88 protein-coding genes (2 of these 88 only partly in view) are annotated in these 115,343 nt (G+C 41.3%); 84 read left to right on the top strand and 4 right to left on the bottom strand.

The genetic code is table 11. The features are described from left to right. From BV60_RS0113360 to BV60_RS0113060, 60 genes are all read left to right on the top strand, one after another. A protein-coding gene (locus tag BV60_RS0113360) for a GGDEF domain-containing protein (protein WP_029322529.1) crosses the window boundary here: on the top strand, positions 1–15 show its final stretch. The gene continues 1,200 nt to the left of window position 1, outside the view; 15 of the gene's 1,215 nt are visible here — the last part of the coding sequence; the start codon falls outside the window, past its left edge; its stop codon occupies positions 13–15. A gap of 273 nt (positions 16–288) precedes the next feature. Further along, entirely contained in the window at positions 289–849 is a 561-nt protein-coding gene (locus tag BV60_RS0113355; protein WP_029322527.1) for a hypothetical protein, read from the top strand. Then, entirely contained in the window at positions 846–1,991 is a 1,146-nt protein-coding gene (locus BV60_RS0113350) for a hypothetical protein (RefSeq protein WP_029322526.1), read from the top strand. The genes BV60_RS0113355 and BV60_RS0113350 overlap by 4 nt, the downstream gene beginning before the upstream one ends. Positions 1,992–2,138: 147 nt before the next feature. After that, complete coding sequence (gene pyrE / locus BV60_RS0113345) at positions 2,139–2,831, top strand: orotate phosphoribosyltransferase (protein WP_029322525.1); 693 nt, start codon at positions 2,139–2,141, stop codon at positions 2,829–2,831. An 8-nt stretch (positions 2,832–2,839) separates the two neighbouring features. Further along, positions 2,840–3,202 (top strand): DUF6142 family protein, encoded by a 363-nt coding sequence (locus tag BV60_RS0113340; protein WP_029322524.1) that lies wholly within the window; start codon positions 2,840–2,842, stop codon positions 3,200–3,202. 9 nt (positions 3,203–3,211) lie between these two features. Continuing rightward, positions 3,212–5,686 carry a hybrid sensor histidine kinase/response regulator gene (locus BV60_RS0113335; protein WP_029322523.1) on the top strand — a complete coding sequence of 825 codons (2,475 nt, stop codon included), beginning with the start codon at positions 3,212–3,214 and terminating at the stop codon, positions 5,684–5,686. Continuing rightward, the gene (locus BV60_RS0113330; protein WP_081846689.1) at positions 5,683–8,367 is read left to right on the top strand and encodes a DegV family protein; all 2,685 of its coding nucleotides are present in this window, start codon (positions 5,683–5,685) and stop codon (positions 8,365–8,367) included. The genes BV60_RS0113335 and BV60_RS0113330 overlap by 4 nt, the downstream gene beginning before the upstream one ends. Beyond that, the gene (locus BV60_RS22095; protein ID WP_051656726.1) at positions 8,360–9,118 is read left to right on the top strand and encodes a response regulator; all 759 of its coding nucleotides are present in this window, start codon (positions 8,360–8,362) and stop codon (positions 9,116–9,118) included. Before BV60_RS0113330 ends, BV60_RS22095 begins: the two co-directional genes overlap by 8 nt. Before the next feature lie 88 nt (positions 9,119–9,206). Next, positions 9,207–9,707, top strand: a complete 501-nt coding sequence (gene purE, locus BV60_RS0113320; protein WP_029322518.1) for a 5-(carboxyamino)imidazole ribonucleotide mutase — start codon at positions 9,207–9,209, stop codon at positions 9,705–9,707. A gap of 49 nt (positions 9,708–9,756) precedes the next feature. Continuing rightward, positions 9,757–10,791, top strand: coding sequence for a phosphoribosylformylglycinamidine cyclo-ligase (purM, locus tag BV60_RS0113315; protein WP_029322516.1), 1,035 nt, complete (start codon positions 9,757–9,759; stop codon positions 10,789–10,791). Next, positions 10,785–11,429, top strand: coding sequence for a phosphoribosylglycinamide formyltransferase (gene purN / locus BV60_RS0113310; protein ID WP_029322515.1), 645 nt, complete (start codon positions 10,785–10,787; stop codon positions 11,427–11,429). Before purM ends, purN begins: the two co-directional genes overlap by 7 nt. Positions 11,430–11,446: 17 nt before the next feature. Further along, on the top strand, positions 11,447–11,599 hold the full coding sequence (locus BV60_RS23210; RefSeq protein WP_156036090.1) for a hypothetical protein: 153 nt from the start codon (positions 11,447–11,449) through the stop codon (positions 11,597–11,599). Between the two features lie 102 nt (positions 11,600–11,701). After that, the gene (gene purD / locus BV60_RS0113300; protein WP_029322513.1) at positions 11,702–12,976 is read left to right on the top strand and encodes a phosphoribosylamine--glycine ligase; all 1,275 of its coding nucleotides are present in this window, start codon (positions 11,702–11,704) and stop codon (positions 12,974–12,976) included. Positions 12,977–13,067: 91 nt separating this feature from the next. Then, positions 13,068–14,474, top strand: a complete 1,407-nt coding sequence (locus BV60_RS0113295; RefSeq protein WP_029322511.1) for an SH3 domain-containing protein — start codon at positions 13,068–13,070, stop codon at positions 14,472–14,474. A gap of 129 nt (positions 14,475–14,603) precedes the next feature. Beyond that, a complete protein-coding gene (locus tag BV60_RS0113285) occupies positions 14,604–14,975 on the top strand; it encodes a GntR family transcriptional regulator (RefSeq protein ID WP_029322510.1) in 372 nt (123 codons plus the stop codon). Positions 14,976–15,029: 54 nt separating this feature from the next. Beyond that, on the top strand, positions 15,030–17,588 hold the full coding sequence (locus BV60_RS0113280; RefSeq protein WP_029322508.1) for an ATP-dependent Clp protease ATP-binding subunit: 2,559 nt from the start codon (positions 15,030–15,032) through the stop codon (positions 17,586–17,588). Positions 17,589–17,673: 85 nt separating this feature from the next. After that, complete coding sequence (locus tag BV60_RS0113275; RefSeq protein WP_029322506.1) at positions 17,674–18,081, top strand: hypothetical protein; 408 nt, start codon at positions 17,674–17,676, stop codon at positions 18,079–18,081. A gap of 55 nt (positions 18,082–18,136) precedes the next feature. After that, positions 18,137–19,540, top strand: a complete 1,404-nt coding sequence (radA, locus tag BV60_RS0113270; RefSeq protein ID WP_029322504.1) for a DNA repair protein RadA — start codon at positions 18,137–18,139, stop codon at positions 19,538–19,540. A 130-nt stretch (positions 19,541–19,670) separates the two neighbouring features. Continuing rightward, a complete protein-coding gene (locus tag BV60_RS0113265; protein WP_051656725.1) occupies positions 19,671–20,882 on the top strand; it encodes an ABC transporter substrate-binding protein in 1,212 nt (403 codons plus the stop codon). A gap of 140 nt (positions 20,883–21,022) precedes the next feature. Then, a complete protein-coding gene (locus BV60_RS0113260; RefSeq protein ID WP_029322501.1) occupies positions 21,023–21,907 on the top strand; it encodes a branched-chain amino acid ABC transporter permease in 885 nt (294 codons plus the stop codon). Positions 21,908–21,909: 2 nt separating this feature from the next. Continuing rightward, on the top strand, positions 21,910–22,947 hold the full coding sequence (locus tag BV60_RS0113255) for a branched-chain amino acid ABC transporter permease (RefSeq protein WP_029322498.1): 1,038 nt from the start codon (positions 21,910–21,912) through the stop codon (positions 22,945–22,947). 3 nt (positions 22,948–22,950) lie between these two features. Further along, on the top strand, positions 22,951–23,709 hold the full coding sequence (locus tag BV60_RS0113250; protein WP_029322496.1) for an ABC transporter ATP-binding protein: 759 nt from the start codon (positions 22,951–22,953) through the stop codon (positions 23,707–23,709). 39 nt (positions 23,710–23,748) lie between these two features. Further along, positions 23,749–24,459, top strand: coding sequence for an ABC transporter ATP-binding protein (locus BV60_RS0113245; RefSeq protein ID WP_029322495.1), 711 nt, complete (start codon positions 23,749–23,751; stop codon positions 24,457–24,459). Positions 24,460–24,510: 51 nt separating this feature from the next. Next, entirely contained in the window at positions 24,511–25,146 is a 636-nt protein-coding gene (locus tag BV60_RS0113240; protein WP_029322494.1) for a cytidylate kinase-like family protein, read from the top strand. Positions 25,147–25,395: 249 nt separating this feature from the next. Then, the gene (locus BV60_RS0113235) at positions 25,396–27,114 is read left to right on the top strand and encodes a two-component system response regulator (RefSeq protein ID WP_051656724.1); all 1,719 of its coding nucleotides are present in this window, start codon (positions 25,396–25,398) and stop codon (positions 27,112–27,114) included. Between the two features lie 51 nt (positions 27,115–27,165). Then, positions 27,166–27,510 carry an Hpt domain-containing protein gene (locus BV60_RS21175; protein ID WP_051656723.1) on the top strand — a complete coding sequence of 115 codons (345 nt, stop codon included), beginning with the start codon at positions 27,166–27,168 and terminating at the stop codon, positions 27,508–27,510. A 189-nt stretch (positions 27,511–27,699) separates the two neighbouring features. Beyond that, complete coding sequence (locus tag BV60_RS0113225) at positions 27,700–28,461, top strand: response regulator (RefSeq protein ID WP_029322492.1); 762 nt, start codon at positions 27,700–27,702, stop codon at positions 28,459–28,461. A 15-nt stretch (positions 28,462–28,476) separates the two neighbouring features. Beyond that, positions 28,477–29,040: a TetR/AcrR family transcriptional regulator gene (locus BV60_RS0113220; RefSeq protein WP_029322491.1), complete on the top strand. Its 564-nt coding sequence runs from the start codon at positions 28,477–28,479 to the stop codon at positions 29,038–29,040. Next, the gene (locus tag BV60_RS0113215; RefSeq protein ID WP_029322489.1) at positions 29,037–31,484 is read left to right on the top strand and encodes an alpha-galactosidase; all 2,448 of its coding nucleotides are present in this window, start codon (positions 29,037–29,039) and stop codon (positions 31,482–31,484) included. The genes BV60_RS0113220 and BV60_RS0113215 overlap by 4 nt, the downstream gene beginning before the upstream one ends. A gap of 32 nt (positions 31,485–31,516) precedes the next feature. Beyond that, entirely contained in the window at positions 31,517–32,398 is an 882-nt protein-coding gene (locus BV60_RS0113210; protein ID WP_029322488.1) for a DegV family protein, read from the top strand. A 27-nt stretch (positions 32,399–32,425) separates the two neighbouring features. After that, positions 32,426–33,280 carry an ATP-dependent sacrificial sulfur transferase LarE gene (gene larE / locus BV60_RS0113205; protein WP_242840982.1) on the top strand — a complete coding sequence of 285 codons (855 nt, stop codon included), beginning with the start codon at positions 32,426–32,428 and terminating at the stop codon, positions 33,278–33,280. Between the two features lie 25 nt (positions 33,281–33,305). Next, positions 33,306–34,055 carry a nickel pincer cofactor biosynthesis protein LarB gene (larB, locus tag BV60_RS0113200; protein ID WP_029322486.1) on the top strand — a complete coding sequence of 250 codons (750 nt, stop codon included), beginning with the start codon at positions 33,306–33,308 and terminating at the stop codon, positions 34,053–34,055. A 156-nt stretch (positions 34,056–34,211) separates the two neighbouring features. Further along, positions 34,212–36,245, top strand: coding sequence for a hypothetical protein (locus tag BV60_RS0113195; RefSeq protein WP_029322484.1), 2,034 nt, complete (start codon positions 34,212–34,214; stop codon positions 36,243–36,245). A 163-nt stretch (positions 36,246–36,408) separates the two neighbouring features. Continuing rightward, entirely contained in the window at positions 36,409–37,497 is a 1,089-nt protein-coding gene (locus tag BV60_RS0113190) for a GTP pyrophosphokinase (protein WP_051656722.1), read from the top strand. After that, complete coding sequence (gene larC, locus BV60_RS0113185) at positions 37,478–38,812, top strand: nickel pincer cofactor biosynthesis protein LarC (RefSeq protein WP_029322481.1); 1,335 nt, start codon at positions 37,478–37,480, stop codon at positions 38,810–38,812. Before BV60_RS0113190 ends, larC begins: the two co-directional genes overlap by 20 nt. Positions 38,813–38,982: 170 nt before the next feature. After that, positions 38,983–39,966, top strand: a complete 984-nt coding sequence (locus BV60_RS0113180) for an Ltp family lipoprotein (protein WP_029322478.1) — start codon at positions 38,983–38,985, stop codon at positions 39,964–39,966. Between the two features lie 56 nt (positions 39,967–40,022). Further along, positions 40,023–41,060 (top strand): GTP-binding protein, encoded by a 1,038-nt coding sequence (locus tag BV60_RS0113175; protein WP_051656721.1) that lies wholly within the window; start codon positions 40,023–40,025, stop codon positions 41,058–41,060. 84 nt (positions 41,061–41,144) lie between these two features. After that, positions 41,145–42,575, top strand: a complete 1,431-nt coding sequence (locus BV60_RS0113170) for a TldD/PmbA family protein (RefSeq protein ID WP_029322473.1) — start codon at positions 41,145–41,147, stop codon at positions 42,573–42,575. 20 nt (positions 42,576–42,595) lie between these two features. After that, positions 42,596–43,876 (top strand): metallopeptidase TldD-related protein, encoded by a 1,281-nt coding sequence (locus BV60_RS0113165; protein ID WP_029322471.1) that lies wholly within the window; start codon positions 42,596–42,598, stop codon positions 43,874–43,876. A 149-nt stretch (positions 43,877–44,025) separates the two neighbouring features. Then, the gene (locus tag BV60_RS0113160) at positions 44,026–44,295 is read left to right on the top strand and encodes a hypothetical protein (protein ID WP_156036087.1); all 270 of its coding nucleotides are present in this window, start codon (positions 44,026–44,028) and stop codon (positions 44,293–44,295) included. Between the two features lie 44 nt (positions 44,296–44,339). Further along, complete coding sequence (gene hisS / locus BV60_RS0113155) at positions 44,340–45,608, top strand: histidine--tRNA ligase (protein ID WP_029322469.1); 1,269 nt, start codon at positions 44,340–44,342, stop codon at positions 45,606–45,608. Positions 45,609–45,752: 144 nt separating this feature from the next. Further along, entirely contained in the window at positions 45,753–47,147 is a 1,395-nt protein-coding gene (locus tag BV60_RS0113150) for an MATE family efflux transporter (RefSeq protein WP_029322468.1), read from the top strand. Then, positions 47,148–47,807, top strand: coding sequence for an HAD family hydrolase (locus BV60_RS0113145; RefSeq protein ID WP_029322466.1), 660 nt, complete (start codon positions 47,148–47,150; stop codon positions 47,805–47,807). A 63-nt stretch (positions 47,808–47,870) separates the two neighbouring features. Further along, positions 47,871–49,175 carry an HlyC/CorC family transporter gene (locus BV60_RS0113140; RefSeq protein ID WP_029322464.1) on the top strand — a complete coding sequence of 435 codons (1,305 nt, stop codon included), beginning with the start codon at positions 47,871–47,873 and terminating at the stop codon, positions 49,173–49,175. A gap of 100 nt (positions 49,176–49,275) precedes the next feature. Beyond that, positions 49,276–49,425: a six-cysteine ranthipeptide SCIFF gene (gene scfA / locus BV60_RS21170; protein ID WP_035777272.1), complete on the top strand. Its 150-nt coding sequence runs from the start codon at positions 49,276–49,278 to the stop codon at positions 49,423–49,425. A 119-nt stretch (positions 49,426–49,544) separates the two neighbouring features. Continuing rightward, entirely contained in the window at positions 49,545–50,972 is a 1,428-nt protein-coding gene (gene scfB, locus BV60_RS0113130; protein WP_029322462.1) for a thioether cross-link-forming SCIFF peptide maturase, read from the top strand. Between the two features lie 20 nt (positions 50,973–50,992). Continuing rightward, the gene (locus tag BV60_RS0113125; protein WP_029322460.1) at positions 50,993–53,272 is read left to right on the top strand and encodes a protein translocase subunit SecDF; all 2,280 of its coding nucleotides are present in this window, start codon (positions 50,993–50,995) and stop codon (positions 53,270–53,272) included. A gap of 120 nt (positions 53,273–53,392) precedes the next feature. Continuing rightward, positions 53,393–55,183: a single-stranded-DNA-specific exonuclease RecJ gene (recJ, locus tag BV60_RS0113120; RefSeq protein ID WP_029322458.1), complete on the top strand. Its 1,791-nt coding sequence runs from the start codon at positions 53,393–53,395 to the stop codon at positions 55,181–55,183. Positions 55,184–55,372: 189 nt separating this feature from the next. Further along, positions 55,373–56,869 (top strand): UDP-N-acetylmuramoyl-L-alanyl-D-glutamate--2,6-diaminopimelate ligase, encoded by a 1,497-nt coding sequence (locus BV60_RS0113115; RefSeq protein ID WP_029322456.1) that lies wholly within the window; start codon positions 55,373–55,375, stop codon positions 56,867–56,869. Beyond that, positions 56,869–59,133, top strand: coding sequence for a replication restart helicase PriA (gene priA / locus BV60_RS0113110; protein ID WP_029322454.1), 2,265 nt, complete (start codon positions 56,869–56,871; stop codon positions 59,131–59,133). Before BV60_RS0113115 ends, priA begins: the two co-directional genes overlap by 1 nt. A 110-nt stretch (positions 59,134–59,243) precedes the next feature. Next, positions 59,244–59,738 carry a peptide deformylase gene (gene def / locus BV60_RS0113105; protein WP_029322452.1) on the top strand — a complete coding sequence of 165 codons (495 nt, stop codon included), beginning with the start codon at positions 59,244–59,246 and terminating at the stop codon, positions 59,736–59,738. Positions 59,739–59,762: 24 nt separating this feature from the next. Beyond that, positions 59,763–61,547 carry a L,D-transpeptidase family protein gene (locus BV60_RS0113100; RefSeq protein ID WP_051656720.1) on the top strand — a complete coding sequence of 595 codons (1,785 nt, stop codon included), beginning with the start codon at positions 59,763–59,765 and terminating at the stop codon, positions 61,545–61,547. A gap of 264 nt (positions 61,548–61,811) precedes the next feature. Next, complete coding sequence (locus tag BV60_RS0113095; RefSeq protein WP_197029562.1) at positions 61,812–64,043, top strand: ATP-binding protein; 2,232 nt, start codon at positions 61,812–61,814, stop codon at positions 64,041–64,043. 116 nt (positions 64,044–64,159) lie between these two features. After that, positions 64,160–65,122: a methionyl-tRNA formyltransferase gene (gene fmt, locus BV60_RS0113090; RefSeq protein WP_029322447.1), complete on the top strand. Its 963-nt coding sequence runs from the start codon at positions 64,160–64,162 to the stop codon at positions 65,120–65,122. Positions 65,123–65,165: 43 nt separating this feature from the next. After that, positions 65,166–65,888 (top strand): zinc metallopeptidase, encoded by a 723-nt coding sequence (locus BV60_RS0113085; RefSeq protein WP_029322445.1) that lies wholly within the window; start codon positions 65,166–65,168, stop codon positions 65,886–65,888. A gap of 1 nt (position 65,889) precedes the next feature. After that, positions 65,890–67,278 carry a 16S rRNA (cytosine(967)-C(5))-methyltransferase RsmB gene (gene rsmB / locus BV60_RS0113080; RefSeq protein ID WP_029322443.1) on the top strand — a complete coding sequence of 463 codons (1,389 nt, stop codon included), beginning with the start codon at positions 65,890–65,892 and terminating at the stop codon, positions 67,276–67,278. Then, complete coding sequence (gene rlmN / locus BV60_RS0113075; RefSeq protein WP_029322441.1) at positions 67,275–68,318, top strand: 23S rRNA (adenine(2503)-C(2))-methyltransferase RlmN; 1,044 nt, start codon at positions 67,275–67,277, stop codon at positions 68,316–68,318. The genes rsmB and rlmN overlap by 4 nt, the downstream gene beginning before the upstream one ends. A 208-nt stretch (positions 68,319–68,526) precedes the next feature. After that, entirely contained in the window at positions 68,527–69,393 is an 867-nt protein-coding gene (locus BV60_RS0113070; protein WP_029322440.1) for a DegV family protein, read from the top strand. 63 nt (positions 69,394–69,456) lie between these two features. After that, a complete protein-coding gene (locus BV60_RS0113065; RefSeq protein ID WP_029322438.1) occupies positions 69,457–70,938 on the top strand; it encodes a DUF1846 domain-containing protein in 1,482 nt (493 codons plus the stop codon). Positions 70,939–71,095: 157 nt separating this feature from the next. Beyond that, positions 71,096–71,764 (top strand): hypothetical protein, encoded by a 669-nt coding sequence (locus tag BV60_RS0113060; RefSeq protein ID WP_029322437.1) that lies wholly within the window; start codon positions 71,096–71,098, stop codon positions 71,762–71,764. Between the two features lie 176 nt (positions 71,765–71,940). Here the strand turns inward: BV60_RS0113060 and BV60_RS0113055 are convergent, their stop codons facing one another. Beyond that, positions 71,941–72,396, bottom strand: a complete 456-nt coding sequence (locus BV60_RS0113055) for a hypothetical protein (protein WP_029322435.1) — start codon at positions 72,394–72,396, stop codon at positions 71,941–71,943. A gap of 371 nt (positions 72,397–72,767) precedes the next feature. Between BV60_RS0113055 and BV60_RS22090 the strand changes: the two genes are divergently transcribed. The 4 genes from BV60_RS22090 to BV60_RS0113035 all read left to right on the top strand — a co-directional run bounded on the left by BV60_RS22090 (position 72,768) and on the right by BV60_RS0113035 (position 83,259). Continuing rightward, complete coding sequence (locus BV60_RS22090; RefSeq protein WP_051656718.1) at positions 72,768–73,280, top strand: CarD family transcriptional regulator; 513 nt, start codon at positions 72,768–72,770, stop codon at positions 73,278–73,280. A 227-nt stretch (positions 73,281–73,507) separates the two neighbouring features. Next, entirely contained in the window at positions 73,508–74,767 is a 1,260-nt protein-coding gene (locus BV60_RS0113045; RefSeq protein ID WP_035777271.1) for an MATE family efflux transporter, read from the top strand. Positions 74,768–74,808: 41 nt separating this feature from the next. Continuing rightward, positions 74,809–80,991, top strand: a complete 6,183-nt coding sequence (locus BV60_RS21165; RefSeq protein ID WP_035777269.1) for a non-ribosomal peptide synthetase — start codon at positions 74,809–74,811, stop codon at positions 80,989–80,991. Between the two features lie 228 nt (positions 80,992–81,219). Beyond that, positions 81,220–83,259: a methyl-accepting chemotaxis protein gene (locus tag BV60_RS0113035; protein WP_029322430.1), complete on the top strand. Its 2,040-nt coding sequence runs from the start codon at positions 81,220–81,222 to the stop codon at positions 83,257–83,259. Between the two features lie 140 nt (positions 83,260–83,399). Here BV60_RS0113035 and BV60_RS0113030 read toward each other — a convergent pair whose 3' ends face one another. After that, positions 83,400–84,383: a fibronectin type III domain-containing protein gene (locus BV60_RS0113030; RefSeq protein WP_029322428.1), complete on the bottom strand. Its 984-nt coding sequence runs from the start codon at positions 84,381–84,383 to the stop codon at positions 83,400–83,402. Positions 84,384–84,626: 243 nt separating this feature from the next. Between BV60_RS0113030 and BV60_RS22085 the strand changes: the two genes are divergently transcribed. The 12 genes from BV60_RS22085 (at position 84,627) to BV60_RS0112970 (ending at position 103,857) form a co-directional block, all read left to right on the top strand. Continuing rightward, positions 84,627–85,475, top strand: a complete 849-nt coding sequence (locus tag BV60_RS22085; protein ID WP_051656717.1) for a response regulator — start codon at positions 84,627–84,629, stop codon at positions 85,473–85,475. Positions 85,476–85,636: 161 nt separating this feature from the next. Beyond that, positions 85,637–87,688 (top strand): hybrid sensor histidine kinase/response regulator, encoded by a 2,052-nt coding sequence (locus BV60_RS0113020; protein WP_029322424.1) that lies wholly within the window; start codon positions 85,637–85,639, stop codon positions 87,686–87,688. Then, positions 87,685–91,119 carry a DegV family protein gene (locus BV60_RS0113015; protein WP_051656716.1) on the top strand — a complete coding sequence of 1,145 codons (3,435 nt, stop codon included), beginning with the start codon at positions 87,685–87,687 and terminating at the stop codon, positions 91,117–91,119. Before BV60_RS0113020 ends, BV60_RS0113015 begins: the two co-directional genes overlap by 4 nt. Before the next feature lie 21 nt (positions 91,120–91,140). Continuing rightward, on the top strand, positions 91,141–92,664 hold the full coding sequence (locus BV60_RS0113010) for an alanine/glycine:cation symporter family protein (RefSeq protein ID WP_029322420.1): 1,524 nt from the start codon (positions 91,141–91,143) through the stop codon (positions 92,662–92,664). Positions 92,665–92,826: 162 nt separating this feature from the next. Next, positions 92,827–93,693 carry a transglutaminase domain-containing protein gene (locus BV60_RS21160; protein ID WP_035777268.1) on the top strand — a complete coding sequence of 289 codons (867 nt, stop codon included), beginning with the start codon at positions 92,827–92,829 and terminating at the stop codon, positions 93,691–93,693. Between the two features lie 192 nt (positions 93,694–93,885). Continuing rightward, positions 93,886–94,452 (top strand): hypothetical protein, encoded by a 567-nt coding sequence (locus tag BV60_RS0113000; RefSeq protein WP_029322418.1) that lies wholly within the window; start codon positions 93,886–93,888, stop codon positions 94,450–94,452. A 195-nt stretch (positions 94,453–94,647) separates the two neighbouring features. Then, complete coding sequence (gene nagE, locus BV60_RS0112995) at positions 94,648–96,087, top strand: N-acetylglucosamine-specific PTS transporter subunit IIBC (protein ID WP_029322416.1); 1,440 nt, start codon at positions 94,648–94,650, stop codon at positions 96,085–96,087. A 207-nt stretch (positions 96,088–96,294) separates the two neighbouring features. Continuing rightward, on the top strand, positions 96,295–98,010 hold the full coding sequence (locus tag BV60_RS0112990; protein WP_029322415.1) for a GGDEF domain-containing protein: 1,716 nt from the start codon (positions 96,295–96,297) through the stop codon (positions 98,008–98,010). Next, positions 98,003–99,676: a GGDEF domain-containing protein gene (locus BV60_RS0112985; protein WP_029322413.1), complete on the top strand. Its 1,674-nt coding sequence runs from the start codon at positions 98,003–98,005 to the stop codon at positions 99,674–99,676. The genes BV60_RS0112990 and BV60_RS0112985 overlap by 8 nt, the downstream gene beginning before the upstream one ends. 128 nt (positions 99,677–99,804) lie before the next feature. After that, on the top strand, positions 99,805–102,273 hold the full coding sequence (locus tag BV60_RS0112980) for a methyl-accepting chemotaxis protein (RefSeq protein WP_029322412.1): 2,469 nt from the start codon (positions 99,805–99,807) through the stop codon (positions 102,271–102,273). Positions 102,274–102,434: 161 nt separating this feature from the next. Further along, on the top strand, positions 102,435–102,932 hold the full coding sequence (locus BV60_RS0112975) for a hypothetical protein (protein WP_029322410.1): 498 nt from the start codon (positions 102,435–102,437) through the stop codon (positions 102,930–102,932). 121 nt (positions 102,933–103,053) lie between these two features. Further along, positions 103,054–103,857 carry a response regulator gene (locus BV60_RS0112970; RefSeq protein ID WP_029322409.1) on the top strand — a complete coding sequence of 268 codons (804 nt, stop codon included), beginning with the start codon at positions 103,054–103,056 and terminating at the stop codon, positions 103,855–103,857. 543 nt (positions 103,858–104,400) lie between these two features. On the opposite strand, the gene BV60_RS0112965 is transcribed toward BV60_RS0112970, so the two are convergent. Further along, the gene (locus tag BV60_RS0112965) at positions 104,401–105,753 is read right to left on the bottom strand and encodes an MATE family efflux transporter (RefSeq protein WP_029322407.1); all 1,353 of its coding nucleotides are present in this window, start codon (positions 105,751–105,753) and stop codon (positions 104,401–104,403) included. 734 nt (positions 105,754–106,487) lie between these two features. On the opposite strand from BV60_RS0112965, the gene BV60_RS0112960 reads away from it, so the two are divergent. From BV60_RS0112960 to BV60_RS24525, 3 genes are read left to right on the top strand one after another with little or no spacing between them, the layout of a single operon-like run. Further along, complete coding sequence (locus BV60_RS0112960) at positions 106,488–106,700, top strand: FeoA family protein (RefSeq protein ID WP_029322405.1); 213 nt, start codon at positions 106,488–106,490, stop codon at positions 106,698–106,700. 57 nt (positions 106,701–106,757) lie between these two features. After that, positions 106,758–108,749 carry a ferrous iron transporter B gene (gene feoB / locus BV60_RS0112955; protein WP_029322403.1) on the top strand — a complete coding sequence of 664 codons (1,992 nt, stop codon included), beginning with the start codon at positions 106,758–106,760 and terminating at the stop codon, positions 108,747–108,749. A gap of 20 nt (positions 108,750–108,769) precedes the next feature. Then, the gene (locus BV60_RS24525; RefSeq protein ID WP_081846682.1) at positions 108,770–108,916 is read left to right on the top strand and encodes a FeoB-associated Cys-rich membrane protein; all 147 of its coding nucleotides are present in this window, start codon (positions 108,770–108,772) and stop codon (positions 108,914–108,916) included. A 17-nt stretch (positions 108,917–108,933) separates the two neighbouring features. Here BV60_RS24525 and BV60_RS0112945 read toward each other — a convergent pair whose 3' ends face one another. Continuing rightward, entirely contained in the window at positions 108,934–109,905 is a 972-nt protein-coding gene (locus BV60_RS0112945) for an AraC family transcriptional regulator (RefSeq protein WP_029322401.1), read from the bottom strand. Positions 109,906–110,090: 185 nt separating this feature from the next. Here BV60_RS0112945 and rhaB point away from each other — a divergent pair, with 185 nt between their 5' ends. From rhaB to BV60_RS0112920, 5 genes are all read left to right on the top strand, one after another. Continuing rightward, positions 110,091–111,509 (top strand): rhamnulokinase, encoded by a 1,419-nt coding sequence (gene rhaB, locus BV60_RS0112940; RefSeq protein ID WP_029322400.1) that lies wholly within the window; start codon positions 110,091–110,093, stop codon positions 111,507–111,509. Then, a complete protein-coding gene (locus BV60_RS0112935) occupies positions 111,510–112,931 on the top strand; it encodes an arabinose isomerase (protein WP_029322398.1) in 1,422 nt (473 codons plus the stop codon). It begins immediately after the preceding gene. A 124-nt stretch (positions 112,932–113,055) separates the two neighbouring features. Beyond that, positions 113,056–113,883, top strand: coding sequence for a rhamnulose-1-phosphate aldolase (rhaD, locus tag BV60_RS0112930; RefSeq protein WP_029322396.1), 828 nt, complete (start codon positions 113,056–113,058; stop codon positions 113,881–113,883). A 312-nt stretch (positions 113,884–114,195) separates the two neighbouring features. Then, on the top strand, positions 114,196–115,032 hold the full coding sequence (locus BV60_RS0112925; RefSeq protein ID WP_029322394.1) for a sugar phosphate isomerase/epimerase family protein: 837 nt from the start codon (positions 114,196–114,198) through the stop codon (positions 115,030–115,032). 199 nt (positions 115,033–115,231) lie between these two features. Next, on the top strand, positions 115,232–115,343 hold the 5' portion of the coding sequence (locus tag BV60_RS0112920; RefSeq protein WP_029322392.1) for a Gfo/Idh/MocA family protein. Its footprint extends 1,178 nt past the window's final position; the window shows 112 of its 1,290 coding nt (coding positions 1–112); it begins with the start codon at positions 115,232–115,234; its stop codon lies off the right edge, out of view.

The following is a 115,343-nucleotide window of genomic DNA, read 5'->3' as shown; positions in this document are numbered from 1 at the left end:
AGGGCCGATATTTAATGATATCGCAAGGCTTCCACGATAGGAGATAATACTAAGAAAGGCGAGACCTGCGCTAAGTGGCAGGTCCCGCCTTCTTGACGTTATTGCTTGCAGCTAAAGCACATGTTGATGCATAAAAATATCAATATGAATATACCTTATAACATTGGTAAAAATATGCTATTATGATAATTTGTGTAGATTTTATGTAAAAAAACATAAATTGTTAAACATTCAAATATATAAATAGGTGCCGGCTTTGTTATTACAGGCCCGGCAGTAGGAGGGAGTATGAGAATAGAGGATATATATGATGATATGAGATCTGCTATTAACGCCTATATTAATCCGATTGATCTGGAGATAGCGCTAACGCAGCAAGAAAATTTTGGTTCCGCTATGTTGAAATTGGTGGTTATTGACAAGAAGCTGATTCCTGTTTTAAAGGAAATTGATTATACCGGATTTTTAAAAAACATTATTACTAATTTGGAGATTGAGGATAAAAATCTGCCGGTTTTCTCTTCAATTATCGATGAGAAGTTAATGATGAAAGTAGCAGATCTCTTGAAGACTGAAAGAAACAGGGTAGTAGTAAGGATAGATGATGCTGAGGGAGTGCTGTATATAGAATCCACAGTATTTATGTGCAATGTTTTATATGGACCAATTGCACAAATCCATAATCTTGCAATCGAGGCAATCGCAAACGATGTAAAGTATCGAAATGCACAGATTGAAACTTTTCCTAATTTCAAACGAGCATCTGCGCTTGAGAACTTCGTTGAAGAATGGTGTTATGAGAAAATTTTTGGAAAAAGTAAAATGAGGAAAGGAATGTTGGTTAAATGATAGAACTCAGTATTGATGACAAAAAGAATAATTATCCTTCGGTTTATAATATCTATCCGATAGTAGATGAAATTAGTTTCTTTAATAATATTCATTCCTGTAATCCGGATGAGGATGAGATGTGCCTGGATGAACAATATGGCAGACGTTTTTCCAAGTCACTTTATAATAGAGATGCTTTTGTTTATGGTGCTTCTGATAAATTGCCTTATTACTTCAGTATGAATGATGATAATTATAAAGTAGAATCTTATTTGCGAGTACCATACAGGAAAATTCCCATTTTTCAGGTAGACTCGAATAGCAGGGCAAAGGCACTGATAGAGGCATTAAAGACCGAATATCAAGATTATTATATTCTCTTTCGAGGGCAGGAAAAATTATATACGATAGAGCGAACCAAAGAAGAGAAATACAACCTGTTTGGTGATGAGAATGCTTTAGAGCCATCTTTTCTATCAAGTCACGCAAGAGAAAACCTGGATGAGAATTTTTTGAGATGTTTATGGAACTGGCAGGGACGAACTCTGTTCTCGCATCTGGAATCCTATTTAAAGACAAGACTTAAAAGCACGGAATATAGCAGGTTTCTTGCAGATAAACAGTCAATTGAGGGTTCAGAACGTCTGAGTTATTTTTCACTGGGGATGGCGCAGCATTACGGTCTGCCCAGTGTGGGACTTGATTTAACAGATAAATATGAGTCAGCACTTTGTTTTGCATCGACACATTATGAAGCGGATGACGAGAATAATCTTAATGTCACAAGGACAAAAAACTTTAATGACTCCATGATTTATGTTTTCAGATGTCCTAAAAATCTGGTATTTAACTATAAAGTAGTAAGGCCTGCTTTTATTCCCACAGGAAGACCTGATTGTCAAAACGCATGGTTTGGCCACGTTGGCTGGGGAGATGCCAAAAATCAGATGGCGATGTATTTAGTATGCTGTATTAAGGTTACTCCCGGGATGAGTGAAATCATTGATGCGGAATATGTTAAAGGCCTTTTTCCTTCTGCTAAATATGATGTGATATTACAGTTCTTTTTAGATATGAAGAAATCGGATTACAGTGAGGAGGTCAGGAAAATTCTTGGCAGAGTATATGAAGTGAATTTTAAAAATCTTAAATTACTTTGAAGAATATTAACAATATCGTTGTTTAATTGTAAAGCCAATATGCAGAGTGCTATAATTACTATACTTATGAGTTGCATTAATGGTGAAAACACCTTATAAATAGTTATTATACAAAAAACAGTCTCGGAAAGTGAGGAATTTACCAAGGTGGAAAGATACAAGGAAGAGTTTATAGAATTTATGGTGGACAGCAATGTCCTTAAGTTTGGAGAGTTTACTCTTAAGAGTGGTCGTAAATCACCCTTCTTTATGAATGCGGGAGCATATGTTACAGGTGCTCAGCTGAAGAAACTCGGTGAGTATTATGCCAGAGCGATTCATGATACCTTCGGACTTGAGTTTGATGTCCTTTTCGGACCTGCATATAAGGGAATACCGCTTACTGTAGCTACTACGATTGCTATAAGCGAGCTTTATGGCAGAGAGATACGCTATTGTTCCAACAGAAAAGAAATAAAGGATCACGGTGATAAGGGTATCCTTCTGGGAACAAAGCTCAGAGACGGTGACAGAGTCATGATCATCGAGGATGTAACAACCTCGGGTAAATCTATAGAAGAAACAGTTCCGATTATAAGAGAGCAGGCAGATGCTGATATCGTAGGCCTTATGGTTTCTCTTAACAGACAGGAGAAGGGCCTTGAGACAGATATGAGTGCACTCGATGAGATTCGTGAGAGATACGGCTTCGAGGCATCCGCTATCGTTACCATGCAGGAGGTTGTTGAGCATCTTTACGGTAAGGCTTTCGACGGTGAAGTAATAATCGATAAGAACATCAAGAAAGCTATCGATGAGTATTACAAGGAGTACGGCGCAGGCAGTATGTCTGCTAAATAAGCAGTTCTATGGAGGAGAGGAAAAAGAGACGTAAATTTAATATAAGGCTTCCGGGCAGAACACGCGGACGATATGTGTTTACTGACAAGAAGCATCCTGAAAAAGGCATCATGTCTACAGCCCTTGGAGTTATCTCCGTGGTCACCATTATCTGTGCAGTTGTCATGGCTTATAAAAATGGTGGTGAGGCTGAAGCAAGGTATGGTGTAGCGGTTATGTTCTGTTTGCTCTATTCTATTGGCGGTCTTGTCCTGGGCATACTGTCAAGGATGGAGAGGGATATTTTCAAACTTTTTCCTACAGTGGGGATAATACTCAATGCGCTTTCGCTCATATGGGTAGGATTGTTGTTGTATTTTTCTCTATTGTGAGGTGCAGTTATGGACAGAGGCAAACGGAATGAAGAAATACGCAAAAGTATCCAAATAGTAATACTTTTTTGCTATACAATATATTCTGTTGGCCTTGCGATTGTATCTGTAACAAGTTCATGGGAGTTATGGGCGATTCCGATAATATTTATCGGAGTTGTCATCTCATGGAGTGTTTATGTTTCCGGACAATTTGTTTTTAGATTCCGGGTTTTTGTCTATGCCGGGTTCATTGTTCTGGCAATTTTCTTTTACGGTTCCCATATTGAACAATTGTATAATGCGACGCTGATGATAGTGCTATCCATGATGCTTTTTTCTTTGACGGAGGAAAAGGCTTCTTTGCGTATCTTCTTTATGGGTTATCTGATGCTGATCAGTTACCATCTGATACTTATGGTTGCTAAGGTAGAGCGCTTTGAGCAGATTTCGATCGCAGTTCTGATATTGGATATTCTGGCGGTAATTCTTGCGGATCGTGTTGCCGGATATATATGCGAGATGTTTGCGGTTTCAAAAGGCATGGCTGATGAACTTGAGCGTGAGCTGAGCGACATGAAACAGCAATCAGAAGACTTTATGGCTAACATATCCCATGAGCTGCGCACACCCATAAACGTTGTTACCGGTTTGTCGGGACTTCTCATAAATGATGAGCGTGAGGAAAAAAAGAAGGCAGATCTTACTGCCATCCAAGGTGCAGGTAAAAGACTTTTCAGCAGAATCGAGGATATTCTTGACTACACGGAGATTGATACAGGTTCACTTGTGCTGTCGGAGGATGACTACAGAATATCTTCAATTGTTAATGATATTGCTACGGAATTTCGTCCAAACAGGCCGGGGGTACCTGAGCTTGTAATTGATATGGATGCGAATATTCCTGCGAGAATGGAAGGTGATGCCGCAAGGATTAAGAGAATAATGCGACATCTTGTGGTTAATGCCATCAAATTTACGGATGAGTACGGAGTTGTAAACCTGCGGCTTTTCACACGTAAAAAGGAGTATGGTGTAAATCTGTGTATTGAAGTAACCGATACCGGAATCGGTATGACAGAGGACGAGAGAATCAGGGTTGTTGAGGGTATGTATCAGATTGATTCCGGACGAAGCAGGAGAGCTGAAGGAATTGGCCTTGGTCTGTCCATAGTATTTGGCTTTGTTCGAAAAATGGGCGGTTTTGTAAGAATCGAGAGCGAGATTAAAAAGGGTACGAGAGTTACTGTCTCAATTCCTCAGACTGTTATAGATGACAGCCCGAGTGTTGTGGTAGATCATCCCGAAAAACTGGAGATTGCCTGCTATATCAGAAATGATAAGTACAGAAGTCCTGCCATAAGAGAGTATTACAATGCGATGATCATGAATATCCTTAAAGGGCTTTCGGTGCCAATCCACAAGGTTCCGGAGCTTGAGGAATTAAAGAGTCTTTGTTCCATGAATCAGATTACGCATATCATAATCGCAGAGGAAGAATATGAAGAAAATGCTGAGTATTATGAAAATCTGAAGAACGATATTTCTGTAATAGCCTCAGTATCGGCTTCATTCAAAATTCCTGATAACAGTAAGGTTATATATATACGAAAGCCTGTTTTCAGCCATTCAATAGTAAATGCGGTTAACAGGAAAATGGCAGTTTGGGAATTTGATCCGGAGACAAGCGGTAAGAAGCTTGTATTTAATAACGTAAATACTCTTGTTGTTGATGATGAGGAAATGAATCTTATTGTGGCAAAGGGCATCCTTGCAGGCTACGGTATGGATGCTGAGCTTGCCCATAGTGGAACGGAGGCAGTGCGCCTTTGTGAGAAGAAGAAATATGATGTTATTTTCATGGATCATATGATGCCTGATGTTGACGGTGTGGAAGCCATGAAGATGATAAGGCATAATGCCGGACCTGATGATCACACATCGATCATTGCTTTTACTGCAAATGCGGTGAGCGGTGTAAGAGAAATGTTCATGAAGGAAGGCTTTGACGAATTTCTGGCAAAGCCTATTGAGATATCTGAGCTTGAGCGTGTACTTAAAAAGCTCTTGCCCTCAACCATGTGGGAATATGTGACATGCACTGTTCCGGAGGATGCCGGGGATTCTCTGTATGGAAATAATATTTATGCAGGTAATTCCAATATTTTAAATGCAGCTGAAGGAACCAGGATATGCCGGGGTAGCAATGATTTTTATGCAGAGATGCTGCTTGAGTTTGACAGGGAAGCGGACGGAATCATAGAAGAGCTTCAGTCGCTTTACGATACAAGAGACTGGGAAAATTATAGGATAAAGCTTGAAGCTTTAAAGCTTTCGACCAGAATAATAGGGGCTTACGAGTTATCGCGAAAAGCTGCTGAAATTGAGAAGGCTGCTGACGATAAGTGGGAAGCTTTCATAATTGCCAATCACGATGCCCTAAAACGGAATATTGCTGCTGTAAGATCAGACATTATGCGAGTTTACGGAGGAAATGCATCATGATCATAAATCGCTTGTTTAATGTGGCAAATGATCGAAACAAGACCCTGCAGGAAAGAATTTTTTCTGTAATTCCGATAATTGGTCTTGTATCGATGTTCCTTTTGATTTTTATAGGGATGATTGTCGGTGATGATGTAGTAAATATCATTGTTATCGCAGGATCCCTTCTGTTTTTCTCATTAATCATTAATGTTTCCATAAAAAGGCACAAGGTACAGCAGGGAGCAACGCTAATAGCCGTTATTCTCGTTGTTATCATTTTGCCATTGGCTTTTATTCTTGGCGGAGGGATTTTCGGAGGATCTCCCGTATGGTTTGTGTTTGGCTATGCGTATATCGGTATGACTGTTGAAGGAAAAAGAAAGTATGTCCTTCTTGGTGTAGGCATGGTGACAATGGCTATTTCATATTACCTGGCATACAAATATCCGCAATTTGTAGTCATGCATACCACGGAAGCAGGCTTTTTTGACTCGTTTACAAGTGTAATTCTCGTCAGTGTTCTTCTGACAATAATGATTTTATTTCAGACTCAGATTTATAAATCGGAGAATAGGATAATCGAGCAGCAGAAAAAGGAGATTGAAGACCTCGGGCAGACAAAGGGGCAGTTCTTTTCAAGTGTCAGCCATGAGATAAGGACTCCTCTTGATTCAATTCTCGGATTTAATGAGATTATTTTAAGAAATGCAACAACCGAGGAGGTGGCAGAGAGTGCTCAGAATATAAAGAGTGCCAGCAAGATTCTGTTGTCTCTTATTAATGATGTTCTGGATATGAGCAGGCTTGAATCCGGCAAGATGGAAATTGTTCCGACAGAGTATGATCTTGCACTGCTTCTCTCCGAAACGGTCAACCTTATCTGGGAAGAGGCGTCGAGAAAGGGACTTGCTTTTTATGTCGATATAGATAAGACAATTCCCAGAAAGCTTGTGGGAGATGATGTGAGAATCGAGCAGATTCTGATGAATATCATAAGCAATGCCATCAAATATACAAGTGAAGGCAGCGTCAAGATTACTGTGAAGTGGAAGCCACTTAGCAATAATAAGATTACTGTTATTTTTTCAATAGAAGATACCGGAATGGGTATAAAGAGAGACAGCATGCCGTATCTGTTTGATGAATTCAAGAGAATAAATGTTGAGCAGACAAAAGGCATCAACGGTACAGGTCTTGGCCTTGCAATTGTAAAACAGCTGACAAGTGCAATGGAAGGTGAGATTCAGGTTAACAGTATTTATACCAAGGGCTCGACTTTTACGGTCTCAATTCCGCAGGAGTTTGTTTCCGATGAGCCAATCGGTGATATGGCGATTGAAACCTTAAGAAAACGCGAGACCAATCAGTTTTACAGACAGAGCTTTGAGGCTCCGAATTGCAGAATCCTTATAGTTGATGACAATCTGATGAACAGGCTTGTTACTGCCAAGCTGTTAAAAGACACCAAAATGGTTATCGATCAGGCTGAGAGCGGACAGGAGTGCATTACAAGGTGCGCTGAGATTGAGTATGACTGTATTTTCATGGATTACGAGATGCCTGAAATGGATGGTATTGAGTGTCTGAGGGAGATAAGGTCTCAGGTTGGAGGTATGTGCAGAGAAACTCCGGTAATTGTCACGACTGCCTATTCATCTGCCGACGATCAGGCAAAGTACAGGGCTGCAGGATTTGATGGATATCTGTTAAAGCCTGTCTCAGGAGAGATGCTGGAAAATACGCTTCTTCGTGTCCTTCCCGCTGAAAAGATTCACAGGACAAGTCCTACATATATCGATCCCGATGAGGAAAAGCTTTTGTCTTCAAAGGAAAGACTGCCTATTCTCATAACGACAGAGAGTGCCTGCGACCTTCCTAAGGAGATTCTTGAAAAACACAGAGTGCCAATAATCCCCCTTTATATCAAGACAAAGAACGGTGCCTTTCTTGATGGTGTTGAGGTTGAGACGGAGGGCGTACTTAAATATATGCGTGAAACCGGTGGGGATGATCTGTCGGCAGAGATTCCGACTGTCCAGGAATATGAGGACTTTTTTGCATCCCATTTGTCTGATGCTGAAAATATCATTCACATCAGTATGTCGGGAAAGGCAGGAGGTGCTTTCCATGTGGCAATGGAGGCAGCAGCATCCTTTGATAAGGTTACCGTCGTGGATTCCGAGAGCCTTTCAAGCGGAATCGGAATTCTGGTTCTTCAGGCAATAAGGCTCTGTCAGGAGGGTAAAAATGTTCAGGAATGCATAGAAGAACTTAATGTCATTAAGAAGAGGATTCATACAAGCTTTCTTATTGATAATATCGATTACCTTATACGTATGGGAAGAATTAAAAGAAGAACGGGCGGTATCAGTCGTATCTTTATGCTAAAGCCGGCCATTCTTTTCAGAGAGGGACGCGGAACTCTCGGTAAGATGATGGTTGGTACCGCTTCAAAGGCACGAAAATCGTATGTTGAGGATCAGCTTACCAAGTATGCTCCTATTGACAGAAAACTGCTTTTTATAACACATTCAGATCTGTCTACTGCCGAAATAGAGGATATCAGGCGCTGGGTGAGTAATATAATGAGCTTTGAAGAGATAATCATTCAGAAGGAGTCTGCTTCCATGGCTGCTATACACGGAAGCGGAGCTTTCGGCCTGTTGTATATGATGGGAGATAATGAGGTCTATGGCTAAGGTTCTTATAGTTGATGATGCTGAAATGAATGCTGAAGTTCTCTCTGAGATTGTCAGGATGAACGGACCGGAGACGAAGATTGCCTTTAATGGAAAGGAGGCAGTCGATTTGGTGCGTGGGGAGAACTTTGACCTTATTTTCATGGATCATCTCATGCCTGTGATGGATGGGATGGAGGCGCTTTTAGTGATAAAAAGGGAGAAGCTCTGTGAAGGCACGCCAATTGTAATGATTACTGCCAATGATTCGACAGAGGATGGACAGATGTATATTGAGGCAGGCTTTTCCGATTATATGAGAAAGCCTTTTTCAGCCGAGGTAATTTTGTCTGTTCTAAAAAAATACAAAGTCGCAAAGAGTGATGACGAAGAGAATACCTGGGAAATGCTAAAGCACAGGCTTAAAGGAATCGACCTTGATGCGGCAAAAAGGTACTGCCTTTTTGATTCTTCTTTTTATATGGAAATTTTGCAGGAGTACATAAAAGAGAATGCAATGACTCTTGCTGAAAAAAAATATGACAGATCCGATCCTGAAAGTTTTAAATTTGTGGTCGGAATTGCCAAGGATAATGCCAGGCTTATAGGTGCGGCAGAGCTTGTAGGGGAAGCTCTTTTGATGGAAGAGGCTATAAGGAATGATAATGGGGAATCCTTTGCCATTCATTTCAAAAAATTTTTGCAATTGGAAAAAAAGCTTAAGAAAGCCATAGAAAAAGCTGAAATTTTGAAGAATTCATACAGTTGCTAACAGACCGTATCTTGTGGTAGGATTGCGATAGTTGCGTTTATATTATCTAAGTCAGATATAAACTGGCATTTACAGAGGAGAAGAAAAAATGGCACAGGTTGGAATCGTAATGGGCTCTGATTCGGATATGCCGGTCATGGCCAAAGCAGCACAGATACTTGATGAGCTGGGGATTTCTTATGAGATGAACATTATCTCAGCACATCGCGAACCCGAGGAGTTCTTCACTTACGCAAAGAGCGCCGAGGAAAAAGGTTTTAAAGTCATCATTGCCGGAGCAGGAATGGCAGCACATCTTCCTGGTATGTGCGCCGCAATCTTCCCAATGCCTGTTATCGGAATTCCCATGCATACAACTTCATTAGGCGGAAGAGATTCACTTTACAGTATTGTACAGATGCCCACAGGCATTCCTGTTGCTACTGTAGCTATTAACGGAGGCGCTAATGCCGGACTTCTTGCAGCTAAGATTCTTGCTACAAGTGACTTGGAGCTTCTATCTAAGCTTAAGGATTACTCAAAGGGACTGAAGGAAGCTGTTATCAAAAAGGATGAGCACCTTCAGGAAGTTGGCTATAAGAATTATTGATTTTAGAACTGAAAAATATTTTTTTTAAGAGAGTCAAACGGAGGAAAACATGGCAGAGCTTAACTACAAAAATGCAGGCGTTGATATTGAGGCCGGCTACAAATCAGTTGACATGATCAAGGGTTATGTAAAGGAAACCTTAAGACCTGAGGTACTTGGAGGCCTTGGTGGATTTTCAGGTGCTTTTTCCCTTGCTAACATCAAAAATATGAAGGACCCGGTACTTTTGTCCGGAACAGATGGCGTAGGTACAAAGATAAAGCTTGCTTTCCTTCTTGATAAACATGACACTATCGGTATCGACTGTGTCGCTATGTGCGTAAACGATGTAATCTGTGCAGGCGGTGAGCCTCTTTTCTTCCTTGACTATATAGCATGTGGCAAGAACTATCCCGAGAAGATAGCAGAGATCGTTAAAGGTGTTGCGGAGGGCTGCAAGCAGTCTGAATGTGCACTTATCGGCGGTGAGACAGCTGAACATCCCGGACTTATGCCTGAGGATGAATATGATGTTGCAGGTTTTGCCGTAGGTGTTGTTGATAAGTGCGACATGATCGACGGCAGCACAATAAAACCGGGTGATACACTTATCGGTGTTGGCAGCAGCGGTGTTCACAGCAACGGCTTTTCACTTGTAAGAAAAGTATTCGATATGACCAAAGAGAGTCTCGAGAAATACTATGACGAGCTCGGATGCACTCTCGGAGAGGCACTTCTTGCTCCCACAAGAATTTATGTAAAGATGCTTAAGCAGATTAAGAACGACGGTATTATTCTTAAGGGCTGCAGCCATATCACAGGCGGTGGTTTCTATGAAAATATTCCAAGAATGCTTCCCGATGGCTGCAAGGCAGTTATTAAAAAGGGCAGCTACGAGGTTCCCGCAATTTTCGACCTTATGAAGAAAACAGGTGATCTTGATGAAAAGATGATGTTTAACACCTTTAACTGCGGACTCGGAATGGTAATTGCCGTGGATCCCGCTGATGCCGATAAGGCTCTTCTGTCTATCAAGGCTTCAGGCGAGAAGGCATGGATTGTAGGAACTGTTGAAGCCGGAGACAAGGGAGTAGAGATATGCTAAATATTGCAGTCCTTGTTTCAGGCGGTGGAACAAATCTCCAGGCTATAATCGATGCCGTGGAGAACGGAACAATAACCAATACAAATATCAGCATGGTTTTCAGCAATAACAGAAATGCTTACGCTCTCGAAAGAGCTGCAAAGCATGGGATAAGGACTAATGTCCTTGTCCCTGCTGAGTTTGAAAACCGTGCTGCTTTTAATGAGGCTTTTTACGAGCTTTTGACAAAGGAAAATCCGGACCTGATTGTTCTTGCAGGTTGTCTGGTTGTAATTCCGGAGAAAATAGTCAAAGCTTTCAGCGGAAGAATAATAAATATTCATCCGTCACTTATTCCATCATTTTGCGGTACCGGCTTCTATGGCCTAAAGGTTCATGAGAAGGCTTTGGAAAGAGGCGTAAGGGTATCCGGTGCGACTGTTCATTTTGTGGATGAGGGAACGGATACCGGTCCGATAATACTTCAGAAACCGGTTATGATACGTCCTGATGATACTGCAAAGAGTCTGCAGCAGCGCATCATGGAACAGGCAGAATGGAAGATACTTCCAAGAGCTATCGACCTTATTGCAAACGGCAAGGTTCAGATAGTGGACGGTAAAGTAGTTATTGAAGGATATGACCCGGATAAACTATAAAAGCGCCGGAGAAATTTTTGAAGGAAAAAATGCAAAAGCGCCGGAGAAATATTGAAGGAAAAATGCAAAAGCGCCGGAGAAATTTTGAAGGAAAAAATGCAAAAGCGCCGGAGAAATATTTGAAGGATAAAAATACAAAAGCCTTCCCCCTCTTAGGGGGAAGGTGGTAAATACTAAACTAAAGCCTTCCCCCTTAAAGGGGGAAGGTGGCACGAAGTGCCGGATGAGGGTTGTGGCACGAAGTGCCGGATGAGGGTTTTTAGGAGGATAATATGAAAGTATTAATCGTTGGCGGAGGCGGAAGAGAACACGCCATAGCAGAAGCAGTTTCAAGAAGTAAGCACCTTGATAAGCTTTACTGTGCACCCGGTAATGCCGGAATTGCAGAGCTTGCTGAGTGTGTTCCGATAACTCCCATGGAGTTTGACAAGCTTGTTAATTTTGCAAAGGAAAAAGAAATCGACCTTACTATTATCGGTATGGATGATCCGCTTGTAGGAGGCATCGTAGATGCTTTTGAGGCAGAGGGCTTAAGAGTATTCGGCCCCAGGAAAAATGCGGCTATTCTTGAGGGAAGCAAGGCTTTTTCAAAGGATCTTATGAAAAAGTACAATATTCCCACAGCTGCTTACGAAACCTTCGAGGATCCGGAGGAAGCGCTTAAATATCTTGAGACTGCTAAATTCCCCATCGTTCTTAAGGCTGACGGTCTTGCTCTCGGAAAGGGTGTTCTTATTTGCGAGACAAAGGCTGACGCTGAGGCCGGTGTACGTGAAATCATGGAGGACAGAAAGTTCGGAGACGCCGGTAAGAAGATGGTTATTGAGGAATTTATGACCGGCCGTGAGGTTTCAGTACTTTCATTTGTTGACGGAAAGACAATAAAGCTTATGAGCTCTGCTCAGGACCACAAGAGAGCAGGTGACGGCGATACAGGTCTTAATACAGGCGGTATGGGTAACTTTTCACCAAGCCCCTTCTACACTAAAGAGGTTGATGCTTTCTGTAAAGAGCACATCTATCAGAAGACAGTTGATGCCATGAGAGCAGAGGGCAGAGAGTTCAAGGGAGTTATTTTCTTCGGTCTTATGCTTACTGAGGATGGCCCCAAGGTACTTGAGTACAATGCAAGATTCGGTGATCCTGAGGCACAGGTTGTCCTTCCGAGACTTGAGACTGATATGATCGAGGTCTGCGAGGCTGTAATAGACGGTACTCTTGATAAGGTGGACCTCAGATTTGAGGACAAGGCGGCAGTTTGTGTTGTCCTTGCTTCAGACGGTTATCCTGTAAACTATGAAAAAGGCAAGGAAATCAAAGGCCTTGAGAATTTTAAGGATAAAGATGGTTACTATTGTTTCCACGCAGGCACAAAATTTGATGATGCCGGAAAGGTTGTAACAAACGGAGGGCGTGTTCTCGGAATAACCGCAAAGGGTGATACTCTCTCTGATGCGAGAAAGAAAGCCTATGAAGCAACTGAGTGGGTAACCTTCGATAATAAATATATGAGACATGATATTGGAAAAGCTATAGAAGAAATCTGACATATTGTGGTTTGTGTGGTATAATAGCACCAAATGTTGAAATATATAGGTGCGGAATTAAGTTCTGCACTGTATTGGAGGTATATTGAATATGTCAAATAGAAAAGCAGGTAATATGGCTTTATGTGCGGCTGCAATGCTCACAGCAGGTGCCATGGTTTTTGCCCAGCCTATGTCAGTATTGGCTGCAACCGGAACCATTACATCTTCCAATGTTAAGGTGAGATCTGAAGCAAGCACATCTTCACAGCAGGTATCCAGTCTGAATAATGGTGATAAGGTTGATATTATTGATGAGACAACCGACTCACAGGGATATGTGTGGTACAGGATTTATGTAAACGGTAATGAATACGGCTATATCAGAAGTGATCTGGTTTCCAAGTCCGGTGAGACAAAGAGTACCAATGCAGGTACTGCCGGTGAATCTCTTCCCGAGACCCAGGTTAGCGCAATAGCTGAGCAGGCTGCAACTGTTACTGTTGAAAGCGCAAATGTCAGATCCGGCGCAGGTACAGGCTACAGTAATTTAGGAACAGTAAAGAACGGTGACGGAGTTACTGTTATAGGCGAAGCAAACGGGACTGATTCCAAGAAATGGTATCAGATTAAGTTTGGCGAGAGCGGAAGAACAGGTTTTGTAAGAGCAGACCTTGTTCAGATAGGTGCTCCCGCAGCAGATGCCCCGGCTGAAGGCGATGGCGGTGAGGCAGTTGTTGCAGAGGGTGAGCAGCCTATAGAGGGTGAGGTTGTTGAAGGCACTGAAGGACAGCCTGCAGAGGGTGAACAGGTTGCTGAACAGCCTGTAATTGATCCTTCCGTAGGAAACGGCGAGTTTTCCCTTGCATATAAAGATGACGGAACAGGCAATGAAGTATGGTATCTTTACGATAATGTAGAGAGTACCCAGGTTAAGCTTAATGACCTTCTTGATTATGCTAAGGCAGGTCAGCAGGCAACAGCTCTTCAGGAGCAGGTTGGAAAGCTTAAAGGCGCACTCATCGGAATGGCTATAGTAATTGCACTTCTTGTGCTCGGGGTACTCCTTCTTGTTTATAAGCTTCGTGATTATATGTATTACGAGGATGAGGAGGATGATACTTCCTCCAAGAAGAATAATAAATACGATGATCTTCCGAAGCAGTCTAAGCCTGCTAAAAAGTTATTTGACAGATCAGCCGATGATGATGCACCTCGCGGCAGAACTGTAGCAGACAGCAAGAGAACATCAGCCCCGGAAAGAAAAGCTCCCATGGGTTCAGCAGCATCTCTTTTGACTGAGGACAGACCGATAAAGAGATCTATTTCTCCCGAGAGACCTGAGAGGCCTGAGAGAGCAGAGAGACAGGAGCGTGTTACTCCTTCCAGAGACAGATACGAAGAGCCCAGACAGGTAACTCCAAAGGCTCCTGCAGGACGTAAATCACGTAACTTCCTTCTTGATGATGAGGATTTCGAATTCGAATTCCTTGATCTTGATGATGAAGATAGGAATTGATGAACAGTACAAAAACCACGGCAAATGCCGTGGTTTTTCTTTTTGTGAAATTTCTCTCCGGCAGCGAAACCTTGTTGACATCATGCCGTCCTCTGTTATACTTAACGTATCACAGGAAAGGAGACTTCAATGGTAATTGAAATTGATTTTAACAGTGATGAAGCGATATATGTGCAGCTGTGCAATCAGATCATAATGGGTATTGCCACGTCTCAGTTCCGGGAGGGAGAACAGCTCCCAAGCGTGAGGCAGCTTGCTGAGATGATCGGTATTAATATGCATACCGTGAATAAAGCGTACACCATCCTTCAGCAGGAAGGCTTTGTGAAGATTGACAGGAGGCGCGGTGCTATTATAGCGATTGACCTTAATAAGCTGGAGGCGCTGGATGAGGCACACGACATGCTTAGCGTAGTTCTTGCGAGGGCTATGTGCAAGGGCGTGACGAAGAACGAGATACACGAACTTGTTGACGAGATTTATAGCAATTACGGACTGTGATAATCAAATACTTTTTCGCACAAAGTTAATTTAACTGCGGAGAAAGGAGTTTACTTGAATAAAGAATATACTGAAAAAGCGCAGGAAGCGCTGAAGCTTGCAAGAAAAACAGCAAGAATATTAAAGCTCAATTATGTTGGTACTGAGCATCTTTTGATGGGACTTATCAGAACCGAGGGCTGTGTGGCTTCAAGAATACTTATTGATAACGGAATAAATGAGGATAAGATGATGGATGTCATCAGAGACCTCATTGTTGAGGGTGGAAATCTCACACTTCTTGATAAAGAGGGCTTTTCACCAAGAGCTGAGAATGTCCTTGATGAGGCAGCAAAACAGGCTGACAGATTCCGCGCTGATAAGATAGGAACAGAGCATATTCTTCTCGCACTCATCAAAGAGGGAGAGAATGTGGCAGTTCGACTGATCGGAACAATGAATGTTTCCATTCAGAAGATTTATGCTGAGACTCTGGCTGCTATGGGCGAGGATGTTAATCTTGTAAAGGAGGATCTTGGAAGGAAAAATAATGCCAAAAAGAAACCTTCTATGCTTGACCAGTACAGTCGGGATTTAACTGCACTTGCGTCAGATAACAAGCTTGATCCGATTATCGGAAGGAATAATGAGATTCAGCGTGTTATCCAGATATTAAGCCGCAGGACCAAGAATAATCCTTGTCTGATCGGTGAACCGGGTGTTGGCAAAACTGCAGTTGTTGAAGGTCTTGCTCAGAGAATTGTTGCTGGAGATGTTCCTTTTACAGTTCAGAATAAGAGACTTCTGACTCTTGACTTGTCCGGTATGATAGCCGGTTCCAAGTACAGAGGTGAGTTTGAAGAGAGAATTAAGAGAGTTATCAGAGAAGTTATCGATGATGGCAATATTATTCTTTTTGTGGATGAGATGCACACACTTATCGGTGCCGGCGGTGCTGAGGGTGCTATCGATGCCTCCAATATCCTTAAGCCTTCACTTGCCAGAGGCGAGATACAGATGATCGGTGCCACAACCATTACAGAATATCGTAAGTACGTGGAGAAAGATGCTGCTCTTGAGAGAAGATTTCAGCCTGTAAGCGTTGAGGAGCCTGACAGGGATGAGTCCCTTGCAATCCTTAACGGAATAGTAGGAAAGTATGAGGAGCATCATCATGTAAAGATAATGCCCGAGGCTATTCAGGCTGCTGTTGACCTCAGCAGTCGATATATAAATGACAGAAATCTTCCGGATAAGGCAATAGACCTTATCGACGAAGCTTCCTCAGCGGTAAGACTTCGTCTCACCGGGTCAACAGCTGCTCTTCGTGAAATGGAGCAGGAAATCAGAGAGATGGATAACAAGGTGGAAGAGCTGCTTGCAAAGGAAGATTTTGTTGGAGCAGGAGAGGTTCACAGAGAGCAGGAAGCACTTATAAAGAAGTATGGCCGCAAGAAAGCTGCAGAGGATAAGAAGGAAAAGAATGCAGATTATGTGGTTACAGAGAATGACATTGCGGAAGTAGTTGCAATGTGGACTAAAATCCCCGTTAAGAAAATTGCGGAGAAGGAGTCTGAAAGACTTCTCAAGCTTGAAAAAATTCTGCACCAAAGAGTTATAGGACAGGAAGATGCTGTTGTGGCTGTTTCCAAGGCTATCAGAAGAGGCAGAGTCGGTCTTCAGGATCCAAACAGACCTATTGGGTCATTTCTTTTCCTTGGACCTACAGGTGTGGGAAAAACAGAGCTTTCCAAGGCACTTGCTGAGGCAATGTTCGGTGATGAGAATGCTCTCATAAGAGTAGATATGTCAGAGTATATGGAAGGTCATTCCGTATCAAAGATGATCGGATCTCCTCCGGGCTATGTTGGCTATGATGAAGGCGGACAGCTCAGCGAGAAGGTGAGACGTCACCCTTACTCTGTAATCCTTTTTGATGAGATTGAGAAGGCACATCCGGATATTTTCAATGTGCTCCTACAGGTTCTTGATGACGGACATATTACCGATGCAAAAGGACGCAAGGTCAGCTTTAAAAATACAATCCTTATCATGACATCCAATGTAGGTGCGCAGAGGATAATCGAGCCCAAAAAGCTTGGCTTTGATACTGCTTCCGATGAGAAGAAGGACTACGAGAACATGAAGAGCGGCGTTATGGAGGAGGTTAAGCGCCTGTTTAAGCCCGAATTCATAAATCGTATAGACGAGATAATGGTATTCCATCCTCTTAATGAGAAAGAGATGATGGAGATAGTGACACTTCTTAGTAAGAATCTGTCCAAGAGATGTAAGGAACAGCTCGGAATTAATCTTACGATGTCACAGCCCGTTAAAGAGTTCCTGGTAAAGAAATATTCAGATGCCAAAATGGGTGCGAGACCTCTGAAGAGAGCCATTCAGTCAGTGATTGAGGACGCTATGGCAGAAGAGCTTCTTAAGGGAAATATCAAACGTGACGGCAATGTCACAATAGGACTTAAGGACGACAAGGTTGTCTTTTCACAAAAAGGCGGAAGTGATACGTCTGCTAAAAAGTCATCCGGCAAAACAGAGGCTAAGAAAACCACAACTAAAAAAGCTACCGCCAAGAAAACCGAAACCGGGAAAAAAGTGTCGAAAAAGACAAAATGATTCATAAATTTTTAATATATATAATGAATGGGATGCTATATAATTATATCAGTAAAGTCATATTGCAAAATTTAGGAGGTAGAAAATGGCTGTCGTAGAGCAGTTACTGAGAGCGGAATCTGATGGGACTATAAGCTTTGGTAATTATGAGTTATCCGAGAAAAGTAAGCTTGATAACTTTAAGCATGAAGGAAATGTGCTTAAGGTCAAGACTTTTAAAGACATTACCAAGCTTGAACAAAATGAGATGTTCCTATACGAATCTGTTCCGGGGACAACGGTTACACACTTTAAAGAAAGCGATAAAGGAATTGCTTTTGAGGTTGAAGGACCGGGAGATGCACAGATTACAGTCGGTCTTGAGGATAACGCTGAATATCACGTTCTTGTGGATGGCAAGAATATAGGACCGATGAAGACAGGAGTCGGTGGAAAGCTAAGCTTTAGCGTGCCGCTTGGAACTGCTCCATCCAAAGTAGAAATTCATAAATAAATATATCAAAGAGGGCTGCTTGTCAGCCCTCTTATTAGATTTGATGAGGTAAAAAATGGCGACAAAGATAAAAACAGTATTCTACTGTCAAAGCTGCGGATATGAGTCTGCAAAGTGGATGGGACAATGTCCGGGATGCAGGGAATGGAACTCTTTTGTGGAGGAAACCATAAAGCCTTCCGTAATGAGTAAATCCGGAAAGACTGTAAAGTCTTCAGGTCTTGGAACGTTCGGAAATTCCGGAGATGCTCAGAGTAAACCGCTGAAGCTTTCAGAAATAACTATAAATGAAGAGGACAGATACGATACACATATTGGAGAACTAAACCGTGTACTTGGAGGAGGTCTTGTTAAAGGGTCGCTTACACTTGTAGGCGGAGATCCGGGAATCGGTAAATCAACGCTGCTTCTCCAGACAGCAAGGCTTCTTGCCAAAGACAAGAGAAAAGTTCTATACATATCGGGAGAGGAATCGCTTCAGCAGATAAAGCTACGTGCAAACAGAATTGGTGATTTTACCGATGACATGACACTTTTTTGCGAGACGGACCTAGGAACTATCGAAGAGATAATAAGAAGACATTCTCCTGAGGTTGTTATTATTGACTCCATTCAGACGATGTTTAATGAAAATGTAAGCTCAGCACCGGGCAGTGTCTCACAGGTAAGAGAATCAACCGCTGTTTTGATGAGAATAGCAAAGCAGCTTGGAATTTCTGTTTTCATAGTAGGCCATGTTACAAAGGAAGGAACTGTTGCAGGACCCAGGGTTTTAGAGCATATGGTGGATACGGTGCTTTACTTTGAAGGAGACAGGCATGCCTCCTACAGAATACTGAGAGCTGTGAAAAACAGATTCGGTTCAACCAATGAGATCGGTGTATTTGAAATGAGACAGGAGGGACTTACCGAGGTTGAGAATCCTTCAGAATTCATGCTTGAGGGAAAACCTGAGAATGCAAGTGGTTCGGTTGTGACCTGCTCAATAGAAGGAACAAGACCGATACTTATAGAAATTCAGGCACTTGTAAGTCATACTAATTTCAACTTTCCGAGGCGCCAGGCTAACGGAACAGATTATAACCGTGTAAATCTCCTTATGGCAGTACTTGAAAAAAGGGTGGGTTTAGAATTGTCATCTTACGATTGCTACATAAATTTGGCCGGCGGAATGAAGCTGATAGAACCTGCACTTGATCTTTCAATGTGTATGGCAATAGTTTCAAGCTTCAGAAACAGACCGATACCCGATGATGTTATTGCCTTTGGGGAAGTCGGCTTGTCCGGAGAGGTGAGATCGGTCAATATGCCTGATGTAAGAGTGTCAGAAGCAGCAAGACTCGGATTTAAAACCTGCATAGTCCCAAAGAGTGCGGAAGGAAAGTTAAAAGGTTCCTTTAAGGATATAAGGATAATCGGAGTATCTTCGGTGCAGGAAGCGGTAGCTATGATTCGATAGTGGGCAAAACTATAGTTATTGACAAGATGACTTTATTACTGTAAAGTTTTAAATAACTACATTGTATACATGTATAAGCATGGTACAAGAATCTTTCGCAAAGCGATTCAATTATGAAGGAGGAGACATTATGAAGAAGCTTAAAAGTGTAGTTAGTATGTTAGCAGCATCTGCTCTGCTTGCAGGAACAATTGCAGGTTGCGGTGGCAATGGTGCAACTGAGACAACAGGAGATAATACGGCAGCAGAGGCTACTGAGTCTGCAGCAAGTGAAGGCGGAGTGTTCAAGATTGGTGCGATCGGACCTCTTACAGGCGGTGCAGCAGCATACGGTAATGCAGTTTGTAATGCAGCTGAGCTTGCGGTTGCTGAAATTAACGAGGCAGGCGGTATCAATGGATACAAGGTTGAGTACAGCAAGGAAGATGATGAACTTAATGCAGAGAAATCCGTAAATGCATACAATACTCTTAAGGACTGGGGAATGCAGATTCTTGTAGGTTCAACAACAAGTGCCTGCTCAATTGCGGTTTCCGAGTATACAAAAGAGGACAACATGTTCCAGATCACACCTTCAGGTTCTGCAGAGGATTGTGTGAAATATGATAACGTATTCCGTGTATGCTTCTCAGATCCTAACCAGGGTATTGCTTCAGCTCAGTATATTAATGATCACAGCCTTGCTACAAAGGTTGGTATCATCTATGACAGCTCAGATGTATATTCAAGCGGTATCTACCAGAAGTTTGTACAGGAGTCAGAGGGTAAGAATTATGAAGTAGTTTCTGCTGAGGCTTTCACAGCTGACAATAATACAGACTTCTCAGTTCAGCTTCAGAAGGCTAAGGATGCAGGCGCTGACCTTGTATTCCTTCCTATCTACTATAAGGATGCATCACTTATCCTTACACAGGCCGATACAATGGGTTACAAGCCTGTATTCTTCGGAGTAGACGGTATGGACGGTATCCTTACAGTTGAGAACTTCGATACATCACTTGCTGAGGGACTTATGCTCCTTACACCTTTCGCAGCTGATGCAACAGATGATCTTACAGTAAACTTTGTAAAGAATTATCAGGAAAAATATGGTGAAGTTCCTAACCAGTTTGCAGCTGATGCTTACGATGCAGTTTACATTGTAAAGCAGGCTATCGAATCTAAGGGCGTTACACCTGATATGAGCATTAGCGATATCTGCGAAGCAGTAAAAGGTGCTATGACAGAGATCGAGGCATCAGGTCTTACATCCGCAAAGATGACATGGGAAGCAAACGGCGAGCCCAACAAAGAGCCTAAGGCTGTAGTTATCAAAGATGGCGCATACGTATCAGCCGACTGATAACAATCAAACAAATAATAATGTACTATCGGCGAGGGATGCTGAAAATTCGGCACCCCTCGCAGTTTTTTAACTACAACACAATATTTTGTTGTAAAATATTTTATAGAATTTGAATTTAGTTTTTTGGAGGAATATGTATGAGCTTTTTAACCTACCTGATCAATGGTCTTAGCCTTGGCAGTATTTATGCGATAATTGCTCTTGGTTATACAATGGTCTACGGAATTGCTAAAATGCTTAACTTTGCACATGGTGATTTCATCATGGTCGGATGTTACGTGATTTTTACCATATGTTCCACACTGAGTGGAAATACGTTTGTGGGAATAATCATGGCCATCATTCTATGTACAATTCTTGGTGTCACCACTGAGAAGGTTGCCTACAGGCCATTAAGAGGAGCAGCTTCACCGCTGGCAGTTCTTATCACGGCGATTGGTGTAAGTTATTTTCTGGAAAATCTTGCGCTTCTCATTTTTGGTGCTGATATCAAATCATTTTCCTCTGTTGTTAAATGGAACGGTTTATCTTTCGGCGACGGCGCTCTGAAAATTCAGGGAGTTACCATAGTAACAATTGTCGTCAGCCTTGTAATTCTGGTAGCTCTTCAGCTTTTCATTCATAAAACCAAGGAAGGACAGGCGATGCTGGCTGTTGCTGAGGACAGGGGCGCTGCGACACTTATGGGTATAAATGTGAACAAGACCATAGCACTTACATTTGCCATAGGTTCTGCACTTGCCGCTATAGCAGGAGCACTTCTCTGCTCGGCATATCCTTCACTTTCACCTTACACAGGTGCTATGCCCGGTATCAAGGCATTCGTTGCGGCAGTACTTGGAGGAATAGGTTCTATTCCCGGAGCAATGATCGGAGGTCTTGTGCTCGGTATTATAGAAATCTTAAGTAAGACTTACATTTCATCACAGCTGTCAGATGCCATTGTGTTCGGCATTCTGGTAATCGTGTTACTCGTTAAGCCTACAGGTATCCTTGGCAAGAAAATAATGGAAAAGGTGTAAAGATGAATAAAAAACTAATGAAAGATCAGCTTATCACCTATGGAATAGTGATAGCGGCATATATCATAATGGAGATTTTAATAAAAACCGGCAATCTCTCCAGCCATATGAAGGGACTTCTTGTTCCCATGACATATTATGCGGTAATTGCGGTTGCCCTTAATCTGTGCGTCGGAATACTGGGAGAGCTCAGTATCGGACACTGCGGATTTATGTGTATCGGTGCATTTTTCAGTGCCTTTTTTTCAAGGGTTACTGAGAATATACTACCGACAGCACCCAGATTTTTCCTGGCATTTATAATAGGTATCGCATTTGCGGCACTTTTCGGATTCCTTATCGGTATTCCGGTTCTTCGACTTAAAGGTGACTATCTTGCTATTGTCACACTGGCATTTGGCGAGATCATCAAAAATGTTATAAATGCAATTTACCTTGGTGTTGATTCCAAGGGACTTCATATATCGCTCAAGAGCTCCATGGAACTTGGACTTGAGCCTGACGGTGAAATAATCATTAACGGAGCCATGGGTATTACAGGAACTCCGCATGATTCCAATTTTACTATTGCGGTTGTGGTTCTTCTGATCTCACTTTTTGTGGTACTTAATCTTGTAAATTCAAGGGACGGTCGTGCTATCATGGCAGTTCGTGATAACAGCATAGCTGCTGAAGCAACCGGTATTAATGTCACAGGATATAAGATGATGGCATTTACTATATCGGCTGCAATAGCAGGTGCGGCAGGCGTTCTTTTTTCACATAATATAACTTCACTCACAGCAGCGTCACAGTATTTTGGCTATAATGCTTCAATCATGATTCTTGTATATGTGGTGCTTGGTGGTATCGGAAACATCAGAGGTTCTGTTATTGCTGCGGTAATACTGTATATGCTGCCGGAGCTCCTCAGAGGACTTAACAACTACCGTATGCTCATCTATGCGGTTGTACTTATAGTTATGATGATCTTCAACTGGTCACCCGGTGTCATTGATGCCAGGAAGAAGCTGGTTGCAAGATTAAGGGAAAGGAGATAAGCCATGGCATTACTTGAAGTTAATAACCTCAGCATTTCATTTGGCGGACTCCGTGCGGTGGATGACTTTGGAATAAAAATTGAAAAAGGCGAACTGTACGGTCTTATCGGACCCAACGGTGCCGGAAAAACCACAGTATTTAATCTTTTGACAGGTGTTTATAAGCCAAACGAAGGCAAAATCAAGCTTGACGGACAGGACATTACAAGAGATAACACTATAAAAATAAACCATGCGGGAATCGCACGTACTTTTCAGAATATACGACTTTTCCATCAGATGTCGGTTATCGACAACGTTAAGGTGGGACTTACTGAACGTTTTCGTTACAGTACACTTGAGGGAATTCTTCATGTGGGCAGGTACAGAAGCGTTGAAAAACAGGTAGATGAGGAAGCCATGAAGCTCCTTAAGGTATTTGACCTGGATAAAGAGAGGGATGTCCTTGCAAGCAATCTTCCCTACGGAAAGCAGAGAAAGCTTGAGATTGCAAGAGCGATGGCAACATCACCAAAGCTCCTTCTTTTGGATGAACCGGCAGCAGGAATGAATCCGAACGAAACAGCTGAGCTGATGGACACAATAGCACTGGTTCGCAGGGAATTTAATATGACCATCTTACTTATCGAGCATGATATGAAGCTGGTTTCAGGAATCTGTGAGAAACTTACTGTACTTAATTTTGGCAGAGTCTTAAAGCAGGGTGAGACAAAGGAAGTTCTTGCAGACCCTGAAGTTATCGCAGCTTACCTTGGTGAGTAATAAAATGAACCGGCGGTTTAAAAAATTGTAGGAGCATATATGGCACTTTTAGATGTAAAAAATTTAAGCGTCAATTACGGCGTGATCAAAGCCTTAAAAGGCATCTCCTTTCATGTGGATAAAGGAGAAATAGTAGCACTTATAGGTGCAAACGGAGCAGGCAAAACAACAACACTGCATACGCTTTCAGGACTGATAAAACCGGAGAGCGGCGAGATTATGTACTATAATCACGACCTGACACGTACACCCGGACATAAAATAGTATCTTTTGGAATGGCGCAGGTTCCTGAGGGAAGAAGAGTATTTGCGGATATGACAGTTCTTCAGAATCTTAAGATGGGAGCCTATACAAGAAAGGATGCTGCTGAATTTCAGTCTACTCTTGAAATGGTATATAAGAGATTTCCAAGACTTGAAGAGAGAAAGAATCAGTTCGCAGGAACTCTTTCGGGTGGAGAGCAGCAGATGCTTGCAATGGGGCGTGCGCTTATGTCACATCCCGATATTATTTTGATGGACGAACCTTCCATGGGACTTTCACCTATTTTTGTAAATGAGATTTTCAGTATTATTGAAGATGTTAACAAGGACGGTGTGACAGTTCTTCTTGTTGAGCAGAATGCCAGAAAAGCACTGACAATAGCGGACAGAGCTTATGTTCTTGAAACAGGAAGCATCGTAAAGGAAGGCATTGCCGATGACCTTCTTAATGATGAAGCAATCAGAAAGGCATATCTCGGAGAATAACGAGAAAAAAATATAAAAATCAAAACTATAAAATGAGAGAAGGGAAATACCATGAAGAATATTGTCATCACTATCGCAAGGCAATATGGAAGCGGCGGAAGGACAGTAGGTAAAATGCTCGCAGATGAACTCGGCATACACTATTATGACAAGGAACTTTCCAAGGTCGCTTCTGAGCTCAGCGGAATCAATGAGAGTCTTTTTGTTGATTCGGATGAAAAGGTGAAGAAAAAATGGAAGGATAAAATCTCATTTAAATCCACTGTCTATGATGGGAATGTAAGTGAGTCCGACCTGACGTCGAGAGAGAGTATTTTCGGCTATCAGGCGGCTGCGATCAAATACCTTGCTGAAAAGGGCGAGCCCTGTGTCATTGTGGGCAGATGCGCAGATTTTGTTTTAAAGGACTATGACAATGCACTAAGAGTATTTGTTCACGCAGATCAGGACTTTTTGATGCAAGAGGCAGGTAAGGTACAGAGTCTTACCGGCAAGGAACTCGAAAAGTTCATAGCCCAGATAGATAAGGGACGTTCCGATTATTACAAATTCCATACCGGAAAAAACTGGACGGATGCTTTGAACTACGATCTTTGCCTGGACAGCGGAAAGCTTGGCTTTGAAAAATGCGTTGAAGCCATAAAAGCCTACGCCCGTGTGAGATTCGGAGAGGACTGCTTTGACTGATAATGGCTTTGATTAAGGACTGCCGCACTTGTGCGGTGGTCTTTTTTAGTTCTTTAAGCAATCGAACCAGCACGCAAAGAGTTGCAAAGAAACTATTTGTTCTTATTTTCAAAATCCTTTTTTGAGAAACTTAGTACACAAAAAATTAATATAACTTTCATAAGTTACTTGCATTATTGGAAACTAATAAATGATAGAATAGTACTATATTCAGGCTTTTTTATTATGGAGTCTTATGGGGGATTTACTATGGATGGTCAGCTTAAAGTCAGAAGAAAGATACTGATAGTTGAGGATGAGCCTATAAACAGAAAAATGCTGGAGAATATAGTTAAGGATAACTATGACACCATTTTTGCGGTTGACGGAGTTGCAACTATCGAGATGTTAAGAGAATACAGTGACGAGATTTCTCTTGTTTTGCTGGATCTTATGATGCCTGATATGGATGGCTATGAGGTTCTTGAATTCATGAAGGCGGATAAGATACTAAAGCAGATACCTGTAATAGTATGCACTTCGGAAAAGGATGCAGAGATAACCTGCTTCAAGCTTGGAGCAGTCGACTTTATTGCCAAGCCCTTTTCTCATCCTATGGTTATGCGTGCAAGAATTGACAGGGCAATAGAACTAAGAGAGGGAAGAGGTCTCATAAATGCGACACAGAATGATTCTCTTACGGGACTTTTGTCGCACGACTTTTTCATGGAGTACTCTCACTTTAGGGATGTTCATTATAAGACATCGGGAATGGACGCAATAGTTTTTAATATAAACAGATTTCATCTTATAAACGAGCTTCAGGGGAGGCGTGCCGGCGACGACGTTCTCATCAAGATTGCGGAGAGTGTAAAGCAGATTGCCAAAGAAAAAGGAGGAATCGCAGGCCGCGGAGGAGCGGATGAGTTTCTTTTATACATACCAAGCGGATCAGATCCCGAAGAAATGTTAAAGGAAATCGGTTCAGGACTTGAATACATTCTTAATAATTCCAGAGTTTACCTCAGAATGGGTATCTATAAAAACGTAGACATGGACATTACTGTAGAGCATCGCTTTGATAAAGCAAGGGTTGCCTGCAACAGCATAAGAGGCAATTACAATATTCAGATGGCTGCTTATGATGATACCATGCATAAAAAGGAAGCTTTGGACTTAAGGCTTGTGAACGATATGGAGGCTGGTATAAAAAACAGACAGTTCAAGATTTTTTATCAGCCAAAATACGCCATACAGGGAGAGCGGGATTCACTCTACAGCGCTGAGGCACTGGTCAGATGGGAGCATCCGGAGCTGGGACTGCTTCGACCCGACAGTTTCATTCCGCTTTTTGAGGATAACGGACTTATTCATAAACTTGATCATTATGTGTGGGATGAAGTGTCAAAACAGGTGGGTGAATGGATTGTCAAATATGATATTAAAATTCCTGTTTCCGTAAATGTTTCCAGGGTAGATATCGGAGTCCCGAATCTTGAGGAGGAAATCTTTACAGTGGTGCAGAATAACTGGATTTCTCCGGGGATGTTGAATCTTGAGATCACGGAGTCAGCCTATACAGAAAATTCTGACCAGATCATTACTGTCCTTAAGGCTCTGAGGGAAAGAGGCTTTGCAATAGAGATGGATGATTTCGGAACAGGTTATTCATCACTAAACATGATAACCTCAATTCCTTTGGATATTTTGAAACTTGATATGCAATTTGTAAAAAATATTCATGAGGGCAACAAGGACATGAAAATGGTGGAACTCATGCTGGATGTAGCAAGGTTCCTCAAGGTCAAGGTAGTTGCTGAAGGGGTGGAAACGAAGGAGCAGTATGACCTTCTTAAAAATGCGGGTTGCGATGTGATCCAGGGCTTTTATTTTTCAATGCCATGTCCGCCCGAGGAATTTGAAAAACTGATTGAAAAAGAAAATGAAGAATTAAATGCTGAGGTTCAGGAAGCACTTAATAATGGGTAACGGAACAGTAAATATATATGCAGATAAGAATATGTGTTTATGGAGGGTATTATGCTAAGCTTAGAAATTTTAAACGAATTTGGGGCGGATACAAAAGAGGGAATGGCAAGATGCCTTGATGATGAGGAATTCTATCTTGAACTTATACCTGAGGCCCTTGACAGAACGCGATATGAGGATTTGAAAAAACTTCTGGATGAAAAGAAAATTCCGGAAGCTTTTGAAGCAGCCCATGCACTTAAAGGCGTGTTGGGAAATCTGGCCCTCACACCGATTTATGATCCTACAAGTGAGATGACGGAATTCCTTCGTGCGGGAACTGATATGGATTACACAGAGCTTATTACTAAAGTGATGGCTGAGCGTGACAGGCTTTCTCAGATGATAGGAGAATAAAAAGTAAAAAATACTTTTTTTTCCTATATGTAGCTTTGATTAGGGCAGGATTAGTTATATAATGGAAACTATAAATGAACATACAGTTCCCTTTTTGAAAATATAAAAGTTTTCTAATGAGAAAACGATGTACCGGTGCTTGACAGTAGCACTAATGCTGATTGGGATGAAATAAAGCAGGAGTAAAGGATGGACAACAAAATACTTCTTATTAGCAGTGGGTCCACATTTATGGTTAATGCCATAAATAAAAACCTGACGGAAGCGGGATTGGAGGTTATACCAACTGAGCCCAAGGTAAATATGCTTGATAAATACAGGAAGGAACCGAATGTGTTTCTCTTTTATCTGGGGCCTTTTGTTGATGAAATTCCCGATGCACTTATTTACCTGAGGGATATATGTGTTGAGAATGAGAAAATCCTATGCATGATAGGCGATGCTACGGAGTATGACATTATATTAAAGACTATTCCGGGCGACCTGATAGCAGAGAAATTTGAGAGACCGCTTGATATAAAAAAGGTGACCGAGAGAATGCGGGAGCTGTGCCTTTTCAATGACGAGCTTTCAAGAAGGAAAAACATATTGCTTGTGGATGATGACCCGACTTTTTTGAAGCTTGTAAAAGGGTGGCTTGATGAGGAATACAAGGTAACAATCGTTAATTCCGGAATGCAGGCTATTACATATCTTGCGACAAATACCCCGGACCTTATCCTCCTTGATTACGAGATGCCGGTAACATCAGGGCCACAGGTTCTTGAGATGATAAGAAGTGAAGGCAGGACACAGGGCATACCGGTCTACTTTCTCACCGGAAAGGGAGACAAGGAGAGCGTCATGAAGGTGGTGGGGCTAAAACCAAACGGCTATCTTTTAAAAACTATGCCAAAGAGTGAGTTGCTTCAGGCAGTGAGGGACTTTTTCGTAACGAGTAAGAAAATATAATCAAATGGAGGCCACATGAACGAGACAAAGGTTAAGATTTTAGAAGCGGTTCTTGATGAATTCAAAGCAAAGGGATCCAAATTTACCATGGATGACGTGGCTGGAGACCTTCATATGAGTAAGAAGACCATATACAAGGAATTCGATGACAAGGAGAAAATTTTTGATGCACTTGTAGATTACTGCTTCGATTCAATCAAGCAGAAGGAACAGGAGATAATGAATGACGCTTCTCTCTCAACAATTGAGCAGATTGAGCGTATAATGATTTGCATGCCCGATAAATACAGAGACGTTGATTTCCGAAAGGTTTTCACGCTTAAGGACAAATATCCCAAGATTTATATCAAGGTTCAGAACAGACTTGAAAATGATTGGGAAGATACGATTGAGCTTATAGAAAAAGGAATCAGAGAGGGTGTTATAAGACCTCTTCCTATTCCTGTAATAAAAGCCATGACGGAAGCATCAATTGAGCGGTTTTTGAGTTCAAATGTGCTTATAGAGGGTAACACAACCTATGATGATGCCCTGAAAATTATGATAGACATTATAATGAGAGGAATTTGCGTAAGATGATCATAAGGAAGGACAATATTTTTTTACTACAGACTAAAAATAGCAGCTATTTCATGCAGGTGCTGCCTTCAGGTCATATAGAACACATTCATTACGGAGCTTCACTGATTTCTGAGCTTCAGTATGAGGAAATTCTTAAAAACGAGGAAGGAGAGTCTGAAGTACTTTCCGAGATGGCTAAGGTCCTCGAAATAAAGCATAAAAATGAGGGTGGAAACATGGTAGTGTATTCGCCCGAGGTTTATCCCATGTGTCTTGAGGTTATGCCCCTTGAGATGTCTGGGTTCGGAAAAGGTGACATCAGAGAGCCTTTTGTTGAACTTACACATGCGGACGGAGTTACCACCTGTGACTTTCTATTTGAAAGCGCAGTAATTTCAGATGAGATAACACCCCTGGAGACACTCCCTTGCTCCTATGATGACGGAAAAAGAGATGGAGTTGCCGAGATGGGAACGGATGCCGTGATTCCTGCTTATATGGCAGATCACGCAAAACAGCTTGTCATCACCCTTAAGGAGAGGGAGTATGACATCAGACTTAAGCTTATATATAAGGTTTATCCTGAATGCAATACTATAACAAGAAGCAGTAAGCTCATAAACGACAGTAATGAAAAAGTCCGTATAGACAGACTTTTATCAAATCAGATAGATTTCCAGCAGACAGGCTTTAAACTAACAAGCTTCCACGGAAGATGGGCAGATGAGATGGGTGAAACTTCATCCGTATGTAAGGCAGGTAAAGTAGTAAACGAGGAGCTTGCAGCAGGAGAGTCAGGCAGCAGAAGCAATCCTTTCACTATGCTGAGCATGCCTGATACCACGGAAACAGCGGGTGACTGCTATGGCTTTAACCTGGTTTACAGTGGTAATCACTATTCATCACTTTCATCAAACGGTACCTTCCTCAGCAGATTTGTGAGTGGTATTCAGCCTGTAGGCTTTGAATGGAACTTAGAGCCCGGCGAAACCTTTGAAGCACCGGAAGCTGTAATGACTTATTCAAAAAAAGGCTTTGGCGGAATGAGCCGCAGCATGCACGATTTTGTAAGAAAGCACATAGTGCGCGGCACCTGGCGCGATAAGGAACGACCTATCCTTATCAATAACTGGGAAGCAACATATTTTAATTTCAATCAGAACAGCCTTCTTAGAATTGCAAAGGAAGCAGCAAAGGCAGGGATTGAGCTTTTCGTTCTTGATGATGGGTGGTTTGGACAAAGAAACGACGATCACGCAGGTCTTGGCGACTGGGTTGTAAATACAAAGAAACTCCCGGACGGTTTAAAGGGACTTGCTGAAAAGATAAATGCTCTCGGAATGAAATTTGGCCTCTGGGTTGAACCCGAGATGGTAAATGAAAATTCCGATCTTTACAGAGCACACCCGGAATGGGCTGTAAAGGTCCCGGGACATCATCATTCCGTTGGAAGAACACAGATGATCCTTGATATGACAAGGACAGATGTTCAGGAATATATTATTGATGCACTTTCAAAGGTATTTTCATCTGCGAATATCTCATATATTAAATGGGATATGAACAGAATTTTCTCAGACAGATTTTCACTTGAGCTTCCGGCTGAGAGAATGAAGGAATTCCAGCACAGATACTATATAGGCCTCTACAGGGTTATGAAGACACTTACGGAGAAATTCCCGGATATTTTGTTTGAGGGATGCTCCGCAGGCGGTAACAGATTTGACCTTGGAATTCTTTCGTACTTCCCGCAGATTTGGGCAAGTGATGATACTGATGCTGTATGCCGTATGGATATTCAGAGAGGTTACAGCTATGGTTATCCTGCAAGCACGCAGGGTGCGCATGTTTCGGCTGTTCCGAACCATCAGACTCTTCATGTGGTGCCTCTTGAAACAAGATTTTCAGTGGCGGCATTTGGATGCTTTGGCTACGAGCTTAATCTGGGAGAACTGTCAGATGAGCAGAAAAAGCAGGTGGCAGACCAGGTAGAGTTTTATAAGCAGTGGAGAAAGGTCTTCCAGTTTGGAGATTTTTACAGACTTGATAAATACCGCTTTATGGTTGTGTCAAAGGATAAGTCTCTTGCGGTTGCTCTTATTTTCCAAAAGGAGAGCAGACCAAACAATGACTATCTTGCACTTAAGACCATGGGACTTGCGGATGATAAGGTATATGAGGTCGCAAACCGCCAGATCAAGATTAATGTGAAGGCTTTCGGAAGTCTGATAAATACCATGGCACCTATTCATGTAAAGCAGGATGGAATAATTCACGGTATTATTGCGAGACATTACAAGATGCATGGTGAAAAAGATGAGGCTGTGGCAACGGGTAGTCTGTTAAACAGCTGCGGTGCCCGTCTTAATCCCGACTATGGCGGAACAGGTTACGGTGAGGATACACGCATGTTCCGTACAAACGATGCGAGGCTTTATGTTTTTGCTGAAATAACAGAGTAATAAGAGCCTTTTCCTTATATGAGGATAATTGTATGCCAGACTATGTTATCAGTTGCTGCTCTACTTGTGATCTTAATCTGGAACATTATGTAAAGAGAAATATCAAGGTTGCCTGTTTCCATTTTGAAATTGATGGAAAGGAGTACCTTGATGACGGAGAATTTCCGATAAATGATTTTTACAGTGCTATGGCAAAAGGAGCTATGCCAAAGACATCCCAGATCAATGTGGATGAGTATATCAGGCATTTTGAACCTTTCCTGGAGGCAGGAAAGGATATTCTCCATCTGACACTAAGTTCCGGAATATCGGGAACGATCAATTCGGCAAATATAGCGGCGAACGAACTGAGGGAGAGATATCCCGGCAGAAAACTTTATATAATCGATTCTCTTGCGGCATCATCGGGCTACGGACTTCTTGTAGACACTGTCTGTGACCTGCGGGATGAAGGCATGAGTATCGACGATCTGAAAAAATGGGTGAAAGGCCACCGCCTTGAATTAAACCACTGGTTTTTTACCTCTGACCTTACTCATTTTGTCAGAGGCGGACGTATATCCAAAACAGCCGGTTTTGTGGGCGGAGCACTGAAAATCTGCCCTCTTCTAAATGTGGATTTTGAGGGGAAGCTGGTTCCCAGAGAAAAATACCGCGGGATTGATAATGTGATTCACGCCACTGCTCTTAAAATGCAGGAAAATGCAAAAGGCGGCGCAGGCTACAACGGAAAATGTTATATATCTCATTCTGCCTGCATGGAGAATGCTGAAAAGCTTATCAAAGAAGTTGAAGTACTGATTCCTGCCATGAAAGGTAAAATCAGGGTGTATGATGTCGGAACTACTATCGGAAGTCATACAGGGCCAGGTACGGTTGCACTTTTCTTTTGGGGGAATAATAGAGAAGATTAAACGAAAAACAAGCCATCAGGTACCATTATGGTGTTTGATGGCTTTTTTACACAGGAAAAGACCATGAGAACTCTTGAAGAAAAATATATTAATTTACAAAACATAATACGAAACTATGACAGACTTGCAATTGCCTTTTCAGGCGGAGTAGACTCAACTTTTTTACTTAAAGTGGCAAGGGACGTTCTTTTGGATAATGTGGTAGCCATAACTGCCAGGTCAGTCTCTTTTCCGGAAAGAGAGCATAAGGAGTCGGAGGATTTCTGCAAAGTAAGTGGCATAAAGCAGATAGTTGTGGATGTTGATCAGATGAGCATAGAGGGCTTTAAGAATAATCCGCCGGACAGATGTTATTTATGCAAAAAAGTAATCTTTGAAACTATAATAGAAAGCGCAAAACAACTGGGAATAGATGTGGTAGCAGAGGGGTCAAATGCGGATGATGTCTGTGACTACAGGCCGGGGATGAGAGCAATTGCCGAACTAAAAGTAAAAAGTCCATTGAAGGAGGCCGATTTAAGTAAGGATGAGATAAGGACTCTTTCAAAAGAACTGGGCCTTCCGACCTGGTCGAAACCCTCCTTTGCTTGCCTTGCTACAAGGTTTGTCTACGGACAGGAGATAACCGAGGAAAAGATAAAGATGGCAGGTAAAGCTGAAGAACTTCTTTTTGATCTTGGTTTTACGCAGGCAAGATGCAGAGTCCATGAGAATATGGCGAGAATAGAAATAATGCAGGATGAATTTGAGAAGATCCTTCAAAATGATATCAGAACAAGGATAGCAAAAGAAATTAAGGCACTTGGGTTTTCTTATGTTGCTCTTGATCTGCAGGGCTACAGGACAGGAAGTATGAACGAAACCTTGAATATTACCGGATGATAAAACATAAACGGAGATACAATTTATGGATAAAAAAGAAATGGAAACTCTTCTGCTTAATGTGGCAGATGGCTCAACGTCAGTAGAAGAAGCATTAATAAAATTAAAGGAAGCTCCTTTTGATGACCTTGGCTTTGCCAAACCGGATTATCACAGGGCAGTCAGGCAGGGAGCGGCAGAAGTGATCTACGGTGCAGGCAAGACCCCTGACCAGATTCTTGGAATTACAAATAGTTTAAGGGAGCACGGGCAAAAGACGGTGCTCATAACAAGGATGAAGGCTGAGGCAGCAGCTCTGCTTAAAGAAAATATCCCGGACTTTACTTATGACGAGCTAAGTCATATAGGGATTGTCGGAGAACTTCCAAAGAAAGACGGAAAGGGCAGGATTGTTGTAGCAACCGGCGGAACAAGTGATATTCCTGTTGCCGAAGAAGCTGCAAAAACTGCAGAGGTTTACGGAAACGAGGTCGTTCGTCTATACGATGTGGGAGTGTCAGGGCTTCACAGGCTTTTAGGGCATATGGATGATATCATGTCAGCAAAAGTCATAATTGCAATTGCCGGAATGGAGGGTGCGCTTGCAAGCGTAATAGGTGGCCTTTCTGACTGCCCTGTAATAGCTGTTCCGACAAGTGTTGGATACGGTGCCTCCTTTGGTGGGGTAGCAGCACTTTTATCCATGCTTAATTCCTGTGCCAGCGGAGTCAGCGTTGTAAATATCGATAATGGTTTCGGGGCAGGTTACCTCGCATCCATGATTAACCATCAATAGACTTGATAAAGCTATTTTTATAAATTTTTCAGTGATTTTTTTAATAAACATTTAATAGGAAGCTAATAGTTACTTAGCAGTAAATTTACCCCTTTTTCGTACAATAATTATATATGGATTTTATGTTGTAAAATTGCGGAAATGTTGGGTGAGATAATGAAAAAAAGATTGGTTCTTGCCGTTTCGGTGCTTTCATTATTGGGAATATGCTTTGCTATTTTCTATCAGGTAGCTAATTTAAAGCTCCTTGACAGGAGAGGTCTGCGCCAAAAACACGGAGGAACCGTAGCTATTGAGGAGGAGGAGACTCCTTTGAGTGATGATTTTGATGATGAGGATTTAGGAGACGGTTATGTAAGAGACGGAACTGATTACAATGCTCCGAAGGAAATTCAATCCTCTGATATAACCTCATTTTTCTGTGCGTTTTCAACACTTTATGAAGATGAAACCCTTACGATGGGTAACAAGAGATATGCTCTTAAGGCTGACCTTGACGGAGATGTTGTCAAGGGTTCTTTTGCTGCGTGGGATTATGATGATTCCGATGAGAGAAGATTTGAAGCCGATAAGAGCTTTATGAAGGAACTTCAGGAGATTATAAAAAACAATAATATTGTCCAATATAATGGACTTGATTCAGAGATAAAAGGAATTCCCGATGACTATGGGGCAACAATAAGTGTAGTCTATGAATCAGGTGAAAATATTTATGCAATGGATAATTCCGATAACTTCCTTCCTCCCGATGCTGAGGACTTGCTCGTACAACTTTTTGCGGGTGCATGTGCCAAGGGAAATGAGGTTATAGGAGTCAGCGTTACCGAGCATTTTGAGGCCATGAATGTCCCGGATGGAAGCGGCTTTATAAAGTTTCCAATTCTGACTATCGGAAGAAACGATGTTTTCGGTGAGACCGATGACCTTAAATATCCTGCTGAGGATGCACTTAGAGATACGATAGACGCTGTTAATTCCAAAGAAGCAGATGAAGCAAGAAGCAGTGCGGGAAGCTTTGGAAAGGGGAGCTTTGACCGGGGACTGTATTATGATGCTGACTGCTTTGTGACAAGAAATGATACGGAAGTGGTATCATTCTACGTAAGAGCCTGCGACTATGAGGATATGGAGCAGAGCGGTGAAAATACATTTGTCAGAACCTATAATATTGAAGCGGAGAATGGTAAAATCCTTACCTTCAAGGATACCTTCAAAAATCTGAAAAATCTGCCCGGTATTATTGTCTCACTTTTAAAAAAGGAATATCCTAAGCTGGATTTTAATGATAATGCAGAGGAAAGTATTTCCGAATCCATAGATGATAATGACGGTGATGTATGCTTTGCACTCGGAAACGGATTTGTACATATTTTCATAAATGAGTATGTGGTAAATGACAGGGCGGGTGCGTATCATCTGACGCTAGCAGTCTCTGATTATCCCGGACTTATCAGTAATTTTTATGTAACCTGTCCGGACAATTCTCTTACAAGACTGGATTATAATACCGACTACTTTATAAAAAAGGATAAGTCCTTTAGAATGGAATGTTATGAGGCCCCGGGTGAAGAGGATGTTTATTGGAAGGGAATCGTGGGGGACAATACCTATGAAGCCACTTATTACGGACATGCACCGGAGGCTTACCTTGCAAGAAAAAACAAAAAGAATTATCTGTATCTCAATCTTCCCACGGGAGATGTCAGCTTCCACGGAATTATCTATGAGATAAAGGATGATGGTATAGAACCTGTTCCCGAACAGGGAGATATGAGCATGACAATCGCTGACAACACGACGCTTGATCCGGACTATTTTCTCATGAACATAAATAATGTAATCGATGGAACGGTCTGCTTTATGTATCCCACAGGGGCGTTTAAAATCGATGATGACGGCTTCCCCGTAAGCGTGGCAAATGAGTATAAGCTGTCAGGCTCAAGGGTAAAAATAAAAGAGAGCGGACGCTATAACCCAAGAAATATAGAGGATGCAGCAAATTCAGGCGGCATGTTTTACGTGACAGAGGACACGGAGGTTACTCCGTATGCAAGTGATTTAAAGAGCTACATCGACTTTATTACAACAGACGAAGAGGAGAGCAGAATCCTTCGATTTACCATAGACAGCTTCTCTTCTGACATGAAACTTGATAATTTTGGAAAACTTGAAGATGTTTTTAAGGAATAAATACTATTAACCTGAACTTCTCAGCTCTGTTTTCAATGTGATAAGTTAAGGTTATTTAAATCTATTTCGCACAATTTAATTAAATATTGTATACTAAAAAAGGTACTATAGGGTTTGATAATCGTAGAGTACCTTTTTCTATAGTTATAAAGAGGAAAAGTAAATGAATTTTGGCTTACAGATACAGAAACAGAATTATGACGAGCTGTGCTTGAAATATCGGGAGATTGAGAAGATAGCGGTTGACCTTTTGAGAAAGGAGCTGAAAAAGTCCAAGATAAATGTTATGCAGCTTCCGCATAGGATAAAGACCTGGGAATCCGTCGAGGGAAAGATGAGCGAGAAGCAGAATAAATACTCGAGAATTGAGGAACTGACGGACATTCTCGGAATCAGAGTGATCTGCTATTTCCTGTCGCAGGTGGATGAGGCTGCAAAAATAGTTGGAAGACTTTTTGAGATTGACAGAGAAAATTCCAGTGACAAGAGGGAAGAAATATCACCGGACAGTTTTGGTTATATTTCCCTTCACATGATATGTACCCTCCGAAAGGATATGGGATATCCAAAGGAGCTGACGGATCTGAAATTCGAGGTACAGCTGAAAACAATTCTACAGCATGCATGGGCTGAGATAGAGCATGACCTTGGTTACAAAACGCCGCTTGAAATTCCAAACAGCATGAGGCGGAATTTTGCAAGAATTGCAGGACTTCTCGAAGTTGCTGATGATTATTTTGAGAATCTAAAGAACAACCTTGAGGAGTATGAGATTAACACTCTTGGCAATATCAAAAAAGATATCGCAGATGATATGACCATAGACAGGCTTACGCTTAACGCCTATGTGGAATACAGCAGTGTGATGAAGAAATTTTACAAGGATATGCTTAAAATCACAGGCGGAAAAGTTATTATCGTTGGAGCTGAGGATTATCTTCAGATGCTTAGCAGCCTGAATTTAAAGACTCTCGGTGATATTCATCAGCTTATAATCGATGAGCATGATCACGCTCTGGAGCTCTTAAAACATGCGCTTTTGTTTTCAGATCTTGAAAATATAACTTCTAATGCAGCTCTGTTTTACCTGTGCAGAGCAAAAGTAATATGGGGCGATTATACACAAAAAGATATAAAGGATATTTTCAGGAATGCTATTGAGGATTTCAAAAAAGCAGACCAACATACAGAAACGATACTTGGCCTTAGAGAAGAGATGAAGGTGAAAAAGGATGAAGACACTATACATTGAATGTAAGATGGGAGTAGCGGGAGATATGCTCTGTGCAGCGTTGCTGGAGCTGTGCGAAGATAGGGAACGGGTACTTAGAAAACTTGAGGATATGGGAATACCCGGAGTTACTTTTTCGTTATTAAAATCTGAAAAATGCGGAATCACCGGAAGTCATCTTGAGGTAAAAGTAAACGGTGAGGAAGAGGAAAGCATAGACGTAGATGGGCATGAACATGACCACGGCGGTCATCATCACCATGCTCATGACCACGACAGTGACCATCATCATGATCACGGCGCTGACCATCATCATGGACATCACCACCACAGAGGACTTACCGATATTGAAAATATCGTAAATTCACTCAAAGCAGATGATGAAGTGAAGTCCGATATAATGGACATCTACAAACTTATCGCCGAAGCGGAAAGTAAGGTTCACGGGCGGGAAGTTTCGGAGATTCATTTCCACGAAGTAGGAAGTATGGATGCAGTAGCTGATATTGCGGCGACCTGTTTTATTATACATGAATTAAAACCGGATAAGGTAATCGCTTCACCTATACATGTGGGAAGCGGACAGGTGAAGTGCGCTCACGGAATTTTGCCGGTACCCGCACCTGCAACAGCTTTTTTGCTTAGAGGAATACCAAGCTACAGCAAAGATGTAAAGGGAGAATTATGTACTCCCACGGGAGCGGCTATTGTCAAATTCTTTGCTACAAAGTTTGGTCCTCAGCCTGTTATGAGTGTGGAGAAGATTGGCTACGGAATGGGTAAAAAAGATTTTCCTCAGGCTAACTGTGTAAGAGTAATGCTTGGAGATACTACGGCTTTCGATGATGTATGTGCTTCCGAAAATAAAGCATTTTGTATAGATGAAAGCAGTTCATTACAGTCAATGGACATTTCGGATGAGGAGATCAACAGCACGCCTACGGATACCATAACAGAGCTTGTCTGCAATCTCGATGACATGACTCCGGAGAGGATAGGTTTTGCTACTGAACGTCTTATGGAAGAGGGAGCGGTTGATGTATTTACAACGCCCATAGGCATGAAAAAAAACAGACCCGGAATAATGCTGACTGTTCTGTGCAGAGAGTCCATGAAGGATGATCTTGTAAGAAGTATTTTTAAATACACCACAACTATCGGAATCAGAGAAAGTATCTGCAAAAGATATATCCTGAACAGAGATGAAAAGAAGATTAAAACTCCCGAGGGTGACATCAGGGTAAAGTGTGTTTACGGCTATGGGACTCATCGCGAAAAACAGGAATACGATGACCTTGCAAGGATTGCAAGACAAAAGGGTACATCGATAAAATAATATTTCGCAGTTTTTGTGGATTAGGGCATTCTTAAAGATAACCCGTAGGAATTAGCGAAACGTAAAATGCCATAACAGACGTTTGCATAATCATAAGTTTATGGTATGCTTTCTATGCAGCTTGGAAAAGCTTGGTAATACAGATTTAAGTTGTATGGAGAGAGGGAAGTATGGAAAGAAATTATATTGGGAAATGTCCTAAATGTGGAATGGAGATTTATAGTGAAAACGGAATGGCAACAAGATTTTGCACACATTGCGGAACCGCACTTGGAACAAACTATGGGGGAATGGCAGTAGCTTATATGGAAAAGGAAGAGACTGCTGAGCAGAAGACTGCGCAGGCAGAGCCTTTTAAGGCGGACAGCAGCATTCCCGGATTTGATGTAAGCAGTAGTGCCGGATTGTATTCCTTTAAGCAGGAAGAAATCAACGCAAAGAAGAGAAGAAATGCTGCGATGTTTGCAGGCGGAATTGCCGCAGTTGTTATAAGTGTTGCAGCCCTCGGGTTTACTACCTTTGTAGGTAAAACAAGTTATCCCGAACCGACAGTTGTAACGACCAATGAGCCAGAACCCACACAGGAAGAGCCTGTAACTGAAGAGCCTGTAACCGAGGAACCTGAGACTGAAACTAAAACGGTCGCTACAAAACCTGCGCCGACAAGTATTGATCAGTTATCGGACAAAGAAAAGGAAGCAGTCCGTAAGGCAGAGCGCTTTCTTGATTCCATACCATACTCCAAGGCTGAACTTATTGAGGAGCTTCAGGACGAATACTACGGATTTACAGAGGAAGAGGCAACAAACGCAGTAGGATACATGGAAAATGCAGGACTTGTTAACTTCTATGATGAAGCTGCAAAGTGGGCAAAGAGCCTTAGTGAGAGTACTTCATTTTCAAGAGCAGAGCTTATCAGAATGCTTTCCGGAGAGTATTCAAGCCATTATACTAAGGAGGAAGCTGAATACGCCGTTAAGTATGTTGAAGACAACGGTTTAGTTGACTGGAATGAGATGGCGAAAAAGGAAGCTGAGATTTACACCAGCTTTTCATATAAGTATACAAGAGAGGAACTTATCAGCCAGCTTATGGATGGTAATGATTTTACTCAGAGCGAAGCAGAATATGCCGCAGATGCACTCGGCTTTTAAAAAGTAAGCTTATCAATACCCGCTTTCGGAAATGTCCGAGGCGGGTGTTGTAGTGTATGCAGAAAATATTGATAAGGGAAAAGAACATGGTAAAAATAGATCTTATAACAGGATTTCTTGGATCCGGAAAAACAACTTTTATAAAAGAATATGCAAAATATCTCTTAAGCAAAGGAGAGAAAATCTGCATTATTGAGAATGATTACGGTGCCGTAAATATCGACATGGTCCTTTTGCAGGATCTGTTTGGCGATAACTGTAATCTTGAGATGATCGTGGGAGGAGACGGGCAGGAAGCACACAGAAGGCGCTTTAGGACCAAACTTATTTCCATGGGAATGAGCGGATATGACAGAGTGATCATAGAGCCCTCCGGAATATATGATGTGGATGAGTTCTTCGATGTGCTTTACGATGAGCCACTGGACAGATGGTATGAGATAGGTAATGTCATATCGATAGTTGACTCCGGTACGGTGACAAAGCTTTTTGACATGTCACGCTATATTTTCATGTCGGAGATAGCCTGCGCAGGAAAGCTTGTAATCAGTAAGCTTGTGCAGGGTTTTTATTATGATGATAAGGGTATTTGGAGTGAATGCTCCGGAACATCTTTAAATTCATCAAAAACAAAAGAGCTTCTTAAAAGTATAAACACCATAATGTCAGATTTTAATACAGGGATATCATTTACCGAAAAAGACATAGTGGCTAAGCCTTTTTTAGAGCTGACAGACAGGGATTTTGAGGAAATAGAAAACTGCGGCTACAGACATGCGTCCTATGTGAAGCTTCCGCTTTCGGACCGTGAATTTACACCTCTTTTTTACTTCGATGTAGAAATGTCAAAGGAAGAGTTAATGGAGAAAACCGCTAAGCTTTTTGCGGATGAAAAGGCAGGACATATCATCAGGATAAAGGGCTTTGTGAAGACAGGAGAAAACTCACAGGCAGAGATTAATGCCACAAGAGAAAAAACGCAGATAAATCCTGTTATCAGTAGCAGAAATGTTCTTATAATAATCGGAGAAAATCTGAACAGGGAATATATAAACGAAGCCCTTAAAGATTATTGCTCGGTGGTATCTTTGTGATGTAAAATTGTGGAAGTTCAGCTTTTATTATGGACATTTTGTAATAGCTGACATTTGAGGAAAAGCAGAAAGGAATAAATATATATGAAGGCAAAATTTTCATCATATCTGACAGACCTTGCCCCGGCTTTAAAAAGCCTTATAGCCATGTTGTCAAAAGACTATGATTATGTAAGTGTGCTTGCCAGCGATTCCAAAGGATTTTCAATCCAGGCAACACAGAAGAGCAAGGCGATAACAGGAGAAAATATGACAACGGAGAGAGGCTGCGTTGTCAGAGTGTGTAAGGACGGCCTGTACAGTGAATATTCTTTTAATAAGCCTGATGAAGATATCAGCAAAATGGCTAAGAAGCTTAAAGGAATCCTTGACGATCAGCTGAGTATTATCAGGAAAACAGGCACAGAGGTTTTTGATACTAAGGTTCTTGATGATGAGCCCTGCGAACTTTTTGTTGAGATGGAAACCGATATCATGCCGGAGGATGTTGATCTTGGAGCGCTTATGGAAAAACTCCAGGGATACAGCGACGAAGCGGTCGCACTTAAGGATTACATGATAGATGCGCCGGTTTCAGCCAAGTCAACTCATGTCTGCAAGATGTTCCTTACAAAGAACAGAGATATGCGCCAGAGCTATGTTTACACCGAGGGTTCAGTTCTTGCGATCGGCGCAAAGAACGGACGAAACACCATGACTGTTGAGGGGGTTTCCGGACGCACAGGTGCAGGTATCCTTGATGGATTAAAAGATAAGGTTTCCGTAGCTGTTCAGGATGTGGGAGATATGCTTGATGCGTCACCGGTCGTTCCGGGCGAATATGAAATAATAACAAGTCCTGAGGTTACCGGACTTATTGCACACGAAGCCTTTGGACACGGTGTTGAAATGGATATGTTTGTGAAGGGCAGAGCTCTCGGAGCAGAGTATATTGATAAGAGAGTTGGTTCGGATCTTGTTTCCATGCATGAAGGTGCAAACTGTGTGGTTGATGTTGCAAGCTATGCTTTTGACGACGAGGGTACCCTTGCGGGGGATGTTACCGAGATTGACCACGGAATATTGAAGACAGGTGTCTGTGATGCTCTTGCGGCATTGCGACTCGGAATAAAGCCCACAGGCAACGGCAAGCGTGAAAACTTTGAGCACAAGGCTTACACGAGAATGACAAACACCATGTTTGACAGCGGAAGTGATTCCAAGGAGGACATGATCGCATCTGTGAAAAAAGGCTACTATCTTGAGGGTATGTTCTCCGGAATGGAGGATCCTAAGCACTGGGGAATTCAGTGTATAGTTGCCAGAGGCCGTGAGATCATAGACGGCAAATTTACAGGTAAGGTTGTTGCTCCTGTTGTTATGACAGGTTATGTGCCGGATCTTCTTGGGTCGATCTCCATGGTCAGCACAGACCGGGAGTCCTTTGGAAACGGTGGCTGTGGAAAAGGACACAAGGAATGGGTTAAGGTATCGGATGGTGGCCCATATCTCAAGGCAGTTGCAAGATTAGGGTAAATAACTGAAAGGACAAAACAATGACGGACAGAATAATAGATATACTCAGATCATCATCAGCTGATGGCTTTGAGATTACAGACACAGTGACACTCGGGTATGAGTTTTACTTCATTAAACACAGACTTGATCAGAACAGAGTACGTGACGTAGAGCATATAAATGTTAAGGTTTTTAAGAAGCTTGATGACGGCAGGATGCTCGGAAGCGCTTCGGGAGAGATATATCCCACACTTTCCGATGATGAGATAAAAGAAGAGATTGATAAGCTTATCGGAAGAGCGGAGAATGTTAGAAATCCATATTATGAGCTGTGCAAGCCTGAGAACTTTGAGGCTTCAAAGGACAGCGATGCAGACGTATCTCAGATTGCCGAAAACTTTGTTCAGGCTATGAAGGAGCTTCCCGAAACGGATACGGAATATATCAATTCCTATGAGATTTTTGCTGAGAAAAACAAGAGAAGATTTGTTAATTCGGAGGGGATTGACATAACCTTTGAGTATCCCTCATCAATGATCGAGGTTGTAGTTAACGCTAAGGATGCTGAGCACGAAATTGAGCTTTACCGTATGTACAAGGCAGGAAGCTGTGATAAGGAAAGTCTGAAAAAGGACATTGCTGAGGTTCTTAAATACGGAAAAGACAAGCTTATTGCAAAGCCTACTCCGAAGCTTGGAAAGGTAGCAGTTGTTTTCCCGACAAGCGATGCGGTTCAGATATACAGCTGGTTTGTTGAAAAGTGTAACGCAGGCTTTATTTACAGCAAGTATTCTGACTGGGAGATAGGAAAGGATGTTGCTCCGAAAGCAGTGGGAGATAAGGTGACCTTAAAGTCTGTAAAGACACTTCCCAACTCATCAAAGAAATTTGATGTTGATGAAGAAGGCGCTGTAATAAAAGATATGACAATACTTGAAAACAATGTTCCGAAGACCTTCTTTGGCGGAAGGAGATTCAGATACTATCTTGGAATCAGGGATTCATATATGGCTTGCAATTTCGATGTTGAAGGCGGAAGCAAAACGTCAGATGAGATCAGAAGCGGTAAATATCTGGAGATAGTCGAGTTTTCCGATTTTGCTGTTGATGCTATTTCCGGTGATATGGCGGGAGAGATAAGACTCGGATATTACCATGACGGCGATAAGGTGACACCGGTATGCGGCGGTTCCATTTCGGGCTGCATGGAAAACTTCGTTAACAAAATGTATATGTCTAAGGATAAGAGACAATATGATAACTTTAATATACCTGCGCTTACGAGACTTGAAAATGTAAGTGTAACCGGAGTTGAATAAAAAACATATGGGCGGACTTGTAATTTTCGTTCCGCCCATTTATTATGTTTTGTTGTGTGTCTTTTATGATATGATGTACTAAGGTCATAATGAGATTTGGTTGTTGACCTGTATATCAGATTTTTGCCTGTACTTATGGGGGTAATGTGGTGAAGAATTTAGGAGAAACACTTAGAATGACACAGACCGGATTTCTTACGTCTAAATCCGGTAAGACTTTTATCAGGATTTATTTTTCAAGACGAAGGAATCTTCATGAGGATGATACCGCCGAGGGAATAATTCCCGGCTATAAGATTCTTAAATCCGACGGTTTTGCTGAAGATGAGATAGCAGCTCTTGAATTTTACATCAAGCATAATCGTGAGGAGATTGTTAAAAGGGCCAAGACACTGAGCAATCCGCTTAACTGGCTATGAAAATGGAAGGACGTACTGACAGGTACAGAAAGAAGAGGTAACAGATGGCACTTATTAAGAAGCCCGTGACGGGAATGAAGGATATACTTCCGGAAGAGATGAAGCTAAGGGACTATGTGATCGGAGTAATAAAGGAGACTTATGCAGGCTTCGGATTTACATCCATTGATACACCTTGTGTTGAGTCACTTGCAAACCTTAACAGTAAGCAGGGTGGAGAGAACGAGAAACTTATCTTCAAGATCATGAAAAGAGGAGAAAAACTCAAACTTGATTCTGCCAAAGAAGAGAATGATCTTACCGATTCCGGACTTCGCTATGACCTTACTGTTCCGCTTGTAAGATACTATTCAAATCATCAGAATGAGCTGCCTTCACCTTTCAAGGCACTTCAGATGGGATATGTGTGGAGAGCCGACAGACCGCAGAAGGGCAGATATCGCCAGTTTATGCAATGCGATATCGATATTCTCGGAGAGCCTACAAATCTTGCTGAGATCGAGCTTATCCTGGCGACAACTACAACTCTCGGAAGGCTTGGTTTTAAGGGCTTCCAGATCAGAATAAATGAGAGACGTATGCTCAAGGCTATGGCCGCTTACAGTGGATTTCCCGAGGAGAGCTATGACTCAGTTTTCATAACACTTGATAAGATGGATAAGATCGGACTCCAAGGTGTTGCAGAGGAGCTTGAAAAGGACGGTTTTGCAAAAGAGAGCATAGACAAATATCTTGATCTTTTCAAAAATGTTGAGGGTAAAGGCGCCATTGAGGGAATAAGATTCCTCGCTGATGAGTTGGGAGAATTCCTTGATGCTGATGTTAAGGAAAATCTTGAGGAGATTATTTCAAGCGTTGACGCTACAAAGAGTGCAGAGTTTGAGCTTGTTTTCGATCCTACACTTGTACGCGGAATGTCTTACTACACTGGAACAATATTTGAGGTTGCAATGCCTCAGTACGGCGGAAGCTGTGGCGGTGGCGGAAGATATGATAAGATGGTAGGCAAATTTACCGGACAGGATACACCCGCATGCGGTTTCTCAATCGGCTTTGAGCGTATCATCATGATCATGATGGACGAGGGCTTCAAGATTCCGGATGAGAAGGATAAGGTTGCTTTCCTTGTAGAAAAGGGTATCGGTGGAGAACAGCTCTCAGGAATTATTGCAGAAGCACAGAAGGAGCGTGCTGAGGGTAGACAGGTTCTTGTTGTCCGTATGAATAAAAATAAGAAGTTCCAGAAGGAACAGCTTACCGCGCAGGGCTATACAGACTTTAAGGATTTCTATAAAACAGAACTTAAGCATTGATCAGAGTACTAAACGACTGATTTTTTGATGGCAATGCAGCTTCACTTAATAAGATATTTTCAGATCTGGTGAATTCTGCATTGCTTATCGGTCAGTCTGTGTTTAATCTTGATTGACGATGGACTTTAATTCCGGGTATAAAAAATGAGAAATACAAACAAAAAATATGAGATAGATATGACTAAGGGGGCTCTTCTTCCGAAGATTCTCCTTTTTTCCGTTCCACTACTGATTTCAAGTGTACTGCAGCTGCTTTTTAATGCTGCCGATATCGTTGTTGTGGGACAATTTTCAGGAGATCAGACCCTCGGAGCAAACTGTGTGGCGGCTATCGGATCGACAGGATCTGTTATTAATATGCTTCTCAGTGTTTTTATGGGATTGTCCGTCGGAGTTAATGTGCTTGCCGCAAGATATTTTGCCGGCAAACAGAAAAAAGAGATGGAGGAGACTGTCCACACAACCATAGCACTTGCTCTCATAGGCGGAGTGATCATCGCTGTCATAGGATTCATTGCTGCAAGACCTATTCTTGAACTCATGGGTTCTCCTGAGGAGGTTATAGGTCTTTCAACTGTTTATATGCGTATATATTTTATCGGAATGCCGGTAACAATGTTGTATAACTTCGGAGCTGCAATCCTGCGTGCGGCAGGAGATACCAGAAGACCGCTGTATTACCTGATGAATGCCGGTGTTATAAATGTGATACTGAACCTGATTTTTGTAATGGGATTAAAGATGAATGTTGCGGGTGTTGCGCTCGCTACAATCCTTGCCCAGGCGGTTTCGGCATTTTTAATATTGAAGGCGCTTGTAAATACAGAGGAAATTTATAAGCTTGATCCGAAGAAAATCAGAGTTAATCCCGATAAGGCAAAGAGAATAATAAGAGTGGGACTTCCTGCAGGCCTTCAGGGAACCATCTTTTCATTTTCAAATGTCCTGATCCAGTCTTCAATAAATGAGTTTGGATCGGTGGCAATGGCAGGAAGTGCAGCCGGAGCAAATCTTGAGGGCTTTGTATACATGGCAATGAACTCGGTTTACCAGGCATGCGTATCCTTTACCAGCCAGAATGTAGGTGCGAACAAACCGGACAGAATCGGTAAGGTCCTTAGAACCTGTCTTGGAGTTGTATTTGTCGTGGGGCTTTCAATGGGTAATCTGTTCTACCTGTTTGGAGAACAACTTGTGGGCATTTATACAAAAGAACCCGCTACAATAGAGTACGGCGTTCAGAGAATGGCAGTTATCTGTACCGTATATTTTCTGTGCGGATGCATGGATGTAATCTGCGGAAGCTTAAGAGGAATGGGATATTCGACAGTTCCGATGATAGTATCGATCATTGGTGCCTGCGGACTTCGAATCGTCTGGATACTTACTGTTTTCAGAATGTACCATGACCTTACGGTTTTGTATATTTCATATCCTGTAACATGGTTCATAACCGCCTCTGCGCATCTTATAAGCTATTTTATCATCAAGAAAAAGGTTGTCTCAAAAATGGGAGACGGAAAGGCAGTAACCGCATAAATGTCTAAATATAAAGCAGTAATATTTGACCTCGACGGAACACTTTTATATACCCTGGAGGATTTGAAAAACAGCGTGAACTTCGCATTGGAGAAGAATGGATTTGAAACCTGTACTTTATCGCAGATACAGTACAGAGTCGGAAACGGGGTACAAAAACTTATGGAGAGGTGCGTGCCGGATGGCCTTTTAAATCCTGCCTTTGAAAAAGCATTTTCCGATTTTAAGGAGCATTACAAAATTCATTGTAATGACAACAGCGGCCCCTACGAGGGAATCCCCGAGCTTTTGAAAAGACTTAAGGAAAGCGGATATAAGCTTGCAATAGTTTCCAATAAGTTCATGGATGCCACAAAGGAGCTTTCCGAGCTGTATTTTAAGGATACGATAGATGTTGCTATTGGAGAGACAAAGGATATCAGAAAGAAACCTGCTCCGGATACCGTTATTGAAGCAATGAAGATTCTTGGAGTTACAGCCAAAGATTCGATTTATGTCGGAGATTCGGATGTTGACATAAATACAGCCAAAAATTCAGGAATGCCCTGCATAAGCGTAGCATGGGGCTTCAGGACCAGAAAAGAGCAGGAAGAAGCAGGCGGAACGATTTTTGCCGATACACCAACGGACGTTTTTGATATAGTAGAGGAAAAGAGATAATAAAGCGGCCATAGTCCGATAAGAGTCAGATATAAACTATTGTTTATAGAGGAGGATAATAACTTGCAACAGAATATAATACAGACGATCATTTTGATTTTTCTTGTATTTTTATCTGCTTTTTTTTCATCTGCGGAAACAGCCATGAGCTGCGTCAGCAGGGTCAGGATAAAGACTCTTGCTGAGGAAAACAATAAAAGAGCCATGGCGGTGCAGAATATAATAGACAATTATCAGGATATGCTTTCTGCAGTCCTTATAGGTAATAATATTGTTAATCTGTCAGCTTCTGCGCTTGCAACAATCTATGTTCAGAGAATCTGGGGAGACTGGGCAATCAGTATCGGTACAGGCGTTCTCACTATTGTGGTTCTTATCATAGGCGAAATTATCCCCAAAACAATAGCAACTACCTACGCTGAGGAAATGGCGCTTTTTTATGCAAGAATAATCCTTTTTATCATGAAGGTATTAACTCCCGTTATCTGGATTGTTAACACTGTCGCAGATATAGTTCTTAGTATTTTGAGAGTTGATAAAAACAGTCATCAGCTCATGACGGAAAAAGAATTAAAGACTTATGTTGATGTAAGCCATGAGGATGGTGTTATCGAGAGCGGCGAAAAAGAGATGATCTACAATGTGTTCGAGTTTTCGGATGCCGTTGCCAAGGATGTTATGATACCAAGAATTGATATGAGCTGTGTGAGCTCCGATGCGGAATACCATGAGGTCATGCGTGTGTTCAAGCAGGAGATGTATACGAGAATTCCGGTATATGAGGATAATCAGGATAACATAATCGGACTTATAAATATTAAGGACATGGTTCTGGTTTCGGATAAAGACAATTTCAAGATCAGCGATTATCTGCGTGAAGCATATTATACCTATGAATACAAAAAGACGGCGGATCTTCTTATGGAGATGAGAAAAAATGCGCAGAATGTAGCATTTGTGCTTAGTGAATACGGCGCTACGGTGGGAATGATAACTCTTGAGGACCTGCTTGAGGAAATTGTCGGTGAGATACGTGATGAGTATGACTCCGATGAAGAAGAACAGATAAGAGAGCTTGGTGACGGAAGATTCCTTGTGGAAGGAAATATGAAGCTCGATGATGTAAACGATGCTTTGGGAACAGCTTTTGAATCAGATGATTATGATTCCATCGGAGGCCTTATGATCGAAAATCTCGACAGACTCCCGAGGGGAGGAGAGACCACCAGGCTTGAAAACGGAGTTGAACTTACAGCCAGCGCCATCAAGAGAAACAGAATTACAGACGTTCTCGTTTATATACCTGAGGGGGCTTTTGAAATGAAGGAAAACACTGCTGAAAGTGAGCAACCTTCAGAAGATAAGTAAGAAAAAAAATCTTTTCCCGAGGCATAAATTATGATATACTTTTGAACTGTGGAAAACTGTTGTTTTTCAGTATTAATCCTGTACGAAAAGGAGACGAGATATGAAGCACGTAAAGACACTTGCAACAAGAAATCTTAAGGAGTCTATGAAGAAGGGCGGCTGCGGCGAATGCCAGACATCTTGCCAGTCTGCATGCAAGACTTCATGTACTGTTGGTAACCAGAGCTGCGAGCAGGTTACTAATAAGTAATTGTGTGTTTAACTAAATAGTTTAATAAAACAGGCAGCGGCCATGCCGCTGCTTGATTTATGAAAACTATGTTAGATGCATGAATAATTCAAAATTAGAAAAGGTAGTGAGAATTTTATATGGTACATGCATACAAGAACAACGGATATGATATTGTTCTGGATGTAAACAGTGGTTCCGTTCACGTTGTGGATGACATTGTTTTTGACCTAATCCAACCCGTGGAGGAACAATTGATAAGGCGCTTTAAGTCTGCTGATATTACTGCAGAGGGCGCTAAGGACGTTGATGACGAAAAGCTTTGTGAGGAGCTTGTTTCTGAGCTTTCAGAGAGCTTCGGACAATATGATAAAGCAGATTTGAGCGATGCTATATCAGATATTTTAGAGCTCAGAAGAAACGAAGTCCTTTATACGGATGATGTATATGAGAACTACGTTGAAGAATTCAAAGAAAGAGACACAGTGATCAAGGCGCTCTGCCTCAATATCGCACATGACTGTAATCTCAGATGTAAATATTGCTTTGCGGATGAGGGAGAGTATCACGGAAGAAAAGCCCTTATGACTGAGGAAGTCGGTAAGGCTGCTCTTGATTTCCTTATTAAGCATTCCGGTGGCAGAAAAAATCTTGAGGTTGATTTCTTTGGCGGAGAACCGCTTCTTAACTGGGATGTTGTTAAAAAGATAGTTGAGTATGGGCGTAGTCTTGAGAAAGAATACGATAAGAATTTCAGATTTACTCTGACAACCAACGGAACTTTACTTACAGACGAAATACTTGAATTTGCCAACAAGGAGATGGGTAACATCGTCCTTTCCATAGACGGACGTAAGGAAGTAAATGATAAGATGCGTCCGATGCGCGGAGGTCAGGGAACCTACGACAATATCGTTCCTAAATTCAAAAAGGTGGCAGAGAGTCGTCACCAGCTCAGATACTTCGTGAGAGGAACTTTCACGCACAATAATCTGGATTTCTGTGAGGATGTTAAGCACCTTGCGGATCTGGGATTCAAACAGATATCGGTTGAACCGGTTGTGGCTAAACCGGAAGACTGGTACGCTATTAAGGAAGAGGATATTCCTTATCTTTGTGATCAGTATGATGAGCTTGCCAAGTTCTATCTGCAAAGACAGAAGGAAGGAAAGGGCTTTAACTTCTTCCATTTCAATATCGACCTTGAAGGAGGTCCTTGTGTTGCCAAGAGACTTTCAGGATGTGGTTCGGGATGTGAATATCTTGGGGTAACTCCTTGGGGAGACCTATATCCCTGCCATCAGTTTGTTGGTAACGAAGACTTTATTATGGGGAATGTTTTTGAAGGAATCACAAGACCCGATCTTCAGAAACAGTTCAAGGAGAGCAATGTGTACTCGAGACCAGAGTGTCAGAAGTGCTTTGCGAGATATTATTGCAGCGGAGGTTGTGCTGCAAACGCCTACAACTTTAATGGTGATATAAATACAACCTATCATACGGGATGTGAGCTTCAGAGAAAGCGTGTTGAATGCGCGATCATGATTAAAGCCGCACAGGCCGAATGAATATAACGGAGGGTGAGAAAATGAAAAGAGTAAAATCAGTAATCGCTTTGCTCGTGGCAATTTTGCTGCTTGCGGGTCTGGGGTATACTTCGGTGTATGGCCTTGGAAGCGAGAAATCAGGATCACTGAAGAGCATTAACCTCGGACTTGATCTTGCGGGTGGTGTCAGCATCACTTATGAGGTACTTGGAGATGGTACTCCCAGTGCTGAGGACATGGCAGATACAATTTACAAGCTCCAGCAGCGTGTAGATCAGTACAGCACAGAGTCACAGGTTTATCAGGAAGGTTCAAACCGTATTAACATCGAAATTCCCGGTGTTACAGATGCGAACAAGATCCTTGAAGAACTTGGACAGCCCGGTAATCTGTACTTTATAGCACAGACTGATAGTGAGGGTAATGAAAACTATACATATAATTCCGGCTTCACAGTTGATGAAGAAGGCAATTATGTTCTTAACGAAGATGGCAAGATGGGATATGTTCTCAACAAGACCATCGAAGAGCTCGAAGCTGACGGATCAATCGTCCTTAAGGGTGAAGACGTAGCTGAGGCTCAGGCAGGTTATCAGAATTCAGGTACTGCCAATACTCAGGAAGTTGTTGTTTCTCTTGATTTTACAGATGCAGGAAAACAGAAATTTGCTGAGGCTACCAAGAAGGCTTATGCTAACGGCGAGTCAATCGGTATCTACTATGACGGTGAGTTTATTTCAGTTCCCACCGTTCAGGCAGAGATTACAGACGGTAGAGCGGTAATTACCGGTGAGGAATCATTCGAATCAGCATCAAACCTTGCATCTATGATCCGTATCGGTGGACTAAAGCTTCAGCTTAACGAATTACGTTCAAATGTAGTAGGTGCTCAGCTTGGTTCAGATGCTATCCACACAAGTATGATCGCAGCCATTGCAGGTTTCATTGCAATTATTCTGTTTATGATCATCTTCTACAAGCTTCTCGGTATAGCAGCAAGTATAGCTCTTATGTTCTATTGTGGATTGGAGATCCTTCTTCTTTCAGCATTTGAGATTACACTTACACTTCCCGGTATCGCCGGTATCATCCTTTCAGTAGGTATGGCGGTAGATGCTAACGTGCTTGTATTTGCCCGTATCAGAGAAGAGATAACAGGCGGTAAGGATGTTAAGGCTGCTATCAAGACAGGTTACGGAAAAGCTCTTTCAGCTATCCTTGACGGTAACATCACAACACTTATTGCAGCTGCAATCCTTGGACTTCGCGGAACAGGTACTGTTAAGGGATTTGCTTCAACACTTGCACTTGGTATCATTGTTTCAATGTTCACAGCTCTTTTTGTTACAAGAGCGATTTCAAATATCTTCTACGGACTTGGACTTGAAGATAAGAAGTTCTATGGAAAAGCAAGAGAAGTTAAGCTTTTAGACTTTACTACAAAGAGAAAGATGTTCTACGGAATATCTGCTGCCATTATCGTAGTCGGATGTATCTTTATGGGTGTTAACGCCGGACGCGGAGAAGGCGCATTCAACTACAGCCTTGATTTCGTTGGTGGTACATCAACAAGCGTAACCTTTAACGAGGCATGGACAACAGAGAAGCTTGACAGCGAGATCGTTCCTAAGATCAAAGAGCTTACAAATGTTGATTCAGTTCAGGTTCAGACTGTTGCAGGTTCAAACCAGGTAATCTTCAAGACAGCTACACTTACAATTGATCAGCGTGAAGCAGTTGATAACATGTTTAAGACAGATTACTCTGTACCTGCTGAGAACATTTCAGCTGAGAGTATCAGTTCAACAATCAGTAACGAGATGCGTGCGGATGCAACATCAGCTATGATAATCGCACTTGTTCTTATGCTTGCATACATCTGGATCAGATTCAGAGATATCAAGTTTGGTGCTGCTGCTATTATTGCTCTTGCACATGATGCACTTATTGTTATTACATGTTATGCACTTACAAGAATTCAGGTCGGTGGTACATTCATCGCAGCAATTCTTACAATAATCGGTTATTCAATCAACGATACAATCGTTACATTCGACCGTATACGTGAGAATCAGGTATTCCTGAATCGTCAGGATCAGCTTGAAGAGCTTGTTAATAAGAGCGTAAGCCAGACAATTACACGAAGCTTGTTCACTTCAATAACAACCTTCATCATGGTTCTTTCACTGTTCATCTTCGGTGTGCCGGATATCCGCTTCTTCGCTCTTCCTCTTATGGTCGGCGTTGTAGCAGGAACATATTCATCAATCTTTATCGCATCACCGATATGGCTTGATCTTAAGAAAAAGTTTACTAAATAATTTTGATGAGTGGGGCTGTCGCTGATTGCGGCAGCCCTTATTTATCTTATAAGAAATTACTCCGTAATGGACAAGGCTTTCGCAAAGCAAAAATCATACCAATTATCAATGAGGATTAACATGGCAAAATGGTTAGAAACTAGAAAAAGCGCAGATTTTATAAAGATAGCTAAGAAGCATGGCATTTCTCCCATAACAGCGAGAATTCTTCGTAACAGAGAAGTGTACAGGGATGATGAGAATGATGATATAGATATGTATCTAAGTAGCGATGAGAAGTATCTTCATGATCCCCATCTCCTTAAGGACATAGATAAGGCTGCTGAGATAATGAAGGAGAGAATTAAAGCGGGTGACTCCATCAGGATAATAGGAGACTATGATGTTGATGGTATTTGTTCATCATATATTCTGCTCTCGGGATTAAAGCTTTGCGGTGCCTGTGTGGATGTTGTACTTCCACATAGAATACAGGATGGCTATGGGCTTAGCGTTTCTCTTGTTGACAAGGCACATGAGGATGGTAAGCAGACAATTATTACCTGCGACAACGGAATAGCTGCTCTGGACCAGATTGCTCATGCTAAAGAACTTGGGATGACGGTTATTGTTACCGACCACCATGAGGTTAGTTATTCGGAGGATGATAAGAGCAGGATGATCCTGCCACCGGCAGATGCGGTTGTTGATCCGAAGAGACGGGACGAGTCTTATCCCTTCAGCGAAATATGCGGAGCAATGGTTGCATATAAATTTATACAGGTACTTACTGAAAAGATGGGAATCAAAAATGACCTGACTCTTGAACGCTTTTTTGATGAGATGACCATATTTGCCGGCTGGGCAACTGTGTGTGATGTAATGCCTTTGAAGGATGAAAACAGAATTATCGTTAAGCGTTCCTTTAATGCAATAACCAGGACAGAAAATGAAGGACTTCGAGCACTCTTACGTGCTAATGAAATAGACCCTTACAGTGTGACCTGTTATATTTACGGCTTTGTAATCGGACCTTGTCTTAATGCAACGGGTAGACTTGACTCAGCTATGAGAGGCCTGGAGCTTTTGATGGAAAATAATCCCTCCGCAGCTGCAGAGATCGCGCTTGAACTTAAGGAACTTAATGACAGTCGTAAGGATATGACTCAGGAAGGTAAAGATGAAGCAATGGAGCTTATTGCAAAATATGAAGGTAACCTTCCGGATGTTCTTGTGATTTATATGCCTGAGCTTCATGAATCAATTGCGGGAATTATAGCGGGAAAGGTCAGAGAAGAAGTAAACCATCCTGTTATGGTGGTTACGGATACTAAAGATCAGATGGTAAAAGGATCGGGGAGATCCATAGAAGCTTATCATATGTTTGAAGCACTGAGTGAATGCAGGGATCTGCTTACAAAATTCGGTGGACATAAGATGGCAGCAGGCTTTTCGCTTAAAAAAGAAAACCTGGAGGCATTCAGGGAGAAACTTAATGCTAACAGTAAACTGGAAGAAAAGGATTTTGTTGAAATACTGCATCTCGATATGGTACTTCCCATCAGATATATAAATATGGAGCTTCTTAAGGAAATAGAGAGACTTGCACCTTTTGGACAGGGCAATCCCGAGCCTTTATTTGCTGCGAGAAATGTAGAGCTTGTAAAGGGAAGGATCATGGGCAAAAACCAGAATGTAGCTAAGCTTACAGTAAGAGACGAAGAAGGTCAGCCCTATGAAATGATGGTGTTTGGAAGTATATTTGATAAATGGAATGAATTTCTTGATGTTAACTTTGGTGCAGATAATCGAGAAAAGCTATATAATGGGGGATGTAATGAAAAAATGACAGTTAATATTGCTTATCAGCCAAAGATAAATGAATTCAGAGGTGAAGAAAGTATTCAGATCATTTTGAAAGACTTTTGCTAAAAATTTCTCTATAAACCACAAAACACACGCTCGTAAGCGTGTGTCTGCGGTTTCTTATGAGGGGGAGATAGTTAGTTCATCAACTATCTTGATAATAATATACATTTTAAATGTGAACTGTTTGTGTTCAAAAACTTAAGAAAAACAGTAGAATTATTTATGATTTTATTAAGAAGAGGAGAGAAGGATATGAAACTCGAGAATCTGCTAAAAAACTTAAAGTATGAGGCTTTTATCGGGAATTCCGATAAGAAGGCGGATGTTTCCTGTGTGGAGATAACCAAAATCGTAAGGGATAATCGTAAAATTACAGAAGGATGTCTTTTCTTATGTATAGAAGGAATGAATTTTGACGGACATTCTGCTGCAAAGGAAGCCGCTGAGAACGGGGCTGCGGCAATTGTTGTGGAAAAGGAAGTTGAACTTCCCGAAAATACAGACATGGTAGTAGTTAAGGTGGATAGTACCAGATATGCTATGGCATTTATTTCCGCAGAGTGGTTTGGCAATCCCGCAGAGAGCTTAAAGACAATCGGCATAACAGGTACAAAGGGTAAAACAACAACAACCTACCTTATAAAGAATATGCTTGAAAATGCAGGTCATAAGTGCGGACTTATAGGAACGATCGAAGTTATCATAGGTGATGAGCATATTCATTCGGAAAATACCACACCGGAATCCTATGATCTTCAGCAGTATATGCGCAGAATGGTAGACGCCGGCTGCGACAGCGTGGTTATGGAGGTTTCATCTCAGGCACTTATGCTTCACAGAAGTCAGGGCTTTATTTATGACATCGGTGTATTCACAAATATTGAGGCTGATCATATCGGACCCGGGGAGCATAAGGATTTTGAAGATTATATGCACTGCAAAGGCCTTCTGTTTAAACAGTGCAGGGTTGGAATTGCAAACGCTGATGATCCCCATATGGAGGACGTTACAAAGGATCACACCTGTGAACTTACCACTTATGGTTTTTCCGAGAAGGCAGACCTTTGTGCCATAAATCTGGCTTATCTTCATAAGCCCGGTGAACTTGGAGTAATGTTTGATACAAAAGGAATTATTGAGATGCATGCTCAGGTTCCTACTCCCGGCAGATTCAGCGTATATAATGCACTTTGCGCAATTGATGTTGCTAAGCAGCTTGGATGTGACAAAGAGGTTATTGCAAGTGCTCTTAAGAAGGCACATGTAAAAGGCAGAATAGAGATGGTCAAGGTTTCGGACGACTTTACTCTGATGATTGACTATGCACATAATGCAATGGCGCTAAAGAGTCTTCTCAGTACTCTTCGCGATTATCATCCGACTCGTTTGATATGTGTGTTTGGCTGCGGCGGAAACCGTTCAAAGCTCAGAAGATTTGAAATGGGTGAAGTGAGCGGAAAGCTTGCTGATTTTACAATAATCACTTCGGATAATCCGAGATTTGAAGATCCTATGGATATCATGAATGATATTGAAACAGGAATGAAGAAAACGGACGGCGAGTACATCAAGATTGCTGACAGAAAGGAAGCTATCCGTTATGCAATAGAGAACGGTGAGAAAGGTGACATTATCGTTCTTGCCGGAAAAGGTCATGAGGACTATCAGGAAATCAAGGGTGTTAAATATCCAATGGATGAAAGAGTTCTTATTCAGGAGATTTTAAAGGAAATTCAGGAAAAGGCTTGATGGAAAAAGGGAGTTACTCTTTTGCAAACATAATAATCGATATCTCCCACGAAAAGGTGGACAGACCTTTTCAGTACAGAATACCCGAAAAGCTGCAGGGTAAAATAGAGCCCGGGAGCTGTGTCAGCGTGCCTTTTGGAAGAGGGAATACCAAAAGATGCGGTTATGTATTGGAGATTACCGATGTACCGCAGTTTGATCCCGAGAAGACCAAGGAAATACTTGGAATTGAGGAAGGCGAGATGTCTGCTGAGGGCATCATGGTACAGCTTGCAGCGTGGATGCGCAAAAATTACGGCTCGACTATGATAAATGCCCTGCGAACGGTTATTCCCGTCAGAAAAAAATCCAAGACACTACTGCGCCGTTATATTAAGCTTGGTGTGAGCGTAGAGATGGCTACGGATTTTTATGATAGCTGTGTAAAAAAGCATCAGGTGGCAAGGGAAAGAGTGCTTAATGCCTTACTTGAAAACCCTTCGGAGAGAATCCCCTATGAGCTTGTGACAGGAAAACTAAATGTAACTGCCCAGGTAATCAGGGCGCTTTCCGAAAAAGGCATAATTATTGTTGAGAGCGAGGAGTATTACAGAAATCCCGTAGGGGATGTTAGTGCGTCCGGGAAACAGATAACCTTAAGCACAGAGCAGGAGAATATAGTAAGAAGTGTGATCTCCGATTATGATAACGGAGTAAGGCAGACCTACCTTATACACGGAATAACCGGAAGCGGTAAGACCGAAGTATATATAAAGATGATCGATGAGATCATTGAAAGAGGAAAGCAGGCAATTGTCCTTATTCCTGAGATTGCACTTACTTATCAGACACTCATGCGCTTTTACAGGCACTTTGGTGAGAGAGTTTCGGTTATGAATTCAACTCTCTCCCCGGGAGAAAAATATGACCAGGCAAGGCGTGCAAGCGAGGGCGATATTGATATTATCATAGGTCCGAGATCTGCACTTTTTACTCCTTTTCCAAACGTGGGCCTGATCATTATTGATGAGGAACATGAGAGCTCCTACAAGAGTGAGACCATGCCCAAGTATCACGCAAGGGAGACCGCAATAGAACTGGCAAAGCTTGTTCCAGGTGGTGCGAGTGTGGTTTTGGGATCAGCTACCCCTTCACTTGAAGCATATTACAGAGCCATGAAGGGTGAGTATAAGCTGTTCGAATTAAACAGGAGACTGACGGGAGGAACACTCCCGGAGGTTGAAATTGCTGACCTTAGGGAAGAGCTAAGGAGCGGGAACAGGTCAATTTTCAGCAGAAGCCTTCAGGAAAAAATACAGGAAGCTCTGGACATGGGACATCAGATCATGCTTTTTATAAACAGGCGAGGACTTGCGGGATTTGTATCCTGCAGGTCATGCGGCTATGTTTTCAAATGCCCGCACTGCGATGTGTCTATGTCTGAGCACAGAGGAGGAATGCTTGTATGCCACTACTGCGGTTATACTCAGCCTGTTTCCAAAAACTGTCCTGAGTGCGGTTCAAAATATGTTTCAGCTTTCAGGGCGGGAACGCAACAGATTGAAAAAGAAGTAAACAAGATTTTTCCTAAGGCAAGAGTCCTTAGAATGGATGCTGACACTACAAGGACAAAAGGAAGCTATGAAAAGATACTGTCGGCGTTTGCTTCCGAAGAGGCGGATGTTCTTGTAGGAACTCAGATGATCGTGAAGGGGCATGATTTCCCAAATGTTACAGTGGTCGGTATACTTGCTGCCGATATGTCTCTTAATGCGTCGGATTACAGGGCGGGTGAGAGAACTTTTCAGCTTTTGACTCAGGCTGCGGGAAGAGCCGGAAGAGGTACTCATCCCGGAAGCGTTGTGATACAGACCTACCAGCCTGACAACTATGCGATAATAAGTGCTGCGGCCCAGGATTATCAGTCTTTTTATGAGGAAGAAATATCCTACAGGAGTCTTCTTAGATATCCACCGGCTGCGCATATGCTTGCTATACAGATTTGGGCGAAGGATGAAAACTTCGGGAAAGAAAGGGCAAATAAGCTTCGTGCCTATATCGACAGAATGCAGATTTTGGGGACTGTGATCATAGGACCTGCTTTTGCAGCCATAAGTAAGATAAATGATATTTTCCGAATGGTCATATATGTGAAGCATGAGGATGACAAAGCACTGACAGAAATAAAGGATATGCTGGAGAAGGTTCTTAATGTATGGGAAAGCAAGGGCGTTATGCGCTATCTTCAGGTTCAGTTTGACTTTGATCCTATGAATTTTATGTAGCCGGGTGTGTTACCAAGAATAATTGCAATTAATGACATCTGTGATATACTAAGGTACTAATCATGGATAAAGGATAAACATAATGGAAGCACAGAAAGAAAGGTGAAAAAATGGCACTCAGAGAAATTAGAGAATACGGTGATGATGTACTTGCACGCCCTTGCAAAGAGGTTAAGGAGGTAACTCCCAGACTTCGCGAGCTTATAGAGGATATGTTTGATACGATGTACGATGCGAACGGTGTTGGACTTGCTGCACCTCAGGTCGGCATCTTAAAGAGAATAGTAGTTATTGACTGCTCACCTGAGGGAGATGATCCTCATCTTCTTATCAATCCGGTGATCGTTGAAACAAGCGGAGAGCAGACTGGCTATGAAGGATGTCTTTCACTTCCCGGAAAGTCAGGAGTTGTGACCAGACCTAATTACGTTAAAGTCAGAGCCTATGACATAGATATGAAGCCTTTTGAACTTGAAGGCACGGAGCTTCTTGCAAGAGCTATCTGTCATGAATGCGATCATCTTGACGGACATATGTATGTTGAGAAGGTTGAGGGCGAGCTTGTAAATAACGAAGACTTACAGAAGTCTGAAGAGGAAGAGTAATTTATTTACTTTTATGAAAAAAATATGAAAAGAACTAAGAATAAAGGCGGCAATATCGGTATTATTGTCGCAATAATTATTGGATTGCTTGCGATTATTTACCTTGGAATATCGTTTTATTTTACGGGGCATTTTGCCTTTAATACTTATGTAAATGATATTCCTGCATATAAGATGACTGCAGGTGATATAGAAAAAGAGGTTACGGACGGACTTAAAAAATACTCTCTTACAATTCATGCAAGAGGGGATATTACTGACGTTATTTCTTCCGAAGATATCAGCCTTTCTTTGCGGATGGACGACCAGTTTGAGGATGCACTTAAAAAGCAGAACGCATTCCTCTGGCCGGCAAATCTCTTTAAGGATACCTACATCACAACGGATAACATAGTTGTGTATTCAAGGGATGTGGTTGAAAAAAAGATAAATACTCTGCAGCTTCTTAACGCAGCAAATATTATCGAACCGGCAAATGCCTATATTCCTGAGGCTTCAGGGGAAGATGGTTTTTATATCGTTCCCGAGGATCAGGGACGTTCTCCCATTAGAGAAAAGGTTGTAGAAAAAATATGTGCGGCATTGGACGTTCTTGAAGGTGAGGTTACAATAGATGATGAATGCTATAACACACCTGAAATTTACTCCGATAATGCTGAGCTTAATACTTTCTGCAATAATCTGAATACATACTGTAAGGCGCAGATAACCTATGAATTTGGTGCGGATACCGTTGTAGTGGATGGTACTAAGATCAGGGAATGGTTAAATATCAACGGAACAGAGGTAAGCCTTGATGAGGAAAAGGTAAGAGAGTTCGTTAACAGCCTTGCAAAACAGTATGATACATTCGGTAAAAACAGAACCATCACTTCTCATAGCGGAGAACAGGTTACTGTTACGGGCGGTGATTACGGCTGGTGGATGGACAGAGCGACAGAAACCACAGAACTGATAGCAGCAATCAAGAATGGTGAAAAGGGTGTCAGGACACCTGTATATTTTGGAACAGCAGCGCAGTACGGCGAAAATGACTGGGGTAATTCCTATGTTGAGATCGACCTTACCGCACAACACCTCTGGGTATATCAGGACGGAGCTATGGTCATGGACTCTGACTTCGTTTCCGGATGTGTAAATAAAAAGAGAACAACTCCGCGCGGATCATATGCGATTACCTATAAGGAGCGTGATGCGACACTTGTAGGAGAGAACTATTCATCTGCTGTCAGCTACTGGATGCCTTTTAATGGTAATGTCGGTATGCATGATGCCAGTTGGAGATCTCAATTTGGCGGATATGATTATATTCTGAACGGATCTCACGGGTGTATAAATCTTCCTACTGCAAATGCAGAGAAGATTTATGAAATCGTTAGTAAAGGTGAAGCGGTTTTTGTCTACGGTGGAATAACAGATCCTGTTCCGGTTGTTGAACAGGAAGTAGTTGATCCGAACACAGGAGAAGTTAAGGTAGTCAGAAAACCGGTAATAAACGGTAAAATTGCCGGTACCGATACACCGGCAAACACCAATGCACCTGCAGCTGAAAGCACACCTGCAGAGAATCAGGCAGCTGAAGCACCTGCCGCTGAAGGGGCAGCTACCGATACAGAAACATCCGAAAATGCAGGGGCAGAGGCCGCTGCGCAGAATACGACACCTGAAGCATCTGCAGAAAGTGCAGGACAGGCTACGGAAAATCAGGCACCTGCCGCTGAGAGTGCTCCCGCAGAGGATCAGGAACCTGCAGCAGAGAGTACTCCTGCAGAGAATCAGGAGCCTGCAGCAGAAACACCCGCAGAATAAAATAGGAATCACTGAGCTGATGCATTTTTTATGCCTCAGCTCTTTTTTTGTGTTTCATACGAGGAAATAGCTCCGCTTTCCTATTTTTATATTTTGAAAACAATTAGCGAACTTAATATAAATTTTAGATTTTATTTATATGAAATAACGATAGTCGAAACTATAATTGTATTTAAAGAATGGGTAAGTATATGTAATATTTATGGGGAATTTTATATGTATTATTCCGGAATCGGGTTATTATCGCTAGCACTTTACGTTATAATGAATAACAGAATATTAAGATCCTTTGGAAATAAAGATATGCTGAAGGAAGCTGTTGCATACAGACATTTTTTGTATAGCGTGATTGTGTATATGATTACGGACAGTTTGTGGGGAGTTATGTATGAGTTTTGCAGTGTAGGTGTTGTCTATACTGATACTGTTGTATATTTTATGGCAATGGTGTTGTCGGTACTTGTATGGTCAAGATTTGTGGTGAAGTACCTCAAGAACAACAATATTTTTGATACTCTTCTTAACATAGCGGCATGGCTTATGGTTGCCTTTGTCTTTTCATGCCTTGCAGTAAATCTCTTTAAACCGGTTCTTTTCTCATTTACCCCTGATGGTGTTTATATTCCTGAGCGTTTGAGATATGTCTTTTACGGTTACCAGATAGTAATGTTTGCGCTCACAACGATATATACTTCAGTAATTTATTTTTGTTTGGCTAGAAAAGATAAGCGTCATCATCTGACAGTTGCAATATCAGGATTTACAATGACGGTATTTATTTGGCTTCAGACATTGTTTCCGCTTGTTCCATTCTATTCTGTAGGATGCTTACTTGCAGGAGCTCTTATCCATAGCTTTGTATCAGAGGAAGAACTTCAGAAAAAGAATAATTTACTTGCACAGGCACTTGATGAAGCACAACAGGCAAATAAAGCCAAAACTGTGTTTCTTAAAAATATGAGTCACGAGATAAGAACCCCCATAAATACCATTCTGGGTATGAATGAGATAATTCGCAGGGAGAGTAGTGATGAGAAAATAATCTCATGTGTAGATAATATTGAGACAGCAGGTTCAAATCTTCTTGAAATAATAAGCAGTATTTTGGATTTTTCAAGGATGGAATTTGGTAATACTGAGCTTTTAAATGAGGAATATTATGTCGCAGATCTAATAAACAGCGTCCTTAATCTGACAAAGCATGGTGCCGAGGAGAAAGGCCTTGAGCTTCGCTTTGAAGTTGACCCTGAAATTCCTCAAAGACTTGTGGGCGATGAATTAAAAATCAAACAGGTAATTTCTAATCTTCTCAATAACGCTGTAAAATTCACGGAAAAAGGTAAGATCACCTTTAGGGCAAATCTGATTTCCCAAAAAAAGGAGCAAGTGAAAATCCGTTTTTCTGTAACTGACACCGGTATCGGAATAAAGAGTGAGGACAAGGACAAGCTTTTTACAGAGTTTGAGCGTCTTGATACAAAGAGGACAAGGTCAATCGAAGGAGCAGGCCTGGGGCTTCCGATAGCTGCCCATTTACTTTCACTTATGGACTCAAAGATTTCGGTTGAGAGTATATATGATATGGGATCAGAATTCTCTTTTGAACTGATTCAGGAAACTGTTGATGATGCTAAAATAGGCGAGCAGTGGATGGAAAAAGAAACATCCAAGGCAAGTGGCAAGGAAAAGACCAAGATAAACTTTACATCACCTGAGAGCCGGATTCTCCTTGTTGATGATACGCCTCTTAATCTGGAGGTAATCTGCGGTCTTCTTGCTCCGACAAAGATAAAGATTGATACGGCTACAAGTGGTGCGGAAGGAATACAAAAATTCGGAAAGGAAACATATGACCTTGTATTCCTTGATTACTTCATGCCTCAAATGGATGGAATAGAAACTCTTACAAAGATAAAGGCGGATTTTTCGGAGAAGGCCGAGAAAATCCCTATCATTTCCCTTACGGCGAGTGCTGTTGCGGGCGAACGTGAACATATGCTTTCAGTTGGCTTTACGGACTTTATGACCAAGCCGGTCATTTTATCCGAAATGCTGGATATGCTGCTAAAATACATTCCTCAGGAAAAAATACATTCCATGGAGACCGCAGAAAAAGCGGAGATTAGTAACGATTATGAGGGTATTCCCAAAAAACTTCTTATGATCGACCGGATAGATGTTGATGCTGGCATTGACTACTGCGGTACTCCCGATACATATATGATGGCGCTTGAGATGTTTGTTGAAAGCATAGATGAAAAGACTGCTTTGCTTGAGGACTGCCTTGCTAAAAATGATATTAGTCTTTTTACTATCACTGTCCATGCATTAAAGAGCAGTTCCCTTACAATCGGAATTGCTGACTTTTCGGCTAAGGCAAAGGAATTAGAGCTTGCCGGAAAAGATGATAACCGAAAACTGATCGCGGAAAAATTTCCTGAATTTGTTGAAGACTTCCTGAAACTCAAAAAGATATTTAAGGATGCTTTGGAATAATACGGAATAAAATGTTTTTATACGTGAATCCGGTATTACAATTTGCGGAGCGTTCGCAATAACTTGCCTTATGTAGTAAAATAAGAATCGAATATATGACGGTTAAGGAGAATAGAATGAGAATAGTTTACATGGGCACACCGGATTTTTCCGTGCCGCCCCTTGAAAAAATGATAGAAAAAGGACATGAGGTTGTTGCGGTTGTTACACAGCCCGATAAACCAAAAGGAAGAAGTGATAAGCTTGTGCCTTCGCCGGTTAAAGAATGTGCGATGAAGCATGAGCTTAAAATAATGCAGCCAAAGAAAATCAGAGAAGCGGAAGTTGTAGAACAGTTAAAGGCACTTAACGCCGATATTTTTGTTGTTGCTGCTTTCGGACAGATTTTGTCTCAGGAGGTGCTGGATATTCCGAAGTTTGGATGCGTAAATATCCATGCATCGCTCCTTCCTAAGTACAGAGGGGCAGCCCCGATTCAGATGTGCATATTAAATGGGGATAAGACCACGGGTGTTACAATAATGCAGATGAATGCAGGAATGGATACCGGTGATATTCTTATAACAAAAGAAATTCCGATAGAAGAGGAAGATACTGCGGGAACACTTTTTGATAAGCTTATGTATCTTGGTGCAGATCTTATTGCAGAGGCACTTCCTAAAATTGAAAAAGGCGAACTCACACCCATTCCGCAGGACGATGCGCTTGCTACAAAATGCGGCAAGATCAGTAAGGATATGGGACGTATTAACTGGAATGACTCTGCAGAGAAGATTTCGAACCTTGTTCGCGGTATGAATCCCTGGCCCAGTGCATTTACGGATTATAATGGGAAAATGCTGAAGGTGTGGACCGTAAAAGTAATAAGAGAAAACTCTGATAAAATTGCCGGTAATATGGATGAGCTTAAGAAAAATGCTCCCGGAACCATCGTGCAGGTTAATAAGGACAGCTTTTTAGTTGCGACAGGCGACGGACTTCTGGAAATAAGAGAGCTTCAGCTTGAAGGGAAAAAGCGCATGAGCGTTTCTGCATTTTTGGCAGGTAACAGTGTTAATGCGGGGGATAAGCTTTTGTGAATTTGCAGAAATAAACACGCGTTTTTGACAGGAGGAATGAAAAATGTATAGTACATATGGTTATGAAACCGGTTATATGATGTATAACGGCAGCTACATATTGGTGTTAATAGGTGCGCTTCTCTGCATGCTCGCAAGTTTTAAGGTAAAGAGCACCTATAATAAATATGCAAGAGTAAGAAGCATGAGTAACATGACGGGAGCGCAGGTTGCTGAGGAGCTCCTTAGACGAAACGGCATAAACGACGTATGCATAGCGCACGTACCGGGAGATTTATCCGATCACTACGATCCGAGAAACAATACGGTTAACCTCTCTGACAGTACATATAATTCAACAAGTGTTGCTGCCATCGGAGTAGCAGCGCATGAGTGCGGGCACGTTCTTCAGCACCATCAGGGATATCTGCCGATAAAAATCAGATCAGCACTTGTTCCTGCAGCTAACATCGGCTCCAGGATAGGGCTTCCCATGATTGTGTTAGGACTGTTTATTGGTTTTACTCCTTTGGCAAGGATTGGAATCTGGGTATTTGCTCTTGCTGTTCTTTTTCAGCTTATTACACTTCCTGTGGAGTTTGATGCATCTCACAGAGCGCTTGTGATGCTTAGTGACTATGGAATCCTTGCGCAGGATGAGGTTGATCAGTCAAGGCAAGTCTTAAATGCGGCTGCACTTACTTATGTTGCGTCAGCTGCTTCATCTATATTGCAGCTTCTGAGGCTGGTTTCAATGGTAGACGGCGGAAGAAGGAATAGGAGGTAAGATGGCTCGGGAGGTCAATGAAAGACGAATTGCACTTGATATTCTGACGGAGATGGGGAAAAGCGACTCCTATCAGAAATCTGCCGTAAAACTGGCATTAAATAAATACGACTTTCTCGAAGCAAAACAGAAAGCATTCATAAAGTATCTGGCAGAAGGGACTATCGAGAGACAGATAACCCTCGACTATGTGATAGGACAGTTTTCAAAAACTCCCATAAAAAAGATGGCAAAGCCCATTTTATACATCCTTAGAATGGGAACCTTCCAGATACTTTATATGGATTCGGTTCCGGATTCGGCTGCGGTTAATGAAGCCGTAAAACTTACAGCAAAGATACATTTTGTAGGACTTAAGGGCTTTGTAAACGGTGTTCTTCGAAACATATCCAGAAATAAGGATGAGATAGCTTGGCCAGATCCCGGTAAATCCAAGGAATCAAAAATACAGTTTTTGTCCGTTAGATTTGCAGAGCCTTTGTGGCTTTCAAAGATGTTTCTGGAGAACTACGGCTTTAAGAAGACAGAGGAGATATTCAGGTTTTTCCTGAAACCCAGACCCGTGACGGTTAGATTCAGCTGCAGATTCAGTAATGAACAGCTAAGAGAAATACTTCTCAAAATGAAGCGTGCAAATAATGGAACTATAGTTATGAAGCCAAGCCCGCTTTTACATTATGCGATGAACCTTTATCACACCGATAATATCACATACCTTCCGGGATTTGATGAGGGAGCGTTTATGGTTCAGGACGTAAGCTCAATGCTTGTGACTGAGGTTGCAGGCCTTAAAAAGGGAGACACTGTCATCGATGTATGTGCCGCTCCGGGTGGAAAAAGTCTTCATGCTGCAGATGTTCTTAAGGATACGGGAAAAGTAATATCGAGAGATATATCTGAAAATAAGTGCATAATAATACGTGAAAACGTTATGCGTATGGGGCTGAATAACGTGGTGGTAGAGGACTATGATGCCGAAAAGCATGATCCGTCACTTGAGAATAAGGCGGATGTTCTGTACTGCGATCTCCCCTGCTCAGGCCTTGGGATAATCGGCAGAAAGCCTGATATAAAGATGAATACGGATCTTAATTCAATAATGAACCTGCAGACTATGCAGAGGAAGATCCTGAGCAGCGTGTGGAATTATGTAAAGCCCGGAGGAACACTTATTTACAGTACCTGCACGATGACAAAGCAGGAGAATCAGGAAAACTACAAATGGATTCTGGAAAACCTCCCTTTTGAGGCGGTGAGTATAGAAGACAGACTTCCGAATCAGATGAAGACTATCGATACCGTCGGAGCCGGATATATTCAATTGATTCCGGGAGAATTTGACACAGACGGATTTTTTATAGCGAAATTTAGACGTAAGGAAAACTCATGACAGATATTAAATCACTTACAAAAGACGAATTAACAGACCTTATTAAAGGGATGGGGGAGCCCGGCTTTCGAGCCGGGCAAATCTATGACTGGATGCACAAGAAGCAGGCAAGAAGCTTTGAGGAGATGACCAATCTTTCAAAAAGCCTTCGTGAAAAGCTTTCGGAAGAGTGCGAATTTGTCTCACTTAAAATTGAAAGAGTGCAGGAGTCAAAAATAGACGGCACAAGAAAATACCTCTTTGAACTTGGTGACGGTAATCTCATTGAAAGCGTGTTTATGAAATACCGCTTCGGAAACAGCGTGTGCGTATCCTCTCAGGTTGGTTGCCGCATGGGATGCAGATTCTGTGCATCAACAATAGACGGAGTTGAGAGAAACCTTGCACCCTCGGAGATACTTGACCAGATATATTCCATAATGCGGGATACAGGGGAAAAGGTTTCAAGAGTTGTGGTAATGGGAAGCGGTGAACCGCTGGATAATTATGACAACGTTCTTACCTTTGTAAAGCTCCTTACTGATGAAAACGGTCTTAACCTGGGACAGAGAAACCTTACAATATCGACTTGCGGAATTGTACCCAATATGAAAAGACTTGCGGAAGAAAAGCTTCAGATAAACCTTGCAATATCACTTCACGCATCAAATCAGGCAAAAAGGCAGGAGCTTATGCCTATAGCAAATAAATACTCAATCGATGAGCTTCTTGATGCCTGCAGGGATTACTTTGATAAGACAGGACGCCAGCTTACCTTTGAGTATTCTCTTGTGGGCGGAGTTAATGATACGGATGGAGATGCGGATGAACTTGCAGACCTCCTTAAGGAGCTTAACTGCGTGGTAAATCTGATACCGGTCAACCCCATAAAAGAGCGTGACTTTGTGGAGAGTACAGGAGAGAGAGTTCAGTCATTTAAGAAAAAGCTTGAAAAGAGGCGCATAAATGCCACTGTAAGAAGAGAGATGGGCAGAGATATAGATGGTGCCTGTGGTCAGCTTAGAAGACGACATATCAGTGAAAAGCACGACGGAAACTGATTATTTTTCAATAGTTTATGGATTGCTTTGTAAAAAACCTCTTGCTATACTAACATAGTTAAAAAACTTTTAAGTAAAATATGGTAACTCAAAAATGAAGGACACTGCCTGTAACAAAAACGGTATGTGTCAGACATAAACACGACTTCTTGAATGCAAGAATGAAAATGCGTTCGGGAATTCTGCGTTTATAGAGGAGGAGAAGACTATGGGAGTAAGTATTATCACAGATTCAGCAAGTGATATTTCGCAGGAGACAGCAAGAGAGTGGGGAATAACCGTAATTCCGCTGAAGGTACGATTTGGGGAAGAGGAATTTCTGGATGGCGTGACGCTTCCATACACACTTTTTTATGAGAAGCTTCTTGAAACGGATACACTACCAAAGACAAGCCAGATACCGCCTTATGAATATGAGGAGATTTTCAAAAAGGCAGTGGATGCGGGAGACGAGGTTATTTACATAAGCCTTTCCTACGGAGTTTCAGGTTCGTATCAGAGCGCCTGTATCGCAGCGGAGGACTTTGGAGACAAGGTCCGCGTAATAGATTCACAGCAGTTTTGCATATCACAGTATATAATAGTGGAGCGTGCGGTACAGCTTCGTGATGAAGGAAAAACGGCAGCAGAGATTGCGGGTATCATTGAAAATGAAAAAAAGAATGCCCGCGTAATATCTATTTTTGATACACTTGAATATTTAAAGCTTGGTGGAAGAATTTCAAGCGCTGCAGCCATTGCCGGAGGACTTTTGTCCATCAAACCTGTTATAACCATTGAAGACGGAGTTGTTGCTGTTGTTGGAAAAGCGAGAGGTTCAAAAAACGGTAACAATCTTTTGATACAATTCATAGAAAAGAATGGTGGAATTGATTTTTCCAGACCGATATGTCTTGCATATTCCGGACTATCGGATATAATGCTAAAGAAATACTTAGAGGATAGCAAGCATCTCTATGAGGGAAAGCTTGCCAAAGATATAAGTGAAATACCGGTTGCTCATGTCGGCGCAACGATAGGAACTTATGCGGGTCCCGGAGCAATCGCTATTGCATATTTTCATAACAGCCAATGAATAAGGGCATTGTCAAAAGTTTTATGAATACTGTGGCATGCTCTAGGGAAGAGAGGATTTAGAATGAAACAGGCATTTGATAATGACAAATATCTCCAGATGCAGTCTGAGCGTATTCGTGAGAGAATCGCAAAGTTCGGCGGAAAGCTTTACATGGAGTTTGGCGGAAAGCTTTTTGACGATTATCACGCTTCCAGGGTTTTGCCCGGATTTCAGCCGGACTCCAAAATCCGCATGCTCACACAACTTAAAGAGGACGTTGAGATTGTAATAGTAATAAACGCAGGAGATATTGAGAAGAATAAGGTTAGAGGTGATCTTGGTATTACCTATGATATGGATGTTCTTCGTCTTATCGATGCTTTCCATGGATATGGCCTGTATGTAGGCTCTGTTGTTCTTACACGCTATGACGGAACAGAGCAGGTGGTTGCTTACCAGAAGAAGCTTGAAGCACTTGGCCTTAAGGTTTACAGACACTACACAATTCCCGGCTATCCTTCAAACATACCTTTCATTATAAGTGAAGAGGGATATGGTAAAAATGAGTACATTGAGACAAAGCACTCACTGGTAGTTGTTACTGCTCCCGGACCCGGAAGCGGAAAAATGGCAGTATGTCTGTCACAGCTTTACCATGAAAACAGACATGGTGTTAAGGCTGGCTATGCTAAGTTTGAGACCTTCCCTATCTGGAACATTCCACTTCAGCACCCTGTAAACCTTGCATACGAAGCAGCAACGATAGACCTTGCCGATATGAACATGATCGATCCTTATCATCTTGAAGCTTACGGTGAGACAACAATAAATTATAACCGTGACGTCGCTGTCTTTCCTGTGCTTAATACAATGTTTAAACAGATTTACGGTGATTCTCCGTACAAATCACCTACTGACATGGGTGTCAACATGGCAGGAAACTGCATAATAGACGATGAGGCAGCACAGGCAGCAGGAAGACAGGAGATAATCAGACGTTATTATAAGGAACTTTGCGAGAAGAGAAAGGGTGAAAGCTCACAGGAGAGAATTGACACCCTTGAGATCCTTATGCAAAAGGCGGGTTGCAGCATTCAGGACAGACCTTCGGTTGCGGCTGCTAACTTAAAGGCAGAGATAACAGGTGCACCTGCAGCAGCAATTGAGCTTCCCGACGGACAGGTTGTAACAGGTAAAACAAGCGCACTCATGGGTGCAACCAGTGCAATGCTCCTTAATGCATTAAAGGTTATGGCAGGAATCCCCGATGAGGTTGAGCTTATATCACCCACGATCATCGAGCCTATCCAGAATCTCAAGGTGCAGCAACTTGGAGGCCACAATCCTCACCTGCATGTAGGTGAGATACTTATAGCTCTCACAATATGCGCAGCTACGGATGATACAGCAAAAGCAGCCCTCGATCAGGTTGATAAACTTCGTGGTCTTGAGGTTCATTCAACTGTTATTCTTTCACCCGTTGATGAATCAACCTTCCATAAGCTTGGAGTAAACCTGACCTGCGAGCCCAAGTACCAGACCAAAAAGCTGTTCCATGGCTGATGAAAATTAATTTTATTTTTTATAAAGATTTATGAAATTTTAATACATAAACTGAATTATTTGACCATCTTGCATGCTATGATATAACCGCTATGAGAAGAAACTCTCGTAGCGGTTACTTTTTTGTTAGCTCGCAATGATTATAGGGGGTATTAAAATGAAGAGAGGTTTAAAACAATTATTGGCATTATTACTTGCGCTGGTTGTGGCAATTAACTTTACACCGTTTAAGGCACAGGCTGCGGGCCCAAAGGTTACATTGAGTCGATCGGGCAAAGTAAAGACTGTAATGTACAAAGGCGGAAAAGCAAAAACATCTTCTTTCACAATGATAGTTGAAAAAGGGGCGCCTACAGTATTTGACCCTGATACTAATGCGCCGGTTTATGATGAATACTACGTCAGAATCAAAATAAAAAGATTTAAGATGTCCAAAAAAGATATTATTAAAACAGTAAAAGAGTCACGAAGAAGGAAAGGTGGTATTTCAACCTATGTTCCAATCGTTATAGATTCCAAAGGGAATTACATTACGAATTGCATTTTTGAAGGTGCTCTGTTACATAGTGAGTCTGATTACGGTAGAACTTTAAAGGCTAAGCAGGGACGTACAACGTACTATATTTATAATTGGAGAAACTACAGTACATATGCATACAGACTTACCTTAAATCACGGAACCACAGGAATATATATCGGATTTGCAGGACTTAGAAACGGTCAGCTTACAAAGAACGCATCCCGTAAAAAGATGAAGGATTATTATAGTGCCGGATATGGAAAAAACAAAAAGGGATTTATTATTGCAGGTTCAGTTACCGACTGATCTGTAACATAAAAAAGCGTAGCAGTTAAAGGCTGCTACGCTTTTCAAATATTATAACTTAGACTTCGCACAGCTAAGCCCAAAAAAGAAGACCCGGCGGAGGTATACTCTCGTCAGGCCGTCTTTGTGACAAATATTAGAAAGGAAAGGAGGAATATATTGCAAAAGCAATTAACTCAAATGGCCTCGCCAAGCTTCGTGTAAAGGAAGCCTGTATCCTGGCAAAACTTATTGAGCGTCTGCCCAAACAATTTCATATAAACATCTTCTTTATACTGTGCATCGTGAGCAAGGAAAAGAATCACCTGTCCGCTCTTTAAATCAAATTCAAAATCTGATGTGGGATCAAGAGCATCTATATCCTTCCAGGAAATACCGTACTGCTGTCTGCAGAATTCATCACGATTGTCCATATTAAGGGTATCGTGGATTATCTGGCTCTTATATTTTCTCATGTCATCAAGCTGATGAAGAACTATAAACTCAGCCACATGAAGAGAAGTTATCTCATAGCCTCCGAGCTTCATGTCTTCGATAACCTTTCCAAAATCAATCGAAGCTGCTGCAAAAGGATCAACTTTTTGTCCACCAACGTCTACACAAAATACCGCATCGTACAAGCTCTGATTCATTTTGAACCTCCCACACGCGAAGATGTAAGTACCATGTGATTATTATAGCACGACATGCTAAAACCAAATATAATAAATCTATAAAAACATTATAAATCAAATGTTTTTTCGTTAAAATTGTATTACGATAAAGTGATAAATCTTAAAAATATTTAATTTTTTTCAGAAAGCGTCTGCGTTCCGCAAACAAGTGTCCGTAAAAAGTGCACAATTATCGCAGGTTTCATCTCAACTTAGTCGTTTTAGTTTCTTAAGGTTTTCTTAAAAAGCTTCCAATCATATTACATATTAAGGCTAAATTTGCTACCATATTTTTAGTGTCGCCCTTGTTTTTTAATATGTTTTTTGTTTTGCAAATAGGAGGATAGAATATGCTGAGTAGAGGAGATTGCGTTGTTTATGGTAACCACGGTCTTTGTGAGGTAAAGGACATTCTTGTTCCGAATTTTCTTGAGAAAGGCAATGATACGCTCTATTACAGCATGGTTTCGAGCATTGACAGTAAGGGAGTTCTTTATGTTCCCGTTGACGGAGCAGAAGAGAAAATGAGAGATGCTATTGATGCTGATGAAGCAAAAGAGCTTATTGACGAGATAGATGAGCTCGAAGTTTACGATATTCCTCAGGGTAAGAAAGCTGAAGCTGTTATCGTTGAAGTTATTAAGAGAAATAAAGCTCCCGAGATGATGTGCCTTGTCAAGTCACTTCGTAAGATCAAGGCTATCAGAGCTGCTGAAGGTAAAAAGTTTGCATCATTGGATGAGAAATATCTTAGCATCGCTGAGAAGCTTCTTTATTCCGAGATGGCTTACTCCATGGAGTCAAAGCTTGATGCAATTAAAGAGAGAGTAACAAACGAGCTTTCACAGCTTACACTTGCTTAAGATTGAAAAGATTTCCTACTTTTTGAGGAAAAAACATGAATATATATATTGAAGAGAGACTGTAGTTTTACGGTTTCTCTTTTTTTTGTTCTTATGCGAAGTTTAAGTGAATAAGTCATACAAAAATTATCAAATAATTGTATAATTATGGTATGAGGGAGAAAATAAAAATTTCAGATAACTTTACAATAAGGAAGATGATTCTGTTCTCGCTTCCTTGTATCGGTATGCAGCTTGTAAATAATACATATCAGGTGGTTGACGGGTATTTTATTTCCAACGTTCTTGGGGAGGAGGTTTTTGCTGCTGAGAATATGATATTCCCGGCACTTGCTTTTTTGCTGTCTATCGGTCTTGTTATAGGTGCAGGTGGAAATGCTGTTATTTCTGCACTTCTTGGAGAAAGAAAAGAACACGAAGCGAATGAAACATTATCATTACTGACTCTTTTCCTGTTCCTTTCGGGACTAATCATTTCTGTATTATCATTTATATTTATGAAGGATATATCCGGCCTTGTGGGAGCAAATGGGGCTATGATTCCATACTGCACTCTGTACGGAAGGATTCTTGCCTGCTTCATGCCTGTTCAGATAATGAACTATGCCTTTCAGGAGTTTCTTATAGCTGCTGATGAAGGCGGCAGGGGATTTGCGGTTACTGTGGTAAATGCGATAACCAACATTGTTCTGGATTTCCTTTTCGTGGGTATACTCGGATTTGGCCTTGCGGGAGCAGCTGTTGCAACAGGGTCAGCCTGGTGTGTCAGTTTTTTGGTTGCGCTCCTTTACTTTATAAAACCATCAAATAAACTTCATTTTGTTGCCTTAAAAATCAATACTGACAGAGTACTGGGGGCACTCGGCAATGGTTCCTCTGAGATGGTAAACGCGGCATCTTATGCTATAGTTGCAATTATTTTTAACAGAAGACTGATAAGCCTTTTATCCTCAAGAGGTGTTGCAGCCTACGCAGTTACAGCGTATGTCAGCGGAGTTTTCGTGGCTGTGTTTATAGGCTTTGGCATAGCCATAATTCCTGTAGTAGGCTACAGATACGGAGAGAAGAATTATAAAGCGGTAAGGAAACTGCGTAAGGACGGACTTATAATAGCGGCTGTGGCCGGAACAGTAATGACAGCTATTGCTTGGATTTTCAGTGTGGAGATTGCAAACTTTTTCGTTGGATATAATGAGAATCTGAAAAACATGGCAGTATTTGCAATCAAAATATGTGCTTTGGCATATGTGCTGACCGGAATAAATATGTTTTCGTCTTCATTCTTTACAGGAATATCGGATGGTTTGTCTTCGGCAATCATTGCTTTTTCAAGGAGCTTTGTAATGCCAATCATAGCAGTGTATGCCGTACCGTTTTTATTTGGAAATAACAATATATGGTTTACGTCTTTATCTGCGGAAACAGTGACAGGGATCATAGTAATAATTCTGTTTGCTATTGGGAACAGAACGCTACGAGTCAGATAAAAACATGCGAATATAGATGAGAGTTGGGGGAGATGAAATAAATGAATGAAATGTATAAAAAGGTTGTTCTTATACCTGATAAAATAAGAAGTTTAGCTGATGAAATGCCTGATAAAAGCGCTATCATCGCAAAAGACAGGACGCTTACATACAGAAATCTGGACGAACTATCGGATAAGGTGTCTTTTAAGCTGCTGTCAGAACTTGCAGGAGCCGGGGAAGGGGAACCGATAGGACTTTTACTGGATAGAAAATCTTATGTTTTTCCGCTTGAAATCGGAATAATGAGAGCGGGATTTTCCTATATACCAATGACAGATGAATATCCGGTGGACAGAATACGTTATTGTATGGAGAATTCAGAGTCAAAACTGCTCATCACAACAAAAAGTATTCTGGAAGATAAAAAAGGTCTGAATGATGGAACCTTTAAGGTTTTACTTGTTGAGGAAGTATTGACCTATGAAGGAGAAAAAATGCCCCTTCCGGAGCTTAATGGGGAAATGCTTTCTCATATAATCTATACTTCAGGGTCGACAGGTGTTCCAAAAGGTGTACGTCATACATTATCATCCGATGCAACATGGGTCACTGATTTTAAAGATGGCGATATCAGGTGTGAGTATTTTGAAAAGCAAAGGATAACAATGGCGATAACGCAGATTTCCTTTGTGGCTTCAATGCTGGATTACAGTTCTTTGTATAATGGCGGGTGCGTAGTTTTTCCGTCAGAGGAAGACTTAAGGGATGTGGGGGCACTTACAGCCAAGATGCTTGAGTATGAAGTGCATAGTGTGTTCATGACGCCGTCCTTTTTAAAAAATCTTTTGGAAATACGAGCATCAAGACCGGCTATAGCTATTCTTGATGTTATTTATCTTGGTGGTGAAAAAGTAGATGAAAAGCTCATTGATATGGTTCTTACCGTAAATCCGTGGGTTCACATAATAAATGGCTATGGCTGTACCGAGATGAACTCAGGTGTAATGTCAAAACTCATTACTAATGAGGACAGAAAAATCTGTATAGGCAGGCCTTCTAATTATATAGGTACAAGGATTGCCAATCGTGATGACATAACATTAGAGGAGGAAAAAGAGGGTGTTCTTCTTGTTTCCGGGCCTATTATGTGTGAGGGCTATCAGGGACTTAAGGAAAAAAATGAGGCTTCCTTTATATTGCTTGACGGAGTTCGCTATTTTGATACCGGAGATATTGCTTTTAAAGATGAGCAGGGATTATTTCATGTTACGGGAAGAAAAGATGACATGGTCAAGTATCATGGTCAGAGAGTTGAGCTTGGTGAAATAGAGAGTCTCATCAGTAATATAAACGGGATAAAGCTATGTAAGGTCTTAATGAAGAATAACGGGCAGGAAGATTTTCTTGCAGCTTTTTATACGGGAGAGCGGAATATAGAAGGAAAAGAGATTGCGGAAGTTTTAAGGAAAAGACTGCCGGCTTATATGGTCCCCGGAGTATTTATGCAGCTTCCTGAAATGCCGCTTAATCAGAGTAAAAAGATTGACAGACTAAAGCTTTTGCAGATGGATATTACCTTTAACGGCGGAGAATATGAGGAACCGGAGACAGAGCTTGAAGAGGAAATTTGCAATGCCTTCAGTGAAGTTCTGGGAATTGCAAAAATAGGCGCAGCTTCTGACTTTTTCGAATATGGAGGCACATCCCTTAGCGTTACGAGACTGATATCACTCCTTGCAGAAAAAGGCTATGCCGCAGCTTACGGTGATATCAACAGTAATCCGACTCCAAGAGACCTTGCTGCATTTTTGGAAAATCCCGAAGGTAAGGTAAGAATTCCTGCAATGGACAGGAAAGAATATCCTCTTACCAAGACTCAGCTTGGAATTTACCTTGAGGGAATAACGGGTGGAAGTAAAGAAACCTATACAACTCAGTATATGATGGAGGCTGTGCCTTCCGTAACTCCGGATGATCTTGTAGAGGCGGTAAGCAAACTGTATGAGGCGCACCCGGCGCTTAAGTATATGATAAGGTGCCGTGAAAATGAGCTTCCTTATATGGAGATTGTTCCTGACGCAGAGATAGAGGTTCCTGTTTTTGAGGGAAAAGCAGAGGACAGAATAGAGTTTATAGGCAACTACATGCCTGTGGTTAAGGTACTTGATAATCTGCTGTTTCATTTTGCTGTCTATAAAACCGAAAAGAAATGTTACCTTATCCTTAAGTCACATCTTATAGCAACTGACGGAACATCCTTAAGTCTTTTAATAGCTGACCTGAACAGGGCTCTTAACGGAGAGCAGCTGCTAAAAGAGGACTGCTGTATAGAGCAGGTTGGAATGTATGAAGAAAAGCTTATTGAAAGCGGTGCCCACGAAAAGGCAGAAGAATACTACAAGAAACTTTTTGCAAAGATGGAGGGTGCAGATCCGCTGCAGGGTGACTTAAATAACCCTCTGACTCCGGGAGTAAGCACCAATTTCAGATATGAACCGGGAACACTTAAGGCTGAGTCGGTAAAGGAATTCTGCGGAAAGTATCAGATTACGGAGAGCTCATTTTTCATGGGAGCTATGGCAATTCTCCTCGGAAAATATCTGTATACCGATCAGGTTTCATTTTCAACGGTCTATAACGGAAGATCGCTTCCGGAGATGGACAATACAATAGGAACGCTAATAAAAAGAATCCCTGTTTACGGAGATCTCTCAGAGAATAAATCTGTTTCATCGTTCCTTTCCGGAATAAGTAAACAGGTCTTTTCAAATATGAGTAATGACATCTTTTCCTTTGATGAGGTGCTAAAGAATTGTCCTGTAAACGAGGATGTGGAGCTGATCTATCAGGGTGACATGTTTACAGACAATATGGGCAAAACTGAGGGAGAGCAGAAACTTAATAGCGATGCTTACTTTATGGAAAGCTATCATACGGGAATGGTAACAGGCTGCATGTCTATACAGCTATTTTCAACGGGCGGCCTATACAACATGACCATAGAATACAGAAATGAGAGATTTTCCGAAAAGTGGATACAAAACTTTTCAGATCACCTGTTTGTTATCGCAGGACAGCTCCTTGAAGCAGAAAACATCGGGGATGTAGTCATGATGACTAAGGAGGAGAAAGAGCAGCTAAGGAGCTTTAACGACACTGCTTTCCCCTTCGACTTTGTGCCGGTCCACAAACAGATTTCTGCCTTTGCGAAAAGGACTCCTGATAAGAAAGCTGTAATATGTGACGGAAAATCGTTAACCTTTAAGGAACTTGATCTTTTGTCTGACAGGATAGGTTTTGAACTTCGAAAAAAGAAGATTGGACAAAATATTCCCGTAGGTGTGCTTCTTGACAGATCTGTTTATGCCTATGCGCTTGAAAACGGCATATTAAAGGCAGGTGGTGCATTTGTTCCATTTATACCCGATTATCCTGACGACAGAATAGATTTTTGTATGAAGGATGCAAAAATCCCCCTGCTTGTTACGACAAAAGGCATAAAGCAAAAGAGAGAAGGCTTAGCAGGTAATGGTTATGAACTTATAACGCTGGAAGAAATTTTTGGTGTTCCTGCAATTAATGAGGAACCTGACGGTAAAAATCTTGAAGCTGCCTTAAATAATGAGCCCTGTGATTTTACAGCATATGACTCAGGCAGAAACGATCTTGCCTATTGCATATATACTTCGGGTTCAACGGGAAGACCTAAGGGAGTTCTGATAGAGCATGGAAATATAGCAAATTACGTGCACAGAAATGAAAAATCAATTGAGATCATGCACTATGCAAAAGAGGGAAGAGTCTGCCTTGCGCTGGCATCCTTCTCCTTTGATGTATCGGTTGTTGAGCAGTTTGTTCCTCTCTGCAACGGTAACACGGTAGTTATTGCAACAGAGGATGAAATTCATGACCCTGAACTTTTTGCAAAGCTGGTTACTGATAACAATGTTAACGGAATTACGTGTACGCCTACTTATCTTTCAAGTCTACTCGGAATTAAGGCATCAAAGGAAGCAATAAAAAATATCACCTTTTTTGACATAGGTGCGGAAGCTTTTCCTGCTTCCTTGTATGAGAGCCTTCGAAGTCTAAGGAAAGACAGTGTAATATTAAATGTGTATGGGCCAACAGAGTGTACAATGGGATGCTCTGCTGATGTAGTGGATGACCCTGCGCTTGTTACCATAGGAAGACCCATAGCAAACACTGCTTTTTATATTTTTGATAAGTTTGGAAAAGAAGTTCCCGCAGGAATACGCGGAGAACTCATAATCGCAGGCGACCAGGTGGGAAGAGGTTATGTAAATCTTCCCGAAAAATCAGCTGCAGCCTTTTTTGAGCATGATGGAAAAAAAGCATATCACAGCGGAGATCTGTGCTCCTTTACAGATGAAGGAAAGGTGCGCATATTCGGAAGAATAGACAATCAGATAAAATTACGTGGCTTCAGAATAGAGCTTGATGAGATTGAAAAAGTCATGTCCGAATATAAGGATATAAAGGCAGCAGCCGTAAAAGTTGTTAAAACAGGAGGAAAAGAGTTCCTTGCGGGCTTTATTTCCTGTGAAAAAGAGCCGGACATGGAAGATTACAAATCTTTTATAAAGGATAAGCTTCCGGAATATATGGTGCCACAGATAATAAGATGTGTGGATGAAATGCCCCTTACAGTAAACGGCAAAATAGACAGAAAAGCACTACCCGTTCCTGATGTGACAGAGCTAAAGGCAAAATACGTGGCCCCTTCAAATGAAACAGAAAAGAAGCTGTGTGATGCTTTTGCAAAGGCATTAGGGCTTCATGAAAATTCTGTCGGAATCGCCGATGACTTCTTTGAGCTTGGAGGTGATTCTCTAAAAGCAATGGCAGTTTTGGCTGATGCAGATATTGAGACACTTACGGCAGCAGATATTTTCAGAAAGAAGACACCCGGAGAAATAGCTGCGGTTATAAGCAGAGAACAGGATAAGGAAAGTCTTGATGAGAGAGAGGAAAAAGCAAGAAAAATTCCTCATCAGCTTGCGCCTATGCAGATAAAGATGATAGATTATCAGCTCTACAATCCCGGTTCTTCAATGTGGAGCAATATGCATTTCCTTGCAAGAATGGGAAAAGATATTGATGCATACAGGCTTTGTGATGCTTTAAATAAAGCAGTCAGGAATCATCCCGCACTGTCCACAGTATTTGAATACAATGATGACTGCGAACTTCAGCAGAGATATGTACCTGATCTTCATCCCGATATTGTTGTGGAAGAGATAGATGAAAAGGATATAGAGAAGCTCTCAAAAACACTTGTGAAGCCATTTAAGAGAATTCTGAATGCGTCTCTTTTAAGAGCAAGGATTTTTAAAACGGATATTTCCTGCTACATGTTTATGGACATGCATCATCTTTTGATGGATGGAGGATCACTGGGAGTTTTACTTGAGGACATTGTCGACGCATATTTTGGAAGAGAATTAAAGAAGGATTATTATTATACGCTTCTTGATGAGTATGATAAGGCTATTGCGGATGGAACCAGAGACAGTGACAAAGCGTACTATGAAGCACAGTTTGGAAAAAGAGCAGAAGGATATATTACGCTTCCAAAGCCGGACCACAAGTCAAACTCAAACTCCTCTGCGGGAAGATTAAAGAGATATTCCTTTAGAAGAGAGGATATAGCAAAAGCGGAAGAGTACTGGGGCGTTACTTTCTCATGCATGGTAATAACCTGTGCCCTCCTTGCGCTTTCGGAGCACGAGGAAAAAGACAAGGTTATGTGTAACTGGATTTTTAATAACCGATTATCAAAAGAAGCTGAGCATGCCTTGGGAATTCTTATAAGAAATCTTACTGTTGGTATAGATGTCTCAAAATATGAAGACTTAAGCGATATAATGCTTGAAGTAAAACGCCAGATAGGAGAGGGTATTGCACATGCAAACTACGACTATTTCATGGGTTTTGATTCTGCTTTCAGAACTGATCCAATGGAGGTAAACCTGCTTCTTGGAATAAACGGAAAAGAACTGGATGCTCTTTCACCCAAGCTTATAGAGCTGGATGATCCGTATTCTGCAGCCAACGCAAGACTTGAACTGCAATTGCTTGAAAATGAGTTTGGAGACGAGGGTCTTGATGCGGGACTGTTCTATGTGAAAGAATTATATGATGAGGAAAACATTCTTGGATTCCACGACGAATATGTGAAGAAACTTGAGAATATTGTTTTTTACAACGAGCGTCATTAGGCATTGCCTAATGACGTTCTTTAATAGATAAAAGTTAAGATAATGTGGATTATATAAAATTGAAATAAAAAAGCGATAAAAAGTTCATAAGTACGCATTTTGTGGTGTTTTTAGGTTGTATAATTTCAATATGGTTGCTTGTTCTGTGCTCATATAAGACAAGCAGAAAAAAAGGTACCCATTTTTATCATGCCTATAGGCTGATGTTTTTTCTCATGGAGGTTTGTTATGGCATCTGGATCTGATGTAAACGGAAGAAACCAAAAGAAACGCATTAACTGGAAGGATAGTATTAAGACAAAGCTTATTACAATGATGATTTTAGTTGCAGCTGTACCACTAATTGTTGCTATAACTGTAAGCTATAATTCATCAACTACAAAAGCAAAAAATGATGCGCTTATTATTTTGCAGTCAAAGGGCAGTTTTGTTGAAACAAAGTTCTCGGAGGTAGTGTCAAAGAATCTGATTGCACTTCAGACCTTCGCAACTGCGCCAAGTACAATAAACTATGTGACTGCATACGGAACACCGGAGCAGCCCATACCTGATGAAGTTATGCTTACACATATGGATGCCATTAATGACAAGATTAATGACGGAAATAACAGTGTTATTCTTTCATTGGCTTCGGGCGATCAGATGCTTAGAGCAGATAGAAAAGAAAATCAGAATATATCTGACAGAGATTATTTCCAGAAGGCAGTTTCAACCGGTAAACCTGCTGTATCTGATGTAGTAATAAGTAAGGCTGTAGGAAACAGAATCACAATCATCTGTGTTCCGATTTTTGGTGAGGATGGCAGCGTAATAGGCACTATTCAGAGAAGCTTTGACCTTAATAATCTCCATGAATTTTTGTCAGAGAACATCGAAGATGGGTATATCACTGATACTAAAGGTATGATGGCTGCTCATGCTCAGTTTGAGATTTCACCTGATGACGAGTATGATATGAGCTCTTCTCCATTTATGTCTTCTTCTGACACAAGCGGAATGTATGAGCAGGAATTCAGCGGAGTCAATACATACATAGCATGGTCAAAAGAGCCTGTGACCGGTTACTATATTGCTGTTGCAGAGCAGGAAGCAGATATAATGGCTTCAGCAATAAAGTCAGCGCTGACAATTATAATTATTGGTGTTGTTCTTGTTATTATTGCAATAATTGTTTCATTTATAATGGCAAACAGCTTTACACAGCCTATTAAAGCAGTAAGCAAATCTCTCGAAGCACTTTCGGATGGAAGATTTGTTAAGGTTGAGAAGCATGCTTCAAGAAAAGACGAGTTCGGAGAGATTTCAAGGGATACCAATTCGGTTATAGATACTTTGGATGAGATTGTAAGACATATTAAGGAATCTGCCGGAAATGTGGGAGCATCATCAGAAGAACTTTCAGATATGGCAAACCAGATTTCACAGACTGCAGAGGATGTATCAAATGCAGTTCAGGAAATCGCTTCAGGAGCTACGCAGCAGGCTGATGAAATTCAGAGTGCATCTGAAAACGTAGGTCTTATCGGAGATGCCGTAGGAGATGTACAGTCATCTACAGACAATCTGTCAGGTCTTGCAGGAAAGATGAAGAAAGCATCAGAAGTATCCAGCAAATCACTTCTGTCACTACAGGATTCTTCCGCTGAGATGACGGCTAAGATAGATGACATAGCAAGAACAATCCAGGCGACACAGGATGCCGTTGATAAGATAAGTGAAAAGGTTGAGGGTATTACATCCATCGCAACTCAGACGAATCTGTTGTCTCTGAATGCATCAATCGAGGCAGCCAGAGCAGGAGAAGCCGGAAAGGGCTTTGCGGTTGTTGCTGAAGAAATCGGTAAACTTGCCGACGATTCAAAGCAGTTGGCAGATGATATCATGAAGGAGATGGGTACACTTCTTGATCAGAGTAAAGCTGCTGTTGCCGCTGCAGAGGATGTAAAGCAGGGTAACAATGATCAGCAGATAGCAATAGGCGAGACACTGGATGCCGTAAACGGAATGCTCGAGGATATCGGCAGCACGGTTGGCGGAGTTCAGCTGATTTCAAGAGGAGCAGATACCTGCGAAAGCTCCAAGAATGCGGTTGTAGATACCATGAGTGCTCTGTCCGCAATATCCGAAGAAAATGCGGCTTCCTCAGAGGAAACAGGAGCATCAATGCAGGAGCTTTCAGCAACAGTTACAACTCTTGCAGGCTCTGCAGACAACCTCAAGTCTATCGCAGAACAGCTAAACGAGGAGATGAAATTCTTCAAATCATAAGGATTGTGGTTTCATGACGCCGGAGATATGATATTACATTTGTCCTAATATGTTTGTTTTCGTCTACGGTGTGATTTTCTAAAACTCATAAAACAGCCGGACTTCGAAAAGTCCGGCTGTCCTAAATTGCATTAATTTAATTAGTTCTTTTTAAGTGTCATGTAAGCTTCGCCGTTGTGGATGTAAGCTACATATGTTGAGCTTGATTTGTCAACCTTGCCTGTGGAAGCATTCTTTCTGCAACCTACAACATATACGAAGTAGTCCTTTTTCTTTGAGAACTTCTTGCCCTTGTTCTTTGTTGTAACAGTGATGCTCTTGCCGCTTCTCTGAGGAACTGTCTTAACCTTTGTATACTTGCCGTTCTTCTTTGTTCCTACATAGATTTCATAGCTTGTAGCTTCCTTGATTCTCTCGAAAGACATCTTGAGCTTTCCGCCCTTTGTGATTGAAAGAGCATATCCGTCTTCAGCTTCATCAAAACGAGGCTGTGCAAAAGTTGTGAAGGTATCTGAGAAATCACTGTAAAGCTTATAGTTATTATTTTCAGGAATAACAATATATGAACGAACAATAATCTTATAATATCTTGTTTCTGTAGTATTAAGAGCATCATTACCGTCAAGCTTTTTATCGGTTACTGTCTTGGAATACTGATCACCGTCTGAATCGGTATAAACTACCTGATAGCCGTTTGCCTTGCCATCGCAATCCCACTCGATTGAAAGTTTATCGCTTGTATAAGTCCAACGTGTCTGGCGAAGGTTTGTAGGCTTTGCAGGATTGGTATAAATAAAACCGGTCTTAAAAGGTGCTGTAGCTTTATCAGCTGCAACTGCAATGTAATACTTAGTTCCGGGTGTGAGATTTGTAACTGTGATAGACGTAGCTGTAGAAGTTCTGGTATTAGCAGGATCAATACTTGAGTCATTTGCTTTTTTCTCGTCTGCATCTACACCAATACGATATGTTGTTACTCCTGTCTGAGCAGGCCAACTAATCTCAATTGAATTTGATGTGCTCTTATAGGTATCATAGACGTTCGCCGCCTTAACCTTCACTGCCGGTACTGCCAACAGGCAGAGCATCATTGATAGTGTCATGTACTTTAAAATTTTTTTCATGTTTCTCCCCCTTTATGAGATCTTTTTATTTTTGTACAGAACGTATTATAGCATATAAATGCACACAATTATCTATATTAATTGCCAAATTGTTTGCAACTCTTGCGGAAAAAACTGATTTTTATAAAAATTTTATAAAATGTTTCCGAAAGTGAAATATTACATCAGATGGATATATTTTATAATTTTCTTAAGTGATTTCGATGATATAACAATGCTTTTTGACACGACGGAGGTCTGAATATGATCGTAAAGGACAGGAAGGTAGTATTCTTGATGGAAAAATCCAGCATCGTTATAAAAGGACTGGAGAAAAGGCTTAATGCGGAACATATACAAACTATTTCCCTGGTTGAAAATTTCGATAAGATTGAAGAACATGTAAAGGACACGGGAGTATATGTGGTGTATAACCCCATGGATATTCTTGATGCAAAAAACGGTCATAAGCAGATGGTTTTGATCAAAGACCAGATAAAGGACTGCAAGGGCAGAATCATTTTCATAGGTGAAGCCGGAGACAAGGAGACACTTACCAAGGAGTATCCTGAGCTTTATGTTCACACATGGCTTGATCGGCCTGTGGATCCCGATGTTTTTGTGACGACAGTGGATGAAGAGCTTAAAGATTATGAAAAGAGACTTGAAAGAGATGCCAGAGAAGATATAGAGCTTTCAGAAGATGAAGTAATGGACCCTGATATGGGGTTTGCACCTCCTAGAGATGATGGCAGAAAGAAAATCCTCATAGTGGATGATGATGCCTCATACGCCAAAATGGTCAAATCCTGGATCAAGGATAGATATAAAACCGATGTTGTTACTGCTGGAATGCAGGCAATATCATTTCTCCTAAAAAAGCCTGTCGATCTCATTCTTCTTGACTATGAGATGCCTGTAGTGGACGGCCCACAGGTGCTCCAGATGCTTAGGCAGGAACCTGCAACAAAGGATATTCCCGTTGTATTTCTTACAGGTGTTAGCACGAGGGAAGGTGTACAGCGTGTTATGGAGCTAAAGCCTGCAGGATATATTTTGAAATCAACCACAAGCGAAAATCTGATAATGTTTCTTGACGATAAACTACGTTAGTGTAGCTGTTTTATTAACCAGGCTATATATTTGCCAAAAATAAAGCCTATTGTATTGTCATCAGATGTAGATGACGACGGTTATCTATAAAAACTGTGAAATGACCTAAGGGGTAGCGCCTTTTGCTATTTACTTAGGTCTATGACCTATGGGAGACATGCATGGACCGAAAAAGTAACAATATATATATTATCTCACTTGTGTCGATATCCTGTATAGCGTTGCTCTTTGAGGGAATTGCGCTTGGATGGGAATTCTGGGTTCCGCCGCTTATTATAATCGGAACCGTGACGTTATGGGTCATGCATATCACAGAGAAACCTGATGAAAACATACGTGAAATATGTTACCTCATCTATGCGATGATGGCGGTTTTTTTTCACGGAGTACATGAGACCAGCTTTGTGGACATAGCAATTGTCAGTGCTTTTGTAATGGTCGCATATTCGCTGATGGACCGTGTTTATATGATGTATGCTCTGCTTGCAGAGTATTTTCTTCTTTTCCTTATGCAAATATGGATTGGTTATTCCATGGGAATTGTTGAATTTGATTTTCTTACAGTCTCCAGGGCAGCACTTCATTTTGTGGGAGTACTGTACATTTTTCAAGGCTGCTGTAAATCCATACACGGCAGAAGGGAAATGCAGGTGCTTCTTGATGAAAAGGATGAATATATAGAGAATTATAATAGGGATATTGAGGACTTTCTTTCAAATATTTCCCATGAACTTAGAACTCCGGTAAATGTTGTAAGCGGTATGTCAGATCTTCTTTTAAAAAAAGGGGCAGGGGATGAAGCAAATGCGATAAAGGAAGCCGGAGCCCGCCTGGCAAGCCAGATTGAGGATATTCAGGATTACACGGAAACCAGAAGAAAGGCAATGATACTGGAAGAAGAGAACTACATGAGTACTTCTCTTATTAATGATGTGGTTACAAGCTTTAGAATGGAAGCTGATGATACCGACCTGGAGCTGATAGTTGATATGGCCCCGGATGTGCCGACAATGATGTGCGGAGATGTTAAAAAGCTTCACAAAATTTTCCATCATCTGCTAAGCAATGCCTTAAAATTTACAAGGCAGGGCGGAATCTATATAAGGCTTTATGCCGAAAAAATGGATTACGGAGTTAATCTATGTATCGAAGTTACGGATACCGGTATCGGTATGACCAAAAAGGGAGTGGATTCAGCCTCCCATGGAATGTATCAGGCAAATAAGAAGAGAAACAGAAGCTCCGGAGGAGTAGGGCTTGGTCTTTCCATAGTATATGGATTTGTTCACAGGATGGAAGGCTTTGTTAAGCTTGAGAGTGATTATGGAAAAGGTACTACGGTAAGGGTAACAATCCCTCAAAAGGTAGTGGATAAAAAGCCGTGTCTTAAGATAGAAGATTCATTTACTGGAGATATTCTGTTCCACGTAAGGTCTGATAAATACCGTGTTGCAAGGGTTAGAGATTACTATCGTGCAATGGCGGCAAATCTTGCTGCAGGTACTCATGTACCGCTTTATCCCGCAGAAACAATAAAAGATATTGAGAGACTTAGGGAAAAACTAAATGTCAAATTCATCTTTATGGGCGGCGAAGAATACACGGAAAATGCCGAATTTTTTGATGAACTGAGTAAAGGAGATACTGTTATTGCAGTATCTGCTGACCGCGGCTTTAAAATTAATCCCGGAAGCCGTGTTATTTTGATGCCAAAACCCCTGTATGCATACCCTGTTGTTAAGATTCTGAACGAAGGCCTTGCAGCGGAAGGAATAGAGCTAGGGTATGCTATTGAGAAACCAGATCTTACAGGAATAAAAGCGCTTGTTGTAGATGATGAGCCTATGAATCTGGTTGTTGCTACAGGTCTGTTTGAAGATTACGGAATGATCATAGATACAGCCAGAAGTGGAAAAGAGGCTATAGAAAAATATAGAAAAGGTGATTACGAGATGGTATTCATGGATCACATGATGCCGGGGATGGATGGTGTTGAAGCAATGCATCGCATCCGCAATGTAGCAGATGAAACCGGAAGAAAGGTGATGGTTGTAGCACTCACAGCAAATGTAGTTTCCGGTGCAAGAGAAATGTTTGTTAAGGAGGGCTTTGACGGGTTTATCGGAAAGCCAATTAATCTTACGGATTTTGAACGTGTTATGGCGCGTGTCCTTTCCAGAATAGGTTCTGTCGAGGGAGGTGCTAAAGTATGAGTATTTTCAGCTTAGTGAAAAAACTGATCGCACGAATAAATGATCCTAACAGAAATCTGTATGAAAGATTATTTGTGCTCATGACTATCATAAGTGACATTGCTGTTAGTATTGCGCTTATTGCAGACCTCATAACAGGTGAGAACATATATGAAATCATACTTCTTACAGCGACCATTATCATAGTACCGATCATAACTTTTACATGTCTTTATAAGGACAGGATTCAGGTAGCCATAAGACTTATTATTATCAGTCTTGTTTTCGTCGTTTTACCCGGCATCTTTTTCTTTGGCGGGGGTGTAGAAGGCGGGGCAGCTCTGTGGATCATCTTTGCGTTCCTATACGTAGGTCTTGTAATATCCGGTGTATGGCGCATAGTTATGATGACCCTTTTGTTTATACTTGCACTTGTGTGTTATCTTGTTGATTATTTCCACCCGGAGCTCATACATGGGCACAGCCGAAGCATGTTTTATGTGGATTCATTCCTTTCACTTATTCTGGTAAGCCTTGTCTGCTTTGTGATGGTAATGTTCCAGAATCGGGTGTTCAAACAGGAAAACAGAAGAGCAAAAAAGGCAGCGGAGCGCGCAGAGGAACTCAACAGGTCCCAGAACAGATTCTTTTCCAGCATGAGCCATGAAATCAGAACACCCATTAACTCAATTTTGGGATTAAATGAGCTTATCCTAAGAGAAGAGAATATCTCAGATGAAGTAGCCAGGGATGCAGTCGGAATCCAGGGAGCAGGTAAAATGCTCCTTGCGCTCATAAACGATATTCTTGACTTTTCCAAGATGGAGGCAGGAAGTATGGATATTGTCCCCGTGGAATATAAGGTCGGGGATCTGATGTCCGAAATTGTAAACATGATATGGCTTCGTGCTCAGGAAAAAGGGCTGGAACTGAATGTCAGTGTTGATCCGAATGTTCCGTCTGTTTTATATGGTGATGAAGTACGAATAAAACAGATACTTATCAATATTCTTAACAATGCGGTTAAATATACAAAGGAGGGCTCAGTAGGTCTTCATATTGAGAGCGAAGAAGCCGGAGAAAATACGGTTATGCTCCGTATTTCCGTATCTGATACGGGAATGGGAATAAAAAAGGATTCAATGCCTTACCTCTTTGATGCCTTTAAGCGTGTTGACGAAGAAAAGAACAGACACATAGAAGGAACAGGTCTTGGTCTCAGCATAGTAAAGCAGCTGGTTGAACTTATGGATGGTACCATATCCGTGAACAGTGTTTACGGAGAAGGCTCTACTTTTAATGTCATTCTAAAGCAGGGAGTATCTGATGCGGAAGCAATAGGAGAGCTTAGCATTCAAAATTACGGATTAGTCAGGAAGCATGCGTATGAGAGCCGCTTTACAGCGCCTGACGCAAGTGTGCTTATAGTCGATGATAATGAGATGAATCTGGAGGTGGAACGAAAGCTCCTTCTTGCTACCAGGATGAGAGTAGACACTGCTTTAAGCGGCAAAAAAGCACTGGAAGAAACAATAAAGACTCACTATGATGTCATACTTATGGATCATCTGATGCCGGAAATGGACGGAATAGATTGCCTTAAAGAAATCCGAAGCCAGGTTGGCGGCCTCAATCAGATGACCCCTATAGTTGTTCTTACGGCAAATGCGGGAAGTGAGAATAAGGAGCTTTATAATCATTCTGGTTTTGACGGATATCTTATTAAACCCGTGTCCGGAGAAGCTCTTGAAGATATGCTTCTTAATCACATACCAAATGATAAACTTAATATCAAAAATCGTACTGAGCGTATGGCTGGGAATACAAATGCTACAGCGGGATATAGCAGAAAGATTCCTGTTGCTATTACAACCAGTAGTATGTGTGACCTTCCTGATGCTGTTATGAGAGATCCGAGACTTCCAATCCTGCCCTTTGTCATTCAGACAGAAGACGGAATATTTAAGGATGGTGTGCAGATTGGGGCTGATGAACTTGTAAGATACATAAAGGGCGGAAAGAAAGCTTTGTCAGCTCCTCCGTCAACAAGTGTATATACGGATTTTTTTGCAAACACATTAAAAACTGCGCATCACGTTATCTATATATCACTTACAACCAGTATGAGTGATGATTACGACAGAGCAGTTGAGGCATCAAAGGCCTTTGATAACGTGACGATAATCAATTCCGAATGCCTCTCAAGTGCAATGGGTCTTCTGGTTCTTATTGCATGTAAGCTCGCACAGAGAGATGTGCCGGTTGAGGAGATGATACAAGAGCTGGAGATGGTAAAGAAGAGGCTAAAGTGCAGCTTCATTATTGAAAATACTGATTTTATGTTAAAGAACGGCCGTATAAGCAAAAGCATGCACAGATTTGCCGAGTCTTTAAGTCTTCGCCCGTGGCTTAGGTTTAAGGATGATCAATCAGGAGTTGGGGGTATCTTTATCGGCAGTAAATGGAGTGTGTATAAGAGTTATATCAAAAGAGCCTTTCCGGTGGATCAGATTCCGGATTCCGATGTACTGTTTATCACCTATGTAGATATAGATTATGAAACCTTATTGCGAATAAAGAAGGAAGTAAGCAAAATAGCATATTTTGAGAATATTGTATTTCAGCAGGCTTCGGCCGCCATTTCTTCCAACTGCGGTCCGGGATCTTTTGGACTACTCTATTTTATAAAGAGTAATAAATCCTATAATGTTTCATCTCTTATTCCGACTGATATGAGCATTGAAGTCAATAATGATGTCGAAGGACAAATAGCAGATGAGAATGCTGCAGAAGATGAAGATATTCTTACAGATAATGATAATGAAAAGGAAATAGCTGCCGAAGATGAGACATCTAAGCCGTTGTGGTATGAAAGCATAGAAGGAATTGACGGTAAAATTGCTATACAAAACAGTGGTTCAGAGGATGCCTTTAAGACAGTTCTGAAAATTTTCTACGATTCAATAGAGGAAAAAGAGGAGGAACTGAAGACTGCTTATGAGTCTGAGGACTGGGAGAACTATACCATCAAAATTCATGCTCTTAAAAGCTCCTGTAAACTCATAGGAGCAATGAAACTGTCTGAGGAAGCTCTGGCTCTTGAGATGGCGGGAAAGGAAGGAAATACCGAATATATAAGGGACAATTATGACGGGTTTATGGAAAAGTATCATGAATACAAAGAGATTCTCGGTAAGCTTTATGAGGGCGAAGAAAAGGCAGACGAAAATGAGCCTGCAAAACCTTTGGCAGATTCCTTCCTTATGGAAAGTGTGTATGAAGCAATTGCCGCCGCTGCAGAAGACATGGATAGTGACGGAATAGATGAAGCACTGTCGGAACTTAGTGAATACGATGTTCAGGGCGATGATAAGGAGAAAATAGAAAATATTAAAAAGCTTGCTGCTAAGTATGACTATGAAGGAATTACACAGTTACTTGGTTCTCTTTGAATGAAAGGACATTGAAACAGTATGGAGACAATCAAACGTGTTAATGATGCGGTCAATTCCTTTGCATGGGGGACTTTTGGGCTATCGCTTTTGCTTGGAACCGGGTTTGTTTGTACACTTATTTTGGGCGGTTTTCAGATCGTGCATTTTAGGCACTGGTGGAAGAAAACATTTTCAGTTGTAAGAGGTGAAGCACGAATTATCAATGATGCGGGAGCACTGTCCCAATACAGAGCTTTTTGCATGGCACTATCGGCCACAATAGGAACAGGCAATATTGCGGGAGTTTCGACTGCTATCTGTGTCGGAGGACCGGGAGCAGTGTTCTGGATGTGGGTGGCAGCATTTCTTGGAATGATGACCAAGTATTCGGAAAATGTTCTGGGACTTTATTACAGGCGAAGGAATTCCGAAGGAGCGTGGTCAGGCGGTCCCATGTACTATCTTGAGGATGGCCTTGGAAAAATGAAAAACTGTAAACGACTCGGAAAAGTTCTGGGTGTGGCATTCTGCATATTTACAGTACTTGCTTCTTTTGGTATAGGGAATCTCAGTCAGATAAATAAGATAACCCTGAATACTGAGGCAACGTTTTTACATGATATTGATATGGGCGAGTTCCTTGGTGCGCCTATTATTGACTGGTGGATTGGCGTTGCACTTATGTTTTTGGGTGCGATCATCATCATGGGAGGCTTTAGAAGACTTGCGTATGTTTCCGAAAATCTTATCCCCATTATGTCGTTTGTGTATATACTTGGGTGCCTTCTTATAATAGTTATCCATATTACAAGCATTCCGGCTGTTTTTGCATCTATCTTTCATTTTGCGCTGGGACCCTCTGCATTAAAAGGCGGGGCAGCAGGCACAGCTGTACAGGTTGCCATGAATACCATAAAAAGCGGATGTAAAAGAGGCGTTTTCTCTAATGAGGCGGGACTTGGCTCTTCAGTAATGGCACATGTTAATACCTGCGCCAGAGAGCCGGTGAAACAGGGAATGTGGGGGATAGCCGAGGTCTTTCTTGATACGATGGTAATCTGCACAATGACGGCTGTTGTGGTTTTGAACTCTGGCGCAATAGACCTTACTACAGGACTTGTCAAAGAGGGGACAGACGATGCTACTCTGGTTGCGAAAGCATTCGGTCAGGTTCTTGGTCGTCCCGGTGAGATTTTTGTGGTAATTGTGATTGGACTTTTTGCCTTCTCTACCGTAATGGGATGGTCTTACTACGGAGCAAAGGTTGTCGAATATCTTATTGGCGTAATCTGGTCAAAGATATACCGCTTTGTTTTTGTCATACTGATGATTTTCGGTGCCGTAATGGAATCATCACTTGCATGGGATATATCCGATACATTTAACGGTCTTATGATGATACCGAATCTGATAGGTGTACTTGCATTATCACCGCTTGTAGTAAAAATCACGAGAAACTACGCAGATAGAAGAATTCGTGGTAAGGATGTTGAGCCTATGCTTTCCTATAATAAGGATATTCAGGCGGACGCTATCCGTGCTATAAAGAAAGGGGCTTATTAAAGTATATTTCTCATATGAGAAATACCGTCATTTTTTTAATTTTTTACATAAGTTTTCTTTATGAAATATTCATTAACTATATGGTTATTTCACGTGTCTATAAAAGGTGGGGGATTTATAATCTAATAAGATAGTTATTAACACGACAACGGAGGTAGACGCATGTTTAAAGGAATATTCAAAAAGGCAACGGTTATCCTTCTCGCTTCGATGCTGGCTTTTACCCAGCCGACATCATCCTTTGAGGTACAGGCTAAGTCATCTGTATCATCTTCTTTCAGTAAATATCTTAAGAAGAACGGTTTGTATTATAAGAATATGTCAAAAGCCTACAGGCCGGGTTATAAGACAGCAAAGAAGACATATAAAGCCGGAAACTTTAATTTCTACGGAATGAATTCTACGGAGTATACCGGAAAATATTTTTATATGGCAGATCATGTTGCAGCATGGACCGGAACACTTCAGAATCTTTCAATAAGTGATGCTCAAAGAACCTACAATGTTGCGAAAAGTCTCTCAAAGAAGGCTAAAAGGAAAAAATCCAAATATCAGAAAGCAGCTGCAATACATGATGCTCTCGTAAAGCATACAAGCTATCAGATGGGACCTTATCAGGGACAGTCAGCTTATGAAGCACTTGTTAATCGTCAGGCAGTATGTGCCGGATACTCCAGAGCATTTAAGCTTATGTGTGATATTTGCGGAGTTCCGTGTATGTGTGTTTACGGATATGCCGGTGGCGGTACCGGTGGTGGTGCTCACCAGTGGAACATAATAAAGCTTGATGATGGAAAATGGTATGAGGTGGATTGTACCTTTGACGATCCGCTTGGTGGAAGCCCTAATCGAAATTTCTTCTGCCTTTCAACCGCAAAAATGTCCAGTGGAATGACACCACAAGGCATGAGCTACTATCACCAGAGAACAGGCATGGATGAACTCACAACAGCTTTTAATAAATGCATTCCGATGGCAACAAGTACAAAGCATGATAAGAAGAAGGCTAAAGATTTAGTTGTTAAATAAGCTTTGTCATTAAATTTTTATAAAGTAAAAAACGTAAAAGTGCGTGATCACTGCGATTGCGCATTTTTTTTGTGGAATATATTTTTATAAAATATTAACTTTTTTTATACGGCATTTTTATTACTATCGGTTATGATGTTTGATGTTTGAGGTAACCAATCATTGTTTTATATTTCTTAGGAGGTAGTGAAAATGAAGAGAAAACTTTCTGTACTTGTTGCAGCAACAATGCTTTGTGCAATGACTATTTCAGCTAGTGCTGCTCCTCAGTGTCCTGACCGAATTGTACCCGGAGAACTTGAGAACAATGCGGTTCTTGGAGCAGAATTTGTTGAAGCAGACACATTTGTGCCTATTTCTACAGGAGTTGGTGAAGTTAAGAGTAGTCCCGATGATGTAAACGGAATGACAGCCGTTATTACACATGTTAATCCTGTTTATACAGGAACAGCACAGAAGATTGCTGATAAACTCGGTTCAAATATTGTTGGTGCTTTCCATATTCAGCTTCCTGTTGGCATCAAGGAAACAGGAGTTGTATTTGATATAAAGGAAGGCTACACAATGCCTGCAAATCCTGTATTTGTTGCCCTTCACGGAAAAGAATTCTGCACACCTAAGGGATACAAACAGCTTAATGACAGACAGTTCATTGTTGTATTTAATTCAAGCGATACTGATTTCTATATCCTTGATGGCGGAGCATTGGGAGATGATCAGCATCTGACCTACAAAGAATTCTTTACAGGACAGAAGTAATTTATAAAAAGGACCATTTTAATAATGATCTAAAATAAAGAGACATGTACCCTCTTTACCGGACAACCGGTAAGGAGGGTATTTTTATCTTATAGGCAATTACTATGTAATTATTGGTTTTATATGTATGATAAAAACGAAATATCATATATAATGGAGGTAGGGATTTTTTATGAAAAAAGGGGGTAAAAAATTATGATGAAGTATCTGCAAAAGATAGGAAAATCACTTATGCTTCCTGTAGCTGTTCTTCCGGCAGCAGGAATTCTCTATGGTATAGGTTATTGGATCGATCCTACGGGATGGGGAGCAAACAGCGTGATTGCTGCATTTTTAATAAAAGCGGCATCTGCCATAATCGATCAGATTCCTATACTGTTCGCTATCGGTGTATCGGTGGGAATGGCTAAGGATCATGACGGAACCAGTGCGCTTTCCGGTATTGTTTCATTTCTTATGATAACAACACTTCTTAGCTCATCGGCGGTTGCCATGTACAAGGGAGTTGATGTTTCCGAGGTGCCGGCAGCTTTTGGTAAGATCAGTAATGCTTTTATAGGTATACTTGCGGGTGTGATCGGCTCAGGCTGTTACAACAAATTTAAAGACACAAAGCTTCCCGACTATCTTGCATTTTTCAGTGGAAAAAGATGTGTTGCCATAGTTACTGCAATAGCATCAATCGCCTGCTCATTTGTTCTTTATTTTGTATGGCCCATCATCTTTGCAGCATTAGTTGCCTTCGGTATGGCGATCATAGGTCTTGGACCTGTAGGTGCAGGTATCTATGCAATGTTAAACAGAGCACTTATTCCTCTTGGCCTTCATCACGCTCTTAATGCAGTATTCTGGTTTGATACTGCCGGAATAAACGATCTCGGACTTTTCTGGTCCGGAGCGGAAGGTGCGGTAAAAGGGGTAACGGGTCAGTATATGACAGGATTTTTCCCTGTTATGATGTTCGGACTTCCTGCAGGTGCGCTTGCCATGTATCACACTGCAAAGGACAGCAAAAAGAAAACGGCGGCTTCACTTTTACTTGCAGGCTCACTTGCATCGTTCTTTACAGGAATCACAGAGCCTCTTGAATTTGCTTTCATGTTCATGGCACCGGGACTTTATCTGGTACATGCTGTTCTCACAGGTATCTCAGCAGTTATCTGCAGCATTCTTCCCATGAGAATCGGTTTTAACTTTTCAGCGGGGCTTGTTGACTGGATACTGAGCTTCAAAGCGCCTATGGCTGTTAATCCGCTTCTTCTAATTCCTGTAGGAGCAGCATTTGCGGTTGTATACTATTTTGTTTTCCGCTTTGTGATCACAGCTTTTGATCTGAAGACACCCGGACGAGAGGATGACGAAGAGGATGAAAACAGAATAACTCTTGCCAATGATGACTTCACAACTATGGCGAGGATTGTTCTGGAGGGGCTCGGAGGAAAAGGTAATATTAAGGAGCTTGATTACTGCGCAACAAGAATCAGAACCGAAATAAACGATTATACTCTTGTAGATGAAAAGAAGATTAAGCAGGCCGGCATTGCAGGTGTGATCAGACCTTCGAAAAATACGGTTCAGGTTGTTATTGGACCTAAGGTTCAGTTTGTACATGATGAACTAAAAAAGATGCTTTGATTGTGGCTGTTTTCCTAAATTAACAATACAAAACTGAATAATAAAGAAACTGGAAAACTTTTCTTAAAAAAACATACCATACTAATCTCTGTCAGGGATTAATGGTATGTTTTTTTTAGATACATTTTTTACATATTCCTTTATGTGTGATTGTTTGTGCTCTTTTGGCAAAACAATCAGTGTTATCTGTTTTTATGGTTACATAATATGCAGGATTTTATAGGGAAACAAATAATAAACAGAAGGTATCTAAAGCTTCCGTTTCTCATTATTTTTTTATCCGCAGTTTTGTTTGCAATGGGAAGCAGACTCTTTACTACGCCGTTATCCACATCTTTTACCCAGCTTGACAGTGGCTGGTCTGTTTGTCGTGGAGAGAAAGTTTATAATGACGTAACTCTTTCGGATTTTTCCATAGATGATTCAAAAAAAGGTGAAGTAATAACAATAAAAGGGCATACTCCGGCCGTTTCAATATTGTCTCCGACAATTATGTTCAAGAGTAGCCTTTTAGCAGTTGATGTTTGGATTGATGGTAAGAAAGAGTATTCTTTCGGCCATGAGACTGCAAAAAAAGGTTTGATCGTTCCAAAACAATACAATATGGTAACTCTTCCTGACAGCGACATAGAGCATGATGTTCAGATTTCTTTTACTATCTATGGAGATAAGGATTTTTCCAGATTTTCCCCAATTTATTATGGAGATAAACATGAATTTATCCGAAACTTTTTGCAATATCACAGATTAGATGTTTTTATTGGCGGATTTTTCTTTATGTACTCCTGCCTTTTTATTTCGCTTGGTGTATTTTTGGCACTGAACCGAAGGAGTACTGCTTCCGTGTTTATCACAGCTGCAGTATCAATGCTGCTGGGGATTTATACCTATTCATATGGTGATATTTTCTGTTTCATAAGTGACAATGCGCTATTGTTTTCGCTGCTTGAATATGTATCCCTTTATTTGATCCCTCTATCCATCAGTGTACTTTTGTATTCAATACATCCTGAGATTGCAAATGTGAGCCAGAGACTTATTCTTGCTGTGAACACCGTTCTTCCCATGTTATTCATTATTCTTCATTTGACTGATACAGTACATATTCAATGGTTTGTTGTACATATTCAGGTGATGGGAATTCTGGAGGCACTTGTTATGCTTCCTGCGCTTGTTTTAGGAATCAGGTCTGAGCGAAAGCACAGGCTTGAGGCGGAAACTTATATAGGTAGTGATGCTGATAATTACCTGATATTGGGATTTATTCTCTTGATAATTTTCGCAATTTTAGAGGTGATCAGATACAACTTTAACAGATACAATACACATCTTAGGGCAGAAAGCATATTTGCCAATATAAGCTATCTTGTTATGGGACTGCTCTTTTTCATAATATGTTTATTCATATATTATTTCCTCAACGGAATCGAGCATTTAAATGCCAATAATGTTAAAAAACAGCTCGAAGGGCTTGCATATATTGATGCTTTGACAGGACTGATGAACAGGGCAAAGTGCATGCAGTATGCGGCAAGTCTTGATAATCAGTATGCTGTTGTAAATCTGGATATGGACAGGCTTAAAACTGTAAATGATAATCTCGGACATCTTGAGGGAGATCGCATGTTAAAAGCATTTGCTGACATTATGAGGATGGCGTTTGCCGAGGCTGATTTTATCGGCAGAACAGGCGGAGATGAGTTTATGGTAATTTTTGAGAATCCTGAATCGGACGTGTGCGACAGATGTATCAGGATGATGGAAAAGTATATGGATGAGTTCAATAAGAAAAACGACACATTTACTCTTTCAGCTTCCGCAGGCTATGCTTACAGCTACGAAGCAGGCGGAAAATACGAGGATGTTTTTTATCTGGCGGATACCAGGATGTACAGGATGAAGGAGCAGCATCATAATGCGTAGGAAAATTCTTTATCTGACAATTGCATATATAGCTTTTCATATACTACTGCTTATAGGCCATTTTGTGCTTAGACCTACTGCTATAGACAGGTGCATCGTTTTGAATGATGGCTGGGATGTACAATATAATAATACAGAGTATAAAAATATCAGCTTATCAGCATTAAGAAGACTTATTGGAACGGGGACCTTCAGGGAAGACAGAATTATTCTTTCACATGAAAATGTTGATCTTACAAGGATTATTAGTCCGACACTTCTGTTTGAAACCAGGTTTAGTGCATGGAAGGTAAGCGCTGATAATGAAGTAGTCACAGAACGTTATTATGAGAAATATGAAAATAGCGAATATATAGGTTGTGACAATAATTTTGTTACGCTTCCTTCAATAGAAGGCTCTGTAAATATCGCGATTGAACTACTGGTTTCCGAGGATGGTGCATATAGCTATTTTGAACCTCCGGTAATTGGAGCCTATAAAGATATAATGCTGTTTGCGATTTACAATTACTTATTTATATTTATGACATCGGCTTTTCTTATCGTATTCGGAGTCATTTTTTTTGCCATAGCAGTAGGCTTCAGGATCAATCTTCCGGAGATAAAAATGCAGATGTATTCTGCACTTTTGTATATTGTGCTGGGTATATGGTTCCTTACACAGTTTAAGATACTTGGTCTTTTCTTTGAGCTAAAAGGACATCAGACAGAGATAGAATATATATCTTTGTATCTTATAGTTCCGCTTATGTATCTGGTAATGGGTTCTATGCAGGATTATTTGAAAAATAAGGTTTTTCTTGTTTTTTCAACAACAGGTTCTATCGTTGCGGTATTACCTATTGTCCTTCATTTTGCAGGGATTGTGCACCTAAATCAGATGCTACTCATATATCAGGCGGATTCAGCGGTACTTCTGGTTTTCATGATAGTGATGGTGATTAAGGATTCCAGGGAAAAAAGGGTGTCACATTCGCAGATAATACAGCTTGTAGGACAGATTGTTTTATCATTGTCGTTTCTTTTTAATGTATTTTTCTATTATCTTGAGTTAATGGGTGTTTCAGAGCAGATCATGCTGTCAAAAAAGGCTGTACCTATGGGAACACTCTGTATGGTTTTCGCAACATTGGTCAATTACCAGATATTTCTTACCGAATCCGTTGCAAGGAAAAAGGAACAGGCATCCCTTGTTCATCTTGCATATGAGGACGGACTAACAGGGATTCCCAACAGATCAAGGTATGAAAAGTATTTAACGGATCTTTCATCGTTTGATGAGGATTTTTGCGTGATAAGTATCGACCTTAATGGCCTTAAAGGGGTTAATGATAATCAAAGCCATCTTGAGGGGGATAAGTATCTTAATGAGTTTGGTAAGGTATTGGAGAATTGTTTTTTTGAAAAGGGTTTTTATGCAAGGATTGGCGGGGATGAATTTGTTGCAGTACTCCGCGGCGAAAATATGGAACTGGCTGATAGAATTATAAAAGAAATGGACGAAGAACTTGAAAAACTGAATAGAAAGGACCCTTCAATAAAAAGAAGCGCTGCAACGGGCTATGCCTTCAGGCATGAAATAACAGGCAGCGATTGGAATGAGGTTTATCTTCTGGCAGATGAGCGTATGTATATGAGAAAAGTTGAGATGAAGAAACAACGCTGAGTAACAGGCTTACTGTTTATAATCTTTTAAGAAAGAATTGAGTGTAAGAACATTGTTTAATTCAAGATTAATAGCATACAATTAATTAGTACATTATGCCTATTTTTCTTATGAGAGGTAATTAAACTATGAGTAAAGAGCAAACAACAATCAGTAAGGGTAATTTCATTCAGTCAGTAAAAGGCAAAATACTTGTTATGGGTATTCTTGGTATTACGGCAGCACTTGTTATCGGTATTGTCGGAGTGGTATCCATAAACAGAAATGCCAAAAACAGTGAAATTGTATCCATGGTGGAAGAAATCAATGTTCTCCAGGAGAAGAACCTGGCAAATGATGCACTTTATCAGTATTATGTGGATGAGAATTATTTAAATGCCACACTTACAAATATTGATGAAATGGAGGCAGAAGCCAAAAAACTGGAGACAATAGCCGGGGCGGAATACGATGCTTCGGTAGCTTCCATTGTGAGCAATTTGGATAAGAGTAAATCCAATTTCAAGGAGCTGCAGGAAATCCATAACAGCAGAGGATATTCGCCGTCTATCGGAAAATATAAGGATTATGTGGATTCAAGCAGTGAACTTTCAGAAAGCTTTACCAGTCTTGTAAATAACAATGATTGGATTGAAATACACTGGATTGACAGTATTTTTGGAGAAGGAGGATCCTCTGTAAAAGTTGATGGCAAAGAATATACAAAAATGCTTTACGATTATGCTTTGCCGGAAGCAGGAAAACGTAACAGTCTGATTTTCCGTGTAGGCGGAACCTTTACATATAAGGGTGATTATTATATCAAGAATATTAAACTCAAGAACGGGGCGGATTCTGTTTTGATCGACTTATCGCAGGCTGAGATGAAAGAAATGGCCGGAGATGGTCTTGAGGCAGCAGAAATTGTTGACTTTGGTGGTGATAAAGCTATAAAAGTAACAGGTAAATTTGACGAAGCAAATGAGACCTGGGAAGAAGTATCAACTACGCTGTCAGTCATAGATTATGATATGGAAAAATATCCGGACCTGGAATATGAGCTTTATATCGATCCTTCAATAATAACACCGGGCATCACATATAAATACGGTGGAGCGATTTCGGGAGTTTACGGTTTTGCTTCAAAGCTTGAAGAACTTGACAGTCTTGTTGCGTCCTACAGTAAATTGGTGGTTGAGGGTAAAGATGTTTCATCGAATCTGACAGAGATAGAAGCTCTTATAGCTGAGATGGGGGAGAATATACCAAAATACACTACAGATCCATCTCTTGCAGAAAGTTCACTGGCATTCCTTAATTCAAAGAAAGCCCTGTTTGATGAACTTAAGACAACAGATGAGAAGACACTTTCCATAAAAGCTGATAATATAGTGATCAGCACTGCATTAAGTGACCTTTGCGCATCCGTTCAAAGTGATGCTGTAGCCAATATGGATGCTGTCAAAACAAGCGTAACCATCATCATATTGATTGTACTTATAGCAAGTATTATTGTTCTAGGATTTATACTTGCCCGTGTCAGCCTGGGAATTAATAGAAGCGTTAATTCCTTCCAGTCTGCTATTGTAGAAATTGCTTCCGGTAAGATTTCCACAAGAGCAGATGAGTCGGGACATGACGAATTCGCAGAATTTGCAGCCAGTCTTAACAGCTTCCTTGATACATTGGAGGGAACAATTGATGCTGCCAAGAATATGAGTGATATATTGGCAAAGACAGGACTTGATCTGGAGGAAAGCGCAATAAAGACCAAGCAGGTAGCCGGTGAAATAAGTGAAACCATTCATGAAATTTCAAAGGGTGCGGGAGAGCAGGCAAGAGATATAGAGACTTCGTCACAGAAAGTTGTGGATATCAGAACCAATATACAGCAGATTTTGGACAGCGTTTCGACATTGTCAGATAAGTCCGATAATATGAGCGTAAGTGGTAAGGAAGCAAACGAAAATATGACTAACCTTACCAAGTCCAGCGATTCTACAACGGAGGCATTTGCGGGAATTGTTAATCAGGTACACAAAACTGATGAATCCGTAGGGAAGATTCAGGAGGCTGTAACACTCATAGCTTCAGTTGCTGCCCAGATAAATCTCCTATCACTAAATGCAAGTATAGAAGCCGCAAGAGCAGGAGACGCAGGAAAGGGATTTGCGGTAGTTGCAAGTGAAATCTCAAGTCTGGCAGATCAGACAAACCAGTCAACGAAGATTATTGAGGACATTATCCATAATCTTTCAATGGAATCAAATAAGACTGTTCAGACCATAAATGAAGTAACCGAACTTATTCACAATCAGAAGAGCAGCATCGATGACACCAGTAATATATTTGTAAGTGTAAGTAACGGCATTGACTTCACTAAGGCATCTGTTGTGGAAGTTCTTGGTGAGGCACAGTCCTGCGACAGCTCAGGAGAAGTAGTTGTAGATCTTATGACAAACCTTTCAGCCATCTCCGAAGAAAATGCTGCATCAGCAGAGACAACCTCTGTTTCCATGACGCAGCTTAACAGTGAGACCGCAAGATTGGCGGAGACCTCTGAAGAACTTCTCAAACTTGCTGATTCTCTTAAAGAAGACCTCGATTTCTTCAAGTAATATTTCATTAGTATTTTGAAAATACATTCTCAGGGCGGTACCTAAATACCGCCCTGTTTTCTGTTTCAGTGTTGATAAGCTGTCGATAAAAAAGTTTTTATGAATATTCTTCCATGATATTTGATATACTGTATTATAACGAGCGGAAAGGAGTAAAATATATGGCTATTGCAGAAGGCATAAGTGAAAAAGACTTATTTGAGGCTATTGTTCATTTTGATGAGAGCGATGAAGCCAAGGACTATTTCTATAAAGCTATGGACACCCTTACCGGCAGAAAAAACAGCACCGGGACGGATGAAACTGTAAGAGACAGGATTCTTAAGGCATACGGGATACTGTTTTGCGAAGATACAGGGCTTAAGACCGGTGATAAAGCCGATGTGGATGACGTTGCCGATACCGCAGACAGACTTTATATAGGAAAAGCAGGGTATGATCCCCAGCACTGGTATCGCATGAAATATCATTTTCCTGTTATTGATGATGACAATTATGACAGATTTGCAGCGCTGGTTCTGTCGGATATGAATGCCGGACCATTGCACGAGGCTGCGCTTAGTGATGGTGAGACTCTGGTTATCGGAGAACCTGATCCTCTTAATATGACAGCCGAGCAGAGAAAAAATCAGAGCGTTAAATCGGTTACCTCGCTGTGATCAGTTATTTCATCTAAGTAATATAGATGAGAAATATAAGAGTAACTAAACGGATATGTATCTTTAAATATCATAAACAAACAGTTGCAAAAAAAATAATTTTCCGGAAGTGGAGGGGGAAGTGAATATACTTGCAGTCGATGCCAACAAGGCATCCTTAAACAAGATTAAGAAGTATCTTGAGAAGGTGTCACCTGATTCTAATTGTTTTTTCTATGACAGCTCTCTTTCGGCACTGTCAAAGGCCCGTGAAGAGGAGATGGATGTTGCTATTCTTGATGTGGATATTCCTGAGCTTGACGGGATAGATCTTGGGCGATATCTTGTGGAGCTTAATCCTTTTATCAATATTATTTATCTTTCCGAGCATACAGACAGAGCTTTCGATGCCATGAAAATACATGCCAGTGGATTTATTAAAAAGCCGGGATCTTCAGATGAAGTTAAAAATGAGCTTTCGGTGCTTAGATACCCGGAGCTTCGGAAGAAATACAAGAGAGTCTTTGCCCAGACCTTTGGCAATTTTGAACTGTTTGTGGACGGTGAGCCTGTAGAATTCAAGTATAAGAGAACCAAGGAAATAGTGGCACTTCTTGTGAGTAACAGAGGCGCACAGACTACAAATGGTGAGATAATTGCCTCCCTGTGGGAGGATGACGGCGACCCGGATAAGAAGTTATCTTATCTTTGTAATTTAAGGCAGGACCTCCAGAATACCTTTAAAAAGCTTAAGCTGGAGGGCATAATCCTAAAGCAGCGCGGCAGCATGGCAATAGCCAAGGACAAGATAGAGTGTGACCTCTATGACTGGCTTGAAAACATGGAAGAATCAAAATACAAATACACAGGCGACTTCATGAACCAGTACAGCTGGGCAGAGTACTATCACGGCGAACTGGATGACTTATACTACGGTGATATGTAAATATTTCTTGAATTTCGCACAGTGAAAACAGGGCTGAGATTGTAACTATCTGCCATCATTACCCTCAGACCATATGCTCAGATAAACCGTCATCTGGCGAAATTCATCAGGCTCTTTGTATTTTATCATGCGCGAGCAACATGTTTGAAAGGTGTTTGCTTAAAGCCACTTATATTCTTAAGACTTTTAGCTACGATATTCTGTCGCTTGAATTTTCTAATGCTCACACAGATTTCTTTGAATGTGCATGTGAGATAAAAAATCGCTCATTCTTCGCTAATTATCTCGCATGCACTTGAAATCTGTTATGTGAGCATAAGAAAATTCAAAGCTCAGAATCACTTGCAAAAAAGTCTTAAGAACATTAGTGGCTTTTTGTAAACATCCTTGAGTTTTGCTCCGCGCATGAGATAAAGAAAAACAAAGAGCCTGATGAATGCTTTTTCGCCAACTGACGGTGAAAATGAGCATATGGTCTGAGGGTATGAAGGACAGATAGCTGTAATCTCAGCCCTTCTTTGTTGTGCGAAATTCAAGTTAATATTATTCTTGAAACAAATTGTCCCTGGTGATATTTTTAAGCCATTTTCTGCTTCTGTAATGGCTGATGACCCAGGGCCATTTTACAAATTCGTCGGTGCACAGCAAAAAGTATACCCACATCGGAGGAAGCTTTAAAACGGCAGCTGAGATGAAACCAAGGGGTACGGCATAGACCCACATGTCTATGGTATCGCAGATAAAGCCCCACCTGCTGTCACCTCCGGCGCGGAAAACACCTGCAATAAGAGTTGTGTTTACGGCAGCTCCCATAACATAATAAGTATTTATGAGCAGCATGATCTTAAGATAGTGACGGCCTGCTTCCGTAAGATTTGCAAAGCTAAGGAAAACAGGAATAAGGAGCAGTATTATGAGCCCACCTATTGCCCCGAATAAGACAGTCATTTTTATTAAGACGCTTGCTGCTTTTTTTGCGTCTTCAAGTCTGTTTTCACCGATTATCTGACCAAGAAGGATTCCGCCCGCACTTGCTACTCCGAAGGATAAAATGGTTCCTATGTTCCTTGCAAGTGATGTGAAGGAATTTGCTGCCACAACATCAGAACCCAGGAATTGTCCAATGATGACTGAATACATGGAAAAGGCAAGACCCCAGGACACATCGTTCATCATTGCAGGAATAGCCATTTTTATGAAATCTCTGTGCAACAGCTTGTTATTTATAAACATATAAGACAGGCGAAGCTTTACACTCTTACTTCGAAGGGATACAAGCACGCATAGTAAAAGTTCGGCAACTCTGGATATTGAGGTTGCAAGCGCAACGCCTGAAGCTCCGAGCTTTGGTGCTCCGAAAAGTCCGAATATAAATACTGCATTCAGCAGAATGTTCAGTGAAAATGCAAAGGTATTCAAAATGGTACAGATTGATACTTGTCCGACACTCCGCAATGTGGAGAGATAAATTTCTATTATTCCCCAACAGATATAGGCGACACTGATATATTGAAGGTAGGAAGCTCCGATACTTATGAGCTCGGGCTCAGGCGTAAAAACGCGCATCATCTGCTTAGGAATAAACAGTGCCGAAGCTGCAAAAAGACATGCAACTATCAGTGAATATCTTAGAGCGATGCCTTCAACTACCTGAATTGCACGCATATCCTTTTTCCCGAAATATTGTGAACAGAGCATAATAGCGCCTGTGCCAAGTCCGTAGAATACCATAAACAGGATAGAGGCATACTGCGCAGCAAGAGAGACTGCGGATATATGGCTCTGCCCCACATAATTCAGCATGATTACATCGGCCGAGTTAACTGCAACACTTAATATATTCTGAAGGACAATCGGAATTGTCAGCTTAATTATCTGAGAACGATAGGTTTTCATATTTTTCACTCAATTCATATTTTTTTATGCAGGAGTCTTTAACATAAAGATAAAGGTGCGTTGAAGAATCCTGCATATAATAATAGTACCATATTTGTTGGTTTAATGGCGCAAAAGTAAATTTTGTCAATTGTTTACGAAATGCATCACTTTTTCAAGAGTTACTCAATTCAAAAACAGGGATAATTATCCGGTGTTAAGATAATTATAAAAAAAATATAAAAAATGTGTTGACAGTAAGGTTAGCTAATGCTAACATAACCTTGTTAGCAGAAACTAACACATATGACATACATAGTCATAAGAAATCTCCTACCTGAAAATGCCGCATCTTGCCAGTGCGGCATTTTTTTTGAGCAGAGCACTTAGCGAGGTATTTTCGAGCTTAGTGCGAGCCATACAGATCCACTTGGCAAGGTTTTATCGAGTCTAGTGGATATTGTTTGAGCAGAGCACTTAGCGAGGTATTTTCGAGCTTAGTAAATTTTGTTTGAGCAGAGCACTTAGTTTGTTTAAGCTAACAAATATTCTTTCTTTAATATATGTAAATTTAGTCACTTTTCTTATTGACAATTATTCTTAATAAGAATATTCTATGATTACAGTTAGCGTGTGCAAACATGAGTAGCAGTAGGCTAACGACAATTATATACAGCTAACTTAAGTTATACGCATCTAACCTGATAGATGCAAAGATTTTATTATACAGCTGCTGCAGCTGTTTTGGAGGTTTTATGACACTTAATGAAGCAGAGCTTGGAAAAGAATATACGATAGACTCCGTAAATACCGGTGGAGATGAGGAAATGGAGAGCTTCCTGTTTTCCCTTGGATGCTACAGCGGAGAGAGGATTACTGTAGTGGACAAGAAGAGAAATCTGGTAGTTGCTATAAAGGATGCAAGATATAATATTGATCCTGAGTTAGCATCAGCTATCAATATCTGATGTGGATTTAGAACAAAAAATTGTTTTAAATTATAGAGATTTTATAGGAGGAAAGATATGAGAATCGCAATGGCAGGTAACCCCAACAGCGGTAAAACGACCATGTACAACGCTTTGACAGGAAGAAGCGAAAAGATCGGTAACTGGGCTGGTGTTACAGTAGACAAGAAAGAGAGTGTTATCAAGAAGAAATACTATGATGGTAATAAGGAGCTGATTGCAGTAGATCTTCCCGGTGCTTACTCAATGTCGCCATTTACATCTGAGGAGAGTATAACCAGCGGCTATGTTAAAAACGAGCATCCTGATGCTATCATAAACATAGTTGATGCAACAAACTTAAGCAGAAGCCTTTTCTTCACAACACAGCTTCTGGAATTGGGGGTTCCGGTTGTTGTTGCGCTTAACAAAACCGATGCAAATGACAAGAAGGGCAACAGCATTGATGAAAAGCTTTTATCTGAAAAGCTTGGATGTCCTGTTATTAAAACAGTAGCTACTTCAGAAACAGGGCTTAAGGAAGTTGTAAAAGCAGCAGCAGAGCTTGAGGGTAAGGAACAGAGTGAGCCCTATGTACAGGGTGACATTGATATCCACGACAAGGCTGCGGTTGAAGCTGCTGACAGAAAGAGATTTGAATTTGTTAATAAAATTGTAAGCTCTGTAGAGAACAGAAAAGTTCTTACAAAGGACAAAAACTTTGGAGATACAATTGATAATATTGTGACTCATCCGATACTTGGAATAGTGATCTTTGCAGCTATCATGTGGCTTGTATTCTATATTTCACAGACAACTGTAGGTACATGGATCGCTGATATCCTTGCTGGTTGGATTGACTCTTTCAAGGAGATGGTAGGAGAGGCGATGGCAGATGCAAATCCTCTTCTCTATGCGCTTCTGGTTGACGGTATCATCGGCGGTGTAGGAGCAGTTGTGGGATTCCTTCCTCTGGTTATGGTAATGTATTTCCTTATTGCACTTCTTGAGGATTGCGGATACATGTCAAGAGCAACGGTTGTACTTGATCCTATATTCAAGAGAGTAGGTCTTTCAGGAAAATCCGTTATCCCTATGATCATTGGTACAGGTTGCGGTATTCCCGCTATCATGGCTTGCAGAACCATCAGAAATGAGAGAGAAAGACGCTCGACAGCAATGCTTGCAACTTTCATGCCTTGTGGAGCAAAGCTTCCTGTTATCGCACTTTTTGCAGGCGCATTTTTCCCTGAATCAAGATGGGTAAGCTTCATCTGCTACATGGGAGGTATCTTACTGATCCTTCTCGGAGCACTTCTTATCAAGGCTATCACAGGAATGAAGTACAGAAAGAGCTTCTTTATCATTGAGCTTCCCGAGTACAAAGTACCCAGCCTTATGTTTGCGGTTAAGTCTATGCTTGAGAGAGGTAAGGCTTACATTGTTAAAGCAGGAACAATTATCCTTGTATGTAACACAGTAGTTCAGATCATGCAGAGCTTCAACTTCAGCTTCCAGCCTGTAGAAGAGGGCATGGAAAATACTTCAATCCTTGCAGGTGTAGCAGGACCGTTTGCATATCTCCTTGTACCTATCGTAGGAGTAGCAAGCTGGCAGCTCGCAGCAGCAGCTATCACAGGTTTCATTGCTAAGGAAAACGTTGTAGGAACTATCGCAACAGTATTTGCGATTTCAAATCTTATTGATACTGAGGAACTTGAGCTTATCGGTGAGGGAAATGCAGTAGCAGCCGTTATGGGTATCACAAAGGTAGCAGCACTTGCATACCTTATGTTCAATCTGTATACACCTCCGTGCTTCGCAGCTCTTGGAGCTATGAACTCTGAGATGAAGTCTGCAAAATGGTTGTGGGGAGCAATTGCACTTCAGCTTGCAACAGGCTTTACTGTAGGATTCCTTGTATATCAGATCGGTACATTTATAACAACAGGCAGCCTTGGAACAGGTTTTGTTTACGGACTTATTGCCATAGCAGTATTTGCAGGTGTTATAATATATCTTATAAAGAGAAACCAGAAAGCAATGGTACTCGAATATAAGCTTGATTGATTTTAGAGGTAAAAAAGGTTATGGCAAATTTTATAGCTATAGCAGCAATTGTATTGATGGTTGGATTGGCAATCAGATATATTTACAAAGAAAAGAAAAAAGGGACCCGTTGTATCGGGTGCCCAATGTCAGGGAACTGCCATAAGGCAACTTCCTGTAAGCATTAAAAAAATGGGGCAGCCACTTAGTGTGGCTGCCCTATTCTGTAGTCTCGTGGGGACATACCATACAGCTCCTTGAACTTGCGGTAAAAATAGCTGCTGTTGTCGTAGCCTATATAGGTGTAGATATCTTCTATAGTAAGTGTGGTATGGCTTAGAAGATATGCAGCCTGTTGAAGCCGCCTTGCAAGAAGCTGCTCTTTGAAATTTTTACCCGTATGTTTTTTCAGCAGTCTGCTTATATAGTAAGCAGGCTGTTTTGTCTGTTCAGAGATAGCCTCAAGACTTCCGTGCTTGTAGTGTGAGTCAATATATTTGAGTACCGTAAGAAGAAGGTTCTGCTCATACTGTGAAGGGGTACCCTGGTTTACCAGACCCGCATACACCGATAGGGTCTGTAAAAGAAGTCCCATTGTAGTTCTGTTTATGGTATTTATAACTGTTTCTGATTCCTGGTACAAAAGAGTGTAGATCATGTTTTCCATAAGGTTCTGCACCGGAAGTATGTCTGCAGCAGGGAAGTGCAGATAGGTAAGGAAAGAGGATTCGGGAGAGAGTGTTGAAATGAGGAAGTCCCTTAAAAGATCGCCCTCCGGAATCATATGCAGGGCTTCATCAAAAAACTCCGGTAACAGAATAAAATTAACTGCAATGTCATTTTCACCTGCGGGAAGGATTTCCTGAGTCGCATTCTGGTTTAAGAATAAAAGCTCTCCCTGATTTAAGGTGAGTTCATCCTTTTCATTCAGTATATGGTGGGTCTTTCCGGAAACCATGTAGACCATTTCGACATAATTATGACTGTGCTTTGGAAAATGTACAAAGCGTGTATGAGGACGTATCTCAATAAGACGTCCTTTTTTTAATAAAAGGTCGCTGTCTATGACAAAATTCTGTCCGTGTCCGTAGCGGCTCCGGTCGATATCAAGACCGCTTAGAATCTCTTTTTCTTCATCTGTCAGCTGACGCAGCTGCTCTAAAATCTGTTTATCCATACCTTAATTATAGTTTTTGAGGACCTGCAAATAAAGTCCTATTTTTTGTTCCATGGGGACCTTATGTCTTGTGCCCTTTAAAAATATAATTTGTACAAGCAAATGACTCCTGCATGCAACTGAAAATGACATACAAGAAAAGCTTGCAAAATAGTCAAATGAGTAACAAACAAGAGAGGGTAATTATGGGCGAGTATTATTTAGCCGTTGATATTGGAGCTTCAAGCGGAAGACATATGCTCTTTTCATATGAAGATGGGAAGATTTTAATGGAAGAAATCTATCGCTTTGAGAATGGCATGACGCATAGGGACGGCAAGCTCCTCTGGGATACTGATAAGCTTTTTGTTGAAATCGTAAACGGAATGAAAGAATGCAGGAAGCTTAATAAGATTCCGAAATCAATGGCGATAGATACGTGGGCAGTAGATTATGCGCTGCTTGACGAAAATGACAACCTGATCGGTGATACCTACGGATATAGGGATCACAGAACAGAAGGAATTGATAAAGCGGTTTATGAGCTTATTCCGGAGGATGAGCTTTATAAAAGAACCGGAATTCAGAAGGCGATTTTTAATACAATTTATCAGCTGACTGCAGACAGGCTGCAAAGACCTGAGGTTCTTGGTAAAGCGAAGACCTTTTTGATGATACCTGATTATTTGAATTTCCTTTTGACGGGAAATAAGGCTTTTGAGTACACCAATGCCACAACGACGCAGCTTGTAAATCCTGCGACAAAGCAGTGGGATTATGAACTGATAGAGAAATTAAAGCTTCCAAAGGAGATTTTCCTTGAATTGTCACTTCCGGGAAATGAGGTCGGACAGCTTAAGGACAGCATAAGGAATGAAGTCGGATTTGACTGTAAGGTTTTGCAGTGCGCAAGCCATGACACTGCATCGGCTGTAATGGCAATGCCGCATCTCGGAAATGAGGGCTTATATATTAGCTCAGGGACATGGTCTCTTATGGGCGTTGAGAATAATGAAGTTCTCGCAAGAGATTGCGACAGGGAAAAGAATTTCACAAATGAGGGCGGTTATGATTACAGATTCAGATATTTGAAAAATATCATGGGACTCTGGATGATACAGCAGGTAAGACATGAAGCGAAAGATGCCCTTAGCTTTGCTGAATATGCAAGGCTTGCAAAGGAAGCTGACAGTTTTCCTTCTATAGTAAATGCAAATGATGAGAGATTCCTTTCACCCGAAAATATGACAATAGAAATAAAGAAAGCTTGCGAGGATTCGGGACAGCCCATTCCGCAAACGCCCGGAGAAATTGCAGCTGTGATATATAAAAGTCTCTCTGTATGCTATGAAAAAACAGCTGAGGAAATAAGCAAAAATACAGGCATTGAATACGAAGTGATCCATATAATCGGTGGTGGGTGCAAGAACAGCTATTTAAATCAGCTTACCGCAGACGCTACGGGACTTACAGTTCTGGCAGGACCTTCGGAAGCAACTGCGATAGGCAATGCGATGGTTCAGCTTATAAGAGACGGAAAACTCGAAAATCTTACCACTGCAAGAAAAGCAGTACATGATTCGTTTGAAATAGAAGTTTTTTACCCGGAAGGAGGAAGTAAATAAATGTTAGTAGAAACAAAAGCAAGAGTAGGGGTATTTTCAATTGCACTGGGAGCTTATCTTCCACAGTTCCCTTCACTTGTACCCGAATTTAATAAGCAGTTCGAGGATTTTAAAAAATCTTTTCCCGATACAGTGGAAATCATTGATGGCGGAGTAGTTACAACTAAAGAGCAGTCACAGGAAGCAGGTGAGAAATTCCGAGCAGCCGATGCTGATCTTGTTTTCATGCAGCTTCTGACTTATGCAACATCCTACAATATGCTGCCTGCGGTTAAGGATCTGGATGTACCTGTAGTTCTTGTAAATATACAGAAATTAAAAGCACTTGATTATGACACAGCGGGAACAGCGGAGTGGCTTGGTGAAGCATATGCCTGCGGTGCAGTAGGTGAGATGGTTGCAGACCTTAACAGATACGGAAAGCGCTCAGCGGTTATCACAGGTGTTGCAGAGGGCGGTGACCCGGCTGTGGCAAAACAGATTGATGAGTGGTGCCGCGCCGCACAGGTGCGCAGACGCTTCAGGGATACAAATCTTGCACAGATCGGAAGACCTTATCCCGGAATGATGGATCTCTATATTGATGAATCCAACCTGTACAGAAGAATGCATGTTTATACCAAGCAGTTCGATTGGGAAAAAATCTGGGCAATTGCTGATGACGTAACAGATGATGATGTTATAAGGGCAAAGGCTCAGGATATTCTTGATACCTTCGATGTTGAAGGCGGCGGCACAATAGAGAAGGTCTACGAGATGGCTAAGTATGTTGTTGCTTTTGAAAAATGGGTTAAGGATGAAAAGCTTGGCTTTGTTGCATCACACTATGATGGCTATGCGAAAGGACAGGCAGGTGTTGTTGACAGCCTTCTGATTCCCGCATTTTCAATGCTTATAAAGCAGGGAACTGCCTGTGCTGTAGAAGGTGACATCAAGGTAGCTATGGCTATGAGTATCCTTAAAACAATTTCCGGTTCAGGCCAGCTTGCTGAGATGTACACAATTGACTTCAACGATGATGTAACACTTATCGGACACAGTGGATCCGGAGATTATGATATTTCCAAGGCTAAGAAGCCTACCATGAAGATTGTTGATGTATTTCACGGAAAAACAGGAGGCGGATATCTGACACAGTTCTATCCCCCTGCAGGTGATATCACATATCTTGCGATCACACAGGACGGCGACGGACACTTCAAATTTGTTGCAGCAGAGGGTGTTAATGAGGAAGGTAAAATCCTTCAAAACGGTGACACAATGATGCGTACAAGATTTTCCTGCTCCGCATCCGAATTTGTAACAAAGTGGAGCGAGTGTGGTCCTACACATCACTTCGGAGCAGCAATCGGAAGACATATAGATACTATTGCCAAGGTTGCAAAGATCTTTGATGTACCGCTTGAAATCGTAACAAGATAAATAAACAGCTATAGATGAGCCAAGTGACGTTCAGGAATGCGAAGCATGATTGGCTAATGGTATTGACAACAGACTGGTACGAGTCAGATAAAAAATTGCTTTTAAAGATGAGGAGATAAATAACATGAGTATATTGGATATAAAATTTGTACAGGGATTCATTCGTATGGCTAATGACGGCTGGGAACAGGGCTGGCATGAGAGAAACGGCGGAAACCTTTCGTATAGAATGAAGGATGAGGATGTAGCTGCAGTTTCTGAATATTTAAATGAGGATGGTGCCTGGACAGAAATCGGAACCGAGGTTCCCAGGCTTGCCGGAGAGTATTTTATGGTAACGGGAAGCGGTAAATATTTCCGCAATGTGATCATAGATCCCGAGGATTCCATCGGCATTATCAAGGTTGATGAGACAGGAACAAAGTACCAGATTCAGTGGGGCTTTGTAAATGGAGGGCGTCCGACTTCCGAGCTTCCTTCACACCTTATGAATCTTGAGGTTAAGAAGCGTGTGACAAACGGAAGATACAGAGTTGTTTATCATGCTCATACGACCAACACAATCGCTCTTACCTTTGTTCTTCCTCTTAAGGATGAGGTATTTACAAGAGAGCTTTGGGAGATGGCTACAGAGTGTCCTGTTGTATTCCCTTCAGGTATCGGTGTTGTAGACTGGATGGTTCCCGGCGGTAAAGACATCGCTGTTGCAACCTCAAAGCTTATGGAGCAGTACGATGTTGCTATCTGGGCACATCACGGAATGTTTGCAGCAGGAGAGGACTTTGACCTGACTTTCGGACTTATGCACACAGTTGAGAAATCCGCGGAGATTCTGGTAAAGGTTCTTTCAATCACACCTAACAAGCTTCAGACTATCACACCTGACAATTTCAGGGATCTTGCGAAGGATTTCAAGGTTGAACTTCCGGAGAAATTCCTCTTTGAGAAATAATAAGGTGATGCAAGAAAGGCATTGTTTCAGTATTTAAGGATACTGAGGCAGTGCCTTTTTCTTTATTTTAAAGATTATGTCATGAAATATATGTTTTACATTTATTGCACGATTTTTGTCCGTGAAATATTTTATTGCAATATTTGTGCCTTTTTTGGAAATCAGGAAAAAGAAGACCAAAGGCCAAAACGATAATATAAGACCATAAGAAATGCAAAAGCGCATGCGACAGCAGCGCGGATAACATGATAATCACCACATGCATGGGGCATAGTTGGGAATATATTTTTAAGAAAAGAGAGGAAATGAAAAATGAATAAGCTTCCTGTAGCAATTCAGGTTTATGGTCTTAGAGATCTTCTTGAGAACACACCTGAGAACTTCAAGAACGTAATGACAAAGATTAAAGAGTTCGGATATGACGGAGTAGAACTTGCAGGCCTTTATGGTCTTGAGCCATCCTTCATAAGAGAGACACTTAAAGAGGTTGGTCTTACACCTGTAAGTGCACACGTTGCATTCGCTGATATGATGGATGACCTTGATAAGGTTATAGCTGATTATAAGGAAATCGGCGTTCAGTACCTTGTAATGCCTTACATGGCTGAAGAGTACAGACCTGTTAATCCTGAAGGATTTGAAAAGTTCCTTCCTCTTTTAAATGAGGTTGGTAAAAAGATCCATGATGCAGGAATGACATTCCTTTATCACAACCATGACTTCGAATTCGTAAAGCTTCCCGATGGAAGATATGGCTATGATGCAATGTTCGAAGCTATTGATCATGACAATCTTATGTCAGAGCTTGACACCTGCTGGTGTGATGTAGCTACAGGACAGGCACCTGAGTTCGTAAAGAAATACACAGACAGAATTCCTGTTGTACATCTTAAGGACTACATCAAGAAGGGTGAAGTTAAGAACATGTACAAGCTCATCGGTATTGAAGAAGAGGAATCAGAGGGTGATACAGGATATTTTGGATTCAGACCTGTAGGCTTTGGCCAGATGATCTGGGAGCCCGTTCTTGAGGCATCGCTTGAAGCAAATGCAAAGTGGGTAGTTGTAGAGCAGGACGAACACTATGATGCAGACGTTCTTGAGTGCGCAAGAAGAAGCCGCGAGTACCTCAAGATCTTCGGATGGTAAATCAAAATTAAAACCATCATTTGGGAGAAAATTTAAAAGCCTTCTCCCTTGGGGGGCGCACGACATCCGGGGGATGTCGGCTTTGCGCGGACCGAAGCGGAGCGGAGACAGGTGTCAGCGAAGCTGACGGATGAGGGGTATAGCAATTTAAAATAAATTCCCAAACAAGGAATTCTTACATAAAGAAAAGGAGAACAAAATGAACACACCTAAGGAAATTAGAATCGCAATTATCGGCTGTGGAATGATTTCACACCGTCACATGACAGTTATCGAAAACCTCAACAAGAGAGGACAGAATCTTCGCGTAG

The organism is Butyrivibrio sp. AE3004 (assembly GCF_000703165.1).
In the GTDB taxonomy this organism is placed as follows: Bacteria; Bacillota; Clostridia; order Lachnospirales; family Lachnospiraceae; genus Butyrivibrio.
The sequence above is the reverse complement of the archived record's forward strand: the minus strand, read 5'-3'. Positions and strand labels throughout refer to the sequence as shown.

Bases quoted from the DNA above. Each gene is read 5' to 3' on its own strand.
- BV60_RS0113065 (WP_029322438.1), top strand. From the start codon at position 69,457: ATGAAACAGGCATTTGATAATGACAAATATCTCCAGATGCAGTCTGAG.
- BV60_RS0113145 (WP_029322466.1), top strand. From the start codon at position 47,148: ATGTCTAAATATAAAGCAGTAATATTTGACCTCGACGGAACACTTTTA.
- hisS (WP_029322469.1), top strand. From the start codon at position 44,340: ATGGCACTTATTAAGAAGCCCGTGACGGGAATGAAGGATATACTTCCG.
- rhaB (WP_029322400.1), top strand. From the start codon at position 110,091: ATGGGCGAGTATTATTTAGCCGTTGATATTGGAGCTTCAAGCGGAAGA.
- BV60_RS0113175 (WP_051656721.1), top strand. From the start codon at position 40,023: ATGCAGAAAATATTGATAAGGGAAAAGAACATGGTAAAAATAGATCTT.
- BV60_RS0113095 (WP_197029562.1), top strand. From the start codon at position 61,812: ATGAATAACAGAATATTAAGATCCTTTGGAAATAAAGATATGCTGAAG.
- BV60_RS0113100 (WP_051656720.1), top strand. From the start codon at position 59,763: ATGAAAAGAACTAAGAATAAAGGCGGCAATATCGGTATTATTGTCGCA.
- BV60_RS0113295 (WP_029322511.1), top strand. From the start codon at position 13,068: ATGTCAAATAGAAAAGCAGGTAATATGGCTTTATGTGCGGCTGCAATG.
- rhaD (WP_029322396.1), top strand. From the start codon at position 113,056: ATGAGTATATTGGATATAAAATTTGTACAGGGATTCATTCGTATGGCT.
- BV60_RS0113260 (WP_029322501.1), top strand. From the start codon at position 21,023: ATGAGCTTTTTAACCTACCTGATCAATGGTCTTAGCCTTGGCAGTATT.
- BV60_RS0113180 (WP_029322478.1), top strand. From the start codon at position 38,983: ATGGAAAGAAATTATATTGGGAAATGTCCTAAATGTGGAATGGAGATT.
- BV60_RS0112925 (WP_029322394.1), top strand. From the start codon at position 114,196: ATGAATAAGCTTCCTGTAGCAATTCAGGTTTATGGTCTTAGAGATCTT.
- radA (WP_029322504.1), top strand. From the start codon at position 18,137: ATGGCGACAAAGATAAAAACAGTATTCTACTGTCAAAGCTGCGGATAT.
- BV60_RS0113210 (WP_029322488.1), top strand. From the start codon at position 31,517: ATGCCAGACTATGTTATCAGTTGCTGCTCTACTTGTGATCTTAATCTG.
- BV60_RS0113170 (WP_029322473.1), top strand. From the start codon at position 41,145: ATGAAGGCAAAATTTTCATCATATCTGACAGACCTTGCCCCGGCTTTA.
- def (WP_029322452.1), top strand. From the start codon at position 59,244: ATGGCACTCAGAGAAATTAGAGAATACGGTGATGATGTACTTGCACGC.
- BV60_RS21165 (WP_035777269.1), top strand. From the start codon at position 74,809: ATGAATGAAATGTATAAAAAGGTTGTTCTTATACCTGATAAAATAAGA.
- priA (WP_029322454.1), top strand. From the start codon at position 56,869: ATGGAAAAAGGGAGTTACTCTTTTGCAAACATAATAATCGATATCTCC.
- BV60_RS0113235 (WP_051656724.1), top strand. From the start codon at position 25,396: ATGGATGGTCAGCTTAAAGTCAGAAGAAAGATACTGATAGTTGAGGAT.
- rsmB (WP_029322443.1), top strand. From the start codon at position 65,890: ATGGCTCGGGAGGTCAATGAAAGACGAATTGCACTTGATATTCTGACG.
- BV60_RS0113055 (WP_029322435.1), bottom strand. From the start codon at position 72,396: ATGAATCAGAGCTTGTACGATGCGGTATTTTGTGTAGACGTTGGTGGA.
- BV60_RS0113250 (WP_029322496.1), top strand. From the start codon at position 22,951: ATGGCATTACTTGAAGTTAATAACCTCAGCATTTCATTTGGCGGACTC.
- BV60_RS21160 (WP_035777268.1), top strand. From the start codon at position 92,827: ATGTTTAAAGGAATATTCAAAAAGGCAACGGTTATCCTTCTCGCTTCG.
- BV60_RS0113045 (WP_035777271.1), top strand. From the start codon at position 73,508: ATGCAGCTTGTAAATAATACATATCAGGTGGTTGACGGGTATTTTATT.
- BV60_RS22085 (WP_051656717.1), top strand. From the start codon at position 84,627: ATGATCGTAAAGGACAGGAAGGTAGTATTCTTGATGGAAAAATCCAGC.
- BV60_RS0113060 (WP_029322437.1), top strand. From the start codon at position 71,096: ATGAAGAGAGGTTTAAAACAATTATTGGCATTATTACTTGCGCTGGTT.
- scfA (WP_035777272.1), top strand. From the start codon at position 49,276: ATGAAGCACGTAAAGACACTTGCAACAAGAAATCTTAAGGAGTCTATG.
- BV60_RS0112960 (WP_029322405.1), top strand. From the start codon at position 106,488: ATGACACTTAATGAAGCAGAGCTTGGAAAAGAATATACGATAGACTCC.
- BV60_RS0112980 (WP_029322412.1), top strand. From the start codon at position 99,805: ATGAGTAAAGAGCAAACAACAATCAGTAAGGGTAATTTCATTCAGTCA.
- BV60_RS0113190 (WP_051656722.1), top strand. From the start codon at position 36,409: ATGAATTTTGGCTTACAGATACAGAAACAGAATTATGACGAGCTGTGC.
- BV60_RS0113285 (WP_029322510.1), top strand. From the start codon at position 14,604: ATGGTAATTGAAATTGATTTTAACAGTGATGAAGCGATATATGTGCAG.
- recJ (WP_029322458.1), top strand. From the start codon at position 53,393: ATGGCAAAATGGTTAGAAACTAGAAAAAGCGCAGATTTTATAAAGATA.
- BV60_RS0113215 (WP_029322489.1), top strand. From the start codon at position 29,037: ATGATCATAAGGAAGGACAATATTTTTTTACTACAGACTAAAAATAGC.
- BV60_RS22095 (WP_051656726.1), top strand. From the start codon at position 8,360: ATGGCTAAGGTTCTTATAGTTGATGATGCTGAAATGAATGCTGAAGTT.
- BV60_RS0113355 (WP_029322527.1), top strand. From the start codon at position 289: ATGAGAATAGAGGATATATATGATGATATGAGATCTGCTATTAACGCC.
- BV60_RS0113070 (WP_029322440.1), top strand. From the start codon at position 68,527: ATGGGAGTAAGTATTATCACAGATTCAGCAAGTGATATTTCGCAGGAG.
- BV60_RS22090 (WP_051656718.1), top strand. From the start codon at position 72,768: ATGCTGAGTAGAGGAGATTGCGTTGTTTATGGTAACCACGGTCTTTGT.
- purM (WP_029322516.1), top strand. From the start codon at position 9,757: ATGGCAGAGCTTAACTACAAAAATGCAGGCGTTGATATTGAGGCCGGC.
- BV60_RS0113330 (WP_081846689.1), top strand. From the start codon at position 5,683: ATGATCATAAATCGCTTGTTTAATGTGGCAAATGATCGAAACAAGACC.
- BV60_RS0112975 (WP_029322410.1), top strand. From the start codon at position 102,435: ATGGCTATTGCAGAAGGCATAAGTGAAAAAGACTTATTTGAGGCTATT.
- purE (WP_029322518.1), top strand. From the start codon at position 9,207: ATGGCACAGGTTGGAATCGTAATGGGCTCTGATTCGGATATGCCGGTC.
- purD (WP_029322513.1), top strand. From the start codon at position 11,702: ATGAAAGTATTAATCGTTGGCGGAGGCGGAAGAGAACACGCCATAGCA.
- BV60_RS0113240 (WP_029322494.1), top strand. From the start codon at position 24,511: ATGAAGAATATTGTCATCACTATCGCAAGGCAATATGGAAGCGGCGGA.
- BV60_RS24525 (WP_081846682.1), top strand. From the start codon at position 108,770: ATGGCAAATTTTATAGCTATAGCAGCAATTGTATTGATGGTTGGATTG.
- BV60_RS0112935 (WP_029322398.1), top strand. From the start codon at position 111,510: ATGTTAGTAGAAACAAAAGCAAGAGTAGGGGTATTTTCAATTGCACTG.
- BV60_RS0112990 (WP_029322415.1), top strand. From the start codon at position 96,295: ATGCAGGATTTTATAGGGAAACAAATAATAAACAGAAGGTATCTAAAG.
- BV60_RS0113265 (WP_051656725.1), top strand. From the start codon at position 19,671: ATGAAGAAGCTTAAAAGTGTAGTTAGTATGTTAGCAGCATCTGCTCTG.
- BV60_RS0113255 (WP_029322498.1), top strand. From the start codon at position 21,910: ATGAATAAAAAACTAATGAAAGATCAGCTTATCACCTATGGAATAGTG.
- fmt (WP_029322447.1), top strand. From the start codon at position 64,160: ATGAGAATAGTTTACATGGGCACACCGGATTTTTCCGTGCCGCCCCTT.
- BV60_RS0113340 (WP_029322524.1), top strand. From the start codon at position 2,840: ATGGAGGAGAGGAAAAAGAGACGTAAATTTAATATAAGGCTTCCGGGC.
- feoB (WP_029322403.1), top strand. From the start codon at position 106,758: ATGAGAATCGCAATGGCAGGTAACCCCAACAGCGGTAAAACGACCATG.
- BV60_RS0113150 (WP_029322468.1), top strand. From the start codon at position 45,753: ATGAGAAATACAAACAAAAAATATGAGATAGATATGACTAAGGGGGCT.
- BV60_RS0113350 (WP_029322526.1), top strand. From the start codon at position 846: ATGATAGAACTCAGTATTGATGACAAAAAGAATAATTATCCTTCGGTT.
- BV60_RS0113220 (WP_029322491.1), top strand. From the start codon at position 28,477: ATGAACGAGACAAAGGTTAAGATTTTAGAAGCGGTTCTTGATGAATTC.
- larE (WP_242840982.1), top strand. From the start codon at position 32,426: ATGGTGTTTGATGGCTTTTTTACACAGGAAAAGACCATGAGAACTCTT.
- BV60_RS0112965 (WP_029322407.1), bottom strand. From the start codon at position 105,753: ATGAAAACCTATCGTTCTCAGATAATTAAGCTGACAATTCCGATTGTC.
- BV60_RS0113035 (WP_029322430.1), top strand. From the start codon at position 81,220: ATGGCATCTGGATCTGATGTAAACGGAAGAAACCAAAAGAAACGCATT.
- BV60_RS0113030 (WP_029322428.1), bottom strand. From the start codon at position 84,383: ATGAAAAAAATTTTAAAGTACATGACACTATCAATGATGCTCTGCCTG.
- nagE (WP_029322416.1), top strand. From the start codon at position 94,648: ATGATGAAGTATCTGCAAAAGATAGGAAAATCACTTATGCTTCCTGTA.
- BV60_RS0112945 (WP_029322401.1), bottom strand. From the start codon at position 109,905: ATGGATAAACAGATTTTAGAGCAGCTGCGTCAGCTGACAGATGAAGAA.
- BV60_RS0113020 (WP_029322424.1), top strand. From the start codon at position 85,637: ATGGACCGAAAAAGTAACAATATATATATTATCTCACTTGTGTCGATA.
- BV60_RS0113225 (WP_029322492.1), top strand. From the start codon at position 27,700: ATGGACAACAAAATACTTCTTATTAGCAGTGGGTCCACATTTATGGTT.
- BV60_RS0112985 (WP_029322413.1), top strand. From the start codon at position 98,003: ATGCGTAGGAAAATTCTTTATCTGACAATTGCATATATAGCTTTTCAT.
- scfB (WP_029322462.1), top strand. From the start codon at position 49,545: ATGGTACATGCATACAAGAACAACGGATATGATATTGTTCTGGATGTA.
- BV60_RS0113085 (WP_029322445.1), top strand. From the start codon at position 65,166: ATGTATAGTACATATGGTTATGAAACCGGTTATATGATGTATAACGGC.
- BV60_RS21175 (WP_051656723.1), top strand. From the start codon at position 27,166: ATGCTAAGCTTAGAAATTTTAAACGAATTTGGGGCGGATACAAAAGAG.
- BV60_RS0113010 (WP_029322420.1), top strand. From the start codon at position 91,141: ATGGAGACAATCAAACGTGTTAATGATGCGGTCAATTCCTTTGCATGG.
- BV60_RS0113335 (WP_029322523.1), top strand. From the start codon at position 3,212: ATGGACAGAGGCAAACGGAATGAAGAAATACGCAAAAGTATCCAAATA.
- larC (WP_029322481.1), top strand. From the start codon at position 37,478: ATGAAGACACTATACATTGAATGTAAGATGGGAGTAGCGGGAGATATG.
- BV60_RS0113195 (WP_029322484.1), top strand. From the start codon at position 34,212: ATGAAAAAAAGATTGGTTCTTGCCGTTTCGGTGCTTTCATTATTGGGA.
- BV60_RS0113125 (WP_029322460.1), top strand. From the start codon at position 50,993: ATGAAAAGAGTAAAATCAGTAATCGCTTTGCTCGTGGCAATTTTGCTG.
- BV60_RS0113000 (WP_029322418.1), top strand. From the start codon at position 93,886: ATGAAGAGAAAACTTTCTGTACTTGTTGCAGCAACAATGCTTTGTGCA.
- larB (WP_029322486.1), top strand. From the start codon at position 33,306: ATGGATAAAAAAGAAATGGAAACTCTTCTGCTTAATGTGGCAGATGGC.
- BV60_RS0113275 (WP_029322506.1), top strand. From the start codon at position 17,674: ATGGCTGTCGTAGAGCAGTTACTGAGAGCGGAATCTGATGGGACTATA.
- purN (WP_029322515.1), top strand. From the start codon at position 10,785: ATGCTAAATATTGCAGTCCTTGTTTCAGGCGGTGGAACAAATCTCCAG.
- rlmN (WP_029322441.1), top strand. From the start codon at position 67,275: ATGACAGATATTAAATCACTTACAAAAGACGAATTAACAGACCTTATT.
- BV60_RS0113115 (WP_029322456.1), top strand. From the start codon at position 55,373: ATGAAACTCGAGAATCTGCTAAAAAACTTAAAGTATGAGGCTTTTATC.
- BV60_RS0113015 (WP_051656716.1), top strand. From the start codon at position 87,685: ATGAGTATTTTCAGCTTAGTGAAAAAACTGATCGCACGAATAAATGAT.
- BV60_RS0113245 (WP_029322495.1), top strand. From the start codon at position 23,749: ATGGCACTTTTAGATGTAAAAAATTTAAGCGTCAATTACGGCGTGATC.
- BV60_RS0113165 (WP_029322471.1), top strand. From the start codon at position 42,596: ATGACGGACAGAATAATAGATATACTCAGATCATCATCAGCTGATGGC.